The sequence below is a fragment of the Afipia clevelandensis ATCC 49720 genome (genome assembly GCF_000336555.1).
In the GTDB taxonomy this organism is placed as follows: domain Bacteria; phylum Pseudomonadota; class Alphaproteobacteria; order Rhizobiales; family Xanthobacteraceae; genus Afipia; species Afipia clevelandensis.
Genome location: NZ_KB375281.1, coordinates 113,631 through 228,533 on the forward strand (window position 1 = coordinate 113,631; position 114,903 = coordinate 228,533).

A 114,903-nucleotide genomic window follows, 5' to 3' on the forward strand; every position below is an offset into this window, starting at 1 on the left:
CCTATCTGAAAGTGGGCTGACGCCGTTCGCGGCCGATGTCTGAAACCGCATTCTCAACCGTGGCATACTGGAGGTCGTTATGAGCATCAGTCGTCGGCAGTTGATTTCAGGATCGGCATCGTTCGCAGGCGTCATGATGCTGGGCGCGCCTGCGGTGCTGGGGCAAGGCAAGCCGCGCGTCGTGGTGATCGGCGGCGGCGCCGGCGGCGTGACTGCCGCCAAATACATCGCCAAGGACAGCGCAGGCGCGATCAGCGTCACGCTGGTCGAGCCACTGGCGAAATATCAGACCTGCTTCCACAGCAATCTCTATCTCGGCGGGTTCAGGGATTATCCGTCGATCACCCATGGTTATGGCGGGCTGAAGAAGCTGGGTGTGACGGTGGTCGCCGACCGCGCCAGCAAGATCGACCGCGACAAGAAGGAAGTCATCCTCGCGAGTGGCAAGAAACTGCCCTACGACCGGCTTGTGGTCTCGCCGGGCATCGACCTGAAATACGATTCCGTTCCGGGCTGGTCACAGGCGGCGGAAGAAGCCATGCCGCATGCCTGGAAGCCGGGAGCGCAGACCCTGCTGCTGAAGAAGAAGCTCGACGCGGTGCCGAACGGCGGCGTCATTGTGATGATCGCGCCGCCCAATCCCTATCGCTGCCCGCCCGGGCCTTACGAGCGCGTGTCGATGATGGCCCATGCGCTGAAGAAGGCGCGCAAGGATCGGTCCAAGATTTTCGTGATTGATCCCAAGGAAAGTTTCTCGAAGCAGGCGTTGTTTCAGGAAGGCTGGGAAAATCACTACAAGGGCATGGTCGAATGGCTCGGCCCCAAGGTGCATGATGGATTGAAGTCGGTCGATCCCAAGACCGGCACCGTGGTCACCGGCTTCGAGACCTACAAGAATGCCGCGCTGGTCAATGTCATTCCGGCTCAGATGGCGGGCGCGATTGCGCGCGACGCCGGCCTCGCCAATGCCAGCGGATTCTGCGCGATCGACCCGGCGAACATGAAGTCCGCCGCCGATGGCAACATCTACGTTCTCGGCGATGCGTGCATCGCGGGCGACATGCCGAAATCGGCCTTCTCCGCCAACAGTCAGGCCAAGGTTGCGGCGATGATGATCCGCGGTGAACTGGTGTCCGCGCGCACGTTCCCGGCGCGCTACAGCAACACCTGCTGGAGTCTCATCGACACCGACGACTGCGTGAAGGTCGGTGGCGCGTATGAGCCGAAGGACGGCAAGATCGCGGCCTCATCCACGTTCGTCTCGAAGACCGGCGAGGATGCGGCGCTGCGAAAGCAGACGCAGGCGGAAAACATGGGCTGGTACGCTGGAATTACAGCCGATATGTTTGCATGATCTTCCAAAATATCCGGAACCCGCTGCCAGGCGGCGGGTTTCGGTTTCTTCACACTTCATCGCTTCGATGCATCTTCATCCACCTGCCAGCTTTCCTGCCCGCCAAAGGTTACATCCCATGATTGCTCGTTCGCTCGCCGCCGCCCTCGCTGTTGCCGCCGCCGGTTTCGCCGCTCCCGCCCATGCGCAGGATGTCGCCGCCGGTGAAAAGTCGTTCAACAAATGCCGCGCCTGCCATCAGGTCGGCGAAACGGCCAAGAACAGTGTCGGCCCCGAACTGAACGGCCTGTTCGGCCGCAAGTCGGGCAGCGTCGCCGGCTACAACTATTCGGACGCCAACAAGAATTCCGGCATCACTTGGGACGAAGCGGTGTTCGCTGAATACATCAAGGACCCGAAGGCGAAGATCCCCGGCACCAAGATGGCGTTTGCGGGCATCAAGAAGGATGAGGAGATCAAGGATCTCACCGCGTTCCTCAAGCAGTTCGGCGCCGACGGCAAGAAGAAGTAAGCCAATTCAACGTCAGTTGCCTCAGCCGGTTCGATCGTCATCGCCGGGCTTGTCTTGGTGATCCACGTTTTATGAGCAATCGAAGTGAAGACGTGGATGGCCCGGGATACGCCCGGCCATGACGGCTGAAACTGAATCGTCTTTTGCGTTGTGCGCAGCGCCCATCGCGGCATCCACGCGAAACACTTTGTTAATCCCTTCGCCTCTGGCGGTGCCCGGATATAGGGCAGTGCTGTCGCATCCGCTCAAATTCTGCAGGAAATGCCCGCCAGACGGGCATTTTTTGCTGCGCGCGGTAGGGATTTACGGCGCGTTATCCAATTCTTTCTACCCTTCAAGGATCGCGCGCCGGTGGGCTGTCCGGCGGACGTCGCATGCAAAAAGAATTTTTGGGGAATGGAAATGGGCTGGTTCAAAAGCACTCCGGCAACGCAGAAGGCGCAGGGCAGCTTCCTTTCAAATCTGAGATTCCGCACCAAGATCATGCTTGGTTTCGTGATCGTGCTCGGCATCTCCGCGATCAACATGGGTGTCGCCTATTTCGGCTTCGAGCGCATCGCCGACGGCGTTCAGTCCTATCAGAGCATTGTCGCCGAGAGCGACAGCGCGCGCGAAATCGACCGCGAACTGGTCGCCTATCAGCTTCTTGCGCGGACCTACGTCACAACCGGTCTTCCGAAGGATGAGGAGGCCGCCCGCGCCGCCGAGAGCAATCTCGGACAGGCGATCGAGCGCGCCGCGCGTGTCGCGACCTCGGAGAACCGCAAGAGCGTTCTCAATCTCTCCGCCAGCTATGGCGAATTCGCGTCGCTGTTCGCCGACGTCATCAAGCTCAAGACCGAGAACGCCGCGATTGCCTCCAACCAGTTGCTGCGCATGGGCAATGTGATCCGCTACAAGTTCGACGATCTCGCGGATACCGCGATCCTCGCCGGCCTGTCGTCGATTCAGCAAAACGCCAAGGAACTTGCGACGCATTCGGCGGCGATCACCTCCAATATCAGCAATTACATCCTGCGGCCCGACCATGCGGTCGCGAACAGCGTCAATGCGCGGATGCAACTCCTCAAGAACAGCTTCGGTTCGCTGGCCGCGGATGATGCGAAAATTTCGACCAAGATCGCCGAGGTCACAGCCGAACTCGACGCTTACAAGACCAGCTTCACCAAGTTCGTGGAGAACACCGCGAAGATCGCCGCGCTCTCCACCAAGATGACTGAAGCCGCAGGCTCCGTCACGCAGGAAGCCAAGACCATCAAGGACGCCCTGCTGGTCCGTCAGACCCAGCTTGCGAAGGAATCGGCGACCGCCGCGCATACCACGAGCACCTTTGTGACCGCGCTCGGCGCGGGCGGCATCATGTTCGGCGCGCTGCTGGCGTGGATGTTGGGCCGCGGCATTTCCCGCCCGATGATCGGCATGTGCAAGGCCATGCGTGAGCTTGCCAACGGCAATTTCGACGTCGTGCTGCCGGGGCTCGGCCGCAAGGACGAGATCGGCGAAATGGCCGGTGCTGTCGAGGAATTCAAGATGCGCGCCGTCGCCAAGGCGCAGGCCGAGGCAGCGGAGCGCGAGGAGCAGGGCAGGTCGGCCAGCGCCGCGCGCAGCGCCGAACTGCACCGCTTCGCCGACGACTTCGAGACCGCTGTCGGCGTGATCGTGTCGAGCGTGTCGGCCTCCGCCAGCCAGCTTGAGGCGTCTGCGACCACGCTGACTCGCACGGTTGAGACCGCGCAGGACCTGTCCGGCAAGGTGGCCGGCGCTTCGGAAGAGGCTTCCGCCAACGTGCAATCGGTGGCCGCTGCGACGGAAGAACTGTCCGCATCGGTCAACGAGATCGGACGTCAGGTCCAGGAATCGAGCCGCATCGCCGCTGCAGCGGTGCAGCAGGCCGAAGCCACCGACGCGCGTATCAACAAGCTGTCGCGCGCGGCACAGGAAATCGGCGATGTGGTCAAGCTGATCACCGCGATTGCCGAGCAGACCAACCTGCTGGCGCTCAACGCCACCATCGAGGCGGCGCGTGCCGGCGAGGCGGGCCGCGGCTTTGCCGTGGTCGCATCCGAAGTGAAGTCGCTGGCCAGCCAGACTGCGAAGGCGACCGACGAGATTTCCTCGCACATCACCGGCATGCAGGCGGCGACGCAGGAATCGGTCAATGCGATCAAGGAAATCGGCGGCACCATCGGCCAGATTTCCAGGATTGCCAGCAACATCGCCGAAGCCATCGACCAGCAGACCAACGCCACCACCGAAATCGCCCGCAACGTCCAGAGCGCCGCCAGCGGCACGCTGGAAATCGCGGAAGGCATTTCGGAGGTGAACCGCGGCGCCAGCGAGACCGGCACGGCGTCCGGCGAGGTTCTGAATTCCGCGCAGACGCTGGCCGTCGAAAGCACGCGGCTGCGTCAGGAGCTGGATCGCTTCATGGCAAATATCCGCGCGGCCTAATACGCATCCTTCTTCGCCCGCGCGTCCTTGGCGCTCTGCACCAGATCGAGCTTGCGCTCGATCTTGCCAAGCGTGGCGGCGAACTCCTTGCGCTCCGCTGCTGTCAGGCATGACAGGATGTCCTGCTCCTTGCGGAGCAGTTGCGGGATCAACTCTTCATAGAGTGCATGTCCCTTGCGGGTGAGCTGCAGGGCGAGTTCGCGGCGGTCGTCCGCATTCTCGACACGCTCGATCAGTTGCTGTTCCAGAAGATGCGCCACGGCCCGGCTGATGGTCGATTTGTGCGTCCGGGTGCAATAGGCGATATATTGCGCCGTGCAGGCCTCGTCCCGGAAGCCGAGCGTGGCCATCACCCGCCATTCCGGAATGTCGAGACCATAGCGGTCGCGATACTCGCTGGAGAGTTCGGCGCTGACTTCCGCCGCCAGCCGGTTCAGCCGGAACGGCACAAAGCTGAAAAGATCGAGTTTGCTCAAGGACAGGTTCCGGGCAAAACCGCGCTTCCGCGATTTGGTTGCAGTTGCAACGATCATAACCTTGGTTTATTCTGATTTCCAGAGGCTTCATTCAAGAGGCCCGTCAATCAGGCAGGGTGGAGAAACGTGCCGGAACCCCGGGTCATTCAGTTCGGTTATCGCCGTCATTCCGATCAGGACAGGGCGCCGGCGCAGTCCGCGCGGCATCCGGTGGTGGTGGTCGGCGCCGGGCCGGTCGGCCTGACTCTGGCGATTGATCTGGCCCAGCGGGGCCATGCCGTGGTGTTGCTGGACGACGCGGACAGGATCGGCGACGGCTCGCGCGCGATCTGCTTTTCCAAGCGCTCGCTGGAATTGTGGGATCGCCTCGGGGTCGGCGAGCGGATGGTGGAAAAGGGCGTGGTCTGGAAGGTCGGCAAGATCTTCCTCAACGATGACATGCTCTATCGTTTCGACCTGCTGCCGGACGACGGCCACAAGATGCCCGCCTTCATCAATCTGCAGCAGTATTACGCCGAGGCCTTTCTGGTGGACCGCGCGCGCGAACTGCCGCAGGTGGACCTGCGCTGGCGCAACAAGGTGGTCGGCCTCGACCAGCGCAACGATCATGTGGTTCTGGCCATCGACACGCCGGACGGGCGCTATCATCTGAAGGCGGATTACGTGGTCGCCTGTGATGGCGCACGCTCGGCATTGCGCAGCTTTGTCGGCGCGGAATTCACCGGCGAAGTGTTCGAGGATCAGTTCCTGATCGCCGACGTCAAGATGACGGCGGAATTTCCGACCGAGCGCTGGTTCTGGTTCGATCCGCCGTTTCATTCGGGGCAATCCGCGTTGCTGCATCGCCAGCCGGACGATGTCTGGCGGATCGACCTGCAACTCGGGCCTGCCGCCGATCCCGCCATCGAGCGGATGCCGGAGAATGTGCGCCCGCGCATCGAGCGGATGCTGGGTCATAAGAATTTCGATTTCGAGTGGATTTCGATCTACAAATTCCAGTGCCGCCGGATGCAGCGCTTTGTCCATGAGCGCGTGATCTTCGCCGGCGATGCGGCGCATCAGGTCTCACCGTTTGGTGCGCGGGGCGCGAACTCGGGGCTTGAAGATGCAGAAAACGTCGCCTGGAAGCTCTCGCTGATCCTGAATGGCACTGCCTCTGCGCCGCTGCTGGACAGCTACGAGATCGAGCGCAGCGCCGCTGCCGACGAAAATATCCGCGCCTCGACCCGCTCGACCGATTTCATCGCGCCGCATTCGGCGCAGGAACGGCGGATGCGGCAGGCGGTGCTGCGCCTCGCGAAGGAAACAGATTTCGCCAAGCGCATGGTCAATGGCGGGCGGCTCTCCACGCCATCCACTTACGAGACGCCGCTGTCGACGCCAGACAGCGAGACGTGGAGCGCAGGCCCGCGCCCCGGCGCGCATATGCTCGATGCGCCGCTGACAGCAGAGAGCGGCGAAGCGGTCTATCTTACCGAAGCCTTTATCAAACAAGGCGAGGGCGGGTTTGTCCTGCTTCAGGCGGGATTGAATGGCGGCGGACATCCCGATTGCCGGACCATCGCTGTCGGTGACAACACGCCGCTGCGCGATCCATCCGGACTGTTCGCAAAGCGCTACGACGCATCCGAAGGCGCAGCCTATCTGCTGCGACCTGACGGGTATGTCGCCGCGCGTTTCCGGAAGCCGACGGCGGCAGCGGTGCAGGCCGCGATGGCCCGCGCCAGCGGGAGGGCCTCGTGACGCTCTCGACACAATCGAATTTCAGCGACCCCGATACCGCCTATCGCATGGTTGTGGAAGCGCATCGCGGTCTTGGCGACGAGGACAGCGCGCTGCTCGACACCGCGCTGGTGCTGATCCTCGCCAATCACATCGGGGATGCCGAGGTGCTGCGCGACGCGATTGCGCTGGCAAAGCGCCAGCTTTCACAGAACAAGATTTCAGAAAAGGACTCAAAATGAGCGCAAAGGGTTTCGCTTCAACCGGCGACATGGCGGCGAAGACAATCACCTTCTCCGAAATCGGTCCGGACATTTATGCTTTCACTGCCGAGGGCGATCCCAACTCGGCGGTGATTGTCGGCGATGACGGTTGCATCGTGTTCGACGCGCAGGCGACGCCGGCGATGGCAAAGAGCGTAATCGAGCGGGTCAAGACCGTGACCGACAAGCCGATCAAATATGTGGTGCTGTCGCATTATCATGCGGTGCGCGTGCTCGGCGCATCGGCCTACAAGGCGCAAGGCATCGTGGCCTCGTCCGAGACCCAGCGGCTGATCGTCGAGCGCGGCAAGCAGGACTGGGATTCTGAATATGGCCGGTTTCCGCGCCTGTTTCAGGACGCCGAAAGCATTCCCGGGCTGACCTGGCCGACCATCACTTTCGACACCGGCATGACGCTGTATCTCGGCAAGCGCGAGGTGCAGTTGATGCATCTCGGCGCGGGCCATACCTCCGGCGACATCGTCGCGTGGGTGCCCGATGCGCAGGTGATGTGTTCCGGTGACCTGATCGAGTATCACTCGGCCTGCTATTGCGGCGATGCGCTGCTGCGTGAATGGCCATTGACCTTGAACGAAATCCGCGAGTTCAATCCGAAGGCCGTCGCGCCTGGCCGCGGCGACGCGCTGAAGGGCGAGGCGACGGTGAACGAGGCTATCGCCATGACTCGCGATTTCGTTTCGACATTGTACGGGGCCGCGGAACTGTCAGTGGCGAAGGGAGGTTCCCTGAAAGAGACCATGGCCGCGACCCGCGAGGTGATGGACCCGAAATTCTCGAGCTTTGCGATCTACGAACACTGCTTGCCGTTCAACGTCTCGCGCGCTTTCGACGAAGCATCCGGCATTGACGATCCGGTGATCTGGACCGACAAGCGCGACCGCGAAATGTGGGCAGCCCTGCAAGGAGGATAGTGCGATGAACATCAACACCGCTCCCGGCGCTGTGAATCGCAACGCCGTCAATGTCACGCCGGGTTACATGTCCGGTTTCGGCAACAGCTTTGAGACCGAGGCCTTGGCAGGCGCGCTCCCCATCGGACGCAACTCGCCGCAGAACTGCGCTTACGGGCTTTACGCCGAGCAATTGTCCGGCTCGCCATTCACCGCGCCGCGCGGCACCAACGAGCGCTCGTGGCTCTATCGCATTCGCCCGTCGGTGAAGCATTCAGGCCGTTTCACCAAGGTCGATGCCGGGCACTGGCGCACCGCGCCGTGCACCGAATACGATCTGCCGATTGCGCAATTGCGCTGGGACCCGCTGCCGTTGCCGAAGGAAGGCCAGACCTTCCTGCAGGGCGTTTACACCATGACCACGGCGGGCGACGCCGGCACGCAGGCCGGCATGGCGGCGCATGTCTATCTCATCACCAAGTCCATGGTGGACCAGAACTTCTACAACGCCGACGGCGAGATGATGTTCGTCGCGCAGGAGGGCAACCTTCGGCTGGTCACCGAATTCGGCATCATCGACATCGAGCCGGGCGAGATCGCGGTGATCCCGCGCGGCGTCAAGTTCCGCGTTGAAATTCCGGGCGGTCCGGCGCGCGGCTATCTCTGCGAGAACTATGGCGGCGCGTTCACGCTGCCGGAGCGCGGGCCGATCGGCGCGAATTGTCTCGCCAATTCGCGCGACTTTCTCACGCCGGTGGCGGCCTATGAGGACAAGGAAACGCCGACCGAGCTTTATGTGAAGTGGGGCGGTTCGCTGTTCATGACCAAACTGCCGTATTCACCGATTGATGTGGTGGCGTGGCACGGCAACTACGCGCCCTATAAGTATGACCTGCGGACCTTCTCGCCGGTCGGCGCCATCGGCTTCGATCATCCCGATCCGTCGATTTTCACCGTGCTGACCTCGCCATCGGAAACGGCAGGTACTGCGAATATCGACTTTGTGATTTTCCCCGAGCGCTGGATGGTGGCGGAGAACACCTTCCGCCCGCCGTGGTATCATATGAACATCATGTCGGAATTCATGGGCCTGCTGTATGGCGCCTATGATGCCAAGCCGCACGGCTTCGTGCCGGGCGGCATCAGCCTGCACAACATGATGTTGCCGCACGGACCTGACCGCGAGGCGTTCGATCACGCCAGCAACGGCGAATTGAAGCCCGTCAAACTAACCGGCACCATGGCCTTCATGTTCGAGACGCGTTTCCCGCAGCGGGTGACGCAGTTCGCCGCCACGACAAGCGCCTTGCAGGATGATTACGCCGATTGCTGGCAGGGGCTGGAGCGCCGCTTCGACCCGTCGAAGCCGTAACCTCGTTGAATGGATGCGCGGTATTGAAGCGGTGGCAATGTCACTCCCTCTCCCCGGCGGGGAGAGGGGTGGGGTGAGGGGCTCTCAATCTATCGAGAGATTCTACGCCCTCACCCGGATCGCTTGCGCGATCCGACCTCTCCCCACGGGAGAGGTGGGCAGACCGCTGACATCGAATTCGGAACACCAATATGACTGACGCTGTTCTCTACGGCTACTTCCGCTCAACGGCGGCCTATCGCGTGCGCATCGCGCTCAATCTGAAAGGGTTGCGCGCGGACCATCGCTTCGTGCACCTGCGCAAGGGCGAGCAGACGCAGGACGCCTATCGCAGGATCAATCCGGCAGGCCTCGTTCCGTACTTGATCGACGACGATCTTGAGTTAGCGCAGTCGATTGCGATCATCGAGTATCTCGACGAGACGCATCCGCAGCCGCCGCTGCTGCCGCCCGATGCGAAGGGGCGGGCAATTGCGCGCGAGATCGCGCTGGTTGTAGCCGCCGACATTCACCCCATAGGCAACCTGCGGGTGCTGAACCGGCTGATCGACATGGGCGTCGATGAGGCGGCGCGCGGCGCATGGTCGAAGCACTGGATCGAGACCGGCTTCGAGGCCGTCGAAGCGCGGCTCGCGCATCTGCCGGGACCGTTCGCGCTTGGCGAGGCGCCGACGCTGGCAGACATTTGTATCGTGCCGCAGGTGTTCAACGCGCGCCGCTTCGGTGTGGACCTCGCGCCTTACAAGCGTATCGTGGCGCTCGATGCCGCCGCCGCAAAACTCGACGCCTTTGCTGCGGCCGAGCCGGGCCGTCAGCCCGACGCCGAATAAAGATGGATGGACATGATGCACCCGAACGATCCCAAGCTGCGCTCTTTCATTGAGGTCGATCCGTCGTCGGATTTTCCGATCCAGAATTTGCCTTACGGCGTGTTCTTCACGCCGGAGCAGCCTGATCTGCGCGTTGGTGTTGCCATCGGCGATTTCGTGCTCGATCTTGCCGCGCTGGAAGTTGCGGGGCTGATCAGCTTCGAGAACGCGAATGGCGTGTTCGCGCAATCGTCGCTGAATGCGTTCATGGCGCTCGGGCCAAAGGTGTGGAGCAGTACCCGCGCACGGATCAGCGAGCTGCTGCGGCATGATTGCCCTGAACTGCGCGACAACAAGGAGCTGCGCAATCGCGCGCTGATCCCGCGCAATTTCGCCGACATGCATATGCCGATTGCCGTGCAGGGCTTCACGGATTTCTATTCGTCGAAGGAACACGCCACCAATGTGGGCATCATGTTCCGCGGCAAGGACAACGCGCTGATGCCAAACTGGCTGTCGATTCCGATCGGCTATAACGGCCGCGCCTCGACCGTGGTGGTCAGCGGCACGCCGATCCGACGTCCGCGCGGACAGCTCAAGCCGCCGACGGCGGAGCATCCCGTGTTCGGGCCGTGCAAGCGGCTCGACTTCGAACTGGAGATGGGCGTCGTCATCGGGCAGGCGTCCGCCATGGGCGAGATGCTGACCGAGCAGCAGGCCGAGGAGATGATCTTCGGCTTCACGCTGCTGAACGACTGGAGCGCGCGCGACATCCAGGCGTGGGAATACGTGCCGCTCGGGCCGTTTCAGGCCAAAGCATTCGGCACCTCGATCAGCCCGTGGATCGTGACACGCGAGGCGCTGGAGCCGTTCCGTGTGAAGGGACCCGCGCAGGACCCGGCGCCGCTGCCGTACCTGCAACAGAAGCACGCGCAGAATTATGATCTGCAACTCGCCGTCGATCTCAAGACCGGGACGATGAACGAGGCGGCGGGCATCTGCCGCACCAATTTCAAATACATGTACTGGTCATCGGTGCAGCAGCTTGTGCATCATGCCTCCTCGGGTTGCGCGATGAATGTCGGCGATCTGCTCGGCTCGGGTACCATCAGCGGACCCGAGAAAAGCGAGCGCGGCAGCATGCTTGAATTGAGCTGGGGCGGCGCGGAGCCGCTCGATCTCGGCGATGGCGTGCAGCGCTCGTTCCTCGAGGATGGCGACTCGCTCACCATGCGCGGCTGGTGTCAGGGCAACGGCTACCGCGTCGGCTTCGGCGAGGTCGAGGGGACGATCCTGCCGGCGGCGTAAAGCAAGCAGCTTCAATCCGTCATTGCGAGCGAAGCGAAGCAATCCACTCTTCATAAGATATGGATTGCTTCGTCGCAGCGCTCCTCGCAATGACAACCCGAAGCGGCCTTTCTTCACCTCTCCCATGGGGAGAGGTCGACGCGCCAGCAGCGCGATTACGCGCGCCTACGACGCGCTATGGCGCGGCGGGTGGGGGGGTACGCTCTCTCGATGGATTCTACGCCCTCACCCCAACCCTCTCCCCACAGGAGAGGGGGCTGATCGCGGGTGTGGAGCGTCCTACCTTTTACCCCAGATTCTTCAGCGGCAGCTTCCGCGTCGTCTTGAGCCGGTCGAGCACGATGGACGAGCGCACGTGCGCCACGCTCTCGTGCGGCATCAGCACGTTGTTGACGATGTCCGACAGGCTCTTCAGATCGCTCAGAACCACCTTCAGCAGATAATCCGAATCGCCGGTGAGTGAATACGCTTCCTGAATCTCATCAACGCGCCGCATCAGGTCGCGAAAGCGCTTGGCATTGTTCGGCGAGTGCGTCGCCAGCGTGATCTGGATGAAGGCCAGCACGTTGAAGCCGAGCGCCTCGCTGGCGAGGTCGGCGTGATAACCGGCGATCACCTTCTCGTCTTCCAGCCGCGTGCGACGGCGCGAGCATTGCGAGGCGGAGAGACCGGCCAGATCGGCGAGCTGCTGATTGGTCAGGCGGCCGTCATCCTGAAGCGCGGCAAGAATTTTGAGGTCGAAACCGTCCAGCGATACCATGCGCAAAAACCCATAATTATGCACAATCTGTGCATGATTATAGCAAAGTCCGGCTCATTTTACACGCCCATTGCATGAAAAGCGGCGCACGATGCACTCCTGAGACAAGAATCAAGGGAGATCGCCATGGGTCCGTTTCCGCACGATGCGCCGGCCGCCGTTATTTCCGAGCACAACCCGATGGGCACCGACGGCTTCGAGTTTGTCGAATACGCCCATCCCGAGCCCGAAAAGCTGCATGCGCTGTTCCGCCTGATGGGCTTCACGGCGGTCGCCCGCCACAAGACCAAGGCGATCACGGTCTATCGTCAGGGCGACGTGAACTATCTGGTCAACGAAGAGCCCGGCACCCACGGTCATGATTTCGTCGCGGCGCATGGCCCCTGCGCGCCGTCGATGGCGTTCCGCGTGGTTGACGCGAAGCGCGCCTATGAGCGCGCGCTTTCGCTCGGCGCGGAGCCTGCGGACGTGACATCCGCGCAGAAGACGCTGGATGTTCCCGCGATCAAGGGCATCGGCGGCAGCCTGCTGTATTTCGTGGATCGGTACGGCAAGAAGGGCTCGGCCTACGACGCCGAGTTCGACTGGCTCGGGCTGAAGGACATCCATCCCGAGGGCGCGGGGCTGTTTTATATCGACCACCTGACCCACAACGTGCATCGCGGCCGCATGGATGTGTGGACCGGCTTCTATGAGAAGCTGTTCAACTTTCGCCAGATTCGCTTTTTCGACATCGAGGGCCGGGCGTCCGGCCTGTTCTCCCGCGCGCTGACCAGCCCGGACGGCAAGATCCGGATTCCGATCAACGAGGACGCGGGCGATTCCGGCCAGATCGAGGAATATCTGACTACGTATCGCGGCGAGGGCATCCAGCACATCGCCTGCGGTGTGAAGGACATCTATCACACCATCGAGAAGCTGCGCGCGGACGGCCTGCCGTTCATGCCGCCGCCGCCAGATACCTATTTCGAGAAGATCGACACGCGCCTGCCCAGGCATGGCGAGGATGTCGCGCGCTTGCAGAGAAACGGTATCCTGATCGACGGCGAGGGCGTGGTCGATGGCGGCCACACCAAGGTGCTGCTGCAAATCTTCTCCGCCAATGCGATCGGCCCGATCTTCTTCGAGTTCATCCAGCGCAAGGGCGATGACGGCTTCGGCGAAGGCAACTTCAAGGCGCTGTTCGAGTCCATTGAAGAAGACCAGATCAGGCGCGGCGTGCTATCGGTGGACGGCAAGACCGCGGCCTAGTCATTGCGAGGAGCCATTGGCGCGTTTACGCGCCATGGCGACGAAGCAATCCAGCTTTTTGTTTCAAGAGTGGATTGCTTCGCTTCGCTCGCAATGACGAAAAGGCCGTCTACGACCGTCGCAGGTTCAACAGGTTGCCCGTCAAAATCAGCGCCGCGCCGGCGATGGTCGCTGCATCCAGCCGTTCCGAATAGACCAGCCAGCCCACGGCGGCTGAGAGCGGAACACGAAGGAAGTCCATTGGCACCACCACGGTCGCGTCGGCATAACGCATCGCCTGCGTGAAGCAGTAGTGCGAGTAGGTGCCGCAAAAGGCGATCACCACGATCCACGGCCAGACATGGGTCGATGGCCAGTGCCAGTAATAGATCGCCGGGATCAGGCCGATCAGTGACTGGATCACCAGCATCCAGAAAATGATGACCACCACGCTGTCGGTGCGGGTCAGCGATTTCACCATGACAATGGCGACGCCGAATCCGAGGGCGGCCAGTACCATGACCGGTTGTCCCGGGCTGACCGGCGCCGCGCCCGGCTGCACGATGACGATCACGCCGACGATGCCGAGCACGATGGCGAGAATTTTCCAGACATTCAGCTTCTCGCCGAGAAAGCTTACCGCGAGCAGCGCGGTCCAGACCGGCATGGTGAATTCGATCGAGACCACCTGCGCGAGCGGGATCATCGTTAGCGCCAGAAACCAGCCATATTGCGCGGCATAGTGAACGACGTTGCGCCCGATATGCTGTAGCGGGCGCGCGGTCTTCATTCCGGCAAAGCCGCCATTGCGATGGATCAGCGGATAAAGCAGGAGCAGGCCGATCACCGAGCGCATTTCCATCACCTGGAAAACGCTGAGTTCGCGCGTGGCTTCGCGCCCGGCCACCAGCATGATCAGCATCAGCGTGAGCCAGCCGGCCATCCAGCTCGCGGCCTTGGTATTTGATGGCGGCATGGCGACGAGGGTCTGTGTCACGAGCGAACCTGTGTTGCAGCGCAAATCGACATAAGGTCTTTGCGGGACGCCTGCTTACGCAATCTCATTTTTGCGTGCAATATCGCCAAAGTCTCGGCAGGCCCGGCAAGTTTGCATCTTGCATCGCTTGGCGAACCTGCAACGATCCAGGGTGCGGGACGCAGATTCCGCCATGTCAAAAACAAACAATCCGAGAGGACGCGCCTTGCTTGATCTGATGTCCCTTCCGTTCGACGTTGAAACCATGCTCGCGGGCCTGCGCCCGTGGATAGAGTGTGAGAGTCCGACCTGGGACGCCGCGGCCGTCAACCGCATGCTTGAACTCGCCGCGCGAGACATGGCGCTCAGTGGCGCGTCGATTGAATATATCGCTGGACGGCAGGGCTTTGGCGGCTGCATCCGGGCGCGGTTTCCGCATCCCAGACAGGGCCAGCCGGGAATCCTGATCGCGGGACACATGGACACTGTGCATCCGGTCGGCACGCTGCAGAAGCTGCCTTGGCGGCGCGAGGGCAGCAGGTGCTACGGCCCCGGCATTCTCGACATGAAGGGCGGCAACTACGCCGCGCTGGAAGCGATCCGGCAACTCGCGAAAGCCGCGGTCGCGACGCCGCTGCCAGTGACCGTCCTGTTCACGCCGGATGAAGAAGTGGGAACGCCGTCGACGCGCGACATCATCGAGGCGGAGGCGGCGCGCAACAAATATGTGCTGGTGCCGGAGCCTGCCTTCAGGAACGCGGGCGTCACCACCGGCCGCTACGCGATTGCACGCTTCAATCTCGAAGCCACCGGCAAGCCAAGCCACGCCGGCGCCACGCTCGCGTCGGGCCGCTCCGCGATCCGCGAAATGGCGCGGCAGATCATCGCCATTGACGGGATGACCGGGGACGACTGCACCTTCAGTGTCGGCGTCGTTCACGGCGGGCAGTGGGTCAATTGCGTGTCATCCAGTTGCCGGGGCGAGGCTCTCAGCATGGCCAAGCGTCAGGCCGATCTCGATCGCGGCGTCGAGCGGATGCTGGCGCTGAACGGCATCACCAACGATGTCACCTTCACGGTGACGCGCGGCGTGACGCGCCCGGTCTGGGAGCCGAATGCGGGCACGCTTGCGCTGTATGAACAGGCGCGGGCGGTGGGGGTGAAAATCGGCCTCGACCTGATCCATGGCAGTTCGGGCGGCGGATCGGACGGCAATTTCACCGGCGCGATGGGTATTCCGACGCTCGACAGCCTCGGCGTCCGCGGCGCGGACTACCACACGCTAAACGAGCATATCGAGGTCGACAGTCTTGCCGAACGCGGACGTTTGATGGCCGGTCTCTTGGCCAGCCTGCAATGATTTGCCAAGATGACTGCGCACTGTTCCTCCTGTTCACGGATACTGCCGCATGCCCAACATTGACCTGATCGACAGCTTCGCCGAAGAACTCACCGCCATCCGCCGCGATCTGCATGCGCATCCGGAAATCGGATTCGAGGAGCACAGAACATCCGGCATCGTTGCCGAGAAACTCGCAGGCTGGGGCATCGAGGTGCATCGCGGCCTTGGCGGCACCGGCGTGGTCGGTCTTCTCAAAGGCAAGGGCAACAGCACAAAGCGGATCGGCCTGCGCGCGGACATGGATGCGCTGCCGATGGAGGAGAAGACCAACCTGAGCTGGCGCTCGACCATCCCCGGCCGTTTCCATGGCTGCGGCCATGACGGCCACACCACCATCCTGCTCGGCACGGCGCGCTATCTCGCGCAAACGCGCAACTTCGACGGCACCGTGGCGTTCATCTTTCAGCCCGCCGAAGAAGGTCTTGGCGGCGCGCGCGCCATGATCAAGGACGGCTTGTTCGAGAAGTTTCCGCTGGACGAAGTCTACGGACTGCACAACGCGCCGCAGCTCAATCCGCAGCAGGTTGCGGTGGCTCCCGGACCGACCATGGCCAGCGCGGATTTCTTCGACATCACCATCACCGGCTATGGCAGCCACGGCGCGATGCCGGAAATGTCGCGCGATCCGGTGGTGATCGCCATGACGCTGGGGCAGGCGCTGCAGACCATCGTCAGCCGCAACGTCGATCCGCTGAAATCCGCGGTGCTGTCGATCACGCAGATTCATGCAGGCTCCGCTTACAATGTCATTCCCGGCGAAGCGACACTGGCCGGAACTGTGCGGACGTTTTCCGAGAAGGTGCGCGAGCAGATTCGCGACCGCATCCGCACCATCGCAGCCGGCATGGCGGCGGCGTTCCAGGTCGAGATCAAGGTCGATATCCGCGACATCTTTTCGGTGCTGGTCAATCACGAGGAGCCGTCGCATTTCGTCGCGGACGTCGCGCGCGAAGTTGTCGGCGGCGAAAACGTGCTGACGCGGCCGACGCCGAAAATGGGCAGCGAGGATTTCGCGGACATGCTGCTGGCGGTGCCGGGCGCTTACTTTTGGCTCGGCCATGAAGGCGACGTGCCGCTGCATAATCCCGGTTTCGTGCTCGACGACAAGATTTTGCCGGTGGGCGCCAGCCTGTTCTCGCGCATCATCGAGAAGCGGATGCCGCTCGCGGCGTAAGCGGTCTGCGCGGTGTGCGATCGTTGGCCGGGGTCGCTTCGCGCCTCGGGGTGACGAAGGAAGGAACGTCTTGTCCCATCCACATTGGAGCGCATCATGCAGGTCTGCAATGTCGTCAGGTTCAAGGTCAAGGCCGGCAAGGAAGCCGACTTTCTCGACGCACACCGGAACGGAAAGGCCAAATGGCCCGGCCTTGTGCGTGGCTTTATTATCCAGACCGGCGAGCGGACATTCTGCCTGATCGGCGAATGGCCGAGTCAGGACGCGCTGGTTGCTGCACGCCCTGCGATGATCAAGACGCTCGACAGCTTCAGGGACTTTCTTGAGGATCAGGGCGAAGGACGCGGCATCACGGATGCCGTTTCGGGCGCGGTGGTGCTCGATTTCTGAACTCCAGACGTCTGCGCGTGGGTACTAATCACTGGACGGTTGCGCGAACAACTGCCGCACCATGGTGGTGAGCCGTCCTGATGGCGAGGCCAGTTCATCCATCATGGTGAAGTGGTTTGCGCCGGGGATTTCTTCGTAAGTGACCGGCAATCCGTAAGCAGCGCGGTGCCCGGCATAATCGGCGGATTGCTTGCGCAGCAGAGGCAGTTCGCCGCTGCCCGCCACCACCACGAGCGGCTTGTTCACGCCGCCGGGATTGCGCATCGGCGAGTTGCGCTGGATCGTTCCGTCATCGAGGTTGAGCTTCGCATTCAGGTAGCTGTGGCGGATCGGTTCGAGATCGTAGATTCCGCTGATCAGCAGTCCGGCCTTGATATGCGGGTGGCCCAGCGACATCGACGACAGATGACCGCCCGCAGACCAGCCCGACACGATCATATTGTTGGGGTCGCCGCCGAGTGCGGGGAGTTCGGTGACGAGATATTCGATACCGGCGCGAACCTCGCTGACGATCTGGTCCAGCGTAACGGCTGGCGCGAGTGTATAGCCGATGAGTGCGACATTGATGCCGTGCGCCAGCGGTCCTGCGGCACAGAAGGTGAAGTTCTCCTTGGCGCGGGTCTGCCAGTAGCCGCCATGGATGAACACCAGCGTCGGCCCGCCGTCCTTCACTTTCAGAAAGTCGATCCGGTTGCGCTCGCGCGGACCGTAACGAAGATCGAGCGATTGCGGATATTGCGCACGCATGCCGGCGGAGAGACGCTCCCATTCGGCGACGATGGAAGCCGTCTCCGGCACATGCAGCGTATTGTTGAAGCCGAGATCGAGCTGTTCCTGCGTCAGCTTGCGCCAGTCCGGTGCATCGGCGGGTGCGCTCATGAGTTGTCTCCGGTTGACTGCAGCGATGATCGCAATTGGGCGAGGTCCACGCAACCGGTCATTCCCGCAGTGCGCGGATCACCAGAAACGGGATCAGGCCGAGGATCACGCTGACCAGCGCGAACAGCAGCAGCGCGTCGTAGCTGCCGGTCATGTCGTGGATCAGGCCGCCCGCCCATGAGCCGAAGGACGAACCAAGCCCGCTGCCGATGGTGATGGTGCCGTAAATGGTGCCGACGCGTTCGCCGCGGAAAATCTTCATCGCGGTCGCGGTAATCAGCGGGCCGCGCGAGCCGATCATGCTGCCGAAGCACAGCACAAACGCTGTCAGCATCCAGATGTTCGGATAGGTTTTCAGCAGCCAGAGCAGGCCGATGCCGACAATGGACATGGCATAGCTGAACAGCACCGAGCGGCGGCGGCCAATGACGCCATCGAGCCAGGTCACACCGAGCATGCCGAACAGCAGCACGACGCCGCTGAAGCCCCATGCGGTTGCAGCCTGCAACGGCGGAAATCCGGCATCCACCAGATAGGCGACGACCTGCGCGGAAATCGCGAACATGCCGACCGCCGTGAAGAAGAAGGTGGCGAACAGTGCCCAGAAGGCGTGGTGGCGCATGGCCCTGACCAGCGTCCAGCCTTCGTCGATCATCCCGGCAGCAGCGCTTTTCTTCAGCACTGGCGAGCCGGACGCGAACAGTTTCCACGGCAGCAGCAACAGCGGGAGCAGGAGAACCAGCGCCGCCGTGCCGAATATCTGATATGCGCCGCGCCAGCCGAAGCGGTCGATCAGGATTTGCGACAGCGGCAGCAGGAGCAGGACCCCCGCGCCGGCGGCGGAATAGACCACCGACATCGCGGTCGGCAGTTTTGGGCCGAACCATCGCCCCAGCATGATCGAGTTCGGCACATTGCCGATGCAGGCGATGCCGAACCCGGCGCACAGGCCGAGGCTCAACTGGAATTGCCAGAGTTGCTGCGCATAGGCGGCGCAAAGGAAGGCGCCGCCGAGCAGGGCAAGCCCGAGGGAATAGACGGCGCGCGGTCCGGAGCGGTCGAACAGGCGGCCGATGATCGGGGCGGCAAACCCGCCCGCCAGCGCGGCCAGCGAATAGATCGAGATCACCTCCGCGCGGTCCCAGCCGGAGCTTTGCGAGATCGGCAGCAGGAAGACGGTGAAGCTCTCGCCAAGGCCGCGCCCCAGCACAGACAGGGCAAAGCACAGCGCCAGCACATTGAGCGCGATATGCACCGGCTTCATGCCCGGTTTCGGGTCCGGCGTGGCGGGCGTCATCGGGCTGGCCCGGAGAGCGTGATGCGAGTCATGAGTCCATGAACCGCAATTCGCGGTTCAGGAGCAGGGGCAGTTTGCGAATACGCCTATGCAATCGCGTGTGTAGGTCTTGTTGCGGGTCGCCGCATCAGGAAAGGACATACCGCGAATATGCGAGGGTTCGACACTTCTTCACCTCTCCCCGCATGCCGGGAGAGGGGGAGCGCAATCGCGTTCATCAGGCTTCACACCCCCAGATAGACCTGCTGGATGTATTTGTCGCCCGCGATCTCCTTTGCGGTGCCCTCGCGGATAGTGCGGCCATGTTCCAGCACATAGACGCGGTCGGTGATCTTGAGCGTCGAGGTCGCGTCCTGTTCGACGATCAGGATCGCGGTGCCGTCCTTGCGGATCTGCTGGATCGCGTCGAAGATCAGGCCCTTCAGCCGCGGCGCGATGCCGACCGACGGCTCGTCGAGCAAAAGCAGTTCAGGGCGGCCCATCAGCGCGCGGCCGATGGCCACCATCTGCTGTTCGCCGCCCGACAGCGTGCTGGACTGCTGCCATTGCCGCTCGCGCAGCACCGGGAACAGCGCGAAGACGCGCTCGAGGTCGGCATTGATCTCGGCCTTGTTGCTGCGCAGATAGGCGCCGAGCTGCAGGTTCTTCAGCACCGACAGCTCCGAGAACAGCTTGCGGCCCTCGGGGCAATGGCAGATGCCGCGCGCGACCACATCGTAGGGCGCGACTCCATCCAGCGATTGGTCCTTGAACAGCAGCTTGCCCTGCGAGCCGATGGTCCGCGAGATCGCTTTCAGAAGGGTGGTCTTGCCGGCGCCATTGGGGCCGAGCACGCCGACCAGCTCGCCCTTGTCGACCTTGATCGACACGGATTCGATGGCGAGCGCCTTGCCGTAGCTGACCCGCAGATCGGAGACTTCAAGCAGAGGCATCGGCGTCCTCCGTCTTGCCGATATAGGCTTCAATCACTTTCGGATTTTTCACGATTTCCTCGGGCGGTCCGACGGCGATGATCTCACCGAAGTTCATCACGATGACCCGGGAGACCAGCGCCATGAACTCGCGCAGCTTGTGCTCGATCAGCAAAATCGTCAGGTTTTCCTCGCGGTGCAGTTTCTTGATCAGATGCGCCAGCGGTTCGATCTCGCTGGAGCCGAGGCCGGCGAACGGCTCGTCCAGCAGCAGGAGGTCGGGCCGGGTCGCCAGCGCGCGGGCGATTTCCAGCCGCCGCAGGTCGCCATAGGGCAGCGTTTCCACCGGCTCCACGCCGCGTCCGCCGAGACCGACCTGTTCGAGCAGGTGGCGGGCGCGCTCCTCCTTGTCGTGGTCCTGATGCGCGCGCGGCGACATGCAGGCGACAAGGACGTTTTCCAGCAGGTTCATGCCGACGAACGGGCGGCAAAGCTGGAAGGTGCGCGCCATGCCACTGTTGACCACTTTGTAAGGCGCAAGGCCGCGCAGCGGTGCGCCGTTGAACGTCACACTGCCCGAGGTGGGCTGCATGAAGCCGGTCAATAGATTGAACAGCGTAGTCTTGCCGGCGCCGTTGGGACCGAGGATGCCAGTAAACTCGCCTTTTTCCAGTTTGAAGGTTGCATTCTTCACGGCGGTGAGGCCGCCGAAGCGCTTGGTGACGTCGTTGACTTCGAGCAGCGCCGTCATCGGAAACGCTCCGTCAGCTTGCGCCACAACGGCGCGACGAGGCCATTGGGAAGGAAGAACAGGATCAGCATCAGGGTCAGGGTGTAGATCCACAGCCGGTACTCACCGAAGCCGCGCAGCATTTCGGTGAGCAGCGTGAGCAGGATCGCTGCCACCGCCGCGCCGAAGATCGAGCCGATGCCGCCGACGTAACACATGATGATGACGGTGATGGACACCACCACGGAGAACAGCGGCGGAGAAACCTGTAGCTGATAGTGGGCATAAAGCGCGCCGCCGAGACCGGCGAAGGCCGCGCTGATGGCGAGCGACGCAATCTTGTAGAAGGTGACGTTGATGCCTGCGGCCTGACAGGTTGCTTCGTCGCCGCGGATCGCCCGCAGCAGCAGGCCCCAGTGCGACTGCGCCAGAAGCATGAGGACAATTACGGTGACGACGAGAATCGCCAGCACAAACCAGTAGTAGTGCAGGGGATTGCGCATCAAGGGGTCGAGGCCATAGAGCCCTTCCTCGCCGCCGGTATACTCCCAGAAGATCAGGCAAAGACGCTGCAGGATCGCGGACGCGGAGAGCATTGCCAGCGCAAAGTAAGGTCCGCGCAGCCGCAGCGTCGGGAAGCCGACGATGATGCTGAAGGCGACAGCGACCACCACGGCGGTCGGCAGGCTGTACCAGGGATTTGCGAACCAGACGGTCGCCAGAAAACCCGCGACATAGGCGCCCGCGCCGATGAACAGCGAATGGCCGAAGTTTTCACGCCCGGTCAGGCCGGACATGAAGTCCCAGCTCGAAGCCCAGATGCCATAGATCACGCAGACGGTCAGCACGCCGGTGAGATAGTTGCTGGCGATCAACACCGGTGCGATGGCGAGAATGGCGACGAGAACAATGCCGCCGGCGATATCAATCATTGAAAGCTGCCGCATGTCAGAACGCCGCCCGCCGTCCAAGGATTCCCGAAGGCCGGATCATCAGCGTGACGACCACCGCGACGAGAGAGACAAGTTCGGTCCACGAGGTCGAGACCAGATAGGCCACGATGGTCTCGGAATAGCCGAGGATAAGCGCGGCGATAATGCTGCCGGGGATCGAGCCGAGGCCGCCGACGATGACGATGGCGAAGGCTTTCACCATCGGCAACAGGCCCATGGTCGGCTGTACCGTCAGGAACGGCGACACCAGCACGCCGGCGAACGCCGCGGTGCCCGCCGAGATCGCCATCACGATGGAGAAAATACGGTTGGTCGGGATGCCCATATACTGCGCGGCCTCCGGGTCCTGCGAGACCGCGAGGATTGCTGCGCCAAGGCGCGTGCGTTGAATGAACAGCCAGAGCAGCAGCAGCACCAGAATGCTCATGACCAGCGCCAGCAGCCGCTGCCCGCTGATATCGACGCCGCCGATGGAAATCTTCTCTGCCACGAAGGAGGGAACGTTGCGGTATTCGGAGCCGAAGGTGATGAACAGCGCCTGTTCCACCGCCAGCGACACCGCCAGCGTGATCATCAGCACTGCGAGTTGCGAGGCGCGCAGCGGCCGCACCAGATATCGCTCCATCAGCACGCCGAACCCTGCGACCAGCAGCACCGCGAGCGGCGCCGCGATGATCAGCGGAAAGTTCAGAAGGGATGTGAAGACATAGGCCGCGTAGGCGCCGAGTGCGTAAAACGAGCCGTGGGCCAGATTGAGGATGCGCGCGACGCCGAAGATCAGCGTGAAGCCTACCGCGAGCAGCGCATAGATTGCGCTGGAGACAGCGCCATAGATCAGGATTTCGAGCATAACCGCCTGCTGTTCGTCATGGTCTTTCCGACACCTCGCCCCGTTCTTGCGGAGAGAGGCCGATCGTGAAGCGAGCGTGTGAGGGGCGAATTAACGGAGCGATACACCGAGCGCGTTGTCGGATGCTGCGATGCCCCTCATCCCAACCTTCTCCCCGTTAGAACGGGGAGAAGGAGAGAGACCGCGACTCAGTTCATCCAGGGCGGCGGGATCATCTTCCCGGTTTCGGAGGCCTTCGGCCACACGACGATGCGCTGGCCGTCCTTCTGCCACTGTGCGAACAGCAGGTTCTGCAGGCCGGGGCCCTGCTTCACATCGTGAACCTCGTCGAACTGAATCTTGCCGGCGATGCCGACATAATCGGTCTTTTCGAGTTCCTTGATGACCGCATTCGGCTCGACCGAATTGGCCCGCTTGACGGCTTCCGCGTAGACATAGATCGCGTCATAGGCGCCGACGCCGGTGTAGACGGGGGCGGTGCCGAAGCGCTTCACGAATTCATCCCAGAAAGGAATGGTCTTCGGCGTCAGCGGGGCACGGGTTGCGAACAGGCCGACGGTTTCCGAGAGCGCCTTGCCGCTCACGCGGGTGAAGAAGTCCGCATCCTGGCTCTTGACGTCGATGCCGCCGATCGGAATCGGCACCTGCGCATCATGCCACTGCTTGACGAAGATGTCGGAGGAGGCATGCGACAGGATCACGATCAGATACTGCGCGCCGCTCGACTTGACCTTCGCGAACAGCGGCGAGAAGTCCGAGGTCGAGGTGTCGAAGAATTCGGCCATCGGCACTTCGGTGCCGCCGGCGACTGCGCCCTTCTTCAGGATCGGCACCAGGTCCTGCACCCACTTCGCATTCTCGCCGACGATCGCGACCTTCTTCAGGCCCATCTCGCCCTTGAGCTTGCCGTTGATGAAGTCCACCAGCGCGCGCGCCTGATGAGCCGCGTTGATCGGCGACACACGGAAGATGTACTTGTAGTTCTCGTAGTCGGATTTCACCTTCGCGGTGATCGAAGGCGAGGCCGCGCCGACGCCGAGGTAGATCGTCTTCGCATTCGCGATGTGCGGCAACTGGGCGAGCGTGACGCCGCTGGTGTAGCCGCCGATCAGCACGTCGACCTTGTCGTCGGCGGTGAGCTTCTTGATCGCCGCGATGCCCTGTTCGGGATTTTCGGTTTCGTCCGCGACGACCATTTCGAGCTTGCGCCCGACAAGACCGCCTTTGCTGTTGATGTCCTCGATCGCCATCTTGATGGCATTCTGGGTGTCGCGTCCGACCTGAAGCTGAACCGAGGTTGGAACGCCGATCTTGATGGTTTGCTGGGCGGAGGCGGGAACCGAAGCGAGAAGGGTTCCGGCGCTAACGATGCTCGCTGTTGCGAGCAAACTGAGAAATGACTTCATGACGTTTCTCCCTGTTGCATCCGAATTCGTGTCCGGTGCTTTTTCTTTGTGGCGACAGACTGCTGGCGAGACATGTTCGAGTCAAGCAAAGATCGGATGATTGAACGGTGCAGCGTTTGAAACGGTGTCGCAGGTAGCAGGGGCCGTCTGCATTGTTGCGGCGAGTTAATGTTGCGATGCCGAAGAGTCGCGGCGCTGCTCGCTGTGCGGACGCGCAAAGTTTGTGCAGCGCTGGTCTGTACGCCTCCCACCGGTGTTGCCTTACGGCGCGCGATGGGCGTCCATGAAACTTGCAAAGCGCGGATCGCCGACATGGGCGATATTCACGCGCATGGCGGGAGGGGCAGGTGTTGCATCCGGATTGAACGCCGAGCCGGGCGCCAGAAGAATGCTGCGTTCGGCGGCGATGCGCGAGAGCTGCGTGTCGTCGATATGTCCGGGAAGTTTGCACCACATGTAAAAGCCGCCGCGCGGCTGGCCGAACACCGGCAGACCCAGCCGCGACAACGTGTCGTTGGCCTGCGTGGTTGCGGCCTCAATGCGACCGATCAGCCGCTTGAGATGGCCGCGATAGCGCCCGCTGGTCATCAGATCGTAGATGATCTGTTCGACGTAGCCCGAACTGTTGGCGCGCGTGATCATCTTCAGGTCGGCCAGCCGCGCAATGGTGTCGGTGTTCGCGGCGATGTAACCGGAACGCAGGCTGGCGGAGAGGGTCTTGGCGAAGGTGCCGACATAGATCACGCGGTCGAGTTGATCGAGCGCGGCGAGGCGAGGACTCGTGTTGGGCAGCACATCGGCGAACGGATCGGAATCGACAATGCGCAGATTGTGTTCGGTCGCGGTGCGCAGCAGCCGGTAAGCCACGGGCAGGGTGATCGAGCAGCCTGTGGGATTGTGCGCCAGCGACTGCGTGAAGAACATTCGCGCGCCGGTGCTCGCGGCCTTGGCGGCAAGGTCGTCCGGGTCCGGTCCGTCTGCGGTTCGCTGCACACCGATCAACCGCGCTTTGGCGAGGCGCAGCTTGCCGAACAGCGGATAGTAGCCCGGGCTGTCGACCAACACCGGATCGCCCGGTTCGACATACTGCCGCACGATCATGTCGAGCGCGTCGTTCGCGCCCTGTGTGAGCAGCACCTGCGTCGGCTCCGCCCCGATGGAGCGTTCGGCAAGATGTCCCGCGATGCGCTGGCGCAGCGTCAACAGGCCGTAGGGGCTGCCGTAGCTTTCCGGCAAGGTGCGCTGGCCGGGGCGGCTCACCGGCCGCAGATAAGGCCCGACTTCGGAGCCTTCCATCCACGCGGCTGGCGGACGTCCATCACCCACGCGCACCTCGTAACGCTTTTCCAGTTGCTCGCGCAGCAGCCAGACACTGTCCACCGCGCCAACTTTTGCGGGCTCAATCGCTTCGGCGCGCTTGGGACGATGGAGCGAGACGTAAAATCCGGAGCCGGGCTTGCTCTCGATCTGGCCCGAGGCCACCAGCCGCTCATAGGCATCGACGATGGTATTCTTGGACGCGCCGAACAACTCCGATGCGCCGCGGATGGATGGCAGGCGCTCGCCGGGCCGGAGCACGCCGCGTTCGATTCTCGCAACGATTTCATCGGCGATGGTCTCGATACGCGAGCGCACGGCTCCGCTGGAGTGCTGAATTGTACCCATGTTGCGAATGGTACGGACCTTCCCGAAATTGTGCAAAGTGTTCCTTGTGGTGTACCCCCATCACCATACAGTTTCCGCAGCCGAAAATCCCCTCAAGAGGACCTCGGTTCGGGAGACGCTGAAGAATGACTGTTGCCAGGCTTGGCGCGAACCGCTCGTCGCGGATCGCTGGATTTCACCGCAAGTCGCCGCAGGAGCGGCTCGATCTGGTGGCCTCGTTCGCTGGCCTCGATGCCGCGACCGCGGCGCATCTGGCCGATATGGGAAATCTTTCGCCGCCGCTGGCGGACAAGATGATCGAAAACGTCATCGCCACCATGAATGTGCCGATCGGCATCGCCACCAATGTGAAGGTCGATGGCGAGGATGTGCTGATCCCGATGGCGACGGAAGAGTCCTCGGTTGTCGCCGCGGTCTGCAACGCGGCACGGCAGACTTACGACGCAGGTTTCACCACATCCGTGTCCGGCACGCTGATGATCGCGCAGGTGCAGGCCGTCGATGTGCCCGATCCCTATGCCGCGCGGCTGCGTCTTCTGGAGAAGCGCGACGAGATCAAGGCGATCTGCGATGCCTGCGATCCGCTGCTGGTGAAACTCGGCGGCGGTTTCCGCGATGTCGAGGTGCGGATCCTCGACACCCTCGGCGGGCCGATGGTCATCACCCATCTGATCGTCGACACCCGCGATGCAATGGGCGCCAACGCCGTCAACACCATGGCAGAGAAGATCGCGCCGCATGTCGCGTCATGGAGCGGCGGGCGGGTGTTCCTGCGCATTCTCTCCAATCTGGCGGATCGCCGCCTGGCGCGCGCCCATGCGGTGTGGAAGCTGGACGACATCGGTGGGACAAGCGTGCGCGACGGCATCATCAGCGCCTATCAGTTCGCCGAAGCCGATCCGTATCGCGCGGCCACACACAACAAGGGCATCATGAACGGCATCAGCGCCGTCATCCTCGCGACCGGCAACGATACGCGCGCCGTGGAAGCGGGCGCTCATGCCTATGCTGCGCGGGGCGGGCGCTATTCAAGCCTGACGCGCTACGAGATCACCAAGGACGGCGACCTCAGTGGCTCCATCGAACTGCCGCTCGCGGTCGGTCTGATCGGCGGCGCGACCAAGATTCATCCGACCGCGCAGGCGTGCCTGAAGATTCTCGGCGTCACCACGGCGGAACGGCTGGCGCGGATCATCGCGGCGGTCGGACTGGCGCAGAATTTCTCCGCGCTGAAGGCGCTTGCGACCGTGGGTATCCAGTCCGGTCACATGGCGCTGCATGCGCAGAACATTGCGATCATGGCCGGTGCCACCGGCGATGACGTCGATGCCGTCGCAAAGGTGCTGGTCGAGCGCGGCACGGTACGCATCGACGTCGCTCAGGAGGTTTTGGAAACACTTCGGCGCTAACAGTTTTTCGGATCAAGCCAACAATCCATAAAAATCGAAACGGGAGGATCAAGAATGATGAAGACGAAAACGGCCTTTCTGACAGGAGCCGCGATGCTGCTGGCGCTGATGAGCCCGGCTCAGGCGCAGATCGCCAACAACACCATCAAGCTCGGCGTGCTGACCGATCTCACCGGGATTGCGACGGACTCGACCGGGGCAGGATCGGTCGCCGCGGCAAAGCTCGCCATCGAAGATTTCAAAAAGGAGAAGCCGGACATCAAGGTCGAACTGCTGCAGGCCGATCATCAGAACAAGCCCGACATTGGCGGCGCGATCGCGCGGCGCTGGATGGACATCGACAAGGTCGACGCCATTCTTGACGTGCCGTTTTCGTCGGTGGCGCTTGCGGTGCAGGAAGCCACGCGCGGATCGAAAACCGCGTTCATCGCGTCCGGTCCCGGTTCGTCGCTTCTGACCGGCGAGAAGTGCTCGCCCAACACCGTCCACTGGACCTACGATACCTGGGCACTGGCGCATGGCACGGCGCTGGCCTTGCTCAAGGCGAAGAAGGACACATGGTTCTTCGTCACCGCGGACTATGCGTTCGGTCACTCGCTCGAAAAGGACGCATCCGATGTGGTGAAGGAGCAGAACGGCAAGGTTCTCGGCAGCGTACGGCATCCGCCGGGCGCATCGGATTTCTCGTCATTCCTGCTGCAGGCGCAGGCCAGCAAGGCCAAGATCGTCGCGCTCGCCAATGCGGTGAATGACACCGTTAACTCGGTGAAGCAGGCGACGGAGTTCGGCCTTCAGGCCGGCGGACAGGAACTGGCGGCGTTGCTGATGCAGGTCACCGACGTCAACGCCATCGGATTGCAGGGCGCGAAGGGCCTTTATCTGACCGAAGGCTTCTACTGGGACGCCAATGACGGCACGCGCAAGTTCGCTGACCGCTTCACGGCGGCGGTGGGCGGCGGCAAGCGTCCAACCGCGATTCAGGCGGGCGTCTATGCCGGCACGCTGCACTATCTGCGCGCGGCTGCTGCGGCGAACACCACCGACGGCCTGAAGGTTGTCGCCAAGATGAAGGAAATGCCGTCGAAGGACCCGCTGTTCGGCGAGGGGCACATCCGCGAAGACGGCCGCCATATCCACGATATGTATCTGTTCCAGGTGAAGACTCCCGCCGAGTCCAAGGCGCCGTGGGATTTCTACAAGCTGGTGGAGACGATTCCGGCGGCGCAGGCGTTCCGCCCGCTGGCTGACGGCAACTGCCCGATGGTGAAGAAGTAAGCCGATTCCACGGCGCTCCATTGCTGCGGGCTTCCGCGGTGGTGGTTTAGAGAAGGTGTAATTTCCTCCCGGCGGGCTTTGTTCGGGAGGAAATTTCTCTCTGCGTACATGATCTTAGAATGCAATGCGGGTCTGCCCATGCAGCATGACGCATATGCGGTATCTAATTGACCAAAAACGGAAATTCGGCTATTTCAGCGCCGTCGTGAATGCTGCCGCCGTTGTCGCCTGCCAGGCAGGCTCCCAGCAAAATTCATTGGCATGACGAGTCTGCGTGAGGCGTGATCGCCCGCAAGTCCGGCGATTGTGTGCTCACCGATTGCAAGAGCATGGGTCCGTTATGAGCAACTTCAATCAGGAAACGGTTCTGAGCGTCCATCACTGGACCGATAATCTTTTCAGCTTCACCACCACGCGCGATTCCTCGTTCCGGTTTCGCAATGGCGAGTTCACGATGATCGGCCTCAAGGTCGGTGAAAAGCCGCTGCTGCGCGCCTACAGCGTCGCGAGCGCGAACTATGAAGAGAACCTCGAATTCTTCTCCATCAAGGTGGCGGACGGTCCGCTGACCTCGCGCCTTCAGCATCTGAAGGAAGGCGACCAGATCATCGTGAGCCGCAAGGCGACCGGGACGCTGGTGATCGACAACCTGACCGATGGCCGCAATCTCTATCTGATCGGTACCGGCACCGGCCTTGCGCCGTTCCTGAGCGTGATCAAGGATCCCGAGACCTACGAGCGCTTCGAGAAGGTCGTGCTGCTGCACGGCTGCCGTCATGTCCGCGAACTGGCTTACGGCGAACTGATCACCGAGAAGCTGCCGCAGGACGAAATGATCGGCGAAATGGTGAGCAACCAGCTCATCTACTATCCGACCGTGACGCGCGACCCATTCCGCAATCGCGGCCGCATCACGGACCTCATTACATCCGGGAAGCTGTTCGAGGACATCTCGTTGCCGGCGCTCGATGCCGCCAAGGATCGCGTCATGATGTGCGGCAGCCCGGCGCTGCTGGTGGACACCAAGAAGCTGCTGGAAGATCGCGGTTTTGTCGAAGGCAATCACGGCGAGCCGGCTGACTTCGTGGTTGAGAAAGCGTTCGCCGAGCGCTGAACCGGATAACTGATCTCAATGAAAAAGCCGCTGGCGATGCCGGCGGCTTTTTGTTTGGCTTGCGCTTTGGTCCATCCTGAGGTGTGAGAATGCCCGGGGCGAGTCCGGGCATGACAGAATGCGGCACGCCTACACGTCCATCAGGCTGTCGCGCAGATTCTTCTTCATCACCTTGCCATTGGCGTTGCGCGGCAGCGGCTCGGTGCCGATGTCAATGGTTTCGGGCACCTTGTAATCGGACATGCGCTCGGCGCACCAGGCGCGCAGGGTCGGGGAATCAATATCCGAGCGCACCACTACCACGGCATGCACGCGCTCGCCCAGCACGGGACAGGGGCGCGCCACGATGGCGCTTTCGACCACTGCGGGATGAGCGGCGAGCACCGACTCGACCTCCGCAGAATAGATTTTCAGGCCGCCGCGGTTGATCATGTCCTTCTGCCGGTCAAAGACGCGGACAAAGTTCTGCTCGTCGATGGAGCCGAGGTCGCCCGAATGCCAGTAACCCGCAGTAAAGCTCTCCGCCGTGGCGCGGGGATTGTTCCAGTATCCCTTGATCACCGAGCCGCCGTGAATCCATAGCTCGCCGACCTCGCCGCGCGGCACCTCGCGCCCCGCGGCGTCGACCACGATGATATGCGCGCCGGGGCAGGGCAGGCCGACGCTGTCGCCGTGGGTGGCGGTGAACTCCGGCGGCATCACCGTCGAGGGCGATGAAGTCTCGGTCGATCCATAGGCGTTGACCAGCTTCAACCCGGGAAGTTTCTCGGCGAGTCTCTGGATGGTGGCGGTCGGCATCGGCGCGCCGCCATAGCCGCCGATACGCCAGGCGGACAGATCGTAGGAGTCGAAGTCGGCCTGCAGCAGACACAGATTGTACATCGCGGGCACCATCACGGTCTGCGTGACACGTTCGCGCGATGCGATCTTCAGATATTCCGCCGCCTTGAATTCCGGCACGATAATCAGCGCACCGGCACAGCGCGCCATCGCCATGATGTTGGCGGCGATGCCGGTGACATGCGCCAGCGGCACCGCGGCGATCGAACGGTCGGCCTGCGTCAGTTCGAGGCAGGCTTCATAGACAATGGCCGAGTGAATCAGATTGCAATGCGCCAGCATCGCGCCCTTCGGCTTTCCCGTGGTCCCTGACGTATAAAGGATCATCGCGGTGTCCTGCTCGTCCACCTCTGCAGGGGGCGGCGGGGCTTCGGTCGCGACCAGATCCAGAAACGCCAGCGCATCACTGGCCGGGCTGATCGACACGCGATGAAGCAGGCCGGGCAACTCGGCCGCGTCCGGCAGGCGGTCGGCCATGTCGTTTTCGTAGATCAGCAGCTTGGCGCCGCAATCCGTCAGAACGTAAGCGATCTCCGGTTTCTGCTGGCGCGTGCTCAACATCACGCTCACCAGGCCGAGATAGGCGGCGCCATAAAGCGTCAGCACGAATTCGTTGCGGTTGCCGAGCAGCAGCGCGATCCGGTCACCGGATTTGAGGCCGATTTCCTTGAAGCCTGCGGCGACCTGCATGGACTTCTGCATCACCTCGCGCCAGGTCAGGCGCTCGTGGCCGCAAATCAGCGCCTCGCCATCGGGATTGCGGGCAGCGGCCTCGGCGACCATGGCCCAGATGTTTGAAGGCCGCTGCTCGAAGGCGGGGACGATACGATCGCCGAAACGGGTTTCCAGCCGCATGGCCGGAATAGGATATTGCGACCAGTCCATCTCTTTGTGTCCTGCCCTGACTGCAGTGTCAGGCTGAAAAGTTGGCTCCGCGCTCGATCACGAATTCCGCATCGAACAGAGTATGCGAATGATTCAAATCGGATTGAGACATCAAAACAGTTAAACCTTTGCCTTTCAGCGAGGCAAGAACGTCCGAAATCCGTTCGGACAGGGCAGGTGCGATCCCCTCGAATGGCTCGTCAAGCAAGAGGCACTTCGTCCCGATCCCGAGCGCGCGCGCGAGCGCCACCAGTTTCTGCTGTCCGCCGGACAACAGCAGGGCCTTGCGGTCGCGCATGGCCACGAGTTCGTCGATCACATCATAGACGAATTCCAGCCGCGCCTTGCGGTCGACATCCTTTGCGACCCACAGCGGCAGCAGGATGTTTTCCTCGACGGTGAGCTGCGGCACGAGGCCGCGATCTTCCGGCATGTAGCCGATGCCGAGGCCGGCACGGGCGTGACGCGGAAGGGCAGCCAGATTTTCGCCCGCGAAGCGAATCGAGCCGTTTCTCGGGGCAAGATGCCCCATGACCGAGCGCATCAGCGTGGTCTTGCCGGCGCCGTTGCGCCCGACAAGGCTCACCATGGCGCCCTCGGCAATATGCATGGTGAAGCCGCGCAGCGCGGGCATCGACTGGATTTCAACAGCGAGATTGTCGATTTCGAGCAGCGGACGGGATACGGTCATTTCGCGCCTCCCGTCACATAGCGGCGCACTTCCTGATCCTTCAGAACGGTGGCGGGTGCGCCATCGGCAAGAATGCGTCCGTTGTAGAAGGCGACCACGCGGTCGGCATACTTGCTGACAATATCCATGTCGTGTTCGACAAAAACGATGGTGGCGGCGTCGCCCGAGACCGCGTGAATCACGCGGTCCATGGTCGCAAATTTCTCCTCCGCCGAGACGCCGGAGGTGGGCTCATCCAGCAGCAGCAATTTCGGACGGCGCGCCAGCGCCATAGCGATATCGACCAGCTTGCGCACGCCGCCCGCGAGTTCTGACACCGGGCGGTCGGCATGACCGGCCAGCGCGAAACGCTCGAGCAGGGCAATGGCCTTGTCGCGGCGCTCGCCGCCATCCGCAGGTGCGGTCGCGGAGAGCCGCCCGCCTTCCGCGCTGGAGACTGCGACAGTGAGATTTTCCGCCGCGGTCAGTTCGATGAAGAGCTGCGGAATCTGGAACGAGCGGGAAATCCCGAGTCGTGCCACATCGCGCGGGGAGCGGCGGCCGATCGGGGAGCCATCAAGCTCGATCGCGCCGCTATCGGGTTTCAGATAACCCGTCACCATGTTGACGAAGGTGGTTTTGCCCGCGCCGTTGGAGCCGATCAGGCAGAGCTTCTGGCCCGCCGGAATGTCGATGCTGACATTGTCGGCGGCGACCACGGCGCCGAAGCGCTTCTGCAATCCACGTACGGAAAGAACGGGTGTCACGATGCCGCTCCTTCCTCGCTCGCCGCGGGCTTTCGTTTTCTCCCGCTCCAGAGCGATCCGATGCCGCGCGGCAGGAAGAGAATGACGGCCAGCAGGAACACGCCGAGCACAAGCTGCCATGTGTTCGGCAGGTACAGGTTGGAGAACGAGCGCACCAGTTCGAGCGCAAGCGCCGACACGAACACCGCCGCCACGCTTTGCGTTCCGGCAAGCACCGCGACGAACACGAATTCGCCTGATGTCGTCCAGTAGGCGAATTCCGGGTCAATGTGCCGCTGCGCCATCAGCGCCAGCGCACCGCTGGCGCCTGCGAATGTTGCCGCGATGATGAAGTTGAGGGTGATGATGCGATTGGCCGAGGTACCGAGATATTCGACACGCAGGTTGTTCTCGCGCACCGCAAGACTGGTCAGCCCGAACTGCGACTTGAACAGGATGGTGGCGTAGATGCCCGCGAGTCCGGTCGCAACCACCGATACCGCATACAGCATGAAGTCGGCCTCGCGCGGGTCGTTGAACACCGCGCCGAACAGGGTGGGGCGTCCGACATTGAAGCCATCCGACCCGCCGAGGATCGTGGTTTTGACCAGCGCGCCATACAGCACCATCGACAGCGCCAGTGTCAGCATGCCGAAAAAAATACCGGTGTAGCGCGCGATCAGCGGGCCGATAACAAGACCCAGCAGGCCGCCGAACACTGCTCCGATCAGCACTTGCGCGACAGCGTCGGTCAGGCCCCAATGGTGGGCGATCAGGGCAACGCCATAGCCGCCGCCGGCATAGAACAGGCCTTGCCCGAACGAGACGTTGCCGGTCCGCGCCAGCACGACAATGCCGAGCGCGACGAGGGCCTTGGAGGCGGCGACGGTCGCCAGCGACAGCGTCCAGGCCGGAATGATGCGGCCGAACAGCACCGCGAGGACGACAAGGCCAAGAAGGGCCAGAGGATGCGTGGCGGACTTCATCAAATGCGCCTCGCGACTTCGCGGCGGAACAGGCCCTCGGGCCGGAACATCAGCACCGCCGCCATGATGAGATAGATCATGAACAGTTCGGCCTGCGGCAGCAGGTGCACCGAGGCCGCGCGCGCCATGCCGACCAGGATGGCGCCGACAGCGGCGCCCTCGATGCTGCCGAGGCCGCCGATCACCACGATGGCGAAGCTCAGGATGATGATCTCGGAGCTGAGGCCGGGCTGGACGGAAATCTTCGGCGCGGTGAGCCCGCCGGCGAGCGCTGCCAGCATCACGCCAAACGCGAAGGCGAACGCATAGACGCGGTTGATCTTGACGCCCATGCTCGCGCTCATCTCGGCGTTGTGGATCACGGCGGTGACGATCTTGCCGAAGGTGGTGCGGTTGAGCGCGAACCAGACCGCAAATCCGATCGCCGCCGAGAACGGGATCAGCATCAGATCGTAGCCGACATAGAACAGTCCGGCGAATTCGACATTGCCGAAGAGCTGATAGGGATCGTTGGCATAGATCGGGTTGACGCCCCAGATCAGCTTGGTGACGTCCTCGAAAATCAGAAACACCGCGTAGGTCACGAGCAGCAGGACGACTTCATCACGCCCGTAAAACAGCTTGATCAGCCCGCGCTCCATCAGAAGGCCGACAGCGGCGGCGATCAGCGCGACAGACACCAGCATCAGCACGAATCCGAGGCCGGGTGGCACCTTGTGCGCGGCCGCCATGGTGACGGCCGTGGCCGCCAGATAGGCGCCCAGCGCGTAGAAGCCGCCATGGGCGATATTGAGAATTTTGAGCACGCCGAACACCAGCGTCAGGCCGAGCGCGACAATAAACAGCCACGAGGCCTGAATCAGACCGTCGAGAATGACCGTGAGGAAAGTGTTCATAGGGTTTTCGCGGCGACGGGTGAGGGGAATATCAACTGGCAGTCCCTCATCCTGAGGAGCGGCCTATTGGCCGCGTCTCGAAGGATGAGGGGAGGTGAAGCCCTCATGGTTCGAGACGGCGCAAGTGCGCCTCCTCACCATGAGGGATCGGTCCTCGCCGCCGCTTACTTGCACTTGTCGTTCTTCATCCCGCCCTTGATCCAGTCGAGCGCCTTCACGCCGGGCGGCGGGTTGACGCACTCGGCCTCAAAGTTGACGATGTCGACCAGATCGACGCGCTTCTTTTCCGGATTGTACTTGGTGCGGCTGAAGGCGATCGGCTGAATGGCCTGATGGCCGTCGCCGTTCTTCATCTGGATCAGGCCGCCGGGGCTCTGCCATTCGGAGCCGGTCATCGCCGCCACCAGTTCGTCGGTGCTCGGCTTCTTGCCGCCGTTCTTGGCCATCGCCTTCTCAACCGCGTTCTTCACGCCGAGAATCGACTGGGTGACGCGGTAGGCGGCCTGCACCGGATAGACGCCGTTGGCCTTTTCATAGCCATTGAAGAACCACTCGTTGAGCGGGGTCTTCGGCGACATCAGGCCGTAGGCACCGCGCGCGCCGATGATGACGCCGTCCGGCATCTTGTCGCCGAGCGCGGGCAGAACGTGGTCGGCGGCACTGAGCACAAGCTGGCTGCGCTTGGCGAGGCCGCGCGGCACCGACTGCAGGATGAAGGCCTGCAGGTCGCCGCCCCAGAGGCTCGAATAGACGACATCGGAGCCGGCGGCGACCAGCGCCGAGATCTCGGTGCCATACTGGCCGGCGCCGAACTTCGGCATCAGGTCCGCATTGAGCTTGGCATTCGGATAAAGCTGCGCGGCGGCAGCGATAAAGTCGGCCTTGCTGTCCTGACCCCAGGCGTAGTCCTGGTTAATGGCCGAGAACGTATCCATCTTGATGTTCTTCATCTTCATGTAGCGGATCAGGCCGACGTTGTCCTGCGTCGCGTGAGCCGAGGTGCGGAAGACATAGTTGTACTTGCCTTCCTCGAAGATGCGCGGCGTACCGCAGTCGAACAGGAACAGCGGCTTCTTCAGTTCTTCCGCGATGGGCGCGACGGCGAGGCAGTCGCCGGAGCCGATATAGCCGATGACGGCATCGACATTGTCGCGCTGGTAGAGATTGCGCAGTTCCTGCACCTGCTTGGTGGCGCCGCCGTTCTCGTCGATGACGACCGGCTCGATCTTCAGTCCGCCGAAGCCGACTTTATTATAGGGCGCCGGACCGGCGCCCTTGTTCAGTTCGCCGATCACGAACTCGGCGGCTTTGCCGGCGGGAACGCCGAAACTTTCCGCAGCGGGGCCGGACAGGAAGGTGACAATGCCGACCTTGAAGGTGTCTTGCGCCAGCGCCGGGCCGCCGAGCGCGAGAATGGCGGCGGAGGCTGTGAGTGCTGCGAGTGTGCGCTGGTAACAGGTTCGCGAAAGGCGATTCATGTTCGGTATCCTCCCAATTGTCCGGTCATGCCGGTTTTTGTGTCCGCATCCGTTTGCCGGATGTCAGTGGTTCCATGCCAGCTTAAGCGGGCTTTTCCTGCGCGTCTATGATCCGGTGCGCCCGACGGTGCGACGAATGTTTGCACATCGCATCGCGTCGCCCGTTACGCGATCTGCTTCCTCCGGAGCTTGCCATTGATTGTCTGCTTTCTCGATGACACCCGCGCTCTGCCGTATTTCTTTTTCGACAGCTTGAACTGGGTATAGCCGAGCACTTGTTGCATCGCGGCGCGGGCTTTTTCTGCATTGCCATCGGCGATGGCGCGTGCCGCGATGGCATGGTTCGGCAGGTTCTCGTCGAACCAGCCGGGGCTGCCGGTGGCAACCATGAACACTGCGCTGAGAATGGTATCAATCGCGCCGCGGAAGCCCTGCAGGACCGGGTTATGCGTGGCGTCGATAATGGCGAGGTGAAATTCCTTGTCGGCGACAATGGCGGTCGGAACGTCATGCGAGGCTTCCATCGCGGCGAGCGCGGTCATGATCCGCTTGCGGTCCTTCGCCGTCGCGCGTTCGGCCGCGAGCGCAGCCGCCGCCGGCTCGATAATCAGCCGGACTTCCTGCAGCGCCAGCAGCAGTTCACGATTGGGTTCTTCCTTGCTGATGAGCCAGCTCAATACGTCGCGGTCGAGCAGGCTCCATTCGCCGCGCGGGCGGACGTGCGTGCCATGGCGGGGCCGCACGCTGACCAGACCCTTGGCGGCGAGCGTCTTGATCGCTTCGCGCACCACGCCGCGGCCGACGCCGAAGCGGTTTTCCAGATCATGTTCGGGCGGCAACGCGGAGCCGACCGGAATAAGATCATGCGCGATCTCGCTGCCGAGGGTGCGCAGCACGGATTGAATGCGCCCGGGCTTGACGAGCTTGCTCGCAGGTTTCGGACGGGATTTAGCGGACGACCTCATGGAACGAGGCTAACACGCAGGCCTTCGCGGCGGCAATCATCCGATGTTTGATGCCGGACGGGCCGAGGTTGCTGCAATGCAGGAGAAATCGCCGATGGCGGTTGACATCACATAGCGGAATTGGAGCCAAATCGCAATTCCGGCGCGTGCAGCGCCGCAATCGGCCTAACTCATGCGCTGGAGCAGAACGTAGGGCTGGCCGCCTTCGGATCCGATCGAGGTCTCGACATCGAAGACCTGCCGGATCATCTCGCCGGTGATGGTTTCGCCCGGCGTACCGTCGGCGGCGATTACGCCCTTGCGCAGAACAATGATGCGGTCGGCAAAACGCACGGCGAGGTTAAGATCGTGCAGCACGGCGATGACGGCGCTGCCGGTGCGCGCGCGGCGCTTCGCAGTTTCCACCAGATTGATCTGATGACGCAGATCGAGACTGGACGTCGGCTCATCGAGCAGCAGCACGCCGGGACCATGCTCGGCTTCGCCGCACGCCAGTTGCACCAGAACGCGCGCAAAATGTGCGCGTTGCTGTTCGCCGCCGGAGAGCGTCGGCAATTCCCGGTGCCGGAAGGGTGCGAGATCGAGCTCGGCGATCGCGGCATCGACCAGCGGCGCGGCGGCGGCACGCGAGCGATCGCCCGCACCCATCGCGACGATTTCCTCGACGGTGAAAGGGAAGCTGACATTGACATGCTGGGACAGCATGACGCGGTGATTGGCGAGGTCGCGCGAGGAGTACGAGGTGAGATCGCGTCCTTTGAGGCGCACATGGCCACCCGTACAGCGAAGATCTCCCGAGAGCGAGCGCAGCAGCGTGGATTTTCCCGCGCCGTTCGGGCCGACGATGGCGACGGTCTCGCCGCCGCGCAACTGCAGGCTGACATGATCGAGCAGCTTCGCCTGCCGCACCCTGATGCACAGCGCATCGGCTTCGATCATGGGAGCTGCAGCGGTCATGATCCGATCAGCGCCCGTTGCCGCAGCAGGATAAACAGGAAGAACGGCGCGCCGATGGCTGCGGTGAGAATACCGATGGGCACCTCGGCAGGCGCAGCCAGCACGCGCGCGATGGTGTCCGCGAGAATGAGGAGGATCGCGCCGAGACAAACTGAGGCAGGCAACAGCATCCGGTGCCCGGGACCGATGACGATCCGCAGCAAATGCGGAACGACAATGCCGACAAAACCGATCACGCCGCAGATCGAGACCGCAACGCCGGTCATCGCCGAAATCATCACGATGGCGATCTTCTTCAGCCGTTCGACGTCGACGCCGGTGTGAAAGGCTTCCGCCTCGCCAAGCACCAGCACGTCGAGGCCGCGTGCGATCAGCGGGATCATCAGCAATGAGAGTAACGCGACGGGTGCGACCATCGCGGCCTTCGGCCAGGTCGCGCCACTGAGTGAACCCAGCAGCCAGAATGTGATGTCGCGCAACTGGCGGTCATCGGCGACGAACACCAGAAGCCCGATGCCGGCATTGGCAATGGCTGCGATGGCAAGGCCGGCCAGAAGGAAAATCGCGACCGAGGTGCGGCCTTCGCGGCTGGCGATCTTGTAGAGAAGGGTGGTGGTCAGAAGCGATCCGGCGAAGGCGGCGACGGGCAACAGCTCCAGTTGCAGAGAGCGAAAGCTCGCGCCCCAAGGACTGTTTGAAATCGCGCTGTCGGAAATCACGATGGCGCAGGCCGCGGCGAATGCACCGCCGCTGGAGACACCGACCAGCGCGGGATCGGCGAGGGGATTGCGGAACAGGCCCTGCATGATCGCGCCGGACAGCGCGAGCAGGCCGCCGATCATGCCGGCAACGGCGATGCGGGGAATCCGGATCGACCACAGCACGAGCTGGTCGCGGGCCAGCAGGGCTGGGTCGGCGCTTGCGATCTTCAATCCCAGCGCTGCGGCAAGACGCGGCAGCGGGATGCCCGCGGCGCCGATCGTTGTTGCCAGCAGCGCGACGGACAGGAGTCCGGCGATCAGAACCGCATAAACCAGAGGAGCCGAGGGCCGGATGGAGGCGCTCCGCGCAGGCGGCTGCGACATCGCGGACGCTGAACCGGCGGCCGTCATTTCCTGCAATCGACGGTCAGTGTCGCAGGTTTCCAGGACGCGGCCTTGCTGCCGAGGTCGGGATAAAGCGATACCGCGAGGTCGCGGGCAGCGGCGGCGGTGCGCGGGCCGAATCCCAGCAGATAAAGTCCGTCCATTGCGACAAAGGATTTCTTCGCGGCGGCCGGTGTCATTGTAAACGCCGGATTGGCGAAAACCGTCTGTGCGTCGAGCTGCTCGCGGCCGCGCTGCATGGTCAGGATCACGTCCGGCCTGGCCGCGACGATGGCCTCATCATTGACCGGCTTGTAACCGTCGAATCCGTCGACCGCGTTGACGCCGCCCGCCATCCGGATGATCTCGTTCGCTGCCGTCTTCTGTCCCGCCACCATAGCGCGGCCGTTGAGAAACGACATCACGAACATGACGCGGGCCGGATGCTTCACGCTGTCGCGCAGCTTCTTCAACTCCGCGAGGTCGGTGGTCACGGCTTTGGTCAGGCATTCGCCACCCGCGTCGGCGTCCATCGCATGGGCGATCAGCTTGATCTTGTCGACAATCCCTTGCTCGTTATGGGTCTCGGGAAGCGACACGAACGGAATCTTCGCCGAGTCGAGAACGTCGAGAGTCTCCTTCGGTCCGGCCCCTTCGATGGCGAGGATCAGTTGCGGGTTGAGGCCGAGCACGCCTTCCGCGCTTAATTGCCGCATGTAGCCCACGTTCGGCTTTTGGCCGAGCGCCTGCGGAGGATAGAGGCTGGTCGTGTCGATACCGACGATCCGGTCCTGAAGACCGAGGGCATAGAGGATTTCGGTGACGGCGCCGCCGACGGAGACGATACGCGATGTGTTGCCGATGGTGACGTCGTGACCACGCGCGTCATGGATCACGATGCTTTCCGCGCGGGCGTCCGCGATCGCAGCAGCGGCGCAAAGGCCGAGCATAAATGCAAGCGTTGCGCTGATTGTTCGTTGGACGGCCATTTTACAGCTCATTTGGTCAGTATCAGCTTGTTCTGAGCGGTCAGCCGCAGGCGGTAGGTCTCGTCGCCATGTGCGATGATGATCTCACGGGACGAAACGAAAAGGTCGCGGCTCTGGATGCGGTTATCGATCAAAGGGATCGCGCGCTCAATTAGAGCGGTTCTAGACTGATCGCGGCCGTCGTTGCCCGAAATGTCGTCTGGAGTTTTGGGCGAGCCGCCAGTCATCTGCCTTGCGAGTCCTTTTGTGATGTCTTGTTGTTCTTAAGTTTGCCGGCGCGCGAATTCCAACACTCCAGTTTACAATAGGTTTAAACTGGCTTGCGCTCGGCTTGACCGCCACGGCGCATTTTACGAAAAGTGACAACACGTTGGCGCAGACCAGCGGATTCCAAAATCAGCCAGCCAGCCGCCTTCGGGCGCCGCCCGCCAGCCGCATCACATAAACAAGTTTTGAGACTCGGGGCTGTCATGTCGGGGCTGAATGCGCGCGCGTGCGCGCTGCTGTTATCTGTGTCTGTCGTTGCACTTGGGGGAGTGGCTGTGGCCACGCCGGCGAGCGCCCAATCCGCCGGGATATCGCAACCGGTCAAGCCCAAGCCGATCAAGCGCAAGCGTGCCGGCAAGCCGATGGCGGAAGTGCCGTTGCCGCAGAACGTCGCGAATGCGAACGCGCAGGTGGGGCAGCCGGTCTATCAATCGCTCGATGAAATCACCGTCGGCGCGACCAAGCTGGAAGAACGCGCCATCGATTCGCTCGCGCCCGTCAGTGTGATGACGCTTGAGCAAATTCAGGGCCGCAACGCCTCAACCGTGGGCGATCTCGTTTACAACATGCCCGGCGTCTGGCTGCAGGATCGCGGCGACGAGCCGTCGACTTCGATCAACATTCGCGGTTTGCAGGATTTCGGCCGCGTCGCCGTCGTCGTGGACGGCGCGCGCCAGAACTATCAGCGCACCGGTCACTTCGCGAACGGATCGTTCTTTCTCAATCCGGAGTTGATCGGCGGCATCGACATCGTGCGTGGCCCGACCGCGAACATTTACGGTTCGGGCGCGATCGGCGGCGTGGCGTCGTTCCGCACCAAGGACATTCAGGACGTGGTCCGCCCCGGCGAGCGCTGGGGCGTCGATACCAACACGGTGTTCGGCACCAACAACGCGCGTGCGCTCCAGTCGGTGTTTGCCGGCGTTCACGTCAATCCGAATGTGGATGTGTTCGCAGGTGGCAGCTATTCGACGCAGAACAACTACAAGGACGGTACCGGCTTCGAGGTTGCCAACACCTGGAACAGGCTGTCGAGCGGTATCGGCAAGATCACGGTGCGCCCGGCGGACGGCCATGAAGTCAAGCTCGGCATGGTCTACCAGGAAGACCTTTACAATGTCGGTCAGCCTTATCGCCGGACAGGAGAGCCCGGTGCGACGACCGGCCTGATCAGTTCCGGCACGTCGGTGTATCACACCAACCTCCAGAACTACACGACAACGCTGGGCTGGAAGTACGCGAAGCCGGACGACAAGATTTTCGACTGGGATTCGAAGATTTACTGGAACCGGACCGAGAACAACCAGACCAAGATTTCGCACAACGGCACGGCGTCGCTCGGCAATTGCGCGGGGATCGGGCCAGGCAACAACATCACCGGCTGCGTTGGCGATCAGCGCAATTACCTGATCGACACCTACGGTTTCGACGCCCACAACACCTCGCGCTTTGAAATGGGCGACTGGCGCAATGCCTTGACCTACGGCGCCGATGGTTTCCGCGACGAAGTCTCGACCAAGGACACGCACGGCAACTCGAATGTCACCACGCCGGGCGGCGAGCGGACGGTGACCGGCGGTTTCGTGCAGTGGAAGGGTAATTACTCGTCCTTGCTGGAAGTGGTCGGCGCGATTCGTTACGACAACTATCGCCTATCATCGGCCCAAGGTGGGACGAGCGGCGACCGTTTCTCTCCGAAGATCACAATCGGGCTGATGCCGGCGAGCGTCGTCACGCCTTATGTGAGCTATGCGGAGGGTTACCGCGCGCCATCTGTCACAGAAACGCTGGTGTCCGGCGCCCATGCCGCCACAAGCTCCGGCGCAGGCGACTTCTCGATCTGCCCAGATGGTTCGCGCGGCTACTTCTGCTTCCTGCCGAACCCCAATCTGCGGCCGGAGGTCGGCAAGAACAAGGAAATCGGTTTCAATATCAAGAAGGATGGCCTGTTCGCGGCGAACGACACCTTCCGCGGAAAGGTGAATGTCTACCGCAACGATGTTGACGATTACATCAACTACTCGCTGTTCACCGGACCTCCGTTCAACAGCTTCCCGCCGATCCCGGGCGTCTTCCCGACGACGTACTATCAGTATCAGAACATTCCGCATGCCCGCATTCAGGGTGTCGAGTTCGAGACGATGTACGACGCCGCGACATACTTCATCGGTGTCTCGGGCAGCTTCCAGGAAGGCAAGAACACCCAGACCGGCGTCGGCCTGCTGACAATTCCATCGCAGAAGATCACCACAACCGCGGGCGTGCGCCTGTTTGAAAGCAAGGCGATCTTCTCGGTGATGTGGACGTCGGTGAAAGCCAACACCGATCTGCCCGCCGGCAGCGTGCCCGCGACCTCGTACGATCTTGTGAACATGTACTTGACGGTGAAGCCGACGCAGAACCTGACGGTGACGGGTTCCGTCGAGAACCTGCTGAACCAGTACTACCGGCCTTATGCAATCCCCGGACCGGACCCCGGATCGAACCTCGTTCAGAACGACGTGCTCTGGGCCAGCGCGGGCGCCGGGATCACCTTCAAGGGCGCGATCAAGTATCACTTTGGAGGCACCTGAACGCGGAACGACAACGAACTGCTTGTGAATAGCAAACAGGAACGCCGCGCAGAGTTTTCTGCGCGGCTCGCTGCGTTTTCCGCATAGCTCAGACGGGATCGAAATTTTGAGAACCGGCCATCTGGCCTTACAATGAGACAAACAGGAGACGACACATGTTTATCGCGATGAACCGCTTTCAGGTGAAGAAGGGCTCGGAGCAGGCGTTCGAGACGCTGTGGGCAACGCGTGAATCCTATCTCGGCGAACTGCCGGGCTTCATCGAATTCCATCTGCTGCGCGGTCCGGATGCCGAGGATCACCGGCTCTATTCAACTCACACCCTCTGGGCGGACAAGGCGGCGTTCGAGAACTGGACCAAGTCCGAACAGTTCCGCAAGGCGCATGCCCGCGCCGACAACCAGACCGGCGACAGCCTCTATCTCGGTCATCCGAAGTTTGAGGGCTTCGAGGTGATCCAGACCGAGCGCAAGACCAGCGCGGCGGCCTGAGCGATGTTGAGCACCGGTCTGGCAGATCTCAAAAAGTACATGGCCGAAAATCCCGGCGGCGTCATTGAGGACGTCGCGCGGGAGAAGAATGTCACGGCACGCGCCGTGATCGAGGCATTGCCCGAGGAGATGCGCAGCTTCGCGCCTGGCTCCGCATTTGTGCCTGCAATGCAGGACATCGCGACATGGGGCGAGGTGACGCTGATCGTCCATACCGACGACGGCATTTTTGAAGTCACCGAGCCTGTCGGCGGCGGCGAAGTCGGCCGCGGCTACTACAACATCATGAAGCCCAAGGGCATGCACGGCCATTTGAGGCACGAGCGTTGTGGCGGCATCGCGTTTGTCGAACGTCCGTTTATGGGCAAGTCGTCGGCGTTCGCGGCATTCCTCAATGTCGATGGCGGCGTGATGTTCAAGGTGTTCGTCGGCCGTGACGAGAATCGCGCGCTGAAAACCGATCAGCTTGAGAAATTCCACGCGCTGGCGAAGACGCTGGGGTGAAGCTCCTCACATCCTAAGTCAAAAATGGCCGGGCATTTCCCGGCCATTTTCATTTGCAAAGGTTGCGACGGAAGCAATCCGGCCTTTGGAGGGGCAAGGACCGGATTGCTTCGTCGCGGGCGCATCGCCGTCACGGGCAATGCAACGATGCGCCATCTCGTGACCCGCAATAGCGTTTTCAAGCGAAGTGGGTATCGGTTCGCGTGAAGAAAACGCGTCAAAACATCAGACGCCAGAGGCGGGCTATTCGGCGGCGTCCTTCAGCGCATGCGGCGCATGGCCGGCGGCCACAAGTTCGATCGAACTTGCGCCATGCTGGGCCAGCGGCTTGTTGCCGGTCACCGCGCGCAGGAGCACGTAGAACACCGGTGTGAAGAAGATGCCGAACGCGGTGACGCCAATCATGCCGGAGAACACCGCGATGCCCATGGCGTGACGCATCTCCGCGCCCGCGCCGACCGATGTCACAAGCGGCACCACGCCCATGATGAAGGCGATCGACGTCATCAGGATCGGCCGCAGCCGCAGGCGGCTGGCCTCGATGGCCGCCGCGATTGGCGAGCGTCCGGCAAACTCAAGTTCGCGTGCGAACTCCACGATCAAAATCGCGTTCTTCGCCGACAACCCCACCAGAACGAACAGGCCGATCTGGGTGAAGATGTTGTTGTCGTTGCCGGTGATCCAGACGCCGAACATCGCAGCGAGCAGCGACATCGGCACGATCATGATGATCGCCAGCGGCAGCATCAGGCTTTCGTACTGCGCGGCCAGGACCAGGAACACCAGCAGCATCACGATCGGGAAGACATAGAGCGACGTGTTGCCTGCGATGATCTCCTGATAGGTCAGATCGGTCCATTCGAAGCCGATGCCCTTGGGCAGCGTCTCGCTGGCAATGCGCGCGACCGCGGCCTGCGCCTGGCCGGTTGAGTAGCCCGGTGCGTTGTTGCCGTTGATATCCGCCGCGAGGAAGCCGTTATAGCGCATCGCGCTTTCCGGTCCGGCGGTCGATTTCAGCTTCAGCAGCACCGACAGCGGGATCATCTCGCCGGTGGTGGAACGCACCTTCAATTGGCCGACATCCTCCGGCCGTGCGCGGAACTTGCCGTCCGCCTGCACGCGCACGGAATAGACGCGGCCGAATTTGTTGAAGTCGTTGACGTAGTACGAGCCGAGGTAGACCTGCAGCGTCTCGAAGATGCTGGTGATCGGCACGTTAAGCTGACGCGCGCGGGTGCGGTCGATATCCGCGTAGAGCTGCGGGACGTCCACCTTGTAGCTCGAGAACAGTCCGGTCAGTTCAGGCGCCTGCATCGCCTTGGCGAGGAAGGCCTTCTTGGCCTCATCCAATGCTTCATAACCCAGCCCCACCTGATCTTCGAGCTGGAGCTTGAAGCCGCCCGTGGTGCCGAGGCCGTCCACCGGCGGCGGCGGCAGCATGGCGACGAAGGCGTCCTGAATGACGGTGTACTTCTTGTTCAACTCCGCCGCAATGGCATTGGCACTGAGGGACGGGTCCTTGCGCTCGCCGAACGGCTTGAGTGTCGAGAACACGATGCCGGCGCTCGACGAATTGGTGAAGCCGTTGATCGACAGGCCTGGAAACGCCACGGCGCTCTCGACGCCGGGCTGCTTCATGGCGATCTCGGACATCCGGCGCATCACGTCTTCCGTGCGGTCGAGCGTGGCGCCTTCCTGAAGCTGGGCGAAGCCGATCAGGTACTGTTTGTCCTGCAGCGGCACGAAGCCGCCGGGGACGACGCGGAACAGCACCGCTGTGACGCCGATCAGGACCAGATAGACGCCCATGATGGCCGCCTTGCGGGAGATCACGCGCTTGACGCCGCCGCTGTAGGAGTCCGATGCCTTCTGAAACACATTGTTGAATCGGCGGAAGAAGCCGCCGAGCACCTTGTCCATGCCGCGGCTGAGGGCGTCCTTCGGCTGATCGTGCCCCCTGAGCAGAAGCGCTGCGAGCGCGGGCGACAGCGTCAGCGAGTTGATCGCCGAGATCACCGTCGAGATCGCGATGGTCATGGCGAACTGCTTGTAGAACTGGCCGGTCAGGCCGCTGATGAAACCGAGCGGCACGAACACCGCCACCAGCACGAGGGCGATGGCGATGATCGGCCCCGATACTTCGTTCATGGCGCGGTAGGTTGCATCGCGCGGCGACAGGCCTTCCTCGATGTTGCGCTCGACATTTTCCACGACGACGATGGCGTCGTCGACGACGATGCCGATGGCGAGAACGAGGCCGAACAGACTGAGGGCGTTGATGGAATAGCCGAACAGCAGCAGCACCGCGAAGGTGCCGATGATCGAGACCGGCACCGAGATCAGCGGAATGATCGACGCGCGCCACGTCTGCAGAAACAGGATGACCACCAGCACCACCAGCGCGATGGCTTCCAGCAGAGTGTGGATCACGGCTTCAATGGAGGCGCGGATGAATCGCGTCGGATCGTAGGCGATCCGGTAATCGACGCCCTCCGGCATGTTCGCCTTGATTTGCTTCATCGTGGCGTGGACTTCGTCGGCGATGGCGAGCGCATTGGCGCCGGGCGACTGGAAGATGCCGATGCCGACGGCGGACTTGTTGTCGATCTGCGAGCGCAGCGCATATTCGGACGCGCCAAGCTCGATGCGGGCGACGTCGCGCAGACGGGTGATTTCGCCGTTCGGTCCGGTCTTGATGACGATATCGCCGAATTCCTGCTCGTTCCTCAGGCGACCCTGGGCGTTGAGCGGCATCTGCAGGGTGATATCGGCGGAGTTCGGTGCGCCGCCGACGGTGCCCGCGGCAGCTTCAACGTTCTGCGCCTGAATTTCGCGGGTGATGTCGCCGGGCGACAGGCCAATCTCCGCGACCTTCTGCGGATCGAGCCAGACGCGCATGGCGTAATCGCCGGCGCCCCAGATCTGCACCTGACCGACGCCGCGGATGCGGGCGAGACGGTCCTTCACATTCAGCACACCGAAATTGCGCAGGTAGGTCGTGTCATAACGGTCATTCGGCGACAGCAGATGCACCACCAGCGTGATGTTCGGCGAACTCTTCACCGTAGTGATGCCGAGCTGGCGCGTCACCGCGGGCAGGCGGGACTCCGCCTGCGAGACTCGGTTTTGCACCATCTGCTGCGCGAGATCGGGATTGGTGCCGAGGCGGAAGGTGACGTTGAGAGTCAGAACGCCGTCGGTGGTCGCCTGGCTGTTCATATAGAGCATGTTCTCGACGCCGTTGATCTGCTCTTCAAGCGGCGTCGCGACGGACTCGATAATGACTTTCGGATTGGCGCCTGGATAAAGCGCGCGCACGGTCACGATCGGCGGCGCGACTTCCGGATATTCGGAGATCGGCAGCGCAGGGAGGGAGAGCAGGCCCGCGAGCAGGATCAGCGCCGAGAGCACACCGGCGAAAATCGGCCGGTCGATGAAAAATCGCGAGATATTCATGACGTTGTTTCTTTTGTCTTGTCGTGTTGCGGCGATATCCGCATTCGCCATTGCGAGGAGCGAAGCGACGGAGCAATCCATAATTCTTTAAGAATGGATTGCTTCGCTTCGCTCGCAATGACGTGTTCAGTTCGCGTCCATCGCGATCACTTCCGGTGCAACGGGCGCGCCGGGACGGATGCGCTGCAGGCCCTTGACCACGATCTGCTCGCCGGGCTTCAGGCCCGACGTCACGACGCGCAGGCCATCCACGGCGACACCAAGGGAGACTTCCCGGTATTCCGCCTTGTTCTCCTTGTTCACCACCATCACGTATTTCTTGTTCTGGTCGGTGCCGACGGCGCGTTCGTTGATCATCATGGCGCGCTCGGTCTTGGGCTGGCCCATCTGCAGGCGGACGAACTGTCCGGGGATCAGGCGGCCATCCTTGTTGTCGAAGATGGCGCGAACGCGCACCGTGCCGGTGCGCGCGTCGACCTGATTGTCGATCAACTGCATGTGGCCTTCGAGCGGCAGGCCGTTGCTGGTCGCGGTACCCATGCGGACGGGAATGCGGCCGGTCTTCGATGCGGAGGCGTCGTCGCCGAGCGCATTCAGGGCGCGCAGGACGATCTGTTCGTCGGCATTGAAGCTGGCATAGATCGGCGAGGTCGAGACGATGGTGGTCAGCAGCGGCGAACCGGGACCCGCGGCGATCAGGTTGCCGACGGTGATCTCGCGCTTGCCGACGCGGCCGCTCACCGGCGCGCGAACTTCGGTGTAGCTGAGGTTGAGCTGCGCGGTCTTGAGGGTGGCTTGCGCCGCCTTCAGGTTCGCTTCGGCTTCGCGATAGGCATTGATGCGGTTGTCCTGATCGCGCTGGGAGATGGTGTTGGAGCCGGTCAGTTGCTGCCCGCGCTCGAAGTCGCTCTTGGTGAAGACGAGGCGTGCCTGCGCGGCAGCGACCTGCGCATCGGCGCGGGCGACTTCGGCGGCATAGAGCGCCGGGTCGATCACGACAAGAATGTCGTCCTTCTGGACCATTGCGCCTTCACGAAAACGGATTTCCTGGATGGCGCCCGCAACACGGGAGCGGACCTCGACCTGTTCGATGGCCTCCAGGCGGCCGGAGAATTCATCCCAGATGGCGGCTTCGCGTTCCGCGACCTTGGCGACGGACACCGGCGTTGCGACCGGGACCGCAGCCGCCGCGGAATCGGCCCTGGCGCGGTCGTTGGCGGTGAAAAAGACCAAACCGCCGGCGGTGGCCAGGATCGCCAGGCCAACGCCGGCGCCGATCAAACCGGTTCTTTTCGAGAGACTTGTCATTACGTGCCCCATTTTCTTCTCGCGTTCGCGCCGGGCGCAAACTGCAGTTTTTTCAATGCGTTGTAGAAATGGGTCAGCAGGAGAAGAGAACAAAGTTTCCGGCTCGTCCCGCGTCGCAGTCTTTTATTGCTGCGCCGCAACTATAACGCCCGGTATAAATGGGACTTGGACTTTCGCCGTCAAGGGACATATCTAACGAAAGGTACAAAATCAGAAAGGTTCTTACCGTGGCTATCGGACGACCCCGGGAATTCGATCTCGACCAGGCTCTTGAAAACGCCCTGCACGTTTTCTGGGAGAAGGGATACGAGGGCGCGTCCATGGCGGATCTGACCGAGGCCATGGGGATCACCAAGCCGTCGCTCTATGCCGCGTTCGGCAACAAGGAAGAGCTTTTCCGCAAGGCGCTCGATTCCTATGTCGATGGCCCGGCCGGTTACACCAAACGCGCGCTGCTGCTGCCGACGGCGCGGGCCGTTGTCGAAAACCTGCTCTACAGCGAAGTGGACGCGGTGACCGATCCTGAATGCCCGGCGGGGTGCCTGTCGATCAATGGTGCATTGACCGGCGGTGACGCGGCGGAATCCATCAAGGAAGAGCTCCGCGTGCGCCGCAGCCAGTTCGAGAGCGATCTGCGCGCGCGGTTCGAGCGCGCGAAATCCGAAGGCGATCTGCCGGACGCGGCGGACGCCACCGCGTTGGCGCGCTACATCGCGACGATTTCGCAAGGCCTTGCGGTGCAGGCCGTAGGCGGTGCCACGCGGGAAGATCTGAAGCAAACCGTTGAAATGGTCTTGATGACCTGGCCGCCGGTGGTCAGGGGGTAGCACCCGCGGCGTCGCAGGCTTTTGCCGCAGCGAGAATGCGCTGCGCGCGCAGGCGCACCGGCGCGTCCACCATCATGCCGTCCACCGACACCGCGCCGTCGCCGGAATTCGCGATTTTCGTCGCCCATTCGACGTCCCTTTGCGAAGGGCGGAAACCGGCCAGCGTCGGTGCGATCTGTTTCGGATGAATGCAGAGTTTTCCGCCGAAGCCCATCGCCGCCGCATAACGCGCATCGTCTTCCACCAGCGCCGGATCGTCGAATGAGGGCGTGACGCCTTCGAGTGGCGCGGGCAGTTGCGCCAGCCGTGACGCCAGTACGATTTCGGCGCGCGCCATCAACAGCGCATCGCGATCCATACCGCAGCCGAGATCGGCGCTGAAGTCGATATAGCCGAACGCCAGCCGGTCCGAATGCGCAGCGACCTCGCGCACGCCGGCGACGCCGTGGGCCGACTCGATCAGCGAGATCACCGGCATGTCGCCCAGCACCGCGCGCACGCTCTCGAGATGTCCGGCGGTTTCCGCCTTCGGAAGCATGATCCCCGCGATGCCAAGGCCTTTCATCGCGACCACGTCGGCTTCATGCCAGCGCGTGCCGAACGCATTGACCCGGACAATGGCGTTCGGGGGCAGGGCTGCGGTCTTCAGCGTCTCGCGCGCGGCGTCCTTTTCATTGGCGGCAACCGCATCCTCAAGATCGATGATGATGCCGTCCGCGCCGGAGGACGCCGCCTTGAAATACCGGTCGGGCCGGGTGGCCGGAACGAACAGGGGCGCAAGGAAGCTGATGCGCTCGCGGGAATTCATCATGAGGCTCTCCGGCTGATCCCGTATCCGGCGTTGCCTGGAGGTGGGATGACTGATGTTTTGTTTTAATCTTGGACAGGATGCGGAGGCAACCGGGATGCGTGGATATCCATGCGTGCCAAAGTTTCCGCGATGTTGCGGGCATGGCGCGCCAGATCCGGCGCACCCATCAGTTCGCCAAACGTCCCGCGCGCCAGCGGGCCTGCGACAAAGAGTGTGTCGGCGGCGCGGTCATCGCGGACGATCGCACGGCCCTGCAGATCGACATCGATGCCAAGACCCAGCGGATCGGGCCGAGCGAGTCCATCGTCGCTCATCTGGCCAAGGAGCGGATTGCTGCTGAATACTGTTCCATGGGCCGGGCCCGTGGCAAGAACGATAGTGTCGAACGTTGCCGGCTCCCAGGTCTGGCTGCGCCGTGCGCGGAGTTCGACCGACAGCACCTTGCCTTGGTGCATGCTTGCGCGGACCGAGGCCGCCCGAATTGTCAGCGAGCCTTCATTGATCCGGCGCACGATCACGGCGTCGACCTGTGGGGCGATACGGAAGCGATAGGTGTCCCAGAACGGGCGCAGATGCCGGATCAGCCGGGCACGTTCATTCAATGGCAGTGCGCGCCAGATTTCAAAGCCTTGCAGGCGCAATTGATCGAGTACCGGATGCCATGACTGTCCCTCGCGTGCAGCCTCTGCGATGGCGCGTCGGACATGGCGCAGCAGCGCGAGCGTGGTGTCTGAAGGACTGCTCGCGAAATCGCCGAAGACGTCGCTGAACTGCGTGGCATGAGTCTGCGAGCGCAGGCCGCGCCGCGAGATCGCAGTGACATGTCCACGATGTCCTTGACGGTCGAGCGATGCGACAATATCGGCCATGGTCAGGCCGGTTCCGACAATCAGGACGCGATCATCGGGCGCGATGCTGCTCAAGACATCCCGCTGCCACGGATCGACAATGAATCGGGGATTGTTGCGCAGTTCTGCGAGCGATGACGGCACCTCCGGCGGCGTATGGCATACCGCCAGCACCAAGGCATCGGCGTGAATCTCTTCGCCGTCGTCACAGACAACGCGGTGTCCGCATTGATTCGGGATGACCGCGCGCGCCTTTGCCTGCTTGTGCGTGACGGCACCGCCGAGTTGCCCGACATGCGCAATGACATAGTCGCCGAACGCTTTGCGCGTCGGGAACAGGTGAACACCTGCAATCACCGAAGCCGGATCGCGCGCGGGATATCCCGACGCGATCAGCCATTGTTCGAAATGACCTTCCTCGTCGAAATCGAGATTCATTTTCAGCGCAGGCACATTGATCCGATGCGCCGGATCGCTGCTGTCATAGGCCAGGCCACGGCCGATCTCGTCACGAGGCTCAACAATCACAATTTCATGGCGATGCGGTGCTGTGCGGTGAAGATGCCATGCCAGTACGGCGCCGGAGAATCCGCCGCCGACAATCACAATGCGGGGGCGAGGATTGCCACCATTCAAAGACTGGCCGTGTCCGCTCATGGCTGCATCAAAGCCGGATGATATCGCCGCCGTCCAGTCCTCAAACATTGCGGCGGTCGTTTTTATCCCCAATGCGTTTGCATTCGGGGGACCGCTCGCCGTATGTTGCGCCCGAACGGGCGTGATTTTATCGGGTGGAGCAGACGTGGCCGCAATTTCCCTGCGTATCGGAACGCGCAAAAGCAAGATGGCGCTGGCGCAAACCGAGGAAATCGCCCGTCGGCTGGAGGCCGCTGCGCCTGATCTGAAAGTCGAGATCGTCAAGTTCGAGACACGCGGCGACACCGACCAGACCGGCCTGCTGCTGCCCCATGGCGGCAAGGGCGGCGCCTTCGTCGCCGAAATCCGTGAGGCGGTGATCGCCGGAAAACTTCATGCCGCGATGCATTCGCTGAAGGACATGCCGGGTAACGAGGACACGCCGGGCCTTGTGATCGGCGCGACACTCGCGCGCGATCCGCCGACCGACGCGCTGGTGCTGCGCGCGGGCGTGACCTTCGAGGATCTAAAGCGTACCAGGGGCAAAGGCTTCAAGATCGGCACCAACGCCGTGCGGCGCGCCGCTTACGTGCGGCGGCTGTTTCCCGAGATTGAGGTCATCCATTTTCGTGGCGCCGCCGATACGCGCGTGCGCAAACTCGACAACGGCGAGATGCAGAAACTGGCGGATGGCGGCGAGGTCGGTCCCGCCGATGCGCTGATCATGGCGCGGTCGGGATTGGAGCGCGTCGGGCTCGCGGACCGCATCGCGCACGAGTTTGCTGCGCTGGAGATGCTGCCCGCAGCCGGGCAGGGCATTGTCGCGGTCGAGTGCGCGGCTAACGACTGGCATACGCGGCAATATCTGGCGCTGATCGACGATCCTGTCGCGCATCTTTGCGCCGATGCCGAGCGCGAGGTGCTGTGGGTGCTGAACGGCCACTGCAATTCGCCGATTGCCGGATATTCCACCATTGATGGGCGCGAGATGACGTTGACCGCGTCGGTGCTCGATCTTGAAGGCGACCGCTTGCTGGAGGCCACTCGCCGCGGACCGGCCGACAAGCCGCGCGAGCTTGGCCGCGCGGTGGCTTTCGACCTGTTGGCGCAAGGGGCCGCTGCGATCATCGAGACATCAAGGCCGGAGTAAATCCATTCGTCATTGCGAGCGAAGCGAAGCATCTTTAAGAAAACTGGATTGCTTCGTCGCCATAGCGCGTCGAAGACGCGCGTAAACGCGCTAATGGCTCCTCGCAATGACGGGAAACTAACTCTTATACGCCCGCACGCGCCTGAGCATCTGCTCCACATGCGCGATGGGTGTTTCCGGCTGGATACCGTGGCCGAGATTGAAGATGTAGCGTCCGCCGGCATAATTCGTCAGCGCGTCGTCGACAGCGCGGTCCAGGGCCGCGCCGCCTGCGATCAGCGCCAGCGGGTCGAGATTGCCCTGCACGGCGACGCGATTTTGCACCCGCTCGCGGATCAATGACGGATCTGCTGTCCAGTCGATGCTGACGCCGTCGACAGCGGTCGCCTCCACATAAGAGGGAAGCTGCGCACCCGCGCCGCGCGGGAAGCCGATGATCTTTGCATGCGGCGCCTTTGCGCGGACGCCTTCGACGATGCGCCGCGTCGGTTCAACCGACCAGCGCTGGAATTCGCGCGGCGGCAGTACGCCCGCCCAGGTGTCGAAAATTTGCAGCGCGTCGGCACCGGCTTCGAGTTGTCCCAGCAGATATTGAACCGAATTCGCGACCAGCACGTCGATGATCTTTGCGAAAGCATCGGGTGCGCGATAGGCCAGCATCCGCGCGGGCGCCTGATCCGGCGTGCCTTGTCCTGCGACCATATAGGTTGCGACCGTCCACGGCGCGCCGCAGAAGCCGATCAGCGCAATCTTCGGATCGAGCGCGCCGCGCACCCGGCGAAGCGCTTCATAGACCGGCTCGAGCTTGGTGAAGTCCGCAGCGCTGGCCAGCGTGTTGATCTTCTCCGGCGTGTCCAGCGGATCGAGCCGGGGGCCTTCGCCGGCCTCGAAACGCACCGCGCGTCCGAGGGCGTGCGGGATCACCAGGATGTCCGAAAAGATGATGGCGGCATCGAAGCCGAAGCGGCGGATCGGCTGCAGCGTCACCTCGGCCGCCCATTCGGGGTTGAAGCACAGGTCGAGAAAGCTGCCCGCCGTGGCGCGGAGCTCGCGATATTCCGGCAGGTAGCGGCCGGCCTGCCGCATCATCCAGACCGGCGGCACGGCCTGCCGGCTTCCGGACAGGACTTCAAGAAAAGGCTTAACGGGCTGCGACTGGCTCAAGCGGAAATTCCGTTGCGGGGCGATGGAGTTATGGCCGCTCTGATACACTTTGGATCGCCCTTTGGCCACCAGAGTTGACGAGCCGGTTCATCCTGATACGTTCCGTTTCAGAACTGACGGCATGGCTGGTCTGACCGGCCAAAGCATTGTCGCATCGCGCGGACCTGCGCTAACCATTGGGGCAACAGTCCGGTAACGGACGGCGCAGACGAGATTTTGGAATTCGATATCCTGAGAGAGGGAACACATGAAAACGGCGATTACGGAACTGTTCGGCATCCAGCACCCGATCATTCAGGGTGGCATGCACTATGTCGGCTTCGCGGAGCTTGCCTCCGCCGTCTCGAATGCGGGTGGCCTCGGCATCATCACCGGCCTGACGCAGAAGACGCCGGAACTGCTGGCGAAGGAAATTGCCAAGTGCAAGGACATGACCGACAAGCCGTTCGGCGTGAACCTGACCTTCCTGCCGACCTTCGCCGCGCCGCCGTATCCGGAATACATTCAGGTCATCAAGGAAGCGGGCATCAAGGCGGTCGAAACCGCGGGCCGCAGCCCCGAGCAGTATATGCCGGCGCTGAAGGCCGCAGGCATCAAGGTCATCCACAAGTGCACGTCGGTTCGTCATTCGCTGAAAGCTGAAGCCATCGGCTGCGACGCTGTCAGCGTCGACGGTTTCGAGTGCGGCGGTCATCCCGGCGAAGACGATATGCCGAACATGATCCTGCTACCGCGCGCGGAAGAAGAGCTCACGATTCCATTCGTCGCCTCGGGCGGCATGGCCGACGCGCGCAGCCTTGTTGCCGCGCTCGCCATGGGCGCACAGGGCATGAACATGGGCACGCGCTTCATCGCCACCAAGGAAGCTCCGGTTCATCCGAATGTGAAGCAGGCGCTGCTGAAGGCCACCGAGCTCGACACCCGCCTTGTGATGCGCGCGCTGCGCAACACCGAGCGCGTTCTTACCAACAAGAACGTCGAGAAGCTGATCGAGATCGAGAAGGAAAAGGGCAAGAGCCTCAAGATCGAAGACATCATGGACCAGGTCGCCGGCGTCTATCCGAAGGTGATGCAGGAAGGCGACATGGACGCAGGCGCATGGAGCTGCGGCATGATGGTCGGCCTGATCCATGACATCCCGACGGTGAAGGAACTGATCGACCGCATCATGGCGGATGCCGAGTTCATCATCCGCAAGCGCCTGACCGGCTTCCTCGACGGCACGTTCTCCGCAGCGACGCCGCGCAGGAAGGTGGCATAATTTCACTATATGAATGGAATGACTGGCGGGCTCGCGTTATCGCGAGCCCGTTTTGTTTCTAAGTTGTGAGTGCGTACGCCTCGCGCATCTGATCGATGGCGTCGAGTTTGGCGTGAAGCACCGACCAGTCGTCGCTCTCGGCAATCGGTTTCCAGATCGCCTCCACCTCCTCGATAAGCATCGAACACGCATCGCGTCGCGAGAAAAAGGGGTGGGCAAGGTCGACTCCTTCGCGCGGCGCGAAATCCTGCAGCGCTGCGCGGACCGCGACGAACGGCTCCATCGCATAGAAATCCTTCGACGGACTGCGCGCGGCGCGCTCGCTGCTGGCAAGCCCGCCGAACCAGTCAAAGAACGTCTGCTCGAACGGCGCTTTCGTCTCCGCCAGAAAAATCCACAGCGCGCGCACCAGTTCGTTATCGAGTACCGCGCCGCGTGACTGCACGCCTAGCCGTTTTACCATCGCGTCGGTGAATTCGCGCCGGATTGCCGGCTCGAACACGCCGAGCGCTTTCTCCAGATTCGGCTGATCGGCGATGCCGAGCAGGCATTCCGCCAGCCGCGTGACGTTCCAGAAGAGCGCGTCGGGCTGGCGGCCGTAGGCGTAAAGTCCGCTCTCGTCGAAATAAGCCGCGGTAAAGCCCGGCTCCAATACAGGGAGGAAACGCCACGGGCCATAGTCGAAACTCTCGCCGGTGACATTGATGTTGTCCGTATTCAGAACGCCGTGAACGAATCCGGCCGCCATCCACTGTGCGCCGACCCGCGCGACACGGCGGCAGACTTCCTCAAGGAATGCGACGGCGCGAGACGCTGGATCGTCGCGCCAGACATCGGGCATGTAGGTTTTGATGGTGTAGTCGAGCAGCTTGAGGATGTTCTCCGGACTGCGAAGAAAGGCCTGCCGCTGGAACGAGCCGATCCGGATATGCGAATGACTGAGGCGCACCATCACAGACGACCGCGTGGGCGAGGGTTCGTCGCCGCGCACGAGCGCTTCGCCGGTCTCGATCAGGCTGAATGTCTTCGAGGTATCGACACCGAGTGCTTCCAGCATCGAGGTGGCAAGCACTTCGCGCACGCCGCCCTTCAGCGTGAGGCGTCCGTCCGCGGTGCGTGACCATGGCGTCTTGCCGCTGCCCTTGGTGGCGAGATCGAGCAGGCGGCCCTTCTCGTCGTAGAGTTGAGCGAACAGGAAGCCGCGCCCGTCGCCGAGTTCGTGGTTGTAAACGCGAAACTGATGACCGTGGTAGCGCAGGGCCAGAGGCTTCGCGAAAGTATCGGCCAGCGGCTGAAAGCGCCCGAAATGTGCGATCCATTCCTCGTCGGTCAGGGTGTCCAGTCCGACGGACTTCGCCGCGCGCCGGTTGCGATAGCGCAGAATGTGATCGGGAAACTCCGCCGCGGCGACCACGTCGTAGAAATCCTGGCCAAGTGCGGCATGGCTGGCCGAAGCGCGGTATTGAGGTGAGACAGGCATTCAGGACTCGGATAATTTCAGCGGCGAGATCATCATAACCGGCGCCGCGGCATTCGGTTCGAGACAGGTGAGACAATGACCGACCGGCAGAAAGACGAGCGCAGTAACAAAGAACTGTCCCATCACATCCTGCCGACCTCCGCCACCATGATCGGCATATGTACGACCTTCATCGGCCTTGTGAAAGTCGTCGAAACCCGGATGGGACCGACCCATGTCGATGAATACGCCGCGCTCGCCGCTCTGCTGTTTCTCATCAGCGCAACGTCGTCCTATCTTTCCATCCGCTACGTGATGGCGACCGGCCTGAGCGAGCGCTGCGAGCGGATCGCAGACGTGCTGTTTCTGACCGGCCTGTTCAGCATCACCATTATCGCGATGCTGTTTGCCTATGAGGCGATCTAGAAGGGCAGGTGACCTGTTTTATACCAGGTCATGGCGAGAAACCCGATCACCAGTCCAACCACGACGCCGAGTGCGACTTTCATATGAACCTCCGAGCTAATGAATCTCCGCCGCCTTGGCGAGCGCCTCTTTCAGCTTCGCGACGGTGAACGACGGATCGCGCGCGATGCCGAGAATCGGCTCCTCGCGCCGTTCGCACAGACGCGCCGCATCCGGAAGTCTCTCCGCGATATTGGCCGGGATCACCACCGCGCCATGGCGGTCGGCGTGAATCAGATCGTCCGAACTCACCGTCATACCTGCGACACATACCGTTTCGCCGAATCCAGCAAGATGAACGAAGGCGTGGGAGGGACCGATGCTTCCGGCCAGCGCCTGAAAGCCCGGCGCCCATGCCGGAATGTCGCGGATTGATCCGTCCGTGACGACGCCGAGGCAGCCCAGAGCCTTGTGGACCGAACTGTTGACCTCGCCCCAGAACGCGCCGAAGCCGATGTTGATCCCGTCGAGATCCTGAATGACGCTGATGCGGGGACCGTGACCCGTGCCGCAATACTCATAATAGGCCAGCCGCTGCGCGCGCTGGTCCGCCGGCGACAGGCTGGAGGGCGAAGTGGCGCGGATTGTTGCGGTGCGAGCGTAACCGACCATCGGTGGCAGATCCGGAAACGGGCAGACCAGCGGCTTGGTGGTGTAGCCGATCAGGCGGCGTTCCGGCGCGACCACTTCCAGCGCGTTGCATATCGTCGGCGTGTCCCAGCGGGCCAGTGTCTCGAGCAGGGATGCGGGATGGGGCGCGGACTGACTCACGGGTTGATCTCCTGTTGTTGGTTGTTTGCGCCGGGATGGCAAGGCGCGGGGAGTGTGCCTTCGCGGCGGGGCGGCGGCAAGAGCGGGCTTCGGCATCTTTCCCGGCTTGCGGGAAACGGCCAAACGAGGCGATGATGGGCGGCTTGCGCCTCGCGCCAATCTGACAATCAACAACGCATCAGGGGATGAAATGGCCACCAACAAGAAGAAACTGCTGATCGTCGAAACCATGTCGCCCGGCGGCTGGGCGCTGCTCCGGGACCGCGAGGATATCGAAGCGATTGAATTTCCCAACACGATCTCTGCGCCGGACTTCAACAAGATGCTGCGCGAGCATGCGCCGGTGAATGGCGTGGCGCTGGGCGGGACGGCATTCGGCGCCAACGAGATCGCGTCTTCCGGCGAGATGAGAGTCGTGACACGCATCGGCGTCGGTTATGACGCAGTGGATGTGAAGGCCCTCAGCGCCAGCAGGATTCCGCTGATGACCACCGGCATCGCCAATTCGCCCTCGGTCGCCGAATGCGCGCTGTTCATGATGCTGTCGCTGGCCAAACGCGCCGCCGAACTTGATCGCCTGGTCAAGAGCGGCAACTGGACCAAGCGTCTCGGCGCGATCCCATACGATCTGCTCGGCAAGACCGCGCTGGTGATCGGCTTCGGCCGCATCGGATCACGCACCGTCAAGCGGCTGGTGGCGATGGAAATGAACGTACTGGTCTACGATCCGTTCAAGCCCGCGTCTGCGATTGAAGCTGCGGAAGCGGAGTATGTGACCGATCTCAACGCAGCGATCCCGCGCGCCGACTTCATCACGATCCACTGTCCGAAATCCCCGGAAACGGTCAACATGTTCAGCACCGCGCAGCTTCAACTGATGAAGCCGACGGCTTACCTCATCAATACGGCGCGCGGCGGCATCGTGGACGAGGACGCGCTTTACGCAGCGCTGACGTCCGGCAAGATCGCGGGCGCGGGTGTCGACGTGTTCGCGCAGGAGCCGCCGCGGCCCGACCATCCGCTGTTCAAGCTCGACAATGTCATTACCGCGCCGCATGTGGCCGGCGTGACCCGCGAGGCGCTTGACCGCATGAGCCTGCAGACCGCGAAGAACATCCTGAGCGCGCTTGATGGCAATCCGATTCGCGAGAATGTCATCAATCAGGATGTGCTGAACTAAACTTCAGGATTGCTTCTCGCAATGTCATCGGATTTCGGATGACACAGTGCTTTGTGATTCGTCATTGCGAGGAGCGATAGCGACGAAGCAATCCAGTCTTGCTTGCTGCTTATGGATTGCTTCGCTTCGCTCGCAATGACGAAAGACTTGTTTAATGCCCCTGCAAAACCGTGTGTCGCCGTTCGGGGAGATCGTTGCCACCGCGCATCGCGGACGCTTCACTGGCAACCGCGGCATCATCCACGATCCGGCGACCCGAACGCTGCTGAACCGGCGCTGGTCGTCGAAGGCCTGGATCACCTGCGTCTGCGAGTTTCGCGGGCGCAGGCGCAAGGTGATGAGCCGGCGAAGCTGGACAGAGTTGTTCTTCCTCGATGAGGCGACATCCTTCGCGGCGGGGCATCGACCGTGTTTCTATTGCCGCCGTAACGATGCGACGGCCTTTCGCGATGCATGGGCAGAAGGCAATGGCGTCACCAGACCTTATGCGACCGTAATGGACGCGAGGCTTCACGATGAACGGCTGGACGGGCGCCAGAAGCGGCTGCATCCGCTCCCAAGCTCCGTCCTCCAGTTACCGGACGGCGCGATGATAGCTGTCGGCGGGGAAAGTTATCTCATTGCGAAAGGTGCGGTCTGGCGCTGGTCGTTTGCCGGCTATACCCCCGTGCCAGCAGACCTCACCGGCGCGATGCTGCTGACGCCGCCGTCCATCGTGAATGCATTGCGTGCCGGATATCGCGCGCAGATCGGATTCGGCTAGGCCGGCTTCGCGATCCGGTCCATTCGTCCCGCCACGGCGCGAACCTTTCGCGGGGCCGCGAGCCAGATCGCGGCGGCGGAGAGGGCGCTGGCTGCGATACCGATCACGAAGGCCAGCGTGTAATCGCCGTAGATGTCATGCAGGATGCCGGTGATCCACGGACCTGCCGCGCCGCCCGCCAGCGCGGTGAAGCCGATGGTGCCGAAGATGGTACCGAAATGTTTGCCCTGAAAAATCTCTGCGACCACTGCGCCCATGATCGAGGTGAAGCCGTAACCGAGCGCGCCCTGCGCGATCACCATGACGTACACAAGCAACAGCGTCGGCGTGTATTGCAGCGCAATCAGCATCGCAAAGCAGATCGCAAAGCCGAGCGATGAGATGGTCCAGATCCATTCGCGGCCAATGCGGTCGGAGAGATATCCAAGCGCAATCTGCCCCGGAATGCCGATCAGGCTGACCATGCCGAGCGCCCACGCGGCGGAGGTCGAACTGAATCCGATCTCAACCAGATATTTGGTCTGATGCACCTGCACGGCATACCAGACATACAGGCCGCAGAAGTAGCCCAGTGAAATCCACCAGAACCGCGCGGTGCGCAGCGCGCGCGCGAGCGTCCAGTCGACGGCCACCCATTCAGGATCAACCACATTCGAGGGCGGCGCGGTGGTTGTGGCTGTCGGCGCGGCTTCGCCGTCGGGCCGCAGGCCGATATCTTCGGGGCGCTTGCGCAGCAAGAGATTGAGCGGGATCAACACGACCAGCACGAGGATGCCCATCGCCCAACTCGCGGCGCGCCAGCCGCTTCTGTCGATCAGAAACTGCATCCACGGCAGGATGATGATCGAGCCGATGCCGACGCCCGCGAAGGCAAGGCCGACCGCGAGGCCACGTTGTTTGACAAACCAGTTCGGAAGGAACAGCGACTGGCCGGAATAGCCGAGACAAATGCTGCCCGCGCCGACGAGGCAACCGATGGTGCCGTAAAGATGCCAGGGCTGCGAGGTCAGCGGCGCCAGCAAGAGGCCTGCGCCCATCAAGACCACGCCAAGCTCCATCACCGTGCGCGGGCCGGTGCGGTCCATCAGCTTGCCCATCAGCGGACTGAGCAGCGCCGAGACCAGAAAGCCGACCGAAAATGCGCCGGCGGTGACACCGCGATCCCAGCCGAATTCGTCGACAATGGGCGAGAAGAACAGCGAGAACGAAGTGCGGGCATTCACGCCGATGCCCATGGTGACGAAGGTTACGGCGACGATGATCCAGCCGTAATAGAAGGGCAGGCGGCGCATGCAGGAATTCCGAACCAGAAGCGAGTCAGAGGCATTGGAGTATGGGCCTAGATTGGCGGCGCGTCATGACGCGCTGCAACCGAATTCGATCCGCATCATTGCAGCCGGGGCGCGGCTATCAAATTACCTTTGAGGTAAGAAATTAGCTTTGCGCCAATCCCACGGCCCATAGCGCAAAGGCGTAGACAATTGCGATTTCGTCCAGCCGGTTGAAGCGGCCGGACGCGCCGCCATGGCCCGCACCCATGTTGGTCCGGAGGATCGCCGGTCCGCCGCCGGTCATCACAGGCCGCAGGCGGGCGATCCATTTGGCCGGCTCCCAATAGGTGACACGCGGATCGGCGATGCCGCCCATGGCAAGAATGGCGGGGTACTCCTTCGCCGCAACATTGTCATAGGGCGAATAGGACAGGATTGTTTTGAAATCGTCCGCGCTTTCGATCGGGTTGCCCCATTCGGGCCATTCCGGCGGCGTGAGCGGCAGCGATGCATCCAGCATGGTGTTCAGCACGTCGACGAACGGCACTTCCGCGACGATGCCTGCGAACAGGTCGCCCGAACGGTTGGCCACAGCGCCCATCAGCATGCCACCGGCGCTGCCGCCATGGCCCACGATCTTCTTTGCGGACGTATATTTCGCTGCGATCAATGCACGGCCCGCGGCGGCGAAGTCATCGAAGGTGTTTGTTTTCTTTTCCCGCTTGCCGTCGAGATACCAGCCCCAGCCCTTGTCAGAGCCACCGCGGATATGCGCGATGGCATAGACAAAGCCGCGATCCACCAGCGACAGGCGGTTGGCGGAAAAGGACGCGGGCATTGCTGTCCCGTAGGAGCCGTAACCGTAGAGCAGCAGCGGCGCGCTGCCGTCAAGTTTCAGGTCGCTACGGTACAGGATCGAGATGGGCACCTGAGCGCCGTCATGCGAGGTCGCGATGATCCGGGTGGTGATGTAGTCCGCCGGATCGTGGCCCGAGGGAATTTCCTGCCGCTTGCGGAGGGTGCGCACGCGGCTGACCATGTCGTAGTCGTATACTTGTGACGGCGTGGTCATCGACGAATAGGAAAAGCGAATATTGGTCGTATCGAACTCGTAGCCGCCGAGCGTGCCGAGCGAATAGGCCGCTTCATCGAAGGCGATGGCGTGTTCCTGCAGCGTTGCGAGATCGCGGATGACGATGGATGGCAGCGCATTGGCCCGCTCCATCCGCACCAGATGACCGGAATAAAGCTCGATGTCGATGATGTAAGTGCCGGGCCGGTGCGGGATCAGGTCTCGCCAGTTCTTGCGCGCAGGCGAGGCGAGCGGTGCGGTGACGATCTTGAAGTCGATGGCGTCATCGGCATTGGTCAGGATGAACAATTGATCGCCGCGGTCCGCGACGGAGTATTGCACGCCTTCCTGGCGTTTGGCGACAAGGCGTGGCTGGGCGTCCGGCGCACTGAGGTCGATCAGGTGCTGCTCGGAGGTTTCGTGATCGCCACCCGCGATCACACAGAAGCGGCCGCTGGCGCTTTCATGGATATGGGTGAACCAGCCGGAGTCACCTTCCTCATAGACCAGCGTGTCTTCCGATTGCGGTGTGCCGAGGATGTGGCGATAGACCTGCATCGGCCGATGGTTGTCGTCGAGCTTCACATAGAAGAACGATTTTGAATCTGCCGCCCAGACGATGCCGCCGTCGGTTTCCTCGACACAATCGCTGCTGTCCTTGCCGGTTTCCCAGTCGCGGATGCGGATGGTGAAATACTCCGAACCGCGAACATCCGCGCTCCAGGCTTCGAGCCTGTGATCGGGAGAATGCCGCGCTTCGCCGAATTTGAAGTATTCGGTCTGTTTCGCCAGTTCGTCGCCGTCGATGATAAAGCGTGCCTCGCCGGATGAGTTATCAAGATCTTGGCGCGGCAGTCGTCCGATCTGCTCGTGCTGTCCGCCCTCGTTATACTTGTGGAAGTAGGCGAAAGGTCCGTCCGGCGACGGGACGCTGGAATCGTCTTCCTTGATGCGGCCGCGCATTTCGGCGACCAGCGTCTTCTGCAACGGTTCGGTGTGACCCAGCACGGTGTCGGCGTAGGCGTTTTCCGCCTCGAGATAGGCGCGGATATCCGGCTTGAGCACCGACGGGTCGCGCAGCACCTCCTGCCAGTTTTCATCCTTCAGCCAAGCATAGTCGTCGGTCACGGTGATGCCGTGATGGGTGAAGCTATGAGGACGGCGCGGTGCGATCGGAGGGGTGGAGGTTTTTGTCATGCGGAACGGAGCTTTCAATCAACGAAAATGAACTTCAAGGTCGTCCCCGGGAAAGCGGGGACCCATGCTCCCTGTCGTCTCATATTTCTGAGACATGTAGTTGTGTATTATGGAGAGGCTAGGGGTGATGGGTCCCGGCGGGACGACAGTCTTAGTTTTCAGACTTCGCCTCAGACGAAACCCCAGCCAGCGCCAGCACCGCATGCAACAGGACGTTCGCGCCGGCGGCGCAGTCCGTCTGCGTCGCATCCTCCAGTTCGTTATGGCTGACGCCGTCCTTGCAGGGCACGAAGATCATCGCCGCTGGAATCACAGTTGCGAGATTGCAGGCATCGTGGCCCGCGCCGGAGGTGATGCGGCGATAGCTGTAGCCCATATCCTTCGCCGCGGCTTCGACCGCATCGACCAGCGCGGCATTGAACACCGTCGGTTCCTTGCGCCAGATTTGCTTGAGGTCGATGCTCACCTTGCGGCGGGTTGCAATCTCCGCGACAGCGGACTGGATCGCCGAATGAAGGCTGTCGAGAGTTTTTGATTCCGAACTGCGGACGTCCACGGTGAAATTGAGATCGCCGGGGATGACGTTGCGCGAGGGATTGTCGATCCTGATTTCGCCGATGGTGCCGACGGCATTTGGCCCATGATCGCGTGCGATCCGTTCCACGGCGAGGACAACCTCGGAGAACGCTGCGAGCGCATCCTTGCGCAGCGGCATCGGCGTGGTGCCGGCATGGCTGGCGAAACCGGCAATCGTGCCGTCATACCACATGATGCCCTGACCGCGATCCACGACCCCGATGGTCTTGTTCTCGGCCTCGAGCAACGGTCCCTGTTCGATATGCAGTTCGACGAAGGCGCTGAATTTCTGCTTGCCGACCGGATCGGCGCCGCGATAGCCGATGGTATCGAGCGCTTCGGCAACGGTGATGCCGTCGGCATCCTTGCGGCCGAGAATATCCTCGGTCGTGTAGTCGCCAGCATAGGCGGCGGAGGCCATCATCGCCGGTGCGTAGCGCGAGCCTTCCTCGTTGGTCCAGTTGCAGACGCAGATCGGAATATCGGTTTCGATCCCGGCGGCGTTCAGCGTGCGGACCACTTCGAGCGCCGCCAATGTGCCGAGGATGCCGTCGTATTTTCCGCCGGTGGGCTGGGTATCGAGATGCGAGCCAATGCCGATGGGCGGCTTCGACATGTCGCGGCCGGGGCGGATCGCGAACATGGTGCCAAGTGCATCGACGCTGACGTCGCATCCGGCGGCTTCGCAGGCTTTGCGGAACCAGTCGCGCACCTGCTTGTCCTCCGGACCGAGGGTCAGCCGCTTGACGCCGCCCTTCGGCGTTCCGCCGAATTTCGCAGTCTCATGAATGTCGCCCCAGAGACGGGCGGAATCGATCTGGAGATTGGATTTCGCTGTTGTCATGATCGGTCGATACCGCAAATCGAGGCGAAGCGCATCAGTCCGAATGGAGGGTCAGGTGTGCCGGTGGGAATGCTTTTTGCGCGCGGCGGAGGGCTTTGCGCCCGGATCGGTAGGGATCATTACCACGCGGCCATAGCGCACGCCACGCTCGGCGATGACGTGCTCCGCCAAATGCTGCACCTCGGACGTTTTGCCCTTCAACGCCGTGATTTCCATGCAGTTGTCGTTGTCCAGATGCACATGGAGCGTGGCCAGCGACAGGTCGTGGTGATGGTGGAAGTTGTTGACCAGGCGGCTGGAGAGATCGCGTGCCGCATGGTCGTAGACATAGACCAGCGCCGCGACACAGTCGCCGCCGGCCTGTCCGGCATCCTGTGCCGCCTGTTGCATCCCGGCGCGGGCGAAGTCGCGGATGGCCTCCGACCGGTTCTGGTAGCCGTGCTGCGCAATCATGCGATCCAGCTCAACCATGAGGTCGTCGTCGAGGGTGATGGTCACGCGCTGCATTCAAGATGCTCCGTCCGGCCAGTGCCGCATGCTGATAGTTCCGCGAACCATAGCCGATCCGGAGCCGCACCGGTGTTATTTGATGGCTCCAAAAAAGAGGCTGGCCGATTGAGCGCGCCGCCGGCAGCCTGTGCAAGGCCGCCGTGTTTCGCCAAGCGAACCTGGACTTGCAACAAACACAGAACTTCGGGACCTAATGACGCAGTTGCGCGGAATGCGCTGCAATAACTGCGGCTTGCATGCGTCTCATTGCTTTTCTTTCGTTTCGATTTCGGGGATCATTGCCGCCGAAACACAAGGCTCGGACACACGAGCCGCCAAGGGGAGAGAAGCTCAATGACATATCGAATCTTACGGAAGGCAGTATTGGCTGTTGCAGCGCTCGCGGCGCTGTCGGGTGTTGCGCTGGCGCAGGACTATCCCACCAAACCGATCACGCTGATCGTGCCGTGGCCGGCAGGCGGCTCCACCGATATCTCGATGCGGGCGATCGCGGAAAGCGCATCGAAGGTGCTCGGCCAGCCCGTCGTGGTGGACAACAAGGCCGGTGGCGGCGGCACCGTCGGCCCCGCGACAATGGCGGCAACCGCCAAGCCCGATGGTTACACCATCTCGCAAATTCCGATCACTGTGTTCCGTCTTCCGCTGATGCAGGATGTGTCGTGGAATGCGGAGAAGGATTTCACCTATATCGTGCATCTCACCGGTTACACCTTCGGCGTCACCACGAATGCGGAATCGCAATTCAAGACCTGGAAGGATGTGGTCGATTTCGCCAAGGCTAACCCGGGCAAGGTGACCTATGCGACACCGGGTGCGGGCACCTCGCTGCATATCGGCATGGAGCAGATCGCAGGGAAGGCCGGAATCAAGCTGACGCAGGTGCCGTTCAAGGGCGGCGCGGAAACCAATGCCGCTGTGCTTGGCAAGCACACCATGCTGCAGGCGGACTCCACCGGCTGGCGTCCGCTGGTCGATGCCGGCAAGCTGCGCCTTTTGATGGTGTGGACCTCGAAGCGCTCGCCGAACTTCCCCGATGCGCCGACGCTCAAGGAACTCGGCTACGACATGGTCTACGATTCGCCGTTCGGCGTCGCCGGTCCGAAGGGCATGGACCCGAAGATCGTCGCCAAGCTCCACGACGCCTTCAAGAAGGCAATCGAAGACCCCGCCGTGATCGCAACATTGGCGAAGTTCGACATGGTGGCGAATTACAAGAACACCGAGGACTACAAAAAGTTCGTCGGTGAGGTCATCGCGTCCGAACGCAAGGTGATTGATACGCTCGGTCTCGCCAAGAAGACGAACTAACGGTTCGCACGAATCGTGCAGGGCTCGCGTATGCCGCGAGCCCTGACTTGACGCTTGGGGAGCGGGGTCATGGCTGAGGCGCAGCGTGCGAAAATCAGGCTGAACAATTCCGAACTGTGGGGCGGCGTTGTCGGCCTTGCCCTCGGCATTTTCGTGGTCTGGTCGGGCTACAGGCTCAAAATCGGCGGCATTCACGATCCGGGGTCCGGCTTCGTGGTGTTTTACGCCGGCATTCTGATGTGCCTGTTTGCGCTGTCGATCACTGTCGGAGCGGCGATGGAGGGCGGCCCGACCATCGGATCGCTCTGGAAAGGCACGCGCTGGACCAAGCCGCTGATCGTGACCGGATGTCTCGCCGCTTTCGCGTTCCTGCTTCAGCCGCTGGGCTTTCTTCTGTCGGTCATCCCGCTGTTGCTGCTGCTTCTGCGGGTCATTGACCCGGTGCGGTGGAGTCTCGCGATTCCACTCGCCGTGCTCGCGCCGCTCGGTGTGTGGTGGGTCCTCAAGCATGGACTGCTGATCCAGTTGCCGTCAGGCATGTTTGGCATCGGCTGAGGAGAGCGCGCCATGGATGTTATCGCCAATGTCATGCACGGCCTCGGTGTCGCGCTCCAGCCTGTGAACCTGCTGTATTGCTTCATCGGCGTCTTCATCGGAACGCTCGTCGGAGTTTTGCCTGGCATCGGCCCGATTTCGGCGATGTCGCTGCTGTTGCCGGTGACGCTCTCCGGCACGCCGGAGTCCGGCATCATCATGATGGCGGGCATCTACTACGGCTCGATGTATGGCGGCTCGACCACCTCGATCCTTGTCAACATTCCGGGTGAAGCGGCGTCTGTGGTGACTTGCATCGACGGACATCAGATGGCGAAGCAGGGCAAGGCAGGGCCCGCGCTCGGCATCTCGGCACTTGGCTCTTTCATCGCAGGCACGTTCGCGCTGATCGCGCTGATGTTCATCGCGCCATCGCTCGCGAGTGTCGCGGTCGCGTTCGGGCCAGCCGAGTATTTCAGCCTGATGGTGCTGGGCCTCGTGGTGCTGACGTTTCTTACCCAAGGCTCGATGGCCAAGGCGCTGCTGATGGCCTGCATCGGCGTGGTGCTTGGGCTGATCGGCCTCGACAGCATCACGGCGCAGCCGCGATTGACCTTCGGCCGCCTCGAACTGATCGACGGCATCGGCCTCGTGCCGGTGGTGATGGGGCTGTTTGGCGTGGCGGAGGTCCTGATCAATATCGAGCAGGTCATCAAGCGCGATGTGATTGAAACCAAGATCACGCAGCTTTTGCCCAACAAGGAGGAATGGAAAGCCAGCGCAGGACCCGTCGGACGCGGCACTGTGCTCGGATTTTTCCTCGGCATTCTGCCGGGCGGCGGCGCGGTGGTCGCGTCTTTCGCGTCCTACGCGCTGGAGAAGCGGCTGTCGAAGACACCGGAGCGTTTCGGCAAGGGCGCGATCGAAGGCGTCGCCGGACCGGAAGCGGCCAACAATGCCGCTGCGGGTGGCGCATTCATTCCGCTGATGACGCTCGGCATTCCGCCCAATGTGGTGATGGCGCTTCTGCTCGGCGCGTTCGTGATCCACGGCCTGCAGCCGGGACCGTTGATGATCACGCAGAATCCCGGCCTGTTCTGGGGCATCATCGCCAGCATGTATATCGGCAACCTCATGTTGCTGGTGCTGAACCTGCCGCTGATCGGCATGTGGGTGCAGTTGCTGAAGTTGCCCTACAACGTCCTCTTTCCGCTGATCCTGCTGTTCACGATCGTCGGTGTCTATTGCAGCAGCAACAACGTCTTCGACGTCTATGTGATGATCGGATTTGGAATCATCGGCTATATGATGCGCAAGTTCGGGTATGAGCCGGCACCGCTGGTGCTGGCCTTTGTGCTGGGGCCGTTGCTGGAGAACAACCTGCGCAAGTCGCTGATCCTGTCGCAGGGCGACCTGATGACATTCGTCGAGCGTCCGATCTCGGCTGTCTGCCTGATCGCCGCCGCGATCCTGCTGATCGGGCCGCTGCTGCCGTCGCTGCGCAGGAAGCGCGAGCTGGTCGCACTGGACGAGGGAGCCTGATCCGGGAACTTTTGAGGCCCTTGCGCGTCATCATGGGTCGGGCACGGGGGTGCTTGCCAGTCATGATTGAAGCTCACCATGTTCGATCCGGAAACAGTTCGGCAAGGCGACCTGCGCGGAGGCACGCCGCCATGGCGCCAGAGATCCGTGCAGCCAGCCCGTCAGGCCGTCGACCGGGATTTCCGCAGTGACGTTCTGATCGTCGGCGCGGGAGTGACGGGCGCGCTCACCGCGGAGCATCTTGCCTCGCAGGGGCTTGAGGTCTGCGTCGTCGACCGGCAGCGGCCGGGGCTCGGCAGCACAGCCGCGAGCACCGCGATGCTGATGTGGGAGCTGGACCGCTCCCTGAGCGATCTCACGATTATGTATGGGTTCGAGCGCGCCGCGAACATCTACCGCCGCAGTTTCTCGGCGGTCAGCGGCCTGACCGAACTGGTGAATTCCCGTCGTCTGTCCTGCGGTCTGCGGCACAGGCGTTCGCTCTATCTGGCGGCGGGAAAAATCAGCGCGCGCGAACTGAAAGCCGAGCATGACCTGCGCATGCGTGCCGGATTGCCCGGCGACTATCTGGATCATCTCACGCTGCTTGAAGAGTTCGGCCTCTATCGGGAGGCGTCCATTCATTCCATCGGCTCCGCTGATGCCGATCCGTTGCTGCTGTGTCAGGCGCTGCTTGACGCCGCCGCACATCATGGCGCGGTGATTTACGACGCTAGTGCGGAAAATTATGACAGCAGCGGGCAGGCGGCTGTCGTCGAACTCGACAACGGTCATGTGATCGAGGCGAAACACGTCGTTCTCGCCACCGGCTACGTCATGCCGGACTTCGTCACCTCCAGCCTTCACAGAATTTCATCGAGCTTCGCCATTGCAACGCCGCCGCAGTCGCAAGGCGATCTGTGGCGCGACGGCGCGCTGATCTGGGAGGCTTCGGAGAACTACAGCTACGCGCGCACGACGCCGGACAACAGGATCATCATGGGTGGCGAGGACGACGATCGCGCCATCGAACCGGAGGAGCGCGACCACGCGATGCCTGCGAAAGCGGATGCGCTGCTGCATCGGCTGAACGGATTGTGGTCCCATGCCGAACCGGTCGCAGAATTCGTATGGTCCGGCACCTTTGGCACGACAACCGACGGCCTGCCGCTGATCGGGCCTGTGCCTGGCCATCCCCGCATTCACGCGGCCTATGGCTATGGCGGCAACGGGATCACCTACGGCTATCTTGCCTCGCGCATCATCGGAGCGTCCATTGCGGGCAGCCGCCAGCCCTGGTTCGACGATTTCGCCATCGACCGCGACGCGCCGAAAGCGGCGGCCTAGGCCGACGAAAAACCCCGGCGCATCGGCCGGGGTTTTGTTGCTGTCCTGCGAGGGCGAGTTATCCGCCGATGCCCTTTTCCTTGAAGTATTTCAGCGCGCCGGGATGGAAGGGGATCGGCGAGCGCGACTGAACCTGATTGTCCAGCGAGAAGCTCAGGGCTTCCTTGTGGACCGCAACAAGATCGGCCTTCTTTTCAACCAGCGTCTTGACGATGTTGTAAGCATCGTCGTTGCTCATCTTGTCGCCGGTGACGATCAGATTCCAGACCTCGGCAATCTTGTTGTCCTTGTCATAGCCCGGATAGGACCCCGCCTTGATGGTGCTGGCGGTATAGAGCTTGCCGTACTTGGCATTCATCTTGTCGACCGTCTCGCTGTGATCGACCAGCTTCATCTTCACGCCGGGCGTCGCCGCAAGATCGGTCACGGCCGCCGTCGGAATTCCGCCGACCCAGAAAAAGGCGTCGATCTTGCCGTCCTTGATAGCGTTGACCGATTCAGCGACGCCGAGGCGCTCGCGCTTCATGTCTTTGTCCTTGTCCAGACCCGCGGCCTCGATCACGCGGAAGGCCATCACTTCGGTCGCGCTGCCGGGTGACCCGGTGGAGACGCGCTTGCCCTTCATGTCGGACATCTTCTCGATGCCCGTGCCTTCGATCGTCACCACATGCATGCGGTTCGGATAGACCACGAGCAGCGTCTGAAGCGGAACCTTGCCGCTCTTGAATTTATCCTCGCCGTTGTAGGCATTCAGAGCCGCGTCGGCCATGGTGAAGCCGAGTTCGTTTTTTCCGGTGCCAATCAGCTTGAGATTGTCCACCGAGCCGCCGGTGACTTCCGCGGTCGCCTGCACATTCGGCAGGTTTTTCGACAGCACGTTGGCGACCGCGCCGCCGAGCGGATAGTACACACCGCCCGTGCCGCCGGTGCCGATCGACATCGTCTTCTGTTGTGCGTGAGCGGAAAGTGTCAGGCCCGCAGATAGTACGACCGCGAGCGCGGCTGCGAGTTTTGTCGTTCTTCTCATTCGGTCAGTCCTCCCTTTGGATAGTCAGGCCGGTCTTTGAAGCGCCGGTCCTTTTGCTTGCCACAACAATACCCCCAATCCGATCAGGACGCCGGGTACATAAGTATAAGAGATATCGCGACCAATCGCCGCTTCGATCACGGCCTCGATCAGGCTTGGAAACACCAGCAGCAGACCGGACAGCGTGAGCAGCGCGCGTTCGATCAACGTTGTGCTTCGCAACACCCAGCCCTGTGCCGCCGCCGCCAGCGCCATCAGGCCGAGCGTGGTCTTGAGCGTGATCTCGACAATATCGACCCACGAGCCGCCCTTCGGAAGGTTGAGCAGCAGGCCCACGCCCTGCGGATCGAGCACGAACACGAACGGCACAAGGAATGCGGGCAGGGTGTATTTCCACGACTGCAGCGTGGTCTTGTAGGGATCGCCGCCGGTGATGGCAGCGGCCGCGAAGGGCGACAGCGCGGTTGGCGGCGACACTTCAGACAGCACTGCATAATAGAAGATGAACATGTGCGCGGCGTAATCCGGAACGCCGAGCTTGATGAGGGCAGGCGCCGCGATCACTGCACAGATGATGTAGGACGCGGTGACGGGAACGGCGAGGCCGATGATCCAGACAATCAGCGATGTGTAGATCGCCGTCAGCAGCAGGCTGCCGCCGGCGTAGGCGATCACGATCGACGAGAACTTCAGGCCGAGGCCGGTGAGTGTCACGATGCCGACGACGATGCCCGCGCAGGCGCAGGTGGTCGCGGCATTGAGCGCGCCGATCGAGCCGTCCGCCAGTGCGCGCTTCAGTTTCGGCGGCATCAGCGCCGTGTCCTTGCGCAGGAAACTCAGCGCGAAGGTGGTGATGATCGCATAGAAGACCGACAGCGACGGCGAATAGCCGATCACCATGAAGAAGACGACCGCGACGAGCGAAATGAAGTGGAAGCCGTAGCGTTTGGTCATCTCGCCGAGCGACATGTCGGGCTTGAAGTTGACGTCACGCGCGCCGAAGCGCTTGGCGTCGAGTTCGACCATGATCAGCAGCGACAGATAATAGAGACAGGTCGGGATGGTCGCCATCCAGATCACGTCGAGATAGCTGATCTTGAGAAACTCGGCGATCAGGAACGCAGCCGCACCGAGCACCGGCGGCGACAGGATTGCGCCGAGGCCGCCCGCGGCGAGCAGGCCGCCCGCGGCGTTTTTCTCGAAGCCTGCCTTCTTCATCATCGGATAGGCGACGGTACCGATCATCACGGTGGTCGCGACGCCGGATCCGGACGGGCCGCCGAGCAGGAACGACGAAAGAACGACCGTGCGCCCGGCGCTGTTCGGCTTGCCGCCCATCAGCGCCAGCGAGAAATCAATGAAGAATTTTCCGGCTCCCGACTGCTGCAGGAACGCGCCGAAGATCGTGAACAGGATGATCAGTGTCGCGGACACGTCGACCGCGACGCCGAAGATGCCTTCCAGCGTGATGAAAAGGTGGCCGACAAGCCGGGGCAGGTCGTAGGCCCGGTGGGTCCATGGCGCCGGAAAGTACGGACCGAGCATCGCATAGGCGATGAAAAGGATCGAGACCACCGGCATAATCCATCCGGTGGTCCGGCGCGTTGCCTCAAGCACAAGGACGATGAAGATCAGGCCGACGATAACGTCCCACCGGTCGGGCGTGGTGGCGCGGTCGGTGAAATCGTCTCCGCCCATGAGCGCATAGACGATGGTTGCCACCGCAAGAATGCAGGGGATGATATCCCACCAGCGCACCCGATTGCGGAAACGCGCCGCGAGCGGAAACAGCAGGAACGAAAGAACGAGCGTAAACGCGACATGGGTGTAACGCAGTTCCTGGGTCGGAACGATTGCGTAGGCGGCGTAGAGATGGAACAGACTCATCGCGATCGCGATGTACGTCACCACCTGGCCGATGAATCCGCCGAGCCTGTTGGTCGCGCCTTCATCCGCTTCGATGAATTCCTCGGCCTTGCGAAGTGCCTCATCGGAAATGACCGTCGAGTCATTGCCCGGCGGTGAATCTGCCGTCGCCATCCGTTTCTCCCCCCGTGGCCCTGTTTGTTGCGGGCCTTGCGGTCTTCCTGCTGACGCAGGGACCATTCGTTGCGCGCATTGAGGCGGGTTCAGAGGCATTAGGCAAGACTCGTTTTCAGCGATGGCGCTGTTGCGCGTGTCTCGGTGGTAAAAGCCGTGCGTTTTCGAGCGCGCGGGTGACGGCAACCGGCGCGATTGGTCCGATGATTGGCGACGGACAGGGCCTGGCGGTATTCCTTGCAGTGGAAAACGCGAAACCCTTTGGAATATGGCTAAATTGCGTGCTGCGGGGCAGCAAAGACAATTGACTTGGGCGAGGTGAGTGTTTACTCACGTTGCGCCATGAGCACCCTCAGACTAACGAGCGATCTCCGCCGGGAGCAAATTCTGGAGGCAGCCAAGCGTTGTTTCGCCCTCCACGGCTTTGCGGGGACGACGACGCGCAGCGTCGCGCAGGCTGCGGGGATTTCCGAAGGATTGCTGTTCAAGCATTTCCCCACGAAAGCCGCACTCTATGCGGAAATTCTCGCCGAAGAGTGCGAGGCCGATCCCGAACTCATCCGGCTTCGCGAATTGAAGCCATCGACGACGACGCTGGTGATTCTCATCCGCGAAATGGTTGCGCATTTCATGCGTGCGACCGAATCGCCGGACGGGGAGGACGCCCAGCGGGTCAGGTTGCTGATCTCCAGCCAGTTGACCGACGGCGAATTCGCGCGGCTGCTTTATGACAAGATCGGAGATTTGATAGGAACGATCTTCGAGGCTTCGCTGGAGAGCGCGATCGCGGCGGGCGATGCGGAGCGGGTCGAGGGGGAGCAACTCAACCTTTTCTGGTTCGCGCATCAGGTTGTTCACATGGTGGCCCTTGCAAGGCTTCCTGCGACTCCCTCATTGACGTATCCCAGCGCGCCCGACTTCGAGCGACAGATTTGCCAGTTCATTCTCCGCGGAATCGGAATGAACGGCCGGGCTATTACTTCTTATTTGGACACCGTTCCTCCGCTTATGGATGCGGCGGACCGAATTGCGGAAAGTGCATAACATGGACGCCACGAGCAAACCGTCTCAACACACTCCTTCCCCGGCGGAGAAGCCGCGTCCGCCAGTACGCATGCGGCGCTGGATGATCATCATCGGCGCAGCGCTTGTTCTGCTGGTCGGCATCATCTGGGGCTTCAACGCCTTCCGCAGCCACATGATCGCGCAGTTCTTCAAGAACAATAAGCCGCCGCCAACCGTTGTTGCCGTGGCCGAGGCGAAGTCGGAAGTGCTGCCAAATCTTCTGACCGCGGTCGGCGATCTCGCCGCCGTGAATCAGGTGAATGTCACCACCGACGTGAACGGCCGCGTCACCGAAATCCTGTTCCAGCCCGGCGCCGAGGTGAAGGCAGGCGATCCCCTGCTGCAAATCTATGACGCACCGGATCAGAGCGATCTCGCCAGCTACAAGGCACAGACGCTGGCGGCAAAGCTCGCGCTCGACCGCGCCCAGGCGCTGCTTGCCAAATCGTTCGGGCCGCAGGCGACCGTCGATCAGGCGCAGGCCGCCTACGATCAGGGCGCAGCCGCGGTGGCAAAGACCGAAGCGATCATCTCGCAGAAGCGGATCACCGCGCCGTTCAGTGGCGTGCTCGGCGTGCGTCTGGTGCAGCTCGGCCAGTATCTCAGCGCCGGAACGCAGATCGTGTCCCTGACCGATCTGTCGCGGCTCTATCTGAACTTCACGGTCACTGAAAAGGATCGCGCGGTTCTCGATGTCGGCCAGACCGTCCGCATCAAGGTGGACGCCTATCCGGGCCGCACCTTCGAGGGCAAGATCACCACCATCGAACCGCAGATCAGCGCCGACACTCGCAACGTCCGGGTTCAGGCGACCCTCGACAATCCGAACCGCATCCTGCAGCCGGGCATGTTCGCATCGACCACGGTCGAACTGCCGTCCAAGCCTGCGGTGGTCACCGTGCCGGAAACGGCGGTCGATTACACGCTCTATGGCGACTCCGTCTGGCTTATCACCGGAACGAAGGATGCCGAAGGCAAGGAAACGCTGAAGACCGATCGGACCTTCGTGAAGACCGGACAGCGGATCAATGGCCGCGTTGTCATTGTCAGCGGCGTCAAGCCGGGCGACCGCGTGGTCGCTGTCGGACAGCTCAAGCTGCAATCCGGTTCGGCCGTCACGATTTCGACCGACCAGCCGCCGCCGATTCCCGCGCAACCGCCGCGCTATTGATTTTCCGAGGGAGCGCCACGCATGGCCTTCACTGATATCTTCATCAAGCGGCCGGTACTGTCGCTTGTCGTCAGCCTGCTGATCCTGCTGATCGGCTTCAAGGCTGCGACAAGCCTGGGTATCCGCCAGTATCCGAAGCTGTCCAATACGGTCGTGACCATCACGACGTCGTATCCCGGCGCGTCGCCCGATCTGATGCAGGGCTTTATCACCCAGCCGATCGAGCAGGCGGTAGCGTCGGCGGAAGGCGTCGATTACATCACGTCCTCGTCGGTGCAAGGCACCAGCACGATCTCGGTTTATATCAAACTCAATGTGGATCCGAATTCGGCGCTGACCGAAGTCAGCTCCAAGGTCAGCTCGGTCCGTTATCTGATTCCACGAGAATCGAACGACCCGGTGATCACGAAATCGACCGGCCAGACCACCGCGGTGATGTATATCGGTTTCGCCAGCGACGAACTCACCGGACCGCAGATATCGGACTATCTCGCCCGCGTGGTGCAGCCTATTCTCTCGACCGTCGATGGCGTCGCATCCGCCGATATTCTTGGCGCGCAGACGCTTGCGACCCGCATCTGGCTCAATCCGGAGCGGATGGCCGGCCGTAACGTGTCGCCGGACGATGTCGCGGCTGCGATCCGGGCCAACAACTTCCAGGCCGCCGCCGGCCAGTCCAAGGGCTATTTCATCGTTTCCAACGTGACGACGAATACCGACCTCACCAGCATCGAGCAGTTCAAGCGGATGACGGTGAAGGCGAAGGACGGCGGATTCGTGCGTCTTGAAGACATCGCCACGGTCGAACTCGGCGCGCAGAGCACGGATGCGAGCGTCGCCATGAGCGGTCAGCAGGCGATCTTCATCGGCGTGCAGTCGACGCCGCAGGGCAACCCGCTGAACATCGTTAAGGGCGTGCGCGGGCTGTTCCCGGAAATCGAACGCAACCTGCCGCCGTCGTTGAAAATGCGCGTGGCCTACGACTCGACCAAGTTCATTCAGTCGTCGATCGACGAAGTGCGCGATACCCTGCTTGAAGCGGTGCTGATCGTTGTCGTGGTGATCTTTCTGTTCCTCGCCTCGCTGCGCTCGGTCATCATTCCGGTGGTCACGATTCCGCTGTCACTGGTCGGCGCGTGCATCCTGATGCTGGCGATGGGCTTTACGCTCAACCTGCTCACGCTGCTGGCGATGGTGCTCGCCATCGGGCTTGTGGTGGACGACGCCATTGTCGTCGTCGAAAACATCCACCGGCACTTGGAGGAGGGCAAATCTCCGGTCGAGGCCTCGCTGATCGGCGCACGCGAAATCGTCGGGCCGGTCATCTCCATGACCATTACGCTGGCGGCGGTGTACGCGCCGATCGGCTTCCTCGGCGGTCTGACCGGCGCGCTGTTCCGCGAGTTCGCCTTCACGCTGGCCGGATCGGTGATCATCTCAGGTGTGGTCGCGCTCACGTTGTCGCCGATGATGTGCTCGGTGCTGCTCAAGGGCGGACATCAGAACCAGGGCCGTTTCGCCAAGCTGGTCGATCGCGTGTTCACGCGCGTGACCGACTGGTATGGCCGCAAGCTCGAGCGCTCGCTGGATTATCGGCCGATTACCGGTCTTTTCGCGGTGGTTATCCTGTTCCTTGTCGGCTTCATGTACATGAACACCAACAAGGAGCTGGCGCCCGAGGAAGATCAGGGCATTCTGTTCTCGGTGACCAAGGCGCCGCAATACGCCAACATCGACTACAGCAATTTCTACGGAAAGAAGCTCGACAAGGTTTTCGCCAGCTTCCCCGAGACCGATCTGCGCTTCATCATCAATGGCACCAGCGGGCCGGCCAACGGCATCGCGGGCATGATCCTGAAGCCATGGGACGAGCGCAAACGGTCGTCGCTGGCGCTCAAGCCGTTGGTTCAGAATGAACTGAGCAAGGTCGAGGGCGTCAACGCATTCGCGTTCAACCTGCCGGCGCTGCCGGGCGGGCCCGGCGGCTTGCCGATCCAGATGGTCATCAGCACCACGAGCGGATTTCAGGCCGTCTTCGAGCAGATGGAAAAGCTGAAGAAGGCCGCGCGCGAGAGCGGATATTTCATTGTCGCGGACAGCGATCTTGCCTTCAATCAGCCCGTCGTCCGCGTCACGGTGGACCGCTCGAAGGCAAACGATCTCGGCATCAACATGTCGGCGATCGGCGCAACGCTCTCGACGCTGCTCGGCGGCAACTATGTCAACCGCTTCAACCTTGAAGGGCGATCCTATCAGGTGATCCCGCAGGTGCCGCGCGAGCTGCGCCTGACGCCGGAATCCCTCGGGAACTACTACGTCGCGACCAATACGGGACGGCAGGTGCCGCTTTCGACCGTCGTCAGCATTCAAACCGCGACCAATCCGAACGCGCTGACACATTTCAACCAGTTGAACTCGGCGACATTCCAGGCAGTGACGATGCCCGGCGTGACGGTCGGCAAGGCGGTGGAATTCCTCGAGCAGCAGGCCAAGCAACTGCCCGCGGGATTCTCTCATGACTATCTCGCCGACTCCCGTCAGTACGTGCAGGAAGGAAACCAGCTCACGGTGACCTTCGTGTTCGCGCTGATCATCATCTTCCTGGTGCTGGCGGCGCAGTTCGAGAGTCTTCGCGACCCGCTGGTGATTTTGATCTCGGTGCCGATGGCGATCTCGGGCGCGCTGATCCCGCTGTTCTTCGGATTGGCGACGATCAATATCTACACCCAGGTGGGTCTGGTGACGCTGGTCGGCCTGATCTCGAAGCACGGCATCCTGATGGTGGAGTTCGCCAACGAGATGCAGATCAAGGAAGGGCTCGACCGCCGCACCGCCATCGAACACGCGGCGCGGGTCCGCTTGCGTCCGATCCTGATGACCACGGCTGCGATGGTCGCCGGCCTGTTGCCACTGCTCACCGCGAGCGGTGCGGGCGCCGCGAGCCGTTTCTCCATCGGCATCGTGGTGGTCGCAGGTATGTCCATCGGCACGCTGTTTACGCTGTTCGTGCTGCCGGCGGTTTATACCTGGATCGCGACCGACCATAAGGCCGCATCGCAGAACCAGCGGGCCAAGGACATCGAGAAGTACGAACTCAGTCTCACCTGAGGCTGTGACAGGTCGTCATGTCCGGCGGTGTGCCGGACATCCACGTTCTCATCCGTGCCCGTTTTAGGACGTGGATGGCCGGGCCAAACGAGCGGAATCAGCTCGTTCAGTGCCCGGCCGTGACGATGATCTTCATCGGCCGGGGCCGGTCGATGCTTCGTGATATACCGCGCAGCCGCCTTTATGTATGATCGCCGCGATCATGCTGACGGTTCAAAGCCTCACCAAATCCTACCCGACCTCTGAAGAACAGCTTGCGGTTTTGCGCGGGGTCGATCTCGTGCTAGCGGCCGGCGAGAGCGTCGCGCTGACCGGCGAATCCGGCAGCGGCAAGAGCACGCTGCTGCATCTGATCGCAGGTCTCGACAGGGCCGATAGCGGCGAGATCTGGCTCGACGGTGCGCTGGTGTCGGGATTGTCCGATAGCGACCGGGCAGCGATGCGGCGGGACCGGCTGGGCCTTGTGTTCCAGCAGTTCAATCTCATTCCAAGTCTTCAGGTCGCCGACAATCTTGCCTTTCAGGCGCGCATTGCTGGCCGTCATGACCCGGTCTGGCAGGACGAGCTGGTGGAGCGGCTGGGCCTCGGAACGTTGCTGGATCGTTATCCGGAGCAGCTATCCGGCGGTCAGCAGCAGCGCGTGGCCATCGGCCGCGCACTGGCGATCAAACCGCTGGTGCTGCTGGCGGATGAGCCGACCGGAAATCTCGATGAGAAGACCGCCGACGATGTGCTGGCGCTGGCGCGCGATCTGGTAGCCCGCACTGGCTGCAGTTTCCTGATGGTGACACACAGCGAGCGTCTCGCCGCGACGCTCGACCGGCAGGTTCATCTCACCGCGGGGCGGATCACATGATGCGTCCACTGTGGATTCTCGTGGGTCTGTTGAGCCACTGGAAGCGGCACCGGATGCAGTTTGCGACCTTGCTGATCGGATTGATCTCGGCGACTGCGCTGTGGAGCGGCGTGCAGGCGATCAACCAGCAGGCGCGCGCGAGTTACGACCGTGCGGCGGCGACATTCGGTGGCGCGAACACCGCGATGCTGATCGGGCGCGACGGCCCGGCTTTTCCGCAGCAGCTCTTTGTCGATCTGCGCCGCGCCAACTGGCCGGTGTCGCCGGTGGTTGAGGGGCGTGTGGTGATCAGCGGCCGGGCCTTTCGGTTGCTCGGTATTGAACCGGTCTCGCTGCCTGCGGGAGCGGGCGCGGCTCCTGAAATTGCGCAGGCTGATCTGCAAAAATTTCTGACGCCGCCGGGCCAGACATGGGTCGCGCCGGAAACTTTGGCCGATCTGGGATTGCGGGAAGGCGCCGCGCCGCAGACGAATGGTGTTTCATTGCCGCCGCTCACAGTGCAGGTCAATCTCGCGCCGGGCGTTTTGATTGTCGATATCGGTATCGCACAGCGCCTTCTCAAAATGCCCGATCAGGTGTCGCGGCTTTTGGTCGGAGACCTGCGCGGCAAACGTCCGCCGCTGGAGCAGGTGGCCGGCGACAGGTTGCGGCTGGTCGCGGCGGGCGCGCCGAGCGATCTTGAGCGCCTGACCGCCAGCTTTCATCTCAACCTCACCGCATTCGGCTTGCTCTCCTTTGTCGTTGGCCTTTTCATCGTGCATTCGGCCATCGGGCTTGCATTGGAACAACGATTGCCGATGTTGCGCACTATGCGCGCGTGTGGCGTGTCGGCACTGGCACTGACCCTGACGCTTGTTGTTGAACTGGTTTCGCTGGCCATCGTGGCCGGGATGATCGGTTTGATCTGCGGCTACCTCGTCGCCGCGCTTCTCCTGCCCGATGTGGCCGCAAGCCTGCGCGGGCTGTATGGCGCGCAGGTGCCTGGGCAGCTTGTGCTGAAAGCGGACTGGTGGCTCTCAGGCCTTGGCATGAGCATTCTCGGCGCATTGCTGGCGGCCGCTGCCGGTCTTTATCGCGTCTATCGCTTGCCGGTTCTCGCCGCGGCGCAGCCTTATGCCTGGCAGCAATCGCAACAAAGATGGCTGAAAAGGCAGGGCCTGCTCGCGCTGGCCATCCTTCTCGTTACAGCCGGGTGTTTCCTTTTCGGCAATTCCCTCGCAGCCGGTTTCGGAATGCTGGCGGGACTGTTGCTCGCGGCGGCTCTGATATTGCCGGTCATTCTCGGGGTTGCGTTGCGATTTGGTCAGGCCGGTACGGCGCAGCCATTGGTGAAATGGTTCTGGGCCGATAGCCGCCAGCAATTGCCAGGTCTGTCGCTGGCGCTGATGGCGCTGCTGCTCGCGCTTGCCGTGAATGTCGGTGTCGGCACCATGGTGCAGAGTTTTTCGCGCACCTTCGCCGCATGGCTCGATGACCGGCTGGCGTCGGAAATCTATCTCAATGCAACGAGCGATGCGCAGGCCGCCGAGATTGTCGCGTGGCTGCATCAGCGTCCCGAGGTTGATGCCATCCTGCCGGCATGGCGCACCGACGTGACGCTGGCGACGCTGCCCGTGGAAATCATCGGCTTTGCCGATCACGCAACCTATCGCGAACGCTGGCCGCTGCTGGAAGCACAGCCGCACGTCTGGGACAAGGTGCGGGCCGGCGAGGGAGCCTTGTTCAGCGAGCAACTGGCGCGGCGGCTGAAGGTCGAACTCGGCGATCGTGTCACGTTGCCGGGAGCGACGGGGCCGTGGCCGGTGACGGTTGCGGGAATCTATCCCGATTACGGCAATCCGAAGGGGCAGATCGGCATCGACATTGATGCACTGGCGGCACACTGGCCCGACATTCCGCGCACGCGATTTGGCCTGCGCGTGAAACCGGAGAAGGTGGCCGGGCTTGTCGCAGCCATACGTGAGAAGTTCGGACTCGATTCCAGCAGGCTGCTGGATCAGGCCACGCTGAAAGCGGAATCCATCCGCATCTTCAACCGGACATTTTCTGTCACTTCCGCGCTCAACGCCTTCACGCTCGGCGTGGCAGGGATTGCTTTATTCACGAGCCTGCTGACGTTGAGTTACAGCCGGTTGCCGCAGCTCGCGCCGCTCTGGGCGCTCGGGTTGACGCGGCGGCGGCTTGCCGGGATCGAGCTTCTGAAAACCATGTCGGTCGCGCTGATCACGGCGCTACTGGCGCTGCCGCTCGGTATCCTTGTGGCCTGGTGCCTGGTTGCGGTGGTCAATGTGAAAGCGTTTGGCTGGCGTCTCCCGCTGCATGTCTTCCCGCTGCAGTTACTGGAATTGCTCGCCGTTGCGCTGTTGGCGGCGCTGCTGGCGACATGCCTTCCGATTCTGAGGTTGATGCGGCTGCAACCCGCAGCCCTTGCAAAGATATTTGCCAATGAGCGCTGACAGGCACATCAGCCGCCGCGCGTTTATCGGAAGCAGCCTGATCGCGCCGCTGGCGGGCACGCTTGCACATGCGCAGGGTTTCGCGGGGCTTGGCGGCGGCAGCGATGGCTTCGCCGAGGTCGTTCCCGGCAGGATGCTAGAATTCCCGCGCGACCACGGTCCGCATCCGGATTATCGCATCGAGTGGTGGTATCTGACCGCGAACCTGAGGGATGCGGCCGGAGACGAATGGGGCGCGCAATGGACGCTGTTCCGGCAGGCCATGACGCCGGGCGCGCAGCAGGAAGGCTGGGCCAATCGGCAGATCTGGATGGGACATGCGGCGGTCACCGGCCCGACTATCCATCGTTACGCGGAAAAATTCGCGCGCGGCGGTATAGGGCAGGCGGGGGCTGAAGCTGCGCCGTTTCATGCATGGATCGATTCATGGGAGATGCGCGGTGGCGATGGCTTTCATGCGCAGACCATCGCGCCGCTGTTCGTCACCGCATCGAGCGATGACTTTGGTTATGTGTTGAGTCTCGCGTGCGATCGGCCGCTCGTGCTGCAAGGCGATGGAGGCTACAGCAAGAAATCCGAACGCGGGCAGGCGTCGTACTACTATAGCCAGCCTTATTTCACAGCTTCGGGCACGCTCACCCTTGATGACAGGCAGGTTGCAGTCACCGGGCGCGCATGGATGGACCGTGAGTGGAGCAGCCAGCCCTTGGCATCGGACCAGACCGGATGGGACTGGTTCTCGCTGCATCTGGACACCGGCGAGAAGGTCATGCTGTTCCGGCTGCGCCAGAAGGACGGCGGGAACTATTTCGCGGGCAACTGGATTGATCGCAGCGGACGATCCGAACCATTGCCAGCCAATACGATTGTAATGACGCCGACAGCATTCACGGACATTGATGGCCGAAAGCTGCCGACATCGTGGCGTGTCACTGTCGCGGCGCGCGGATTGAACGTCGACAGCGTCCCGCTCAATGCAAAAAGCTGGATGGGGACGCGCTTCGCGTATTGGGAAGGGCCGATCAGTTTCAAGGGCAGCCATGGCGGCGTCGGCTATCTTGAGATGACGGGGTATTGAACGCTGAATTCTCGTCATTGCGAGCGCAGCTAAGCAATCCATGGCGACGAAATGGATTGCTTCGTCGCTTCGCTCCTCGCAATGACGGTCAGAACTGGAAACAACATGAATCAAAAGCCATTCGGAAACACCGGACAGCAAGTGTCAGTCATCGGCCAGGGCACCTGGTATATCGACCGCGGTGACCGGGCACCGGCCGTAGCAGCGCTTCGCAAGGGGCTCGATCTCGGCATGACCCATATCGACACGGCGGAGATGTATGACGATGCCGAGCTTGTGGTCGCGGAGGCCATTGCAGGGCGGCGCGACGAGGTGTTTCTGGTCTCAAAGGTGCTGCCGAGCAATGCCTCGCGCAAAGGGACAATCGCAGCCTGCGAGCGCTCGCTGAAGCGGCTGAAGACCGATCGTCTCGACTGTTACTTGCTGCATTGGCGTGGATCGTATCCGCTGGAGGATACGGTCGCTGCGTTCGAGCAACTGGTAAGCGATGGAAAAATTCGCTCATGGGGTGTCAGCAACTTCGACGCGGGCGATCTTGCCGAGATGACCGACGTGGCGGGCGAAGGGCGCATCGCCTGCAATCAGGTGCTCTATCATCTGAACGAGCGCGCCATCGAGCACTCCGTTATTCCGTGGTGCGAGGCGCATGGGCTCGCGGTGGTTGCCTATTCGCCATTCGGCCATGACGATTTTCCCGAGCCGGAATCAGCGGGCGGGAGGCTGCTGAAAAATATCGCGGATCGGTACGGCGCGACGCCACGTCAGGTGGCGCTGGCCTTTCTGACACGCTGGCCGTCGGTCTTTGCGATTCCGAAGGCATCATCGGCGAACCATGCCGCGGACAATGCCGGCGCGGGAGACTTGACGCTGGCGGACAGTGAGGTTGCCGCGCTGGACAAGGCGTTCCCGCTGGGGCGCGAACCGCGCAGCCTGCCGATGATCTAGATCACGGCCTTGATGCCCTGCCAGAGCAGCAGCAGCGAAATGATGAACAGCAGCACATAGGCGATGTTGTAGAACAGGCCAGTCGGCGTTTTCCGCACCAGCCAGATGCCTGCGAAGTTCGCCAACACGGCAATTGGAAGCAGCACAAGCGAGGTGGCGAAATTCTTCGCTGTGAACTGCGCCAGCGCGAAGTAGGGGCCGATCTTCAGGAGATTGACCACGGTAAAGAAGATCGTGGTGGTGCCGACCAGTGTCAGCTTGGGCAGCCGCTGCGGCAGGACGTGAACCTGAAACGGCGGCCCGCCGCCTTGCGTCATGAAGGATGTAAAGCCGGACACCGCGCCCCAGAACACGCCGCTGACGGCCGTTGCCGGGTGCGCTTCAATCCGGTTCCGGCGCAGCCATGTGTTGGCAACGAAGGCGAGGCCGATGACGCCGATGATGATCCGGACCAGTGCGTCCGACAGATGCGAGGCCAGCAGCCACGCGAGCGCCATACCGGCAATGGCGCCGGGCAGCATGACTTTCAGGTTCCATGCGTCCCAGTCACGCCGGTAGACGTAGACTGAGATCATGTCCTGAATGATGAGAAGCGGAAGGATCAGGGCCGCGGCTTCCAGCGGCGGCAGATATAGCGCCAATAAGGGCGTGGATGCGATACCGAGGCCCGAAAAGCCGCCCTTCGCCAATCCAAGAAGGATCACTGCGGGGATTGCGACAGCATAGAACAGCGGCTCGGTGATAATGGCGTGCACGTCATGATTCCGTCAGATGCTCTTCACTTAGGCCTCAGAAGGCCCGGCAAGATCAACTGATATCACCGCGCAGAAATGCAGGCCGCCCTTGTGGGTTTGCAGCGGTGACCCTAGATTTCGGGCATGCCTCGCTATTTCTTCAACACGCGGATCGGCGCGACGCTTATTCCGGATCCGGAAGGCGAGGATTTGCGCGATCCGGATCATGCCTGGCGCGTTGCGCACGCGACCGTCCGGCAAATTCTTCACGACGAAGGCAAGGACCCGTCGCTGCTTACCGCCGTGCTGGAAGTGACGGACGAAGCCGGTGAAATCGTGCTTGAGTTTCCGTTCACCGAAGCGCTGGAGACGCCCGACGAGCCCCCGCCGTCGCGGCACTGATCTCGGGTGTTGCGTCCATCTCGCTCTGAGCGAGTTTAACGGCGATATCAGCGATCGTTTCGGTGGCCAGCGTATCCGGAGTGGCGAGCCAGCTTGCCGAGAACGTCAGCGCGGGCACATGCAAATCCGTCGATAGAAGCTGAAGCTGGCCTTCCGCCAGTTCGCGCTCGACAATGGCTGTCGGGATGACGGCGATGCCGATGCCGTCTGTCGCCATGCGGATCACGGTGGCGAGCGAGGCGCTTGTATGCAGGCGCGGCGAGGGCAGGTCGGGACGATTGAACAGTGAGCGCACGATCTCATAGGGCTGTGTCTTGCGGGGAAATGTGATGATCGCGAACTTCGCCAGGTCTCGCACGGTCAGCAGACCGTCGCCGAGTTTCAGCGATGGACTGGCAACGAACGAGTTCGGATAATCGCACAACACGCGGTTGCGCACGTTGGATGCGGGCCACGGCCCGAGACAGAACGCAAGATCAATTTCCTGCGCCATCAGCCGTGCACGAAGATTGGGCGTGATGTCGATTTCGATTTCCAGCGAGAGGTTCGGCAATGTGGTCGCAACACGCTCGATCAGTTGCGGCAGCCATGTATGAACGATGGTTTCCGACACTCCGAGCCGGACGATGCCGCGCATGGCCGAGCGATCCATGACGGCGGCCATCATCTCGCGGCGCAGGCCGATCAGCTTCTCGGCGTAAAGCATCATCTGCCGGCCGCCGGGTGTCGGCGTGACGGAACGGCTGTCCCGCTGCAGCAATTTCACGCCCATTTCCGCTTCGAGCTGAGAGATGCGCTGCGAGATCGCAGGCTGCGTTGTGTTGAGCTTGCGCGCCGCACCACCGAAGCTGCCGAGCGTCACCACCCAGAGAAACGTCTCGATCGACTTGAAGTCCACCATGCCGTAACCCCGCACCTATTAATCCAGCTTATCGTTTCTGATAAAAAAACGCGACTAGACTTTATCTTGGGGCGATGATCCACTCTTTTCAACGGGAAATGGAGTGGTCTTATGCTTTCGGCAGCCGAACAGGTGACACGTTCCGTTCAGGGCCATGATGCGGATCTCCCCAGCCGTGATGCCCGGCTGGCCTATCGTGCAGGTCGGGTGGATGTCACGGCAGGTGTCGCGCCCGGATATGTTCAGGGCAATCTGGCCATCCTGCCCGAAAGCCTTGCGGCGTCCTTCCATCGCTTCTGCCAGCTCAATCCCAAGCCATGCCCGATTATCGGCATGTCGGAGGTCGGCGATCCACGCATTCCCGCGCTTGGCATTGATCTCGATATCCGCACCGATATCCCGCGTTACCGGGTCTGGCGCGACGGCGAACTGACCGAGGAGCCGACCGATATCATGGCGCACTGGCGCGACGATCTCGTTGCTTTCGTGATCGGCTGTTCGTTCTCGTTTGAGGAAGCGCTGATCGCGGACGGCTTGCACATTCGTCACATCGACGAACAGCGCAACGTCCCGATGTACCGCACCAACATTGCGTGCAAGGCGGCGGGACCTTTCGAGGGACGGATGGTGGTGTCGATGCGTCCGTTCAAGCCCGCGGAAGCCATTCGCGCGATCCAGATCACGACACGGTTTCCATCCGTGCACGGTGCGCCGGTGCATATCGGCAAGCCGGAGCTGATCGGCATCAGCAATATTGCGAAGCCGGACTATGGCGACGCAGTGAGCATTCAGCCCGACGAGATGCCGGTATTTTGGGCGTGCGGAGTGACCCCGCAATCGGTCATCCTGCAGTCGCGGCCCAGCTTCGCAATCACCCACGCGCCAGGCTTCATGCTGGTGACGGACGTTCGCAATTCTGAATTTTCCATTCAGTGAGTTTGACCAGATCAGCCGCAATGCCCCGTAAAGGCAGTGTCTAACCAGGGAGTATCGTCGATGAATCGCCGCGAAGTATTGTTGTCCGGTGTCGCCATGTCCGTTGCCGGAACTCTTGGGACCCGCGCCCTGGCGCAGGCCGGCAAGGAAATCCTGATCGGCTGCATCTGGCCGCTGACGGGGCCGACCGCGCAGATCGGCGCGGATGCACGCCATGCGCTGGAAACCGCGGCAGACATTGTCAACAATGCCCATGACCTCGATTTGCCCACGGCAAAGAGCGCCGGGCTTGCGGGTCTTGGCGGCGCCAAGATCAAGCTGGTCTTCGCCGACCATCAGGGCGATCCGCAAAAAGGCCGGGCCGAGGCCGAACGCCTGATCACGCAGGACAAGGTGGTCGCGATCTGCGGCGCGTTCCACTCGTCGGTGTCGGCGACGGTGAGCGCGTCGTGCGAGCGGTACGGCATTCCCTACGTTGCGGCCGATTCGTCCTCGCCGAGCCTGCATCGCCGCGGCCTGAAGTTCTTCTTCCGGCCCGCCGCGCATGACGAGATGTTCTCCCTCGCGATGTTCGAGTTCATGGACGCCTTGAAAAAGAAGGGCAAGAAGATCGACAGCGTCGGACTGTTCTTCGAGGACACGATTTTCGGCACCGACTCCTCCAACGTCCAGCGCAAGCTCGCCGCCGATCGCGGCTACAAGGTCGTCGCCGACATCAAATATCGCGCATCGTCGCCGTCGTTGACCGCCGAAGTGCAGCAGATCAAGAGCGCCAATCCGGACGTGCTGCTGCCATCGAGCTACACCACCGACACTATTCTTCTGATGAAGACCATGGACGAGCTCGGCTACAAGCCCAACAACATCCTCGCGCAGGCGGCGGGCTTCTCCGACAAGGCGACCTTCGATGCGGTGGGCGACAAGCTGAACGGCATGATCTCGCGCGCCAGCTTCTCGCTCGATCTGGCGTCCAAGCGTCCGTCGGTCGGCAAGGTCAATGACATGTTCAAGGCCCGCGCCAACCGCGACCTGAACGACAATACCTCGCGGCAGTTGACGTCCATCCTCGTCCTTGCGGATGCGATCGACCGGGCCAAGTCCACCGACGGCGAGAAGATCCGCGCCGCGCTGGCGGCCACCGATACGCCCGGCGAGAAGACCATCATGCCGTGGAAGCGGATCAAGTTTACCGCCGAGGGCCAGAACGATGACGCCGACCCGGTGCTGCTGCAGTATCTCGGTGGCAAGTTCATCACGGTCTATCCGGCGCAGGCGGCGATCGCCGAGCCGAAATGGCCGATGAACGGCTGAATGAAGAGGGGCGCTGTCATGATTGGCAGCGCCCCTTTTTCTGAAACGGTTCATGCCGTGTCCACCCGCCATGTCCTTGACGGAATGAGTTCACTGTGACCACGCAAGCCTTTCTTCAGGTAATCGCAAGCGGCCTCTTGATGGGGCTGATCTATGCGCTGATCGCGGTCGGCCTGTCGCTGATCTTCGGTCTGATGGATGTGGTGAACTTCGCCCACGGCGAATTTCTCATGCTGGCGATGTATGCGACATTCGGGCTGGTGTTCATGACCGCGCTCGATCCGGTGGTGCTTGCGCCGCTGGTGGTGGCGCTGATGTTCGTCCTTGGCGTCTCGGTTTATGCAGGAGTCATCCGCTACGCGATGCGCGCCAAGGCCAACCCCGGCATGGTGCAGATATTCGCGACCTTCGGCCTGGCGCTCCTGATCCAGGGTCTCGCGCAATACTTCTTTACCCCGGACTATCGCAACATCGCCAACACATGGCTCGGCGGCAAGACACTGAATCTCGGTGGCGTATTTCTGCCCTGGCCGCAGATTTTCGGCGGGGCGGTGTCGCTTGCGGTGTTTGGAGGTCTCTACTGGCTGATCACGCGAACCGATTTCGGCAAGGCGCTGGAAGCGACCCGCGAGGATCAGGGCGCGGTGGCGCTGGTCGGCATCGACCGCAACCGGGTGTTCGCACTCGGGTGGGGGCTGGGCGCAGCGCTGGTCGGTGTCGCCGGCGCGGTGTTGGCGATCTTCTACTACATTCATCCGCAGGTCGGCGGCACGTTTGCGCTGATTGCTTATGTCACCGTGGCGCTCGGCGGTTTTGGCAGCATCTTCGGTGCGCTGGTGGCGGGGGTGATTGTCGGTCTTGTCGAGGCGCTGACGACCTTGATCCTGCCGGCGTCGCTGAAATCCGTCGGTGTGTACTCGCTCTATCTTCTGGTGTTGTTCGTCAGGCCGAGCGGCCTGTTCGGGAGGCTGTGATGACACAGGGCATGACCGCCTCGTCGATGTCCGCGTTCGTCGCCAGCCGGCGGCGGCAGCTCATCACCGCCGCCATTGTCTTTGCGCTGATCGCGCTGGTGCCGCGGTTTGTGTCGGACGTTTACATGATGAACGTCCTGATCCTGACGCTGCTGTTTGCCGCGCTGTCTCAAAGTTGGAACCTGCTCGGCGGCTATTGCGGACAGGTCTCGCTCGGCCATGCGCTGTACTTCGGGATCGGCGCCTATGCGACAAGTCTCCTCTATGTGAAGTTCGGCATCACGCCATGGGGCGGGCTGCTTGCCGGCGGAATCATCGCCGCGGTGATCGCGCTGGCGCTGGGATATCCGTGCTTCCGGCTCAAGGGACACTATTTCTCGATCGCGACCATCGTCATCGCTGAAATTGGCCTGCTGCTGTTCCATAACTGGGACTATGCGGGTGCCGCGCTCGGCATCCAGTGGCCGTTTACGCCGGATTCGTGGTGGACGTTGCAGTTCGCGCGGGACAAGGCGCCATATTTCTATTTCGCGCTGGGCCTGTTCGCGGTCACCTGGCTGGTGACGTTCTCGATTGTCGAATCCAAGTGGGGTTACTGGTGGCGGGCGGTGAAGGACAACGCCGAGGCCGCCGAGAGCCTCGGAGTCACGATCTTTCGCTCCAAGATGGCGGCGGCTGCGATCTCGGCGTTCTTTACGGCGGTGGGCGGGGGATTCTATGCGGCGTTCGTGTCGTATATCGACCCTGACAGCGTGATGCATTTCCGGTTCTCCTTGTTGATGGCGCTGCCCGCGGTGCTGGGCGGTGTCGGCTCGCTCTGGGGGCCGGCGATCGGGGCGCTGATCCTGATCCCGTTGGCCGAGCTTTCGCGGTCTTATCTCGGTGGCTCGGGCTCCGGCCTCGATCTCGTGATCTATGGCGGGCTGGTCATGATTGTGTCGCTGACCCGGCCCGAAGGCATCCTCAGCTTCATCAAACCGATCAAGCGTGAGGCGACGGCATGACCGGAAAGCCGCTTGTGACATGCCGCAGCGTGACGCGCCGTTTCGACGGCCTTGTCGCCAATGATTCCATCGACCTCGATGTCTATCGCGGTGAAATCCTCGGACTGATCGGCCCCAACGGGGCTGGCAAATCGACCCTGTTCAATCTGATCGCGGGCGCGTTTCCGGTGTCCTTCGGCGTCATCGAATTCGACGGACGCGATATCACGCCGCTGCCTGCTGCGGATCGCTGCGACCTCGGTATCGCGCGGACCTATCAGGTGCCGCGTTCGTTCGACTCGATGTCGTTGGTAGAAAACGTCACGGTCGGCGCGTTCGTGCGCTATCCCGGCGTCCTCCAGGCGCGGACGAAGGCGCTGGATGTTCTCGATTATGTCGGCCTTGCGGCGCATGCCGACTCATCCGCCGCCGATCTGACCCCACCGCAGAAGCGGCGTCTTGAGGTTGCGCGCGCGCTCGCCACCGAGCCGAAGCTGCTGCTGCTCGATGAGGTGTTGACCGGATTGACGCCCAGCGAAGCGGCTGCGGGCGTCGAACTGATCCGGAAAGTCCGGGAGACCGGCGTGACCATCGTCATGGTCGAGCATGTAATGGAAGTGGTGATGCCGCTGGTCGATCGCGCAGTGGTGTTGCATCTCGGAAAGGTTCTGGCAGAGGGCCTGCCGAAGGAAGTCGTGCGCGACGAAAAGGTGATCGCGGCCTATCTGGGGGATCGTCATCGTGTTGCTTGATGTTGCGAACCTCACCACGGCCTATCGCGGACTGATCGCGATCTCGGATATCTCGATCAATGTCGATTCAGGCGAGATCGTCACCGTCGCCGGCGCCAACGGGGCCGGAAAATCAACCTTGCTGAAATCCATTGCCGGCATGGAGAAGCCCAAGTCCGGCACCGTCAACTTCGTGGGCGAGCGGATCGACAACATCGCCGCGCATCTGGTTACTGCGCGCGGACTTGCTTACGTGCCGGAAAACAAGCGGCTGTTTCCGCGCCTGAGCGTCGCCGACAATTTGCGGCTCGGCAGCTACCTGCATCGTGGCAGTCCGGACCGGGATAGCCCGCTGGAATTCGTGTTCAAGTTGTTTCCCCGGCTGGAAGAGCGGCTCTCGCAGCGGGCCGCGACACTGTCCGGCGGCGAGCAGCAGATGCTGGCGATCGCGCGCGCGCTGATGACACGGCCGCGTCTTCTGATGCTGGACGAGCCGTCGCAAGGCATCATGCCCAAGCTGGTCGATGAAATTTTCCAGGCGGTGCAGCAGATCCGCGACAGCGGTGTCACCATCCTGCTTGTTGAACAGCGGCTGTCGGAGAGCCTTGAGATTTCCGACCGCGCCTATGTGCTGCAGACGGGAAAGGTGGTGATGAGCGGTCCTGCGGCTGACATCAAGGCCAATCCGGAAGTCAGGCGAGCCTATCTCGGCATGTAGATCATCTGGCCGGCCACGAAAACAACTCAGTAATGCTGGATACCTCGATGCACGCTTTGCGCGCAAATGAAGACGTTTGCCTTGTCGCAAACCGTGGTGCAACGTCACGGGAGACCGGCAGCCTGGCAGCAACATTCAACTATCAACGGCAGGACATGTCCATGACAGTCTACGGCGGCCCGGTTTTCGATATGGCTGTGAAGCAGTTCGGCGTGATCGCCGATCATCTTTCGATTCCTCACGATGAGCGCGCGCGGCTTCTGATGCCCAAGCGCGCTGTCACGGTCTCGTGTCCGATCCATCGCGATGACGGAACCGTTGCCGTGTTTGAAGGCTATCGTGTTCAGCATCATCTCACGCTCGGGCCGACCAAGGGCGGGACGCGATTCTCAACCACGGTCGATCTCGGCGAGGTCGCGGCGCTGGCGATCTGGATGAGCTGGAAGTGCGCGCTGGTGGGGCTACCCTATGGCGGCGCGAAGGGCGGAATCCATGTCGATCCGGCGGCGCTGTCGCGGACCGAGCTGGAGGCGCTGTCGCGGCGCTACATGCAGGAGATGATTCCGTTTGTTGGCCCGCACACAGATGTGATGGCCCCGGACATGGGCACCAATGAGCAGGTGATGGCGTGGTTCATGGACACTTATTCCATGTACCAGGGCAAGACGGTGACCGAGATCGTGACCGGTAAGCCGGTTGCATCAGGCGGCACGCTTGGGCGCCGCGAAGCGACGGGCAGGGGTGTCGCTTATCTCGCCCGGCGTGTGCTTGCCCTGTTGTCGGTCAGCTTCACAGATGCGACAGCGGTAATTCAGGGGTTCGGCAATGTCGGCTCCCATACCGCGCTGGAATTGGCGGAGCACGGAATCAAAATCATCGCGGTCAGCGACCACACAGGTGCGTTGTACGATCCGAAGGGGTTGGATGTTGCGGCTCTCGCCAGGCATGCCGCCCGTCACGGCAGCATCGCCGGCTTTTCCAGCGAATTGCAGTGCGATCCGGCGAGCGTGCTGACGTTGCCGTGCGATGTGCTGGTGCCTGCCGCGATGGAACGGGTGATCGACGCGGATGTCGCGGCGCAATTGCGCTGCCGCGTGCTGGCGGAGGGCGCCAACGGGCCGACCACGCCGGACGCCGATCAGGTTCTCGAACAGAGGCAGAAGGAGATTTTCGTGATCCCCGACATCCTGTGCAACTCGGGCGGCGTGGTGGTCAGTTATTTTGAATGGGTGCAGGACCTGCAGCAGCTTTTCTGGGAAGAGGAGGAGGTAAAGCAGCGCGAGTATCGTATCCTCGATCGCGCTTTCGATGCGATGGTGGCACGGGCGAAGAAAGAAAACGTCTCGCACCGGACCGCGGCCATGGCCATCGGCGTCGAGAAAGTCCGCGCGGCCAAGACGACGCGCGGACTGTTTCCGTAATGGCCCTAGGCCGCGTGCGCGTTCGCCGCGATCAGCGCTTTCAGCACATCATCAGGCCGCTCCGCAGTCATCATGTGGCCTGCGCCCGGCAGCACGACGGGCTTCGATCCCGCAATCGCAGCGGCAAGCTGCCTGCCGGATTTGAGCGGGGTCATCATGTCCCGTTCGCCGAGAATAAGCGTGGTCGGTGCCGTGACCTTCGTCGCAGCGTCCATCGCGGTCTTGTAATCGTTGCAAGCAGCGAGATCGTTGTGCAGCACGCCGGGCGCGTCGCGTTCCAGCACGCGCTGGCCGCCGCCCAGCATCCACAGGCCCGGCGCTTGCGAGCCGCCCAGCGTCGCACCGAAACCGAAGCCCCAGATCGACACCATGTCGATGGCGTCGTGATTGTTGTCCTTCGCCGCATTCAGCAGATCAGGGGACACCGGCATGGCGCCGCCAACGCCGATCAGCGACAGCGCGGAAATTTTGTCCGGGTAGCGCGCGGCGGCATCGAGCGCGATCAGCGATCCCATCGAATGGCCGACAAGGCCGGCCTTCTTCGCGCCGGCCGCTTCGATCAGCTTGATAACCCAGTCGGCCATGCCGGAGATGGTCGGAATCAGCGCGCCCTTGGACTTGCCGTGCCCTGGAAGGTCAGGTGCGAGCACGCTGTAGCCATGATGGGAGAACCACCGGCTGAACAGCGCCCACATTGAATGATCGAAGCCGGCGCCGTGCAGGAAAATCACCAGCGGCAGGTCCGGATTGAAGGGCTTGCCGCCCGTCGTGGCGAAAACCTCAGCGCCGTCCACAGTCAAAATCATGTCTCAAGCCTTCTGTGAAAAACGCAGCGCCTGGCCGAGGTCGCCGATAATGTCTTCTGCGGCTTCGATGCCGATGGAGAGGCGGATCAGTTCTTCGCCGATGCCCGCGGTCTTCAACTGCTCCGCGTTCATCTGCTGATGTGTGGTGCTGGCCGGATGGATAACCAGGGTTTTCGCGTCGCCGACATTCGCCAGATGGCTGGCGAGTCTCAGTGCCTCGATGAACTTGCGGCCTGCGTCACGTCCGCCCTTGATGCCAAAAGTGATGATCGACCCTGCGCCCCGCGGCAGCAGCTTTTTGGCGAGTTCATGATCGGGGTGGTCGTCGAGCGAAGGGTGGGTCACCCACTCGACGGCCTTGTTCGACTTCAGGAAGTCCACCACGGCGGCGGCATTCTCGACATGGCGTTGCATGCGCACATGCAAGGTTTCCACGCCCTGCAGGATCTGGAAGGCATTGGTCGGCGACAGGCACGCGCCGAAATCTCGCAGGCCCTCTGCGCGGGCGCGCATGATGAAGGCCTGCGGGCCAAATTCCTCGGCGAAAACGATGCCGTGATAGCCGTCATAGGGCTTTGTCAGTGTCGGAAACTTGCCGGACCTTTCCCAGTCGAAATGTCCGCCGTCGACAATCACGCCGCCGATGGCGATGCCATGGCCGCCGATCCACTTGGTGATTGAGTTCATCACAATGTCCGCGCCCATTTCGATGGGGCGGGCCAGATAGGGCGTTGCGAAGGTGTTGTCGATCAGCAGCGGAATGCCTGCGTCATGCGCGATCTTTGACACTGCCGGAATGTCGAGCACTTCAAGGCCGGGATTGCCGATGGTTTCGCCGATCACCAGTTTTGTATTCGGCTTGATCGCGGCCTTGATGCCATCGAGGTCGCGCGGTTTCACAAAGGTCGTGGTGATGCCGAAGCGCGGCAGTGTATGCGTCAAAAGGTTGATGGTTCCGCCGTACAGCGATGCTGAGGCGACGATGTGATCGCCTGCATTCAGCAGCGTGGCGATGGCCAGATGCAGCGCGGCCATGCCGCTCGCGGTGCAGACCGCGCCGACGCCGTTTTCTAGCGCGGCAAGGCGTTCCTCGAGGACCGCAATGGTCGGGTTCGAGATGCGCGTGTAGATATGGCCCGCGCGCTCCAGATTGAACAAAGCTGCCGCGTGATCGGCGTCCTGAAATACGTAGGACGTCGTCTGATAGATCGGAACGGCACGCGAGCCGGTGACCGGATCGGGATGCTGGCCCGCATGCAGGCTGAGAGTGTCGAATGCGGGAGGTTTGGGCGCGGCCATTTAATCCTCGTCAGTGATGAGCGCGTTATGTTTCATGCGGGCTCTCCGATTGCAAGCAGGGCATGATCCCGAAAGGTGGAAACCGGTTTTCGGACAAGATCATGCCCTCAGGAGTCAGCCCTTGCGCGGATCAATCGGCGTGATGGCGCCGAGCCCGAGAATGGTTTCGAGCATTTTTCCAGCCGCCAGCGCCCGCGCTTCCCCGCGGGGTGGCGCGACGATCTGCAATCCCACCGGCAGGTTCTCGCGCGTAAAGCCGCAAGGGATCGACAGGCCGGGGCAGCAGGCGATGGTGATCGCGGAGACGATGGCGAGCCAGCCGACATAGTTGTCGAACGTCACGCCGTTGCATTCGGCGAGATAGCGTTGCTCGACCGGGAATGGCGCAACAATGGTGGTCGGGCACAGCAGCAGATCGTAGGTCTCGAAGAAGGCGATGGCGCGGTTCATCAGGGTCACGCGCTGCGCTTCGGCCCGCTCGATGTCTCCGAGTGTGAGTTTAAGGCCTTCCTCGATGTTCCAGATCACCTCTGGCTTCAATTGATCGCGGTGCGACTTGAGCAGCTTGCCCTTGGTCAGCACGTAATCATAGGCACGCAGCACATGGGCACATTCCACGGCCTCTTTGAAGTCAGGATGTGCTTCTTCGACAATCACGCCGGCTTCGGCAAAGCGCTGCGCGGCCTTGCGGGTAATCTCCGCGACTTCCGGGTCAACCGGAGAAATGCCGAGCGTGGACGAGTAGGCGATGCGCTTTGGCTTTGCGCCGGAGCGCGCGGCAGAGAGAAACGACGTCGGCAATCGGGGGAGTGACAGCGCGTCGCCAATATGTTCACCGGACATCGCGTCCAGCATCAGCGCCAGATCCTCGACGTTGCGGGCCATCGGGCCGTCGGCGCTCAGGGTCCGATCGACCTTTGCCGCTTGTGAGTGCGCCACGCGGCCGATGCTGGGGCGCATGCCGGTCACGCCGCAGAAGCTGGCGGGATTGCGCAGCGAGCCGCCGACGTCTGTGCCATGGGCCAGCCACGCGGTGCCACTCGCCAGCGCGGCCGCCGCGCCGCCCGACGAGCCGGATGCGGAGCGGGAGAGATTCCACGGGTTTCGCGTCGCGCCGAACACCTCGTTGAAAGTCTGCGCGCCGGCGCCGAATTCGGGCGTGTTGGATTTGGCGTAGACGATGGCGCCGTTGGTCTCGAGATTTTCGACCACGATGTTGGATTTGGTTGCGACTACATCCTTGAAGATCGGTGAGCCTTGCGTGGTCCGCACCCCGGCGACGTCGGTCAGGTCCTTTATGGGTACCGGCATCCCGGCGAGCAGGCCACGCTCGGCGAGCGGCTTTTTCATCAATGTGTCGGCGTGGTCGCGGGCGCGGTCGAAACAGAGAATGGGGAGGGCGTTGACCTCGCCGTCCACTTTCCGGATTCTGGCTTCCAGCGCATCGAGCAGATCGTGGGGGGTAATCTCGTTCTTGCGCAGCCGCTCGACGATATCGCAGGCCGTTGCCTGCACGAGTTCTTCACTGGATCCCACGAAATTGCCTCCCGTTTCTTGGCTGCTTTGACGCCAATATAACGGGAGGCATTTGAATGGCGAGACGAAATTACCAGAATTTCGGCCCGCCGGATCGGATCATGTAAGCGCCATGCGCAGGTCAGCGCTTGACGCTGGAGGCTTCACCGTCCTGCACCTCGCCAAACAGCTCCCAGCGCTCGCCCTTGAACCGCATGAGCTGCAGTTGCTCGATCGGGGCGAAATCGGTTGCGCTGGTCTTGATCAGAACGCCCGGCAGCAGGCCGCCCTGCTGAATGCCGCCGATGCTGGCCGCCTGTTTCATGACGTTCTCACGGGTGAGATTGTCGCCGCACTGCTTCAGCACCGCAGCCATGGTCTGCGCCATGTTGTAGCCGGTGAGGGCGGAGCTGTCCGCGACATTGGCTTCGGGGACATACTTGGCGAGAAATGCCTTGTATTCCTTCATGCCGGGATCGTCGTTCCACTGCGGATCGGAGGTGTCCTTGGCGTAGGCTGCGGAAATCACGCCCTGTGCGTTGTCGAAACCGGCGGGCTTCATCACCGTTGCGGTGGATGCGCTGACGTTAGAAATGATCAGCATCGGCTTCCACGCCAGTTCACCGACCTTCTTGATGGTCTGCGCGCCGAACTTCGGCGTGGTGAAGACCAGCAGCACGTCCGGATTCAGGGTCTTGAGCTTTACGATATGCGAGTCGATCGTCGGCTCGGACAGTTCGTAGCTTTCCTCGGCGACGATCATGGACTTCTTGTCACCCAGGCCGTCCTGCACGCCCTTGAGGTAATCCTTACCGAAGTCGTCGTTCTGATAAAGAATCGCGACCTTCGCGTTCGGCTTTTCCTTCAGGAGATACTTGGCGTAGATGCGCGCCTCGCTCTGGTAGCTCGGCAGCCAGCCCATGGTCCAGGGAAACGATTTCGGATCGTTCCACTTGGTCGCGCCGGTGGCGAGAAACAGATGCGGGGTCTTCTTCGCATTCATGTATTTGTGGATCGCCGAGTTCGACGGCGTGCCGAGCGCACCGAACACCAGCAGCACTTCGTCGCTTTCGACCAGCTTGCGGGTCTGCTCGACGGCCTTCGGCGGGCTGTAGGCGTCGTCATAGGAAATGAAATTGATTTTGCGGCCGTTGATGCCGCCGTCATCGTTCACTTTCTTGAAGTAGCCTTCCATCGCCTTGCCGACGACGCCGTAGGCGGAAGCCGGGCCGCTGTAGGGGATAATGTTGCCGATCTTGATTTCCGTATCGGTTGCCCCGGTATCATATTTTTTCTGGGCCATCGCGGTGCCGGTCGCCGACATCAGGAATCCAGCGGCAACGGCAACGTGTAGCGGTCTTAACAAACGCATTCAGTTTCTCCCTTTCATTTTCTTTGCGGCGAGCGTTTATGAGCGCTTCGCCTTGTCCTTTTCGTTTTGCGCCATGATGGCGTCGCGTGCTGCGCTCCAGTCGGAATCCGTCCAGTCGCGCAATTGGTAGAAATTACCACCCATGGCCAGCGCCTGCGCGCCGTCCATGGCGATGGTCTCGCCATTGATCCAGTCGCAGCCGCCGGAAATCAGAAAGGTGGCGAGGTTCTGCAACTCCTCCATGCGTCCGACCCGGCCCATCGGATTCATGGCGATGGTGCGTGCGCCGGCTTCGTCGCCGGGCTTGATACGCTTGCTCATGCCTTCCGTCGGGATTTCACCCGGCGCAATGGTGTTGAGCCGAATGCCGTAGCGGCCCCATTCGGTCGCCAGCGACATGGTCATGGCATGGATCGCGGATTTGCTCATCGCGGACGGCACCACATAGGGGCTGCCGTTACGTACCCATGTCACCGTAATCGACACGACATTGCCGCGGTGGCCGCCGGCGATCCACCGCTTGCCGACTGCATGGGTGACGTAGAACGTGCCGTGCATCACGATATTGGCGACAGCATCGAATCCGCGCGGCGTCAGGTCCTGGGTGCGCGCGATGAAGTTGCCCGCGGCGTTGTTGATCAGGTCGGTGAGGGGGCCACCCTTGAAGGTCTCCTCGATCATCGCGTCCACCGCAGCCGCGTCACGGATATCCACGCCGTGCGCCGTGACCTTGCCGCCATGCGCCTTCATCAGTTCGGCGGCGGTTTCCTCGCAGACGCCCTTGCGGCGCCCGCAGATGTGAATTTCCGCGCCAAGGCTGAGGAATTTCGCCGCCATGGCCCTGCCGAGACCGGTGCCGCCACCCGTCACCAGGATTTTGCGGCCCGCAAGAAGACGATCTGTGAACATGGTGCAATCCTGCCCTGAACGATATTGTTTGATTAGTTAGTTGATTAATTAAAACAGGGTGGGCTAACCCTGTAAAGAGAAGAGATCAAAAACTTGAGGGAGAACGCCAATGACTGCCGCCAGCGATCGGATCACGGTTTCGATGTCTGAAGGGGTCGCCGACGTCCGGCTGGTCCGCGTGGACAAGATGAATGCGCTGGACGCGCCGATGTTCAATGCGCTGGTCGATACCGCCGAGCGGCTCCGAACCGAAAAGGGCCTGCGCGCGGTGGTGCTGTCGGGCGAGGGACGGGCATTCTGCGCCGGTCTCGATATGGGGCGTTTTGCCGCAATGAATGACGGCACCAGCGATCTGCGCGATCTCGCCAAGCGCACGCACGGTCTCGCCAATCACTCGCAGCAGGCGGTGTGGGGCTGGCGGCAACTCCCGGTGCCGGTGATCGCGGCCGTGCATGGCGTCGCATTCGGCGGAGGCTTTCAATTGGCCATTGGCGCGGACATGCGCTTTCTTGCTCCGGATGCGCGCATGTCGGTCACCGAAATCAAATGGGGCCTTGTCCCGGACATGGCCGGCACGCCGATTCTCGCGCGCCTGGTGCGCGACGACATCCTGCGCGACCTCGCCTTTACCGGCCGGATTTTCTCCGCGCAGGAGGCCATGAGCTACGGCCTCGCGACACGCATCTGCGATGATCCACGGGCGGAAGCCCTGGCGGCGGCGCGCGAGATCGCCGGCAAGAACCCCGACGCCATCCGCGGCATCAAGCGTATGCTCAATGGCCTCGGCGGGGATCCGGGCCCGGCGTTGCTGGCGGAATCCGTCGAGCAGATGAAGGTGATGGGGACGCCGAACCAGACCGAGGCCGTGCGCGCCAATATCGAAAAGCGCGCTCCGAAATTCGTGGATGGCGCGAACTAAGGGGCAGAGGTATGTCGGCTTCGGAAAAACGCGCGACGGGAATCGTCAGCGGCGATCGCCGCAAGACGCGGGATGAAGTGAACGAGCGGGCGCGCCTGATCGCAGGCGGCCTCGCGGCGCTCGGTGTAAAGCAGGGTGACAGCGTCGGCGTCCTGATGCGCAACGACATTGCGTTTCTCGAGGCCGCGTATGCCGTCATGACGCTCGGGGCCTATGCGGTTCCGATCAACTGGCATTTCAAGTCCGATGAGATCGCCTATGTCGTTGGCGACTCCGGGGCGCGCGTGTTGATCGGCCATGCCGATCTGCTGCACGGGCTGGCCGGAGTCCTTCCAGCCGGTGTGACCATGCTCAGCGTGGCGCCGCCATTGGAAATCGTCTCCACCTACCGGATCGACCCGGGCCTGTGTGCCGCCGCAACGGGCACAATCGATTTCGACGCATGGCTCGGCAAGCAGACGCCTTATGACGGGCCTGCGTTGCCGCAACCGCAGAACATGATCTACACGTCCGGCACCACAGGGCATCCCAAGGGCGTCAAACGCTATGCTCCGACGCCGGAGCAGACCGCATCCATGGAAGCGATGCGTGCGCTGATCTACGGGCTGAAGCCCGGCGTGCGTGCGCTGTTGCCGGGGCCACTGTATCATTCGGCGCCCAATGCCTTCGGTCTGCGCGCGGGGCGGCTCGGCGATCTGCTGGTGATCATGCCGCGTTTCGATGCCGAGGAATTCCTGCGGATCATCGACGAGCAGAAGATCGACAACGTCTTCATGGTTCCGACCATGTTCACCCGGTTGCTCAAGCTGCCGGACAGCGTTCGCAAATCCTACGATGTCTCGTCATTGCGTCACATCATCCACGCGGCCGCGCCATGTCCGGCCGATGTGAAGCGGGCGATGATCGAATGGTTCGGCCCCGTGATCTTCGAGTTCTACGGCAGCACGGAATCCGGCGCGGTGACCTTCGCCAGTTCGGAAGATGCGCTGAAGAAGCCCGGTACGGTCGGCAAGATTTCGCCCGGCGCCGAACTGCGATTTATTGCAGACGATGGCCGGATCCTGCCGCAGGGTGAGATCGGCGAAATCTATTCGCGTATCGCCGCCAATCCGGATTTCACCTATCACAACAAGCCCGAGAAGCGCGCCGAGATCGAACGCGAAGGGTTCATTACCAGCGGCGACGTCGGATATATCGACGCCGACGGCTATGTGTTCATCTGCGATCGCAAGCGCGACATGGTGATCTCCGGCGGCGTCAATATCTATCCGGCCGAGATCGAGGCCGTGCTGCACGGCCTGTCCGGTGTGCATGATTGCGCGGTGTTCGGTATCCCGGATGAGGAATTCGGCGAAGCCTTGATGGCGGTGGTCGAGCCTCAGCCGGGTGTAACACTCGATGTTGTTGCGCTCCGCGAACAGCTCAAGCTGGCGCTGGCCGGCTACAAGGTGCCCAAGCATATCGAGGTGCAGCAGAACCTTCCCCGCGAGGATTCCGGCAAGATTTTCAAACGGCGGCTGCGCGATCCGTATTGGCAACGCGCCGGACGCAACATCTAGCGCGTCCGCTAGCGCAGCGGCTTCCGTTTCTTGCGGCTTGCGCCGCTACGGAAAACTTGCGACTGGAAGAATGCCGGTCATTTTCCTGTAGCGGGTGCCCCATGTCGTCAGAAGCGTTCTCATCCAGAACTCGCGACACCAGCCTTCGCGATGGGGACAACCCGCTCTCCGACGATGACGCGCTGCTGCGCGCCGACATCAGGCGGCTGGGGCGGATTCTCGGCGACACGGTCCGCGATCAGGAAGGGGCCGATGTGTTCGATCTGGTCGAACGCATCCGGCAAACCTCAATACGCTTCCACCGTGATGACGACAAACCCGCGCGCCGGGAACTGGAGACCATTCTGGACGGGATGTCGATCCCGGATACCCTGCGTATCGTCCGTGCCTTCAGCTATTTCTCGCATCTCGCGAACATCGCCGAGGACCAGAACAATATCCGCCAGCGCCGCGCGCAGGACATGGCGTCCCGTCCCGGAATCCTGTCGCGCGCCCTGACGCGGGCGAAGGAGGCCGGCATTGGCGCAGATGCGCTGCGGGATTTCTTCGCCAAGGCGCAAGTCTCCCCGGTTCTGACCGCGCATCCGACCGAGGTTCGCCGCAAGAGCACGATCGACCGCGAGATGGAAATCGCCTCGGTGCTCGATATCCGCGAACGCACCCAGATGACGGCCGGGGAACTGGCGGCAAGCGACGAGCAACTGCGCCGCGCCGTGGTGACGCTGTGGCAGACCAACCTGCTGCGCCGGACCAAGCTGACGGTGCTGGACGAAGTCTCAAATGGTCTGTCGTTCTACGATTATACGTTCCTGCGCGAAGTGCCCCGGCTGCATTGTGCGCTGGAAGATCGGCTGGCCGTGGAGGGCGGGACCTCTGTCGAAGCGCATGACGTGCCGGAGCTCGCAACATTCCTCAAAATGGGAAGCTGGATCGGCGGCGACCGCGACGGAAACCCTTTCGTCACGGCGGAGGTGATGCGCGGAGCGCTCAATCTCCATGCCACCCGCGCGCTGCGTTTCTATCTGGCTGAACTGCACGAACTTGGAGCGGAACTGTCGCTCGCGGCCCATCTGGCGGATGTTTCTCCGGAACTGCGCGCGCTGGCGGCGCAATCGCCGGATTCCTCGCCGCACCGGAGCGGCGAGCCGTATCGCCTTGCTGTATCCGGAATCTACGCGCGGCTCGCTGCGACCGCGCTGAAGCTGAAGATCGAAACCAGCCGTCCGCCGGTTGGAGCCGCCGAGCCCTACGCCGGCCCGGCGGAATTATTGCGCGATCTCGATGTGTTGCATGCGTCGCTGGTGGCGAACAATTCACTGGTGATCGCGCGCGGGCGCTTGCGGCATCTGCGTAGAGCGGTGGATTGTTTTGGTTTTCATCTCGCTGCGCTCGATATGCGCCAGAATTCGGCGGTTCATGAGCGGACCATTACAGAACTGTTCGAGGCGGTGGCGCCCGGCACGAATTACAAGGACCTGTCCGAAGAGGCGCGCATCGCGCTGCTGTCGCGCGAACTGGGTACGGCGCGACCGCTCGCCTCGCAATTTGTCGTCTACAGCGAGGAGACGATCAAGGAGCTGGCGGTGCTGCGCGCCGCCGCGGACGCGCACGCCATATTCGGCGATGCCGTTATTCCCCAATGCATCATCTCGATGACCGAAGGCGCGTCTGACCTGCTCGAGGTCGCAGTGCTGCTGAAGGAAGTCGGTCTGGTATCGCCGGACGGCACCAGCCGCCTCAACATTGTGCCTTTGTTCGAGACCATCGACGACCTGCGCCAGTGCGCGCAGATCATGGACCGCCTGTTCTCGCTACCGGAATATCGACGCCTTGTTGAAAGCCGGGGCAACATTCAGGAGGTGATGCTCGGCTATTCGGACAGCAACAAGGACGGCGGTTTCGTCACCTCGGGCTGGGAGCTCTACAAGGCCGAGATCAGCCTGATCGAGGTGTTCGAGCGTCATGGCGTACGGCTTCGGCTGTTTCATGGGCGCGGCGGCTCGGTGGGCCGCGGCGGCGGGCCGAGTTATGACGCGATTCTGGCGCAGCCGGGCGGGGCGGTGAACGGACAAATCCGCATCACCGAGCAGGGCGAAATCATCTCCAGCAAATACTCCAACGCCGACGTCGGCCGTCACAATCTCGAAATCCTCACCGCCGCGACGCTGGAAGCCAGCCTTTTACAGCCGAAGCGCTCTGCGCCGCGCGACGAATATATCGCCGCGATGGAAGAGCTTTCCAATCTTGCCTATGCGGCCTATCGCAATCTTGTCTACGAGACCGAAGGCTTCGAGGACTATTTCTGGGCCTCCACGGTGATCTCTGAAATCTCGACGCTCAATATCGGCAGCCGCCCGGCCTCGCGCACCAAGACGCGCAAGATCGAGGATTTGCGCGCGATCCCTTGGGTGTTCAGTTGGGCGCAGTGCCGCCTGATGTTGCCAGGCTGGTATGGCTTCGGCAGCGCGGTCGATGCGTGGATCAAGCAGCATCCGGACAAAGGCATCGCGTTCCTTCAGGAGCTCTATCGGGAGTGGCCGTTCTTTCAGACCCTGCTCTCGAACATGGACATGGTGCTATCCAAGAGCAGCATCGCCATCGCGTCGCGCTATGCCGATCTTGTGCCGGATGAGAAGCTGCGCACCGCCATCTTCAGCCGCATCCGCGCCGAATGGCACGAATCCATCGAAACACTGCTAACCATCATGGGGCATGACCGGCTGCTGCAGGGGAATCCGTTGCTCGAGCGGTCGATCCGCAATCGATTCCCATATCTCGACCCGCTCAACCATGTGCAGGTCGAGCTGCTGCAGGCGCATCGCGCGCAGAGCACGGACGAACAGGTGTTGCGCGGCATACAGCTTACCATCAACGGAATTTCGGCGGGGCTGCGCAATAGCGGCTAGGTTCAAAAAAATACAAGAATTAGGAACAACGGGAGGCATCAATGAGCGAGATGGATACCATCCTTGTGGAGCATGACGGCCCGGTGACGATCGTTTCGATCAACCGGCCCGAACGCAAGAATGCGGTCGATGGCGCGACGGCGCGCCGCCTGTTCGATGCCTTCCGCGCGTTCGATGCCGATCCGGAATCCTCGGTCGCTGTGTTCACAGGTACGGGCGGCGCGTTCTGCGCAGGCGCCGACCTCAAGGCGGTCGCTATCGGGGATCGCGAGAAGAAGCGGGAGCTTGGCGGACATGACAGCATCGCGCCGATGGGGCCGAGCCGGTTGCGCCTGAGCAAGCCGGTGATTGCCGCCGTTGAAGGTCACGCGGTGGCGGGCGGCATGGAATTGGCGCTGTGGGCCGACATGCGCGTGGTCGGCGAGGGCGCGACCTTCGGAATTTTCTGCCGCCGCTTCGGCGTGCCGCTGATTGATCTTGGTACCATCCGTCTGCCGCGGCTGATCGGTCATTCCCGCGCGATGGATCTGATCCTCACCGGGCGTCCGGTCGATGCGAAGGAGGCCTTCGAGATCGGGATCGCCAATCGCCTTGTGCCGAACGGAGAGGCGCGGACGCACGCGATTGCGCTGGCGCACGATCTGGCCAAATTTCCACAGGCCTGTCTGCGCAATGACAAGCGCTCGGCGCTGCGACAGTGGGACCTCGAGGAAGAAGACGCGATCAACGATGAGATGCAGGGCGGCCTCGGCGTCATCGCATCCGGCGAGACACTGGAAGGCGCCAAGCGCTTCGCCAGCGGTACAGGGAGGCACGGGTCGTTCAAATGAAACGCGACGGTCAGTGCGCGGCGTTCTTGTAGATAACGCCGTCCTTCATGACGATTGAAAAATTCTTCGTCGGGTCGGCGATCAGGTCAAGATTGGACAGTGGATCGCCGTTGACCAGAATGAGGTCCGCGAGCGCGCCTTCCGCGACAATGCCAAGCTTGCCTTCATAAGGTGCGCGCGGCCCGCTCAACGCCAGCAGTTGCGCGTTGTCATAGGTCACCATCTTGAGGATTTCCGCCGGCGTGAACCACTGCCGCAGCGCGAGAATGAGACTGTTTTGCTGCGCATTCAGCTCCGGCTCGAACAGCAGATCGGTGCCCCAGGCCAGTTTGACCCCATGCTTCTTTGCCATCGGCCAGAGGCGTGCGTTGCCTGCGATGATATCGGCGCGCTTTTTGCGCCGCTCCTCGGTCATGTTGGGCGAGTCGGGAATGAGATTCTGTGCACTGAGCCATACGCCGCGCTGGGCCATCAGTTCGATGGTCGGCTCGTCCAGCAATTGGCCGTGCTCGATGCATTTCACGCCGGCCTCGATGGCGCGGCGTACGGCGCGGGGCGTGTAAGCATGCACGGCGACATAGGTGTTCCAGTCGTCGGCGGCCTCGACGGCGGCCTTCATCTCGTCGAGCGTGTATTGGGTCACGTCGATCGGATCGTACGCTGACGAGGTGCCGCCACCCGCCATCAGCTTGATCTGGCTGGCGCCCATCCGCAGGTTTTCGCGTGTTGCAGTCAGGACGTCGTCACGTCCGTCGGCGATGAAGGTCGCTCCATATTCCTCGGCGCGGGATGGTTTGCCGAAGAACCGGCGCGAACGCTCACTGGGTGTCCTGAAGTCGCCATGTCCCGAGGTCTGTGAGATCACGGCCCCGGAAGGCCAGATGCGAGGGCCGGGCGTTTTTCCCGCGTCGATGGCGCGCTTGAGGGGAAAGATCGGGCCGCCCATGTCCCGCACGGCGGTAAAGCCACGCAGCAGCATCTGTCCGGCAGATCTTGTCATTGCCGACCCCAGCTTCTCGGGCGTGGTGTCGGGGCTGTAGAGTTGGGTTAGCAGAAGGCTTCCGAAGCCGATATGGACGTGGACGTCGATCAGCCCGGGCATCAGCGTCTGGCCCTTGCCGTCGATGATCTTCGCGCCCGCCGCTGCTTTTGCCGAGGAGCCGATGGCCGCAATCTTGTTGCCTGTGACGGCAACATCGGTCGCTGGCCCGAGTTCCCCCTTGAGCACGTTAAGCACGCGCACATTGCGGAACACGGTTTCGGGCGGCGCTGACTGTTGTGCTGAAGCAGGGACTGTGAGGATCAGGAGAGCTGCGCAAGGCGCGATCAGGCACGCCTTCGTCCAGAACCTTGCGATCATTGGCTGTGCCTCTGTCGTGTCAGTTGGGCCCAGCGTGTGACAGTTCACACCAAACGACAAGCACGATTTCGCGCGGCGCAGATACGTCAAAGTTCTGCGCCGCATCGGCTTGCGACAACGAATCTCTCAATATTTAGAGAATCAGACCGGATCCCACGGGAAGATGTCGGCGGAACGGTCCAGCTTGTAGAACGAGGACTTCAGCGCCGGCATGCCGTGTTCGGCAATGGTCTGCGGGGTCCAGCCTTCGCCGCGATGGATCGAGCGCAGCGGGCGCGACTGGCCCATCAGGAAGATTTCGTTCATGCGCACCGCGAAAATCTGTCCGGTGACATCCTTGGCGGCATCACTGAGCAGGAAGGCGACGACGGGCGCGATCTTGTCCGCGCTCATACGCTGCATGCGGGCGACGCGCGCCTTCTCTTCTTCCGTCTCCGTCGGGATGGTGCCGATCATGCGGCTCCAGGCGAACGGCGAAATGCAGTTCGAGCGCACATTGAAGCGCTCCATATCGAGCGCGATCGACTTGGAAAGGCCGACAATGCCGAGTTTGGCGGCGGCGTAGTTGGCCTGTCCGAAATTGCCGATCAGGCCCGAGGTGGAGGTGAAGTGGACGAAGTTGCCGCTTTCCTGCTCGCGGAAAATGCGGGCCGCCGCATGCGAGGTGTAGAACGAGCCCATCAGGTGAACCTTGATGACGGCCTCGAACGCATCGATGCTCATGCGATGGAAGATCGCATCGCGCAGGATGCCGGCGTTGTTCACCACGCCGTCGAGGCGGCCATAGGTGTCCACGGCTTGCTTGATGATCTTGCTGGCAGGAACGGCTTCCGCCACGGACTCAAAGTTGGCCGTCGCCGTGCCGCCGCGCTTCTTGATCTCCTCGACCACTTCTTCGGCAGGCGCTGCGCTGGAGCCCGAGCCATCCGACGATCCGCCGGGATCGTTGACGACGACCTTGGCGCCTTCTGCAGCGGCGAGCAGTGCGATTTCGCGGCCGATGCCGCGGCCCGCGCCGGTGACGATGACGACCTTGCCGTCCAGCGATTTGGTGTTTGCCATTTTCGATTGCTCCTGTGTCTTGTCGCCGCTGGTCAGCGTTCGTTGGTGAAAATGATGGTGCCGGAGGCGGCGAACATGCCGCCGACGCCGTGGCACACTGAAATCTTCGCATTCGGCACCTGCGCCGGCGCGATGCCACGCATCTGCCGCACGCTCTCCTGCAGAGCGTACATGCCGTACATGCCCGAATGCATGTAGCTGAGGCCGCCGCCATTGGTGTTCATCGGCAGCTTGCCGCCCGGGCGGGTGTTGCCGTCGGCGATGAACTTGCCCGTTTCTTCATGCGGCATGAAGCCGAGATCGCCGAGGCCGTAGAGGGGGAGGTGCGCGAAGGCGTCGTAGATCATCAGGTGATCGACATCCTTATGCGCGATACCGGCTTCGCGGAACGCGGTCGGGCCTGCCACCTTGAACGCGCGGGACGAGTTGAAGGTCTCCATCTGGCTGACCATCGGCGTCTCGACGCTTTCGCCGGTGCCGAGAATATAGACCGGCTTTTGCGGGAAATCCTTTGCACGGTCGGCGCTGGTGAGGATCAGCGCGCCGCCGCCGTCGGTGACGAGGCAGCATTGCAGCAGGCGGAACGGATAGGCGATCATCCGCGAGTTGAGCACGTCCTCCACCGTGATCGGATCCTTCATCGAAGCGCGCGGATTTTTCGCAGCCCATTCGCGCTGAACAACGGCGACCATGGCGAGCTGCTCATGGGTGATGCCGTAGGTCTTCATGAAGCGCAGCACGGGAATCGGAAACATGCTGGGCGGGCCGTACACACCGAACGGAGCCTCGAACTGGCCCTGAAGGCTGTCGGCGGGAATCGAACGCGGCAGCTTGCCAATCATCGACTTGCCGCTTTCGGCGTGGGTGATCAGTACGGTCTTGCAGAGACCGGCCTCAATGGCCGCCGCTGCATGGCGGACGTGGAGCATGAACGAACAGCCGCCGACCGACGTGCCGTCCACCCATGTCGGCGTGATGCCGAGATAATGGGCGATCTGCTGCGGCGTCTCCACCGCTGTCGCGATGCCGTCGATGTCCGAGAGCTTCAATCCGGCATCCGCGATCGCATTCAGCGCTGCGTCTGCGTGCAACTGAATCTGCGACATATCCGGAATAACGCCGAGCTTGGTGGTTTCTGCTGCACCGACGACGGCAACCTGATTTCTGCGCATGATGCTTATCCCTTCGCCGGACGGAACTGGGCCAGGGTGATCTTGTCGCTGACGCTCTCAAAGGCGACTTCGAGTTTCATGTCGAGGACAAGCGCTTCAGGCGTCTGCGGGCAATCGACAATGTTGCTCATCATCCGCGGACCCTCATCGAGTTCGACCACGGCGATGGCGTAGGGCGGCGTGAAGCCCGGCGCGGCGGGGCGATGATTGATGACATAGCTGTAGAGCTTGCCCTTGCCGCTGGCCTTGAAAACGCTGACCTTGCGCGATGCGCAGGAGGGACAGAACGGGCGGGGCGGGAAATAGACATGCGAACAGTCGTCGCAGCGCTGCAAGCGGAGTTCGTTCGCCTGGGTTCCTTCCCAGAAGTGCTTGGTTTCCGGTGTCGGCACCGGCAAGGCGCGCGAAGGTGCAGCCATCAGTCGTCTCTCCCTGGTCGTTTGCGTTTTTAATTGGTCGATTAACTTTATGCAGGTATTCCCGGCCGAGGCAAGTGGCCTTCCTGCGCCGGAAAATCGGGGCGGGCATGCGTCAGTTGATGACGTTCGGCTGGCGGCCGAGAAGCCTCAAGGCGGTGGCTTCGAATGTGTCGAGTGGCTTCATGGTGTCGAGCATGTCGCGGTGGGCATGTCCGGCGCGTGCCGCCTGTTGCCGGAGCGCATCGTCGGCGAGGGCCTGTCCCAGCGATTTTGCAACATCAGCCTTCGGATCGAAGCTGTCGACAACACGCCCGAGACCGGCCCGCTCGATTTGCAATCCATTCAGAAGCTGTTCGATATGTGTCGCGACAATCAGTTGCGGCACGCCTGCGGCAATGGCGTGAGAAGCGAGGCCACCGCCGCCGAAATGAATTGCAAGACGCGACGGGGCCAGCGTTTCACTCAGTGGCAGATGGGATGAAGACACGCGCGCGCCGCGGCGGACCAGTTGGCCCAACGGCTCGCGGGGAATGTCCGGCGCTGACACAACGAGACGGCTCGCGTAGGGGAGCAGTATCGGCACGATGTCGAACAGCAATCTCGATAGCACCCCTCGGGACAGATAGACGAAGACGTCGGCTGCATCTGTCCGGCTTTGCCGCGGAGTGCTGTCGAGGATAGGTCCCGCAGGCGGCTCCGATCTTTGCAGGTCGTAGGGATCGAGCACTGGAAAGGTCAGAACAATCTGCGCGTCGCCCGCGAAGAGTTGCGGCAAACGGTCAACGGCGGGGCGGTTCAGTGACCGCAGCACGCGGTTGACGATCTGCAGGGTTTCGTCCTCGTTCCAGCGCGGAGCCGTCACGCGATGCAAGGGGGGAAAGCGTTTCATCTCGCCGGGCGGCGCCGTGAAACCGTTGCCGGTGACGATCAGCGGAATCCGCCCGCGCGTCATCAGGCTCGCCGCCGGTGCATAATCCGCAACGACAAGATCTGGCGCCGTTGTTGTAAGAATGCCGTCCCATGCCTGCAGCAGGGATCGCATGCCATCCCCGTCAGCCAGTCCTGCCGATACGAGTTGATCGTGCATGGTCGCGGTGGAGCGAGGTGCGTCGCTCACTGTGTCCATCGGCCACGGCGGAGCCTGCAAAACCTCGACACCGGCATCCAGAAGCCGCGCCGTGTCAAGTTGTCTCAACACGAAAACCGGACGAACATGGTGCCGCTTCAACACGCTGGAAAAACGGGCAAGGGTTGCGGTATGGCCAAACCCGCCGCCGCGCTCCCAGGCAAAAAGAACCGTCTTCATGGTGTGGCGTGCTTCCCGTTTGCGTTGACAACGCGGGCCGGAATACTGGCTATAATGATCGGGTATCAAAAGGCAATTGCATGCAGCCGTCTTCTTCCGCGCATCGCCCGGACGTGCACACGTTCTGGACGGGACCGGACCTCAGTTATTACGAAGACTTGTCGTTGCGGAGCGCGGTCGCGACCGGCGCGCGCGTCTTGCTGTACACATACAACAGGACCCTGAACGTCCCTGACGGCGTCGAACTCGTGGATGCACGCGAGGTGCTGTCCGGACCGATCCACCAGTTTCATCACAAGGACGGCGATCTCTCGCTCGCACTGCATTCCGACCTGTTCAGGTACCTCGCCATCCAGAAGTTCGGCGGCTGGTACATGGATCTCGACATCGTGGTCCTGAAACCGTCGCTGCCCGAGGACAAGATCTATCTCGCCTATCAGGAAGACGGCGTCGCCAACGCGGCTGTGATGAAGTTTCCCGCGCAATCGCCGATCATGACAGCCGCAATCGACGAGGCGATGCGGTTGTTGCCCGAAGCCGGGACATCCGCGCCGGGCGCCGATCACGGCATTGTTGGACCGGCGCTGATCACGCGACTTGCGTCTGAATACGCGATTGATCATCTCGTACGCCCGAAAAGCAGCGCCTACGAAATCCATCCCAACGAAGTCCTGATGTTCTTCGATCCCGCCCAATGCGAGCTGGCGTTTCAGCGGGTGGCTTCTAGCGACTTCGTGCATCTGTGGAACGATCTGTGGCGGGCGCTGCGGATTCCCAAGAACCTCGGGCCGCCGGAAGGCAGTTTCCTCGACGTGTTGTTCAGACGCTTCGGGATCGACGTTCCGCAAGGCGCGCGGCTGTCCAGCGATGCCATCGACAACTGGTTCCGCGAGTTCTGGGTGATGAAGGAACTGAAGCGAAAGCTGTCTGCTCCGAAAATCCCGTTCGATGCGCTCGCTCAATTCGCTCGTTCGATTCACGCTGGCGGCTCGCAAATATCGAACGATGTCGTCATTTCAATGCCGGCCAATCACCCACATGCCATCGTGCCGCAGACGGTCAGAACCTTCTGGCACGGTAACACGATCAACCCTTACCAGTTGATGTGTCTTAAAAGTTTCGCCGCAGCGGGGCATCGCGTCGAAGTGTATTCTTACGGCCGCGATCTGGATATGCCGGACTGGATTCATGTTCAGGAGGCGTCCGACATTGTTCCACGCGAGCACATCCTGAAATCCTTGAGCGAAGAGGGCGCTGTCGCGATTCATGCGAACCGCTTTCGCTACGCCCTGCTTCACAGCAAGGGCGGGTGGTGGATCGACCCTGATGTCATGCTGCTGAAACCGGACCTTCCGGCCGGCGATGTTGTCTTCGCCAGCGCGGATGTCTTCGCCCGGATACCGACCGGGATTTTGAAGTTCCCAGCCGGTCATGGGCTGCTGACCGAAGCGCTGGCGGAAACCGAACAACTGTCCGGCACTTTTGAAGGCTGGGAAGAATCAGGCTCGGCATTGCTCACCGCGCTGGTTGCCCGCCACAGGCTGACCGGTAAAAATCAACAGCCGATGTTACCCGGTCCTGTTTCCTGGTTTGAGGTTGCGGACCTCTTCAATCCGGACAGCGCCGGGAAATTGAATCGAAAGTGCAACGATTTCCATTTTGTGCATTTGCATGACGATGTGTGGCGGCGTGCCGGAATACCGCATCATCTGGCCCCGCCGGAGGGGTCCTTCCTCGATGGGCAGATCGAAAAATTCGGTCTAGCTGCTGATTTTCCGGCAAAAATTTCTTTCCGCGATGTGAACCGATGGCTCGCTCACATGTACCAATGCCTAAGCCAAAGGCAGGCGTAGCTCGGTTCGCCGATCAGCGTTTTCTTCCATCTGTGCCAATTCGGTCACGCGAAACCGATGGTACTTCGTTGATTTGATTCTGCTTTTGTGGTTCTACCGTAGTCATTGACGGCGGGATTTTTTGCAATGTGGTTTCGAGTATTGCCTGTTTTGAAAAGGCCGCGAATGCAGGCCGTCTCGGCGTCCAGCATCTTCGCTGTTTGCGCGCTTGTCTTTTTCGCTCCTGCACAAGATGCGCGTGCACAGGATGCGTCGGAACAGCAGAACCTGTTTCAGCAGATGGTCCGCAACCCCGGCAATCACGAGGTGACCTTCGCCTATGTGAAGGTCGCGACTGCGCGCGGCGATTACGAAGCCGCAATCGGCGCGCTTGAGCGGCTGCTGTTCTACAATCCCAGGCTCACCCGCGTGAAATACGAACTCGGCGCGCTGTATTTCCGCCTCGGCTCGTATGAGATGGCCAAGCGCTACTTCAAGGAAGCGCTCGCGAGCCCCGATATTGATCCGGTGACCAAGGAGCGGGTCGAAACCTATCTGCCCGATACCGAGAAGCAGCTTCAGCCGAGCCGGTTTTCCGGCTTCGCGCAGACCGGCATTCGCTCGCAGAGCAATGCCAGCTTCGCGCCGGGCAACGGCATTTTGCGTTTCGGCGGTCAGGACCTGGCATTGTTGCCGACAGCGCAACGCAAGAGCGACATCAACTGGTTCGGGCTCGTCGGTCTCAGCCACGACTACGATTTGCAGAACCAGCGCGGCGACATTCTCGAAACGCGCGCCGTCGGTTATCTCACCGAACAGTCGCGCCTGAAGGATCTCAACGTCGGCACGTTCGAGATCAGCTTCGGACCAAGGCTCGCCCTCGCACCCGAGCTTCTGCCGGGCGTGACGGTGAAGCCGTACGTCGTCGGCGGCAATACCTGGCTTGGCGGCGTCTCGTATTTCTCGACCGCGGGCGTCGGCATCGGCATGAAGGTTCCGGTGAACGACAGGTTCTCCTTCGGGCCGGATTTTGAATGGCGCCGCGCGGATTTCAGGACCACCGATCCTGTCGCGGGCTTCGGTTCGAGCGACTGGTACACCGGCGGTCTATCGGCGAACTGGAACATCGCGCAACAGATCAGGCTCGATGCGCGGGGACTTTATCGTCGCGGCGATGCGGCCTTGGCGTCTCAGTCATTCGATCAGTGGGCGCTGGAAGCGGCTCTGACACTTGAGTTTGCGCCGCCGTTTGTCTGGATGTCGCGCAACTGGAGCATTGCGCCGTTTGCACGGTGGATCGACACCCGCTTCGACGCCGCAAATCCGCTTATTGATCCGTTCACCGTGCGCAGCGACCGTCAGTGGTCGGTGGGTGCGCTGTTCAATGCGCCGATTACACGGAATTTCGGTTTGTCCGCTGCGGTTCAGTACGACAAGACCGATTCCTCGCTGCCGAACTATCGCCTGGATAATTTCTCGGTGATGTTCGGCCCGACCGCCCGTTTCTGAGGTAGCAGCAGATGTTATTGTCCAAGGAAACATATCTCCGGTCGCTGCTGACAGTGCTGCTGTCGACAACAGCGCTGATTCCAGCGGCTGAAGCGCAGAATTCCGGCCGCGTCGGTGCCGTCAATCTCGATGCCACCGGCACCCCGCCGGGCGCTGGCACGCGCACGCTCACCATCGGCACCAACATCATCTACAAGGAGCGGGTGCAGACCTCGGCACAGGGTTCGACGCAGATCATGTTCCCCGATACGTCCACGTTGAACGTCGGGCGCAACAGCAACATCGTCATCGACGAATATGTCTACGATCCCAACACCGGGACCGGAAAGATGGTGGCGACCGTCTCCAAGGGCGTGATGCGCTTTGTCGGCGGACAGATCAGCCACACTGCCGGCGTCACGGTGAAGACACCGGTTGCGACACTCGGCATCCGCGGCGGTGTCGCGACGGTCGTGTATCCGATCCCGCCGGGTTTCACCGGGGGCGATCCCAAGCTCGCCGGAGCGCAGGGTGAAATCGTCATCGGCCATGTCGGTTCGGTGGTGATCAAGAACAATGCCGGTTCGGTGATCGTCCGCCCGGGGTACATGACGTGGGTGACCGGGCCGAACGATCCGATTCCGGAGCCGATTCCGATTCCGGATTTCCTGCTGCAGAAGATCATGACCGCGCTGACCAGCGGGCCGGGGCAGAGCGGCGGCATCAGCGATCTGCCGACCGACCAGATGGCTGCGCGTCTCGGCTTCGGCAAGACGATTGTCACCGATCCGGCGAAGCCGCCGGGAACGGACCCGCTCGGCTACTTCTCGATCTTCGATGGCGGCAACTCGGCCGCGAAGAACAAGTCGCAGTCCAATCAGACCAACCAGACCGGTCAGCCCGACACCAATCCAAATCCGGGCGGTGGTTGTTACGGATACTGCTATAACTGATCCGCGATCGTGACGAGGCTTCTTTGTGAAGCCCTTTCCCGGCATATTTCTATTTCTGACTCTTCGGCAGAAATAGCGACTGAGCCTTATTGGCCTGTTCGGCCATGAAATCTGCCGTAACCCTGACCCG

101 protein-coding genes (2 of these 101 running past the window's edge) are annotated in these 114,903 nt (G+C 62.0%); 53 read left to right on the plus strand and 48 right to left on the minus strand.

All coding sequences use genetic code 11. The features are described from left to right. The 4 genes from HMPREF9696_RS00515 to HMPREF9696_RS00530 all read left to right on the plus strand — a co-directional run. A protein-coding gene (locus tag HMPREF9696_RS00515) for a DsrE family protein (RefSeq protein ID WP_002710970.1) crosses the window boundary here: on the plus strand, positions 1–20 show its 3' end. The gene continues 502 nt to the left of window position 1, outside the view; only the last 20 of its 522 coding nucleotides appear in the window; its start codon lies beyond the left edge, outside the window; its stop codon occupies positions 18–20. 59 nt (positions 21–79) lie between these two features. Beyond that, the gene (locus HMPREF9696_RS00520; RefSeq protein WP_002710971.1) at positions 80–1,354 is read left to right on the plus strand and encodes an NAD(P)/FAD-dependent oxidoreductase; all 1,275 of its coding nucleotides are present in this window, start codon (positions 80–82) and stop codon (positions 1,352–1,354) included. A 118-nt stretch (positions 1,355–1,472) separates the two neighbouring features. Further along, positions 1,473–1,865 carry a c-type cytochrome gene (locus HMPREF9696_RS00525; protein WP_002710972.1) on the plus strand — a complete coding sequence of 131 codons (393 nt, stop codon included), beginning with the start codon at positions 1,473–1,475 and terminating at the stop codon, positions 1,863–1,865. Positions 1,866–2,267: 402 nt separating this feature from the next. Further along, a complete protein-coding gene (locus HMPREF9696_RS00530; protein WP_002710973.1) occupies positions 2,268–4,316 on the plus strand; it encodes a methyl-accepting chemotaxis protein in 2,049 nt (682 codons plus the stop codon). On the opposite strand, the gene HMPREF9696_RS00535 is transcribed toward HMPREF9696_RS00530, so the two are convergent. Continuing rightward, positions 4,313–4,792 carry a MarR family winged helix-turn-helix transcriptional regulator gene (locus tag HMPREF9696_RS00535; RefSeq protein ID WP_174309432.1) on the minus strand — a complete coding sequence of 160 codons (480 nt, stop codon included), beginning with the start codon at positions 4,790–4,792 and terminating at the stop codon, positions 4,313–4,315. The genes HMPREF9696_RS00530 and HMPREF9696_RS00535 overlap by 4 nt on opposite strands. Before the next feature lie 126 nt (positions 4,793–4,918). On the opposite strand from HMPREF9696_RS00535, the gene HMPREF9696_RS00540 reads away from it, so the two are divergent. From HMPREF9696_RS00540 to fahA, 6 genes are all read left to right on the plus strand, one after another. Beyond that, on the plus strand, positions 4,919–6,535 hold the full coding sequence (locus HMPREF9696_RS00540) for an FAD-dependent oxidoreductase (protein WP_002710975.1): 1,617 nt from the start codon (positions 4,919–4,921) through the stop codon (positions 6,533–6,535). After that, a complete protein-coding gene (locus HMPREF9696_RS00545) occupies positions 6,532–6,756 on the plus strand; it encodes a DUF2783 domain-containing protein (RefSeq protein WP_002710976.1) in 225 nt (74 codons plus the stop codon). The genes HMPREF9696_RS00540 and HMPREF9696_RS00545 overlap by 4 nt, the downstream gene beginning before the upstream one ends. After that, positions 6,753–7,709 (plus strand): MBL fold metallo-hydrolase, encoded by a 957-nt coding sequence (locus HMPREF9696_RS00550; protein WP_002710977.1) that lies wholly within the window; start codon positions 6,753–6,755, stop codon positions 7,707–7,709. Before HMPREF9696_RS00545 ends, HMPREF9696_RS00550 begins: the two co-directional genes overlap by 4 nt. A gap of 4 nt (positions 7,710–7,713) precedes the next feature. Then, positions 7,714–9,060, plus strand: coding sequence for a homogentisate 1,2-dioxygenase (hmgA, locus tag HMPREF9696_RS00555; protein WP_002710978.1), 1,347 nt, complete (start codon positions 7,714–7,716; stop codon positions 9,058–9,060). Between the two features lie 191 nt (positions 9,061–9,251). Further along, positions 9,252–9,890 (plus strand): maleylacetoacetate isomerase, encoded by a 639-nt coding sequence (gene maiA, locus HMPREF9696_RS00560; protein WP_002710979.1) that lies wholly within the window; start codon positions 9,252–9,254, stop codon positions 9,888–9,890. Between the two features lie 12 nt (positions 9,891–9,902). Beyond that, complete coding sequence (gene fahA, locus HMPREF9696_RS00565; protein WP_002710980.1) at positions 9,903–11,177, plus strand: fumarylacetoacetase; 1,275 nt, start codon at positions 9,903–9,905, stop codon at positions 11,175–11,177. Positions 11,178–11,463: 286 nt separating this feature from the next. Here the strand turns inward: fahA and HMPREF9696_RS00570 are convergent, their stop codons facing one another. Then, on the minus strand, positions 11,464–11,937 hold the full coding sequence (locus HMPREF9696_RS00570) for an Lrp/AsnC family transcriptional regulator (protein ID WP_002710981.1): 474 nt from the start codon (positions 11,935–11,937) through the stop codon (positions 11,464–11,466). Positions 11,938–12,063: 126 nt separating this feature from the next. On the opposite strand from HMPREF9696_RS00570, the gene hppD reads away from it, so the two are divergent. Beyond that, positions 12,064–13,188, plus strand: a complete 1,125-nt coding sequence (hppD, locus tag HMPREF9696_RS00575; protein WP_002710982.1) for a 4-hydroxyphenylpyruvate dioxygenase — start codon at positions 12,064–12,066, stop codon at positions 13,186–13,188. 109 nt (positions 13,189–13,297) lie between these two features. Here hppD and HMPREF9696_RS00580 read toward each other — a convergent pair whose 3' ends face one another. Further along, positions 13,298–14,164, minus strand: a complete 867-nt coding sequence (locus tag HMPREF9696_RS00580) for a DMT family transporter (protein ID WP_002710983.1) — start codon at positions 14,162–14,164, stop codon at positions 13,298–13,300. A gap of 217 nt (positions 14,165–14,381) precedes the next feature. On the opposite strand from HMPREF9696_RS00580, the gene HMPREF9696_RS00585 reads away from it, so the two are divergent. From HMPREF9696_RS00585 to HMPREF9696_RS00595, 3 genes are all read left to right on the plus strand, one after another. Continuing rightward, complete coding sequence (locus HMPREF9696_RS00585) at positions 14,382–15,503, plus strand: M20/M25/M40 family metallo-hydrolase (protein ID WP_040301715.1); 1,122 nt, start codon at positions 14,382–14,384, stop codon at positions 15,501–15,503. Positions 15,504–15,552: 49 nt separating this feature from the next. After that, entirely contained in the window at positions 15,553–16,719 is a 1,167-nt protein-coding gene (locus HMPREF9696_RS00590; RefSeq protein WP_002710985.1) for a M20 aminoacylase family protein, read from the plus strand. Between the two features lie 96 nt (positions 16,720–16,815). Then, the gene (locus HMPREF9696_RS00595) at positions 16,816–17,109 is read left to right on the plus strand and encodes a putative quinol monooxygenase (RefSeq protein WP_002710986.1); all 294 of its coding nucleotides are present in this window, start codon (positions 16,816–16,818) and stop codon (positions 17,107–17,109) included. Positions 17,110–17,133: 24 nt separating this feature from the next. Here the strand turns inward: HMPREF9696_RS00595 and HMPREF9696_RS00600 are convergent, their stop codons facing one another. From HMPREF9696_RS00600 to HMPREF9696_RS00635, 8 genes are all read right to left on the minus strand, one after another. After that, complete coding sequence (locus tag HMPREF9696_RS00600; RefSeq protein ID WP_002710987.1) at positions 17,134–17,988, minus strand: alpha/beta hydrolase; 855 nt, start codon at positions 17,986–17,988, stop codon at positions 17,134–17,136. A 58-nt stretch (positions 17,989–18,046) separates the two neighbouring features. Beyond that, entirely contained in the window at positions 18,047–19,285 is a 1,239-nt protein-coding gene (locus HMPREF9696_RS00605) for an MFS transporter (RefSeq protein WP_002710988.1), read from the minus strand. A 224-nt stretch (positions 19,286–19,509) separates the two neighbouring features. Further along, the gene (locus HMPREF9696_RS00610; protein WP_002710989.1) at positions 19,510–20,217 is read right to left on the minus strand and encodes an ABC transporter ATP-binding protein; all 708 of its coding nucleotides are present in this window, start codon (positions 20,215–20,217) and stop codon (positions 19,510–19,512) included. Beyond that, positions 20,204–20,947 carry an ABC transporter ATP-binding protein gene (locus HMPREF9696_RS00615; RefSeq protein ID WP_002710990.1) on the minus strand — a complete coding sequence of 248 codons (744 nt, stop codon included), beginning with the start codon at positions 20,945–20,947 and terminating at the stop codon, positions 20,204–20,206. The genes HMPREF9696_RS00610 and HMPREF9696_RS00615 overlap by 14 nt, the downstream gene beginning before the upstream one ends. Continuing rightward, the gene (locus HMPREF9696_RS00620) at positions 20,944–21,873 is read right to left on the minus strand and encodes a branched-chain amino acid ABC transporter permease (protein ID WP_002710991.1); all 930 of its coding nucleotides are present in this window, start codon (positions 21,871–21,873) and stop codon (positions 20,944–20,946) included. The genes HMPREF9696_RS00615 and HMPREF9696_RS00620 overlap by 4 nt, the downstream gene beginning before the upstream one ends. A gap of 1 nt (position 21,874) precedes the next feature. Further along, the gene (locus HMPREF9696_RS00625) at positions 21,875–22,729 is read right to left on the minus strand and encodes a branched-chain amino acid ABC transporter permease (protein WP_002710992.1); all 855 of its coding nucleotides are present in this window, start codon (positions 22,727–22,729) and stop codon (positions 21,875–21,877) included. Positions 22,730–22,917: 188 nt separating this feature from the next. Further along, entirely contained in the window at positions 22,918–24,135 is a 1,218-nt protein-coding gene (locus tag HMPREF9696_RS00630) for an ABC transporter substrate-binding protein (RefSeq protein WP_002710993.1), read from the minus strand. Positions 24,136–24,396: 261 nt separating this feature from the next. Next, a complete protein-coding gene (locus HMPREF9696_RS00635; protein ID WP_051053194.1) occupies positions 24,397–25,800 on the minus strand; it encodes an aminotransferase-like domain-containing protein in 1,404 nt (467 codons plus the stop codon). Between the two features lie 125 nt (positions 25,801–25,925). On the opposite strand from HMPREF9696_RS00635, the gene HMPREF9696_RS00640 reads away from it, so the two are divergent. The 3 genes from HMPREF9696_RS00640 to HMPREF9696_RS00650 all read left to right on the plus strand — a co-directional run bounded on the left by HMPREF9696_RS00640 (position 25,926) and on the right by HMPREF9696_RS00650 (position 29,598). Continuing rightward, a complete protein-coding gene (locus HMPREF9696_RS00640; protein ID WP_002710995.1) occupies positions 25,926–27,209 on the plus strand; it encodes a hydroxymethylglutaryl-CoA reductase, degradative in 1,284 nt (427 codons plus the stop codon). Positions 27,210–27,263: 54 nt separating this feature from the next. After that, positions 27,264–28,484: an ABC transporter substrate-binding protein gene (locus tag HMPREF9696_RS00645; protein ID WP_002710996.1), complete on the plus strand. Its 1,221-nt coding sequence runs from the start codon at positions 27,264–27,266 to the stop codon at positions 28,482–28,484. A 340-nt stretch (positions 28,485–28,824) separates the two neighbouring features. After that, positions 28,825–29,598 carry a ferredoxin--NADP reductase gene (locus HMPREF9696_RS00650; protein WP_002710997.1) on the plus strand — a complete coding sequence of 258 codons (774 nt, stop codon included), beginning with the start codon at positions 28,825–28,827 and terminating at the stop codon, positions 29,596–29,598. Between the two features lie 129 nt (positions 29,599–29,727). On the opposite strand, the gene HMPREF9696_RS00655 is transcribed toward HMPREF9696_RS00650, so the two are convergent. The 11 genes from HMPREF9696_RS00655 to hemP all read right to left on the minus strand — a co-directional run bounded on the left by HMPREF9696_RS00655 (position 29,728) and on the right by hemP (position 40,322). After that, the gene (locus tag HMPREF9696_RS00655) at positions 29,728–31,323 is read right to left on the minus strand and encodes a class I adenylate-forming enzyme family protein (RefSeq protein WP_002710998.1); all 1,596 of its coding nucleotides are present in this window, start codon (positions 31,321–31,323) and stop codon (positions 29,728–29,730) included. A 28-nt stretch (positions 31,324–31,351) separates the two neighbouring features. Next, positions 31,352–32,014, minus strand: a complete 663-nt coding sequence (locus HMPREF9696_RS00660) for an ATP-binding cassette domain-containing protein (protein WP_002710999.1) — start codon at positions 32,012–32,014, stop codon at positions 31,352–31,354. Continuing rightward, on the minus strand, positions 32,011–32,760 hold the full coding sequence (locus tag HMPREF9696_RS00665) for an ABC transporter ATP-binding protein (protein ID WP_002711000.1): 750 nt from the start codon (positions 32,758–32,760) through the stop codon (positions 32,011–32,013). Before HMPREF9696_RS00665 ends, HMPREF9696_RS00660 begins: the two co-directional genes overlap by 4 nt. Beyond that, a complete protein-coding gene (locus HMPREF9696_RS00670; protein ID WP_002711001.1) occupies positions 32,757–33,725 on the minus strand; it encodes a branched-chain amino acid ABC transporter permease in 969 nt (322 codons plus the stop codon). The genes HMPREF9696_RS00665 and HMPREF9696_RS00670 overlap by 4 nt, the downstream gene beginning before the upstream one ends. After that, entirely contained in the window at positions 33,725–34,621 is an 897-nt protein-coding gene (locus HMPREF9696_RS00675) for a branched-chain amino acid ABC transporter permease (protein WP_002711002.1), read from the minus strand. The genes HMPREF9696_RS00670 and HMPREF9696_RS00675 overlap by 1 nt, the downstream gene beginning before the upstream one ends. Positions 34,622–34,785: 164 nt before the next feature. Then, positions 34,786–36,099, minus strand: a complete 1,314-nt coding sequence (locus tag HMPREF9696_RS00680; RefSeq protein ID WP_002711003.1) for an ABC transporter substrate-binding protein — start codon at positions 36,097–36,099, stop codon at positions 34,786–34,788. A gap of 164 nt (positions 36,100–36,263) precedes the next feature. Beyond that, on the minus strand, positions 36,264–37,064 hold the full coding sequence (locus tag HMPREF9696_RS00685; protein WP_002711004.1) for a FadR/GntR family transcriptional regulator: 801 nt from the start codon (positions 37,062–37,064) through the stop codon (positions 36,264–36,266). 165 nt (positions 37,065–37,229) lie between these two features. Next, on the minus strand, positions 37,230–38,021 hold the full coding sequence (locus HMPREF9696_RS00690) for a heme ABC transporter ATP-binding protein (protein ID WP_002711005.1): 792 nt from the start codon (positions 38,019–38,021) through the stop codon (positions 37,230–37,232). Next, on the minus strand, positions 38,018–39,106 hold the full coding sequence (locus HMPREF9696_RS00695; RefSeq protein WP_040301718.1) for a FecCD family ABC transporter permease: 1,089 nt from the start codon (positions 39,104–39,106) through the stop codon (positions 38,018–38,020). Before HMPREF9696_RS00695 ends, HMPREF9696_RS00690 begins: the two co-directional genes overlap by 4 nt. A 23-nt stretch (positions 39,107–39,129) precedes the next feature. Next, positions 39,130–40,095 carry a heme/hemin ABC transporter substrate-binding protein gene (locus tag HMPREF9696_RS00700; protein WP_002711007.1) on the minus strand — a complete coding sequence of 322 codons (966 nt, stop codon included), beginning with the start codon at positions 40,093–40,095 and terminating at the stop codon, positions 39,130–39,132. 8 nt (positions 40,096–40,103) lie between these two features. Further along, positions 40,104–40,322, minus strand: coding sequence for a hemin uptake protein HemP (hemP, locus tag HMPREF9696_RS21980; protein ID WP_002711008.1), 219 nt, complete (start codon positions 40,320–40,322; stop codon positions 40,104–40,106). 243 nt (positions 40,323–40,565) lie between these two features. On the opposite strand from hemP, the gene HMPREF9696_RS00710 reads away from it, so the two are divergent. The 3 genes from HMPREF9696_RS00710 to hutX all read left to right on the plus strand — a co-directional run bounded on the left by HMPREF9696_RS00710 (position 40,566) and on the right by hutX (position 43,930). Then, entirely contained in the window at positions 40,566–42,935 is a 2,370-nt protein-coding gene (locus HMPREF9696_RS00710) for a TonB-dependent hemoglobin/transferrin/lactoferrin family receptor (protein WP_002711009.1), read from the plus strand. A 155-nt stretch (positions 42,936–43,090) separates the two neighbouring features. Beyond that, positions 43,091–43,426: a heme-degrading protein HmuQ gene (hmuQ, locus tag HMPREF9696_RS00715; RefSeq protein ID WP_002711010.1), complete on the plus strand. Its 336-nt coding sequence runs from the start codon at positions 43,091–43,093 to the stop codon at positions 43,424–43,426. A gap of 3 nt (positions 43,427–43,429) precedes the next feature. After that, entirely contained in the window at positions 43,430–43,930 is a 501-nt protein-coding gene (gene hutX, locus HMPREF9696_RS00720) for a heme utilization cystosolic carrier protein HutX (protein WP_002711011.1), read from the plus strand. Positions 43,931–44,173: 243 nt separating this feature from the next. On the opposite strand, the gene HMPREF9696_RS00725 is transcribed toward hutX, so the two are convergent. Beyond that, complete coding sequence (locus tag HMPREF9696_RS00725; protein WP_002711012.1) at positions 44,174–47,386, minus strand: efflux RND transporter permease subunit; 3,213 nt, start codon at positions 47,384–47,386, stop codon at positions 44,174–44,176. A gap of 126 nt (positions 47,387–47,512) precedes the next feature. Then, on the minus strand, positions 47,513–48,694 hold the full coding sequence (locus HMPREF9696_RS00730; protein ID WP_040301044.1) for an efflux RND transporter periplasmic adaptor subunit: 1,182 nt from the start codon (positions 48,692–48,694) through the stop codon (positions 47,513–47,515). A gap of 227 nt (positions 48,695–48,921) precedes the next feature. Between HMPREF9696_RS00730 and HMPREF9696_RS00735 the strand changes: the two genes are divergently transcribed. Then, on the plus strand, positions 48,922–49,521 hold the full coding sequence (locus HMPREF9696_RS00735; RefSeq protein ID WP_002711014.1) for a TetR/AcrR family transcriptional regulator: 600 nt from the start codon (positions 48,922–48,924) through the stop codon (positions 49,519–49,521). Here HMPREF9696_RS00735 and HMPREF9696_RS00740 read toward each other — a convergent pair. Both HMPREF9696_RS00740 and HMPREF9696_RS00745 read right to left on the minus strand, forming a co-directional pair. Beyond that, entirely contained in the window at positions 49,511–50,332 is an 822-nt protein-coding gene (locus tag HMPREF9696_RS00740; protein ID WP_002711015.1) for an HpcH/HpaI aldolase/citrate lyase family protein, read from the minus strand. The genes HMPREF9696_RS00735 and HMPREF9696_RS00740 overlap by 11 nt on opposite strands. Before the next feature lie 62 nt (positions 50,333–50,394). Further along, positions 50,395–51,885, minus strand: coding sequence for an FAD/NAD(P)-binding protein (locus HMPREF9696_RS00745; protein WP_002711016.1), 1,491 nt, complete (start codon positions 51,883–51,885; stop codon positions 50,395–50,397). A gap of 97 nt (positions 51,886–51,982) precedes the next feature. On the opposite strand from HMPREF9696_RS00745, the gene hemC reads away from it, so the two are divergent. Continuing rightward, positions 51,983–52,966 carry a hydroxymethylbilane synthase gene (hemC, locus tag HMPREF9696_RS00750; protein ID WP_002711017.1) on the plus strand — a complete coding sequence of 328 codons (984 nt, stop codon included), beginning with the start codon at positions 51,983–51,985 and terminating at the stop codon, positions 52,964–52,966. A 117-nt stretch (positions 52,967–53,083) separates the two neighbouring features. On the opposite strand, the gene hemE is transcribed toward hemC, so the two are convergent. After that, complete coding sequence (hemE, locus tag HMPREF9696_RS00755; RefSeq protein WP_040301046.1) at positions 53,084–54,130, minus strand: uroporphyrinogen decarboxylase; 1,047 nt, start codon at positions 54,128–54,130, stop codon at positions 53,084–53,086. Between the two features lie 247 nt (positions 54,131–54,377). Between hemE and HMPREF9696_RS00760 the strand changes: the two genes are divergently transcribed. Further along, on the plus strand, positions 54,378–55,391 hold the full coding sequence (locus tag HMPREF9696_RS00760) for an NAD(P)H-dependent flavin oxidoreductase (protein WP_002711019.1): 1,014 nt from the start codon (positions 54,378–54,380) through the stop codon (positions 55,389–55,391). A gap of 58 nt (positions 55,392–55,449) precedes the next feature. Here HMPREF9696_RS00760 and HMPREF9696_RS00765 read toward each other — a convergent pair whose 3' ends face one another. Beyond that, on the minus strand, positions 55,450–56,871 hold the full coding sequence (locus tag HMPREF9696_RS00765; RefSeq protein ID WP_002711020.1) for a protein adenylyltransferase SelO: 1,422 nt from the start codon (positions 56,869–56,871) through the stop codon (positions 55,450–55,452). Positions 56,872–56,946: 75 nt separating this feature from the next. On the opposite strand from HMPREF9696_RS00765, the gene HMPREF9696_RS00770 reads away from it, so the two are divergent. Continuing rightward, positions 56,947–57,276 carry a hypothetical protein gene (locus tag HMPREF9696_RS00770; RefSeq protein WP_002711021.1) on the plus strand — a complete coding sequence of 110 codons (330 nt, stop codon included), beginning with the start codon at positions 56,947–56,949 and terminating at the stop codon, positions 57,274–57,276. A 96-nt stretch (positions 57,277–57,372) separates the two neighbouring features. Here the strand turns inward: HMPREF9696_RS00770 and HMPREF9696_RS00775 are convergent, their stop codons facing one another. Continuing rightward, complete coding sequence (locus HMPREF9696_RS00775) at positions 57,373–58,086, minus strand: RraA family protein (protein WP_002711022.1); 714 nt, start codon at positions 58,084–58,086, stop codon at positions 57,373–57,375. 190 nt (positions 58,087–58,276) lie between these two features. Here HMPREF9696_RS00775 and HMPREF9696_RS00780 point away from each other — a divergent pair, with 190 nt between their 5' ends. Then, positions 58,277–59,266 carry a hydroxyacid dehydrogenase gene (locus HMPREF9696_RS00780; protein WP_002711023.1) on the plus strand — a complete coding sequence of 330 codons (990 nt, stop codon included), beginning with the start codon at positions 58,277–58,279 and terminating at the stop codon, positions 59,264–59,266. Positions 59,267–59,420: 154 nt separating this feature from the next. Beyond that, a complete protein-coding gene (locus HMPREF9696_RS00785; protein WP_002711024.1) occupies positions 59,421–60,029 on the plus strand; it encodes a hypothetical protein in 609 nt (202 codons plus the stop codon). On the opposite strand, the gene HMPREF9696_RS00790 is transcribed toward HMPREF9696_RS00785, so the two are convergent. From HMPREF9696_RS00790 to nikR, 4 genes are all read right to left on the minus strand, one after another. After that, on the minus strand, positions 60,026–61,321 hold the full coding sequence (locus HMPREF9696_RS00790; RefSeq protein WP_002711025.1) for an MFS transporter: 1,296 nt from the start codon (positions 61,319–61,321) through the stop codon (positions 60,026–60,028). The genes HMPREF9696_RS00785 and HMPREF9696_RS00790 overlap by 4 nt on opposite strands. Positions 61,322–61,463: 142 nt before the next feature. After that, positions 61,464–63,569, minus strand: coding sequence for a S9 family peptidase (locus HMPREF9696_RS00795; RefSeq protein ID WP_002711026.1), 2,106 nt, complete (start codon positions 63,567–63,569; stop codon positions 61,464–61,466). Between the two features lie 151 nt (positions 63,570–63,720). Further along, a complete protein-coding gene (locus HMPREF9696_RS00800; protein WP_002711027.1) occupies positions 63,721–64,989 on the minus strand; it encodes a Zn-dependent hydrolase in 1,269 nt (422 codons plus the stop codon). Positions 64,990–65,040: 51 nt separating this feature from the next. After that, positions 65,041–65,496, minus strand: coding sequence for a nickel-responsive transcriptional regulator NikR (nikR, locus tag HMPREF9696_RS00805; protein WP_002711028.1), 456 nt, complete (start codon positions 65,494–65,496; stop codon positions 65,041–65,043). 336 nt (positions 65,497–65,832) lie between these two features. Between nikR and HMPREF9696_RS00810 the strand changes: the two genes are divergently transcribed. The 4 genes from HMPREF9696_RS00810 (at position 65,833) to HMPREF9696_RS00825 (ending at position 70,209) form a co-directional block, all read left to right on the plus strand. Beyond that, on the plus strand, positions 65,833–66,807 hold the full coding sequence (locus HMPREF9696_RS00810) for a tripartite tricarboxylate transporter substrate binding protein (protein ID WP_002711029.1): 975 nt from the start codon (positions 65,833–65,835) through the stop codon (positions 66,805–66,807). Positions 66,808–66,876: 69 nt separating this feature from the next. Next, a complete protein-coding gene (locus HMPREF9696_RS00815) occupies positions 66,877–67,362 on the plus strand; it encodes a tripartite tricarboxylate transporter TctB family protein (RefSeq protein ID WP_002711030.1) in 486 nt (161 codons plus the stop codon). A gap of 12 nt (positions 67,363–67,374) precedes the next feature. After that, positions 67,375–68,883, plus strand: coding sequence for a tripartite tricarboxylate transporter permease (locus tag HMPREF9696_RS00820; protein WP_002711031.1), 1,509 nt, complete (start codon positions 67,375–67,377; stop codon positions 68,881–68,883). 78 nt (positions 68,884–68,961) lie between these two features. Beyond that, positions 68,962–70,209: an NAD(P)/FAD-dependent oxidoreductase gene (locus HMPREF9696_RS00825; protein WP_040301724.1), complete on the plus strand. Its 1,248-nt coding sequence runs from the start codon at positions 68,962–68,964 to the stop codon at positions 70,207–70,209. A gap of 58 nt (positions 70,210–70,267) precedes the next feature. Here the strand turns inward: HMPREF9696_RS00825 and HMPREF9696_RS00830 are convergent, their stop codons facing one another. Both HMPREF9696_RS00830 and HMPREF9696_RS00835 read right to left on the minus strand, forming a co-directional pair. After that, positions 70,268–71,236, minus strand: a complete 969-nt coding sequence (locus HMPREF9696_RS00830; RefSeq protein ID WP_002711033.1) for a TAXI family TRAP transporter solute-binding subunit — start codon at positions 71,234–71,236, stop codon at positions 70,268–70,270. Between the two features lie 24 nt (positions 71,237–71,260). Next, positions 71,261–73,276 carry a TRAP transporter permease gene (locus HMPREF9696_RS00835; RefSeq protein ID WP_002711034.1) on the minus strand — a complete coding sequence of 672 codons (2,016 nt, stop codon included), beginning with the start codon at positions 73,274–73,276 and terminating at the stop codon, positions 71,261–71,263. A gap of 14 nt (positions 73,277–73,290) precedes the next feature. Here HMPREF9696_RS00835 and HMPREF9696_RS21905 point away from each other — a divergent pair, with 14 nt between their 5' ends. The 8 genes from HMPREF9696_RS21905 to HMPREF9696_RS00870 all read left to right on the plus strand — a co-directional run bounded on the left by HMPREF9696_RS21905 (position 73,291) and on the right by HMPREF9696_RS00870 (position 83,955). Further along, positions 73,291–73,584, plus strand: a complete 294-nt coding sequence (locus HMPREF9696_RS21905; RefSeq protein WP_157169983.1) for a hypothetical protein — start codon at positions 73,291–73,293, stop codon at positions 73,582–73,584. A 34-nt stretch (positions 73,585–73,618) separates the two neighbouring features. Further along, the gene (locus tag HMPREF9696_RS00840) at positions 73,619–74,320 is read left to right on the plus strand and encodes a TetR/AcrR family transcriptional regulator (protein WP_002711035.1); all 702 of its coding nucleotides are present in this window, start codon (positions 73,619–73,621) and stop codon (positions 74,318–74,320) included. A gap of 70 nt (positions 74,321–74,390) precedes the next feature. Beyond that, entirely contained in the window at positions 74,391–75,512 is a 1,122-nt protein-coding gene (locus tag HMPREF9696_RS00845; RefSeq protein WP_009735720.1) for an efflux RND transporter periplasmic adaptor subunit, read from the plus strand. Between the two features lie 21 nt (positions 75,513–75,533). Continuing rightward, the gene (locus HMPREF9696_RS00850; protein ID WP_002711037.1) at positions 75,534–78,620 is read left to right on the plus strand and encodes a MexW/MexI family multidrug efflux RND transporter permease subunit; all 3,087 of its coding nucleotides are present in this window, start codon (positions 75,534–75,536) and stop codon (positions 78,618–78,620) included. Between the two features lie 202 nt (positions 78,621–78,822). Next, positions 78,823–79,476, plus strand: a complete 654-nt coding sequence (locus HMPREF9696_RS00855; protein WP_174309434.1) for an ABC transporter ATP-binding protein — start codon at positions 78,823–78,825, stop codon at positions 79,474–79,476. Continuing rightward, positions 79,473–81,932 (plus strand): ABC transporter permease, encoded by a 2,460-nt coding sequence (locus tag HMPREF9696_RS00860; protein ID WP_174309435.1) that lies wholly within the window; start codon positions 79,473–79,475, stop codon positions 81,930–81,932. Before HMPREF9696_RS00855 ends, HMPREF9696_RS00860 begins: the two co-directional genes overlap by 4 nt. Next, complete coding sequence (locus HMPREF9696_RS00865) at positions 81,922–83,010, plus strand: lipocalin-like domain-containing protein (RefSeq protein ID WP_002711041.1); 1,089 nt, start codon at positions 81,922–81,924, stop codon at positions 83,008–83,010. Before HMPREF9696_RS00860 ends, HMPREF9696_RS00865 begins: the two co-directional genes overlap by 11 nt. 105 nt (positions 83,011–83,115) lie before the next feature. Further along, a complete protein-coding gene (locus HMPREF9696_RS00870; RefSeq protein WP_002711042.1) occupies positions 83,116–83,955 on the plus strand; it encodes an aldo/keto reductase in 840 nt (279 codons plus the stop codon). Here HMPREF9696_RS00870 and HMPREF9696_RS00875 read toward each other — a convergent pair. Beyond that, positions 83,952–84,710, minus strand: a complete 759-nt coding sequence (locus tag HMPREF9696_RS00875; protein ID WP_002711043.1) for a sulfite exporter TauE/SafE family protein — start codon at positions 84,708–84,710, stop codon at positions 83,952–83,954. The two genes, HMPREF9696_RS00870 and HMPREF9696_RS00875, sit on opposite strands and share 4 nt — an antisense overlap. 123 nt (positions 84,711–84,833) lie before the next feature. On the opposite strand from HMPREF9696_RS00875, the gene HMPREF9696_RS00880 reads away from it, so the two are divergent. Next, on the plus strand, positions 84,834–85,091 hold the full coding sequence (locus HMPREF9696_RS00880; protein ID WP_002711044.1) for a DUF6894 family protein: 258 nt from the start codon (positions 84,834–84,836) through the stop codon (positions 85,089–85,091). On the opposite strand, the gene HMPREF9696_RS00885 is transcribed toward HMPREF9696_RS00880, so the two are convergent. Continuing rightward, positions 85,042–85,992, minus strand: a complete 951-nt coding sequence (locus tag HMPREF9696_RS00885; protein ID WP_002711045.1) for a LysR family transcriptional regulator — start codon at positions 85,990–85,992, stop codon at positions 85,042–85,044. The genes HMPREF9696_RS00880 and HMPREF9696_RS00885 overlap by 50 nt on opposite strands. 111 nt (positions 85,993–86,103) lie before the next feature. On the opposite strand from HMPREF9696_RS00885, the gene HMPREF9696_RS00890 reads away from it, so the two are divergent. The 7 genes from HMPREF9696_RS00890 (at position 86,104) to HMPREF9696_RS00920 (ending at position 93,066) form a co-directional block, all read left to right on the plus strand. Next, on the plus strand, positions 86,104–86,928 hold the full coding sequence (locus tag HMPREF9696_RS00890) for a putative hydro-lyase (protein ID WP_002711046.1): 825 nt from the start codon (positions 86,104–86,106) through the stop codon (positions 86,926–86,928). Between the two features lie 60 nt (positions 86,929–86,988). Continuing rightward, entirely contained in the window at positions 86,989–88,239 is a 1,251-nt protein-coding gene (locus tag HMPREF9696_RS00895; RefSeq protein WP_002711047.1) for an ABC transporter substrate-binding protein, read from the plus strand. Positions 88,240–88,334: 95 nt separating this feature from the next. Next, entirely contained in the window at positions 88,335–89,213 is an 879-nt protein-coding gene (locus tag HMPREF9696_RS00900; protein WP_002711048.1) for a branched-chain amino acid ABC transporter permease, read from the plus strand. Further along, positions 89,213–90,217: a branched-chain amino acid ABC transporter permease gene (locus HMPREF9696_RS00905; protein ID WP_002711049.1), complete on the plus strand. Its 1,005-nt coding sequence runs from the start codon at positions 89,213–89,215 to the stop codon at positions 90,215–90,217. Before HMPREF9696_RS00900 ends, HMPREF9696_RS00905 begins: the two co-directional genes overlap by 1 nt. Further along, positions 90,214–90,948, plus strand: coding sequence for an ABC transporter ATP-binding protein (locus HMPREF9696_RS00910; protein ID WP_002711050.1), 735 nt, complete (start codon positions 90,214–90,216; stop codon positions 90,946–90,948). The genes HMPREF9696_RS00905 and HMPREF9696_RS00910 overlap by 4 nt, the downstream gene beginning before the upstream one ends. Further along, positions 90,938–91,645: an ABC transporter ATP-binding protein gene (locus HMPREF9696_RS00915; protein WP_002711051.1), complete on the plus strand. Its 708-nt coding sequence runs from the start codon at positions 90,938–90,940 to the stop codon at positions 91,643–91,645. Before HMPREF9696_RS00910 ends, HMPREF9696_RS00915 begins: the two co-directional genes overlap by 11 nt. A 161-nt stretch (positions 91,646–91,806) precedes the next feature. After that, complete coding sequence (locus HMPREF9696_RS00920) at positions 91,807–93,066, plus strand: Glu/Leu/Phe/Val family dehydrogenase (protein ID WP_002711052.1); 1,260 nt, start codon at positions 91,807–91,809, stop codon at positions 93,064–93,066. A 5-nt stretch (positions 93,067–93,071) separates the two neighbouring features. On the opposite strand, the gene HMPREF9696_RS00925 is transcribed toward HMPREF9696_RS00920, so the two are convergent. From HMPREF9696_RS00925 to HMPREF9696_RS00945, 5 genes are all read right to left on the minus strand, one after another. Further along, the gene (locus HMPREF9696_RS00925; protein ID WP_002711053.1) at positions 93,072–93,872 is read right to left on the minus strand and encodes an alpha/beta fold hydrolase; all 801 of its coding nucleotides are present in this window, start codon (positions 93,870–93,872) and stop codon (positions 93,072–93,074) included. Between the two features lie 3 nt (positions 93,873–93,875). Next, complete coding sequence (locus tag HMPREF9696_RS00930; RefSeq protein WP_002711054.1) at positions 93,876–95,171, minus strand: O-acetylhomoserine aminocarboxypropyltransferase; 1,296 nt, start codon at positions 95,169–95,171, stop codon at positions 93,876–93,878. Positions 95,172–95,285: 114 nt separating this feature from the next. Continuing rightward, positions 95,286–96,707 (minus strand): amidase, encoded by a 1,422-nt coding sequence (locus HMPREF9696_RS00935; protein ID WP_002711055.1) that lies wholly within the window; start codon positions 96,705–96,707, stop codon positions 95,286–95,288. A gap of 121 nt (positions 96,708–96,828) precedes the next feature. Continuing rightward, positions 96,829–98,058 carry an ABC transporter substrate-binding protein gene (locus tag HMPREF9696_RS00940; RefSeq protein ID WP_002711056.1) on the minus strand — a complete coding sequence of 410 codons (1,230 nt, stop codon included), beginning with the start codon at positions 98,056–98,058 and terminating at the stop codon, positions 96,829–96,831. A 36-nt stretch (positions 98,059–98,094) separates the two neighbouring features. Beyond that, complete coding sequence (locus tag HMPREF9696_RS00945) at positions 98,095–98,967, minus strand: SDR family oxidoreductase (protein WP_002711057.1); 873 nt, start codon at positions 98,965–98,967, stop codon at positions 98,095–98,097. Between the two features lie 109 nt (positions 98,968–99,076). Between HMPREF9696_RS00945 and HMPREF9696_RS00950 the strand changes: the two genes are divergently transcribed. From HMPREF9696_RS00950 to HMPREF9696_RS00965, 4 genes are all read left to right on the plus strand, one after another. Further along, on the plus strand, positions 99,077–99,886 hold the full coding sequence (locus HMPREF9696_RS00950; RefSeq protein ID WP_002711058.1) for a crotonase/enoyl-CoA hydratase family protein: 810 nt from the start codon (positions 99,077–99,079) through the stop codon (positions 99,884–99,886). 11 nt (positions 99,887–99,897) lie between these two features. Then, entirely contained in the window at positions 99,898–101,445 is a 1,548-nt protein-coding gene (locus HMPREF9696_RS00955) for an acyl-CoA synthetase (protein ID WP_002711059.1), read from the plus strand. Positions 101,446–101,546: 101 nt separating this feature from the next. Beyond that, a complete protein-coding gene (gene ppc, locus HMPREF9696_RS00960) occupies positions 101,547–104,351 on the plus strand; it encodes a phosphoenolpyruvate carboxylase (protein ID WP_002711060.1) in 2,805 nt (934 codons plus the stop codon). A gap of 41 nt (positions 104,352–104,392) precedes the next feature. After that, a complete protein-coding gene (locus HMPREF9696_RS00965; RefSeq protein WP_002711061.1) occupies positions 104,393–105,181 on the plus strand; it encodes a crotonase/enoyl-CoA hydratase family protein in 789 nt (262 codons plus the stop codon). Between the two features lie 10 nt (positions 105,182–105,191). Here the strand turns inward: HMPREF9696_RS00965 and HMPREF9696_RS00970 are convergent, their stop codons facing one another. The 5 genes from HMPREF9696_RS00970 to HMPREF9696_RS00990 form a co-directional block, all read right to left on the minus strand. Continuing rightward, the gene (locus tag HMPREF9696_RS00970) at positions 105,192–106,541 is read right to left on the minus strand and encodes a metal-dependent hydrolase family protein (RefSeq protein WP_002711062.1); all 1,350 of its coding nucleotides are present in this window, start codon (positions 106,539–106,541) and stop codon (positions 105,192–105,194) included. A 141-nt stretch (positions 106,542–106,682) separates the two neighbouring features. After that, the gene (locus tag HMPREF9696_RS00975; protein WP_002711063.1) at positions 106,683–107,603 is read right to left on the minus strand and encodes an SDR family NAD(P)-dependent oxidoreductase; all 921 of its coding nucleotides are present in this window, start codon (positions 107,601–107,603) and stop codon (positions 106,683–106,685) included. Positions 107,604–107,635: 32 nt separating this feature from the next. Continuing rightward, a complete protein-coding gene (locus HMPREF9696_RS00980; protein ID WP_002711064.1) occupies positions 107,636–108,775 on the minus strand; it encodes a thiolase C-terminal domain-containing protein in 1,140 nt (379 codons plus the stop codon). A gap of 5 nt (positions 108,776–108,780) precedes the next feature. Beyond that, positions 108,781–109,194, minus strand: coding sequence for a Zn-ribbon domain-containing OB-fold protein (locus HMPREF9696_RS00985; protein WP_002711065.1), 414 nt, complete (start codon positions 109,192–109,194; stop codon positions 108,781–108,783). A gap of 112 nt (positions 109,195–109,306) precedes the next feature. Beyond that, on the minus strand, positions 109,307–110,236 hold the full coding sequence (locus HMPREF9696_RS00990; protein ID WP_245259178.1) for a glycosyltransferase: 930 nt from the start codon (positions 110,234–110,236) through the stop codon (positions 109,307–109,309). Here HMPREF9696_RS00990 and HMPREF9696_RS00995 point away from each other — a divergent pair. From HMPREF9696_RS00995 to HMPREF9696_RS01005, 3 genes are all read left to right on the plus strand, one after another. Next, on the plus strand, positions 110,215–112,353 hold the full coding sequence (locus HMPREF9696_RS00995; protein ID WP_245259179.1) for a glycosyltransferase: 2,139 nt from the start codon (positions 110,215–110,217) through the stop codon (positions 112,351–112,353). The genes HMPREF9696_RS00990 and HMPREF9696_RS00995 overlap by 22 nt on opposite strands. A gap of 165 nt (positions 112,354–112,518) precedes the next feature. Continuing rightward, on the plus strand, positions 112,519–113,841 hold the full coding sequence (locus HMPREF9696_RS01000) for a tetratricopeptide repeat protein (protein WP_002711068.1): 1,323 nt from the start codon (positions 112,519–112,521) through the stop codon (positions 113,839–113,841). Between the two features lie 11 nt (positions 113,842–113,852). Then, entirely contained in the window at positions 113,853–114,773 is a 921-nt protein-coding gene (locus tag HMPREF9696_RS01005) for a FecR family protein (protein WP_002711069.1), read from the plus strand. Positions 114,774–114,822: 49 nt separating this feature from the next. Here the strand turns inward: HMPREF9696_RS01005 and HMPREF9696_RS01010 are convergent, their stop codons facing one another. Beyond that, positions 114,823–114,903 carry the 3' portion of a LysR family transcriptional regulator gene (locus HMPREF9696_RS01010; RefSeq protein ID WP_002711070.1) on the minus strand. The gene runs 828 nt beyond the window's last position, so the window shows 81 of its 909 coding nt (coding positions 829–909); its start codon lies beyond the right edge, outside the window — the gene reads right to left on this strand; it ends in the stop codon at positions 114,823–114,825.

Bases quoted from the DNA above. Each gene is read 5' to 3' on its own strand.
- HMPREF9696_RS00520 (WP_002710971.1), top strand. From the start codon at position 80: ATGAGCATCAGTCGTCGGCAGTTGATTTCAGGATCGGCATCGTTCGCA.
- HMPREF9696_RS00525 (WP_002710972.1), top strand. From the start codon at position 1,473: ATGATTGCTCGTTCGCTCGCCGCCGCCCTCGCTGTTGCCGCCGCCGGT.
- HMPREF9696_RS00530 (WP_002710973.1), top strand. From the start codon at position 2,268: ATGGGCTGGTTCAAAAGCACTCCGGCAACGCAGAAGGCGCAGGGCAGC.
- HMPREF9696_RS00550 (WP_002710977.1), top strand. From the start codon at position 6,753: ATGAGCGCAAAGGGTTTCGCTTCAACCGGCGACATGGCGGCGAAGACA.
- hmgA (WP_002710978.1), top strand. From the start codon at position 7,714: ATGAACATCAACACCGCTCCCGGCGCTGTGAATCGCAACGCCGTCAAT.
- maiA (WP_002710979.1), top strand. From the start codon at position 9,252: ATGACTGACGCTGTTCTCTACGGCTACTTCCGCTCAACGGCGGCCTAT.
- fahA (WP_002710980.1), top strand. From the start codon at position 9,903: ATGATGCACCCGAACGATCCCAAGCTGCGCTCTTTCATTGAGGTCGAT.
- HMPREF9696_RS00570 (WP_002710981.1), bottom strand. From the start codon at position 11,937: ATGGTATCGCTGGACGGTTTCGACCTCAAAATTCTTGCCGCGCTTCAG.
- hppD (WP_002710982.1), top strand. From the start codon at position 12,064: ATGGGTCCGTTTCCGCACGATGCGCCGGCCGCCGTTATTTCCGAGCAC.
- HMPREF9696_RS00585 (WP_040301715.1), top strand. From the start codon at position 14,382: ATGTCCCTTCCGTTCGACGTTGAAACCATGCTCGCGGGCCTGCGCCCG.
- HMPREF9696_RS00590 (WP_002710985.1), top strand. From the start codon at position 15,553: ATGCCCAACATTGACCTGATCGACAGCTTCGCCGAAGAACTCACCGCC.
- HMPREF9696_RS00595 (WP_002710986.1), top strand. From the start codon at position 16,816: ATGCAGGTCTGCAATGTCGTCAGGTTCAAGGTCAAGGCCGGCAAGGAA.
- HMPREF9696_RS00600 (WP_002710987.1), bottom strand. From the start codon at position 17,988: ATGAGCGCACCCGCCGATGCACCGGACTGGCGCAAGCTGACGCAGGAA.
- HMPREF9696_RS00605 (WP_002710988.1), bottom strand. From the start codon at position 19,285: ATGACGCCCGCCACGCCGGACCCGAAACCGGGCATGAAGCCGGTGCAT.
- HMPREF9696_RS00610 (WP_002710989.1), bottom strand. From the start codon at position 20,217: ATGCCTCTGCTTGAAGTCTCCGATCTGCGGGTCAGCTACGGCAAGGCG.
- HMPREF9696_RS00615 (WP_002710990.1), bottom strand. From the start codon at position 20,947: ATGACGGCGCTGCTCGAAGTCAACGACGTCACCAAGCGCTTCGGCGGC.
- HMPREF9696_RS00620 (WP_002710991.1), bottom strand. From the start codon at position 21,873: ATGCGGCAGCTTTCAATGATTGATATCGCCGGCGGCATTGTTCTCGTC.
- HMPREF9696_RS00625 (WP_002710992.1), bottom strand. From the start codon at position 22,729: ATGCTCGAAATCCTGATCTATGGCGCTGTCTCCAGCGCAATCTATGCG.
- HMPREF9696_RS00630 (WP_002710993.1), bottom strand. From the start codon at position 24,135: ATGAAGTCATTTCTCAGTTTGCTCGCAACAGCGAGCATCGTTAGCGCC.
- HMPREF9696_RS00635 (WP_051053194.1), bottom strand. From the start codon at position 25,800: ATGGGTACAATTCAGCACTCCAGCGGAGCCGTGCGCTCGCGTATCGAG.
- HMPREF9696_RS00640 (WP_002710995.1), top strand. From the start codon at position 25,926: ATGACTGTTGCCAGGCTTGGCGCGAACCGCTCGTCGCGGATCGCTGGA.
- HMPREF9696_RS00645 (WP_002710996.1), top strand. From the start codon at position 27,264: ATGATGAAGACGAAAACGGCCTTTCTGACAGGAGCCGCGATGCTGCTG.
- HMPREF9696_RS00650 (WP_002710997.1), top strand. From the start codon at position 28,825: ATGAGCAACTTCAATCAGGAAACGGTTCTGAGCGTCCATCACTGGACC.
- HMPREF9696_RS00655 (WP_002710998.1), bottom strand. From the start codon at position 31,323: ATGGACTGGTCGCAATATCCTATTCCGGCCATGCGGCTGGAAACCCGT.
- HMPREF9696_RS00660 (WP_002710999.1), bottom strand. From the start codon at position 32,014: ATGACCGTATCCCGTCCGCTGCTCGAAATCGACAATCTCGCTGTTGAA.
- HMPREF9696_RS00670 (WP_002711001.1), bottom strand. From the start codon at position 33,725: ATGAAGTCCGCCACGCATCCTCTGGCCCTTCTTGGCCTTGTCGTCCTC.
- HMPREF9696_RS00675 (WP_002711002.1), bottom strand. From the start codon at position 34,621: ATGAACACTTTCCTCACGGTCATTCTCGACGGTCTGATTCAGGCCTCG.
- HMPREF9696_RS00680 (WP_002711003.1), bottom strand. From the start codon at position 36,099: ATGAATCGCCTTTCGCGAACCTGTTACCAGCGCACACTCGCAGCACTC.
- HMPREF9696_RS00685 (WP_002711004.1), bottom strand. From the start codon at position 37,064: ATGAGGTCGTCCGCTAAATCCCGTCCGAAACCTGCGAGCAAGCTCGTC.
- HMPREF9696_RS00690 (WP_002711005.1), bottom strand. From the start codon at position 38,021: ATGACCGCTGCAGCTCCCATGATCGAAGCCGATGCGCTGTGCATCAGG.
- HMPREF9696_RS00695 (WP_040301718.1), bottom strand. From the start codon at position 39,106: ATGTCGCAGCCGCCTGCGCGGAGCGCCTCCATCCGGCCCTCGGCTCCT.
- HMPREF9696_RS00700 (WP_002711007.1), bottom strand. From the start codon at position 40,095: ATGGCCGTCCAACGAACAATCAGCGCAACGCTTGCATTTATGCTCGGC.
- hemP (WP_002711008.1), bottom strand. From the start codon at position 40,322: ATGACTGGCGGCTCGCCCAAAACTCCAGACGACATTTCGGGCAACGAC.
- HMPREF9696_RS00710 (WP_002711009.1), top strand. From the start codon at position 40,566: ATGTCGGGGCTGAATGCGCGCGCGTGCGCGCTGCTGTTATCTGTGTCT.
- hmuQ (WP_002711010.1), top strand. From the start codon at position 43,091: ATGTTTATCGCGATGAACCGCTTTCAGGTGAAGAAGGGCTCGGAGCAG.
- hutX (WP_002711011.1), top strand. From the start codon at position 43,430: ATGTTGAGCACCGGTCTGGCAGATCTCAAAAAGTACATGGCCGAAAAT.
- HMPREF9696_RS00725 (WP_002711012.1), bottom strand. From the start codon at position 47,386: ATGAATATCTCGCGATTTTTCATCGACCGGCCGATTTTCGCCGGTGTG.
- HMPREF9696_RS00730 (WP_040301044.1), bottom strand. From the start codon at position 48,694: ATGACAAGTCTCTCGAAAAGAACCGGTTTGATCGGCGCCGGCGTTGGC.
- HMPREF9696_RS00740 (WP_002711015.1), bottom strand. From the start codon at position 50,332: ATGATGAATTCCCGCGAGCGCATCAGCTTCCTTGCGCCCCTGTTCGTT.
- HMPREF9696_RS00745 (WP_002711016.1), bottom strand. From the start codon at position 51,885: ATGTTTGAGGACTGGACGGCGGCGATATCATCCGGCTTTGATGCAGCC.
- HMPREF9696_RS00760 (WP_002711019.1), top strand. From the start codon at position 54,378: ATGAAAACGGCGATTACGGAACTGTTCGGCATCCAGCACCCGATCATT.
- HMPREF9696_RS00765 (WP_002711020.1), bottom strand. From the start codon at position 56,871: ATGCCTGTCTCACCTCAATACCGCGCTTCGGCCAGCCATGCCGCACTT.
- HMPREF9696_RS00770 (WP_002711021.1), top strand. From the start codon at position 56,947: ATGACCGACCGGCAGAAAGACGAGCGCAGTAACAAAGAACTGTCCCAT.
- HMPREF9696_RS00780 (WP_002711023.1), top strand. From the start codon at position 58,277: ATGGCCACCAACAAGAAGAAACTGCTGATCGTCGAAACCATGTCGCCC.
- HMPREF9696_RS00785 (WP_002711024.1), top strand. From the start codon at position 59,421: ATGCCCCTGCAAAACCGTGTGTCGCCGTTCGGGGAGATCGTTGCCACC.
- HMPREF9696_RS00790 (WP_002711025.1), bottom strand. From the start codon at position 61,321: ATGCGCCGCCTGCCCTTCTATTACGGCTGGATCATCGTCGCCGTAACC.
- HMPREF9696_RS00795 (WP_002711026.1), bottom strand. From the start codon at position 63,569: ATGACAAAAACCTCCACCCCTCCGATCGCACCGCGCCGTCCTCATAGC.
- HMPREF9696_RS00800 (WP_002711027.1), bottom strand. From the start codon at position 64,989: ATGACAACAGCGAAATCCAATCTCCAGATCGATTCCGCCCGTCTCTGG.
- nikR (WP_002711028.1), bottom strand. From the start codon at position 65,496: ATGCAGCGCGTGACCATCACCCTCGACGACGACCTCATGGTTGAGCTG.
- HMPREF9696_RS00810 (WP_002711029.1), top strand. From the start codon at position 65,833: ATGACATATCGAATCTTACGGAAGGCAGTATTGGCTGTTGCAGCGCTC.
- HMPREF9696_RS00815 (WP_002711030.1), top strand. From the start codon at position 66,877: ATGGCTGAGGCGCAGCGTGCGAAAATCAGGCTGAACAATTCCGAACTG.
- HMPREF9696_RS00820 (WP_002711031.1), top strand. From the start codon at position 67,375: ATGGATGTTATCGCCAATGTCATGCACGGCCTCGGTGTCGCGCTCCAG.
- HMPREF9696_RS00825 (WP_040301724.1), top strand. From the start codon at position 68,962: ATGTTCGATCCGGAAACAGTTCGGCAAGGCGACCTGCGCGGAGGCACG.
- HMPREF9696_RS00830 (WP_002711033.1), bottom strand. From the start codon at position 71,236: ATGAGAAGAACGACAAAACTCGCAGCCGCGCTCGCGGTCGTACTATCT.
- HMPREF9696_RS00835 (WP_002711034.1), bottom strand. From the start codon at position 73,276: ATGGCGACGGCAGATTCACCGCCGGGCAATGACTCGACGGTCATTTCC.
- HMPREF9696_RS00840 (WP_002711035.1), top strand. From the start codon at position 73,619: ATGAGCACCCTCAGACTAACGAGCGATCTCCGCCGGGAGCAAATTCTG.
- HMPREF9696_RS00845 (WP_009735720.1), top strand. From the start codon at position 74,391: ATGCGGCGCTGGATGATCATCATCGGCGCAGCGCTTGTTCTGCTGGTC.
- HMPREF9696_RS00850 (WP_002711037.1), top strand. From the start codon at position 75,534: ATGGCCTTCACTGATATCTTCATCAAGCGGCCGGTACTGTCGCTTGTC.
- HMPREF9696_RS00855 (WP_174309434.1), top strand. From the start codon at position 78,823: ATGCTGACGGTTCAAAGCCTCACCAAATCCTACCCGACCTCTGAAGAA.
- HMPREF9696_RS00860 (WP_174309435.1), top strand. From the start codon at position 79,473: ATGATGCGTCCACTGTGGATTCTCGTGGGTCTGTTGAGCCACTGGAAG.
- HMPREF9696_RS00865 (WP_002711041.1), top strand. From the start codon at position 81,922: ATGAGCGCTGACAGGCACATCAGCCGCCGCGCGTTTATCGGAAGCAGC.
- HMPREF9696_RS00870 (WP_002711042.1), top strand. From the start codon at position 83,116: ATGAATCAAAAGCCATTCGGAAACACCGGACAGCAAGTGTCAGTCATC.
- HMPREF9696_RS00880 (WP_002711044.1), top strand. From the start codon at position 84,834: ATGCCTCGCTATTTCTTCAACACGCGGATCGGCGCGACGCTTATTCCG.
- HMPREF9696_RS00885 (WP_002711045.1), bottom strand. From the start codon at position 85,992: ATGGTGGACTTCAAGTCGATCGAGACGTTTCTCTGGGTGGTGACGCTC.
- HMPREF9696_RS00890 (WP_002711046.1), top strand. From the start codon at position 86,104: ATGCTTTCGGCAGCCGAACAGGTGACACGTTCCGTTCAGGGCCATGAT.
- HMPREF9696_RS00895 (WP_002711047.1), top strand. From the start codon at position 86,989: ATGAATCGCCGCGAAGTATTGTTGTCCGGTGTCGCCATGTCCGTTGCC.
- HMPREF9696_RS00905 (WP_002711049.1), top strand. From the start codon at position 89,213: ATGACACAGGGCATGACCGCCTCGTCGATGTCCGCGTTCGTCGCCAGC.
- HMPREF9696_RS00910 (WP_002711050.1), top strand. From the start codon at position 90,214: ATGACCGGAAAGCCGCTTGTGACATGCCGCAGCGTGACGCGCCGTTTC.
- HMPREF9696_RS00920 (WP_002711052.1), top strand. From the start codon at position 91,807: ATGACAGTCTACGGCGGCCCGGTTTTCGATATGGCTGTGAAGCAGTTC.
- HMPREF9696_RS00925 (WP_002711053.1), bottom strand. From the start codon at position 93,872: ATGATTTTGACTGTGGACGGCGCTGAGGTTTTCGCCACGACGGGCGGC.
- HMPREF9696_RS00930 (WP_002711054.1), bottom strand. From the start codon at position 95,171: ATGGCCGCGCCCAAACCTCCCGCATTCGACACTCTCAGCCTGCATGCG.
- HMPREF9696_RS00940 (WP_002711056.1), bottom strand. From the start codon at position 98,058: ATGCGTTTGTTAAGACCGCTACACGTTGCCGTTGCCGCTGGATTCCTG.
- HMPREF9696_RS00945 (WP_002711057.1), bottom strand. From the start codon at position 98,967: ATGTTCACAGATCGTCTTCTTGCGGGCCGCAAAATCCTGGTGACGGGT.
- HMPREF9696_RS00950 (WP_002711058.1), top strand. From the start codon at position 99,077: ATGACTGCCGCCAGCGATCGGATCACGGTTTCGATGTCTGAAGGGGTC.
- HMPREF9696_RS00955 (WP_002711059.1), top strand. From the start codon at position 99,898: ATGTCGGCTTCGGAAAAACGCGCGACGGGAATCGTCAGCGGCGATCGC.
- ppc (WP_002711060.1), top strand. From the start codon at position 101,547: ATGTCGTCAGAAGCGTTCTCATCCAGAACTCGCGACACCAGCCTTCGC.
- HMPREF9696_RS00965 (WP_002711061.1), top strand. From the start codon at position 104,393: ATGAGCGAGATGGATACCATCCTTGTGGAGCATGACGGCCCGGTGACG.
- HMPREF9696_RS00970 (WP_002711062.1), bottom strand. From the start codon at position 106,541: ATGATCGCAAGGTTCTGGACGAAGGCGTGCCTGATCGCGCCTTGCGCA.
- HMPREF9696_RS00975 (WP_002711063.1), bottom strand. From the start codon at position 107,603: ATGGCAAACACCAAATCGCTGGACGGCAAGGTCGTCATCGTCACCGGC.
- HMPREF9696_RS00980 (WP_002711064.1), bottom strand. From the start codon at position 108,775: ATGCGCAGAAATCAGGTTGCCGTCGTCGGTGCAGCAGAAACCACCAAG.
- HMPREF9696_RS00985 (WP_002711065.1), bottom strand. From the start codon at position 109,194: ATGGCTGCACCTTCGCGCGCCTTGCCGGTGCCGACACCGGAAACCAAG.
- HMPREF9696_RS00995 (WP_245259179.1), top strand. From the start codon at position 110,215: ATGCCTGCAGCAGGGATCGCATGCCATCCCCGTCAGCCAGTCCTGCCG.
- HMPREF9696_RS00990 (WP_245259178.1), bottom strand. From the start codon at position 110,236: ATGCGATCCCTGCTGCAGGCATGGGACGGCATTCTTACAACAACGGCG.
- HMPREF9696_RS01000 (WP_002711068.1), top strand. From the start codon at position 112,519: ATGCAGGCCGTCTCGGCGTCCAGCATCTTCGCTGTTTGCGCGCTTGTC.
- HMPREF9696_RS01005 (WP_002711069.1), top strand. From the start codon at position 113,853: ATGTTATTGTCCAAGGAAACATATCTCCGGTCGCTGCTGACAGTGCTG.